We start from the raw sequence: 115343 nt of genomic DNA on the forward strand, positions 1-115343 counted from the left end.
AAAGTAATGCATGGTTTTCCTAGAATACAGGACTCCTCTTGAAGCCCTCCGCTATCGGTAAGAACAAGTTTGGCTTGTTTTTGAAGGTGAATGGTTTCATAAAAATTAGGTGGTGGGTCTAATAATAGAATGGAAGAGTTGATGGAAAGTGTTTCGTACATATCATTCTGTTGAAGAATTTTCTTTGTCCTAGGGTGCATCGCGATAACGATTTGGTGCGGATACAATTGCGTGAGATCCATAACAGCTGAAAAAATGGATCGTAGTCGGTCTAGATTATCTGTATTCTCCTGACGGTGAACAGTAAGGAAAAAGTAATCTTTTGTGGAAAGTTTGTACTTGCCTAGTACGTCATAAAGGTCGGCTGATAATATAGTTGAGACCGCATCCACGAGGGTTTGCCCGACAAGGTGGACACCATTCGTAATTCCTTCCGCTTGAAGGTTAGTCACAGCTTCCTTTGTCGGACAAAATAGGTGAGAGGAAATATGGTCGACTAGAACCCTATTAATTTCCTCGGGCATGCTCCTATCATAGCTTCTAAGGCCGGCCTCGACGTGCGTGACCTTAATGTTCATTTTCGCAGCGGCAAGGCTTGCTCCTAAAGTGGTGTTAGTATCGCCATGGACAATCACCATCCCTACTTTTTCCTTCAGGAGTATGGCTTCCAGCTGTTGCATGATCGCTGCTGTAAATGAAGCATGTGAACCTGAACCGATTCCCAAATGGTAGTCAGGAGGAGGTAGTTTGAGAGAATCCGTCACCATTCCGTCCATATGGTAATCATAGTGCTGACCTGAATGGATGAAAAGGTGCTGAGAATTACGTTTCTTCAACTCTTTAATGAGTGCACCCATTTTAATTAGTTCGGGCCGTGTTCCAACGATGACTGCAACTTTCATTTTATACCTCCCTTCATAGAAGCGCTATTAGTTTCATAGCTTGGTTTGCCCGATGGCGCCAAGTGTTGGCGAGGGCAAAGTCCACTCTTGCTTGTGGATTCCCTGGGTTTTCCAAACGTTCCTTTACTTTTCGGACAAAATCATTACCTGAATGAGCGATATCAATCAAACCCTGATGCAACATACATTCAGGAAGACCTGTTGAAACAACTGGTTTTCCTGCTGCCAAGTATTCATACATCTTGACAGGATTGGTCGCAAGGGTGACAGGAGTCAATTTGAATGGAATGATACATACATCCAAACTAGTTAGGTGCATTTTTAATTGTTCATGGGGAAGATGCCCCAAGTAACGAATGTTCTCCATATGATAAAGCGAAAATTTCTTATCGAATTCGACTCCGATGATGATAACCTCACATGTTGGAAATGCTCTTGCCAGTTGGGAAACTAATCGTACATTCACCCATGGAGCCCATGCCCCGATGTAGCCTATTTTTTGTCGACCATTGTTAGGAGGGTAATGGGAGGTATGCACCCCCAGTGTTACATCATATGCATTTGGTATGAGAACAAGCTCTTTTTCAGGATAAGTCCTTCTCAATCGATCATAAATTCGATGGGCAGTACAAACAATGGCAGAAGAAATTCGCACCATCTCCTCTTCATATGGAAGGAGGCTAGAAAATTCATCGACACAATCGTAGATAACCCAATCCGGATTCAATGCTGGAAGTTTACTTGCCAGCTTTGCCCAGCTGCACCAGATTCCAATCGATGAAACTGTTTTACTTATCAGGGGTAGGGTGTCTTGTGTAAACCTCTTAAAATCATGCACCAAGAACAGGTTAGCTGCTAATGGTTCTATAGGCTTATTATGCTGTGTCAAATTGCAGTAATAAACGATATACCCCAAATCGGCGAACTGTTTCATCAGTTGCTGGGGCCTTTGTTTCATAAACGTCCAATCAATGGTAGGTGGATAAATGATGATATTCATGTCAAAGCCCCCTCATAAATGCTAAAAAAGACCATAATCTATAGTATGGAAATTATTTGAAGGGGTGTGGACAAAATTTCTGATTCAGTCAAATTTTCTGTAGTGATAAGCACCTTTAATGATGGTCATTATCTTGATCGGGCGATTCAAAGTGTAATCAACCAAACCTATTCGACATGGGAACTTCTGATAATAGACGATGGTTCTAATGATGATACACAATTAAGGGTGGAGAAATATTGCCCTAATCCTTCCATAAAGCTTATAAAAAATGAGAAAAATATCGGAAAAGCTGCTAGTTTAAATCATGCTTTGAAAATAGCAAAAGGTGAATGGGTATTAGAATTGGATTCTGATGATTGGTTAGAGGAGACATGCTTGGAAAAGGTTGGTGAACATGTTAAGCAACACGGAGAAACAGCTCTGATTTACGGTCGTTATGTAGAATGGATAGAAAGAAAGAGAGACAAGCAACTCTTCCGGGGGAAAGTTGTAAAGTTTTCATTACCTAATGAAGCGAGTAAGTATTTAGATAAACCCTTTCCGATTGCCCCGAGAGTATACAAGTTGGAAGTCTTAAAGCAGATGGGAGGCTGGACTTGTTCTGACTCGTCTTATGGTAGGTATTTTGAAGATGTCTATATGATCTGCACGTTCCTCCATAATAAATTAGAAATAACATCAATAAAAGAGCCTCTCTATAATAGACGTTTGCGAAAAGGGAGCATTTCTGATCTTTCACAAGAAAAGTTTCTTGAATGGAGGAAATGGTTCTACGATAAATGGAAAATGTAAAAAGAATAACAGGGTTACCCCTGTAATTCCCGAATTGAATTTAAATAGTAGTTTCGCTTAATACCCTAATTCCTTGGACATTAATAAAAAAGACAGTCACTTCCTGATTAGGTGTAAGGTAGGAACCACTTCTAACTCTTAAAATAAATGAACCAGAATCCACTGAAATCAGTGTACCTTCTAAAAAAACGTCAAAGGAATATACTTCAATCTCTCTGCCAATATATCTTGCTAAGATTTCCGCGAAATCCATCTAAATCCCGCCCCCTTCGCCAACTGCAACAGAAACGATGCTTGTCAATGGAATGGTAAAGATATCATCATTTGGAGCTATGATTACGACAACGTCCGTTCCTATCGTTTCCACTACCCCCACAATCACATCAAAAGTTGCTACTACCGTGACAATTTCACCAACATTATTCGCAAAGAACTCTTCAACTACACCCAATCTACCTTCTTGAGTAGCTAGAAAAATTTGAATTGCTTCAATTATAGGTTCCCATTCTCTTATACGATTCGAATTGGCTAGTATGTTACTTTCTGCTTGTGTCAACCTGCGTAATAGCTCTTGAATTAAACCACGCCTAGGCGTATCTGGATCTGGAATAAGCCTCCCCGGTATTTCCTCTGTTGTTGAACAGGAACATTTTCGAAATGGTCTCTCACAACCGCAACAACTTTCTATATATAATACTCCCATGAATAGCCTCCTTTATTATTAGGTACATTTTAATCTATTCAACTAGTAGGATATTGTCCCTAGAGGAGAGTGCCCTTTTATTTTTTTAACAACTTTCACAGAAGTACAAACCATTTTCGACAAGAGTGAATAAATTAAGTAGTAGACAAGGAGAAAGGAGTGGAAGGCACAATGAAAGTCGTTCGCGTAATGGGTGAGAAAAAGCTTGTCTCAGAAGAACTTATTGCAAAAAGACAAAAGAAGAAAGATAAAAATCAAAAGAAAGTTTGGAAATGTTATTTTTAATAATAAAATTGATTCCTAGTTCACTATAAGAATCAAATAAAAAACGTTCTTAATATGCTTTTCTACTCAGAAAAATATTAGAGCGTTTTTTTTATAGTTTTCCATAAGACAACTTTCTGGGGGGAATATGATGAATACCATAAAATAACAAGATTGTTGGAGGTGTTTACCTTGGTAAGAAAAGCAATTATACCAGCTGCTGGATATGGTACAAGAGGGTTACCAATTACGAAGGTACTTCCAAAAGAAATGTTTCCAATAGGATTAAAGCCAGCTATTCATTACGTGGTGGAGGAAGCAATCGAGTCCGGTATTGAACAAATTTTAATGATTGTATCCAAAAAGAAAAACATGATTGTCAATTATTTTGATGAATCCTTAGAACTTGAGGCATTTCTGGAGAGGGAAAATAAACATCATCTTATAGACATTTTTCCAGTTCCTCCTATACCGATTCATTATATCCGCCAACCATATGCTAAGGGGCTAGGAGATGCAATAAGGCTTGGTAAGTATTTCATTGGGGAAGAACCATTTGCTGTACTTTTGCCTGATGATATTTTGCTTTCAAATAAGGAGCCAGCGTTAAAACAGCTTGTAAACCAGTACAATAAATTTAAAAAATCAATCATTGGGATAAAAGAAGTAGAGGAATCAAAATTGAAGCATTACGGAGTTATAAGTGGTGAGGAAAAGGGAAAAGGATTATTAAATTGGATGATACACAACAACCTTCAGCAAGTGGAGAGCTACAGCTAACAGATGCAATTAAAGAACTATTATCACAAGAAGAATGTTTTGGAAAAGTTGTTGAAGGTGAGAGGTTCGACATAGGTATTTATGAAGAGTATTTAAATTTAATCAATACTATCCAGCAAGCAAAGAATAAGGAGAAATAAAGATGTCAGATTATTTCTGACATTTGTGCGGAAATAAATTGGGAGGGGCTATAGCCCCTCTTATATGATTACATACTTTGATAGAGTTTCCTATAGCTCAATACTTCTAATTATTCTTTAGACTGCGAGCTCCCCATTCACCCAACCCTCCTTCCAAAATCTAGCATATTCTAACTAATCTCGCTAACTCAGTGTCGTCTCTCCAAGTAGAAATCCTGTTTCTGGATACAACCGAGGGTCGTGCACTCACCCAGCATGAAAGCTTCGAAGGGGATGTTCAATTAAATAGCAGTTGGCGAAGGAATTGCAAAAGCTTTGGCTCGCCAAGGAGGTGACCATCTATTTGTTTAAAGTAATTGCAGGCTCTTTTAAAGATAGAAAAAATACGCGACATGCTTGTGAAGGTTGGCAAAAGTGAATAAAAGAAAACCAGGTTCTATACTGGAGCCTGGTTATGAAACATCCATTCCACTGCATAGTATAGAAATATTGTATAAAGGGAATGAGTAATCACATGACACTTGAAGTTCAACACGCAACACTCTACATCACGTTTCATAAAGACTATACCCTTTCACCAGAGCTAACGAAAAGGAAGCATTATATGTCATCCTGCTAGTCATCAAAAACGGGCAGGCAAAAGAATGTTGGAGTAGATTTTCTCGTTGACAAGGTAGATGAAAGCAGCGGTCGAAGAGTAAAAAAATAATATATTGTAAGGAATAAAAAAAGCAGCCGCATATTTGGTTGATTTTTTTCTTAAAAATCTGGATATTCAAACATATTTAGCAAGTACTAACAATAAGAACAAGCAAGAATATACTAACAATAGATATTAGAAAGGAGTGAAGCACTTCATGAAAGCGTACGAATCGTGGGTGAAAGAAAATACTGGAGGAAACCACCTACAACAAAAAACAGGAAGCGAAAGTAAACAAAGATAAGAAAAGATATATGGATCCTAGGCTACAGAATTTAAATGTACGACCTTGGATTTTGAATCAGTTCATAAAGTAGAAAAATGGACGAATCTTGGAGATTCGGCCTTTAAATTTTTTTATAATTCTTCTAGATTGCTATTATGTTACTAAAGTACACAAAATCGATTTTTTTTATAAATACCGAGCACCTTGCATATATAAGTAATGTGTGAAAAATTACTTTAACTCAGAAAAAATAAATCAAGGGAAAAGAGGTTTAAAATTGGCGGAAAAAAAGTATCTATTGATTAAAGCTTGGGGTGCTGGGTTTTGGTCTGATATAGAACATGTTATGGGACAAATGTTATTTTCAGAGATTTCAGGGAGAATCCCAATTGTATATTGGGGTGAAGGGTCCAACTATGCTTCCGACAATCCAATAGAAGAAGATGCATTTTCATTGTTCTTTAAACCATTATCACAATATAAGGTAAACAACATAGAAAATAAAAGTCTCTCCTTCTACCCAAAGAGGTTTAAATTTAACAATCTCAGATCTTTTATGAGACGTGATAAGACAGAAAAAAATATAACTGCAGATTGGCTAAAAAAAACTGAGAACGTAATAGTTAGCAGACATCATTGTTCTCTAAATCAATTAAGAAAAATAATTCCAGAAGGTAATAAGTTATTTCATAAAAGTAATGAGGAAATCTATAGCTATTTATACAAAAAATATTTAAAAATACTTCCAACAATCCAGAAAGATATAGACACTTTTGAAAGTAAGAATTTTAAGAATAAGCATATCTTGGCAGTGCATATAAGGGGAACTGATAAAATAGCTGAAGTTCCAAATTTACTAGAGCTTCATCAACAATTTCCCCAGGCTATAAATGATTATTTCAAAATGCAGCCTACAGCATATTTATTTTTGATGACTGAATCCCAAGAAATACTAAATCAATATAAAAATCTTTATGGAAGTAAATTAATATATACTAAATGTTTACGAATTTCAAATAATGACCAAAACATTTATAAAATAAACTATAGTAAAAATTTGAAGGGGAGAGAAATACTAATAGATACAATTCTTGCTACAAAATGTAATTACTTCATTGGTAGCAACTCGAATGTAACTAATGCGGTTATACGTTTAGGAAATTGGTCAGCTAAAAAGTATAGGTTGATAAAATGAATGGTATATCTAAACTTTAATTGAATAGTATTAATGGGGAATGTAAATGGTAAATGGACACTAAAATTATAGTGAGGTGATTGTCATAATCGATATTGAATACATGAAGCGTAGATTTTTAAATACACACAAATATAATTTAAATCTTGATAATCCAAAATCATTTAATGAGAAGATACAATGGATAAAAATTAATGGGAATTTAGAAAGATTTACAAAGTATACAGATAAATATGAAGTACGTAATTATGTAAAAGAGAAATTAGGTGAGGCATATTTAGTTCCATTGATTGGGATATTTGAAGATGTTTCTGAAATACCTTATAAAGAGCTACCGAATGCATTCGTGATGAAAGCTACACATGGAAGTGGTTGGAATATAGTAATTACTGATAAGGGAAAAGTTGATTGGAAAAATGAGTGTCTTAAAATGAAAAAATGGTTAGCAACAAACTTTTACGTTACAAACAGTCAGAAAAACTACAACTCTATCAAACCTCGGATAATTATTGAAGAATACTTAGAGGACCCTTCAGGTGACTTAAAGGACTATAAGTTTTTTTGTTTTGAAGGGAAGCCACATTTTATACAGATTAATGGAGAAAAATCTAAACAACAACAACGTAATCTATACAATACAGAATGGGTTAAGTTAGATGTGAAGTATAAATTTGATAATTTTGCTAAACAAATAAATAAACCTAAATCATTAAATAAAATGTTGAATATTGCTAGCGTCCTATCCAAGCCGTTTGGGTTTGTAAGGGTAGATTTATATAACCTTGATAATATAATAAAGTTTGGAGAGTTGACTTTTACTCCGATAAATGGTTATGGAAAATTCACTCCAACGGAATTTGATTTTGAATTAGGATCTCTACTGAACCTAAAAAAGTATCTCGATTAATAGTAAACAAAGCACTAAGTTATATACAATTTGCTAAGGGGACAATAAATGAAAAAATCCAAAAAAACAAAAAAAAATGTAGTGACAATGGAATTATTGGGAAAAAAGGGTAGGTTTGGAAATCAAATATTTCAATATGCTTTTTTAAAAATTTATGAAAAGAAATATAATTGTACAATACAAACTCCTAGGTGGATAGGGCAAACTTTATTTGGACATAAAGATAAACCTATAAGAAAAAAACTAAGTAGGATAACCCAACAGTTTAACTATGGCCTAAGTGATCATATTATTAATAAAAACCCTCCGTATATGAATGTAGATTTGGAGGGTTACTTCCAATACCATACATCATATTATTCTCCTTATAAAGAATTTTTCCAATCTTTATTTGTTCCAATCACAGAAATAAAAAAAGAACTAGACATTAATATTAAGGATTTAAAAAAAAGTGGAAATACAATTATAGGTCTCCATATGAGAAGAGGCGATTATGTTAGATATACAAAACTTTTTTCTCAAAAGCCAAATCCCTTTTTTATTACACCAACCAAATGGGTATTAACTTGGCTTGAAAAAAATTGGAAAAATTTAAATAATCCTGTTTTGTATATAGCAAGTGACGATATTGACTCCATTATTGGAGATTTTTCAGATTATAACTACATTTCCAGTGTTGATAGTGTAAAAGGATTTAACCTTTTGTTAAAAGAAGCACCATATTATTTAGATCACTATATACTTAGTCAATGTGACATAATGCTCATATCAAATAGTAGTTTCTCTTTCAGTGCTTCTATGCTTAACAACAATGCAAATCTCTTTTTAAGACCAGATATCAAAAGTCAGAAATTCATTGAATATAACCCCTGGAATAGCGAGGTGCTCTTGAGACCTTAATCTGCTTGTTAGGAGTGAGAAATTGAAAATTTTTGTAACTGGTTCAACTGGAATGGTGGGGAGAAATCTTTTAGAGAAAATGGATTCAGTAAATGAGTTAAAAGCTCTTTCACCAAAAAGGAGCGAAGTAAATTTATTAAACTATGAAGAGGTTGATAATTTTATAAAATTGCATAAACCAGATATGGTTATTCATTTAGCTGGTAGAGTAGGAGGAATACAAGCCAACATTTCTGAGCCAATAAAGTACATGATTGAAAACATGGACATGGGTAAAAATATAATTATGGCTTCAAGAAAAAATGGTATCAAAAAGTTAATTAACTTAGGCAGCTCTTGCATGTATCCAAAAAATATCAAAGGAAAATTAAAAGAAGAATATTTATTAACAGGTGCATTTGAACCTACTAATGAAGGATATGCACTTGCAAAAATCACCACATTAAAATTATGTGAATATGTAAGGCAAGAAAGTTCTGAATACCTTTACAAAACTATCATACCTTGTAATCTATATGGGAAATGGGATAAATTTTCTCAGGATGTTTCTCATATGGTGCCTGCTGTTATAGATAAATTACATCGAGCAAAAATTGCGAATTTGGAAGTGGTTGATATATGGGGGGATGGTAAAGCGAAAAGAGAGTTTTTATATGCAGGGGATTTGGCGGATTGTATACTAAAGGCTATAGAAAAATTTGATCAGCTACCGTATGTGACAAATATCGGTCAAGGATATGATTACACGATTAACGAATATTATGAAACAATTGCTAAAGTAATTGGTTATGAAGGGGGATTTTATTACGACTTATCGAGACCAGTTGGTATGCAAACAAAGTTATTAGATACTACTAAACAAAAAAAATGGGGCTGGAATAGTTCTACTAGTTTAGAAGTGGGTGTAAGAAAAACATATGAGTTTTATTTAAAAGAATTAGTATCTGATTAATAGACTTGGAATTTTAAGAATAAAAATCTAAGGATGCTTTGAATATATTCTAAGCACCCCAAAATGTTTTATTTTCTTATGAAAAATGAGTCTCCCCAAGATTTTTGCTTTCCCATTGCAGTAACAATATGTTTAAAGCTATGATTATCTAAGAAATTTTCAATATCATTAAATAAGGAACATCCTTCATACAGCTCAATAAAATTAACTTCCAAAGCTATACCATCTATATGTTTGAGGGTTTCAATAGCCCCTTCTAATGCCATTAGTTCAGCACCTTGTATGTCCATAACTAAGAAGTTATAATCCGATTTATCAATTTTTAGTGAATATAGAAAATCATCTAACCTTCGGCCGGGTACTTTTATGGTATGGGTTTCGTGGATATGAGGATAAACATTCGCATGATATTTAAGAGGAAGTAAAGAGCTGCTTTGCTGGTGAGAAGTTATATGAAAAATTTGCTCTTCATTATTATTAGTAATAGCAAAATTAAAAACTTCTACATGCGGATGTTTTTCCATATTTTTTTTGCACTTTTGGTAAATGGTTGGATTTGCCTCTATGAAAATTACCTTTTCAACACCTAATTTATTGTACAAGTTTATTTGATTACCTATCCAAGATGGATAATGCCTCTGGGTTTTATTTTGTATTTTTTACAATATGCTTCTAGATCAAACAACATATAGATGCACCTTCTTTGCATATGATTTTTTAAAATTTCGATTAATTTTTATCTTTTCAGTTGCGTTTGCATTTATTTATAGGCTATTACGTTGAGACTCATTAGTCTACCTTTCTGATCCATATGGGGAAGATATGCTCTACTATAATCATCAAATCCTAAAGGGAGAAATTCTCGCCAATCATATCTTTCAATTAGTTTGAAACCTACATCTTCGAGTAAAGATTTAATGGAGTTAAAATCAAATGCAATATAATGAAAATTGTACTCGTAATTCTGTCCTCCATATAGAAGACCTTGTAACTTACTTAAATTATTATTTTGCAAATACTCTTGAACAATGGCTTCAAAATTAGGAACTGCTAATCTCAATATGCCGTTCACTTCTAACACTCTATACCATTCTTTAAGAACATTTTGAATATCTGCTCTCTTAATGTGCTCTAAAACATGACACGCATAAATTTCAGAAACAGTGGAATCATTAAATATACTCAAATTATTAATGTCAGTTTTATAATCAACATGATCAAATGGAAGGATATCTACATGTTTAAAACCATGTAAATATTTTTCTCCACAACCTAAATGTAACTTCATTTCCTCACTCCTCGGTAATTAAGTTATTGTTTTTAATTTGGTTTAAATCTGATTCCACCATCATCTTAACTAACTCATTAAACGATACTTCCGGTTGCCAACCTAATATAGCTTTTGCTTTTTTAGCATCTCCAAGAAGCAAATCTACTTCTGTTGGTCTAAAATATTTTGGATCTATTTCAACTAACACCTTATTATTCTGCACATTTATAGCTTTTTCGTTCAATCCTTCTCCAATCCACCTGATGCTAATACCAACTTCCTTGAATGCTAGTTCTACAAATTCTCTAACTGAGTGAGTTTCACCTGTAGCTATAACAAAGTCTTCGGGTTTTTCTTGTTGCAGCATTAACCACATAGCCTTCACGAAATCTTTTGCATATCCCCAGTCTCGTTTTGCATTTAAATTTCCTAGCAATAATTTATCTTGAAGACCTAACTTTATTCTTGCTACTGCCATTGTAATTTTTCTAGTAACAAACGTTTCTCCCCTGTACGGGGATTCGTGATTGAAAAGTATACCATTACATGCAAATAAGTTATAAGCTTCTCGGTAATTTATAGTAATCCAATATGCGTAAAGCTTGGCAGCTGCATAGGGGCTACGAGGGTAAAAAGGAGTTTCTTCATTTTGAGGGGTATGATGAACTTTCCCATACAATTCACTTGTAGAAGCTTGATAGTACTTTACCTTTTGTTCTAAATTTAGTATTCGTATCGCTTCTAATAATCTTAAAGTTCCAATTGCATCTGAATTAGCAGTATATTCTGGGGTTTCAAATGAGACTTTAACATGACTTTGAGCAGCCAGATTATATAATTCATCTGGTTTTACTTTATTGACTATGCTTAAAATATTTGTTGCATCCGTTAAGTCTCCATAATGCAAATGAAAGAACTCATTTGATATTAAATGATCTATTCTAACAGTATTTATTGATGAGGACCTCCGCTTTATACCATGAACCTCATAACCTTTTTCTAAAAGGAATTCAGCTAAATATGCCCCATCTTGGCCAGTAACACCTGTAATCAGTGCTTTTTTTGTTTGCATATTGTTCACCTTTCTCATAGGGATTTATAAAAATCTTACTCATCTTGACATAATTTCATTGTTTTCTCCCAACACGTTTCAATTCGAACAATATCGTCTTCAGATAGGTCGGTGCCTCTTTGAACTTCAATAAATTCCAGTGATGTAATCCCTTTAATCGCATGCTTAGCTTTTTCAGGTATTTGGAGGTAGTCGCCAGGAATTACTTTGCGTATTTTACCTTCTAATACGAATATGCCTTCTCCAGCTGTAATGATCCAATATTCGCTTCTTTTCAAATGGTATTGATAGCTAATATTGGCCCCTTCGTTTAAGACGATTTTTTTTGTCAGTATACAAGATCCATTATTATATTGCTGAAAATCTAAGACACTATATGTGCCCCAACGTCTTTCTTCATACATTGGGCGGAAATTTAGTCCTTCAACTAATTCTTTCACTTCATTACTCGTTCTTTTTTCTGTAACAAGAATGCCGTCTGGACTTGCAGCTATTACTACATTCGAGAGGCCAGAAACCACAATAGGTATGTTAAGCTCATTAATGATGTGGGAATTCTGAGAATCATCGCTAATTAAGCCTTCTCCAAAAAGTGAATTTCCCAGAGTTTCACTAAATGCATCCCAAGTACCAATGTCTTTCCACAAACCATCGAATCGAAGAACTACAGAATGTTTACACCTTTCTACAATTTGATAATCAAAACTTTTTTTAGGCAAAGTATGATATATTTTATATAATTCTTCATATTCTGTAGGAATTTTCATTTCGTCTAAAAGAGAAATAATATAACCTAATTTAAATACAAATACTCCACAATTCCATAATGCATTTTTTTCTATTAGTTTCTTTGCTTCATCTTTGGAAGGCTTTTCAATAAAATACTTTATTTTGCTGAGAGGGGAATTTAATGAGTTGATTTTATTAGGTATAATGTATCCATATCTTTCAGAAGGAAAAGTGGGTTTAACTCCAATTAAAGCAATATCGAATTGTATATCAGTCAAAGTCTCTTCTAAACAACTTATAACATGATAAAAAGGTTCATCAGCATATGCATCGACAGGTAAAACACATATTAGTTCATTTAAATCGGTTCCCTCCAAAGACTTTAAATAAGTGCTTGCAAGACAAATAGCTGGAAACGTGTCTCTTACATCAGGTTCAATTATAATAGGAGCACGTTCTTGTAGTTGTTTTTTCATGATTTCTGCATGGGCTTTACCTGTTGAAACATACGTATGGTGATTTAATTTGCAGTGTTCCATCATTCTCCAAATTCTCTGGAACATAGATTCATAACCAAGATCACTTTTTAATAGCTTCAAGAATTGTTTTGAACGAGCAGAATTTGATAACGGCCAAAGTCTCTTCCCTGAACCTCCTGATAAAAGAATAACCTTCATTAATCTCAAACCTCCATGATAGTAAACTATTCTGTGATTTAATAAAGTAATGCATACTAACGCTTCTTTTTTTTACCTATTCTTTTTAATCTTTTGCTTTTTTTCTTTTTGGTACAAATGTTGTTTTCTTCTACTTGAACCCTATTAAATATCCTCATTGGGTTTTCTGTTTGAGTAACAAAGGTGCATTTATTCATATAATCAAGAGTATTAACTTTTTGAGTATGTGAATCTATATCTTTTCTTCTAACACATATATAATTTTCCTTGGATGATGAAAAAAGCTTAAAATCATTTTTTAGAGCGTCCTTTAAAAAATATGCATCACTACCAATTCGCTCGTGTTGAAACTTTGTTACTTCCCAAACATTTTTTTTAAAGACCAGCGTTCCACCTTTTAGTAATTTTTTTATCTTTTTCTCATTACCAGGTCTAAATATCATGAGTTTTTTAAATTCTTCAAAATATAAATATGAAGTGCATTTTCCTACAATATCTGCTTTACTAGATAACATAGTTTGATAGGCTTCTGTTAGGTAGTGGTCTGAGTAGTAATCATCATCATCAAACTTTGCAATAATATCATAAGAAGATTTTGTTATCCCAAAATTAAGACATTCACCAAGGGTTTTTTCTTGAGGTAGCTTAAATACATGAATGTTATGATATTCAGCTGTCTCATTTTTCCATTCATTTAAACACAGTGTATCGTTGTTTAAGATAATAATCATTTCTTTTTCAGTAAAGTTTTGCCGGAAAAAATTATCAAAAATGTTCTGCTTAAACTCTGGTCGCATTGTGCATAAAACTACTGAAATCAATTGTTACTCTCCTTTCTAATCTTTTGTAATTCCTTAGTGACTATATCGTTAAAATTATCCGTATGACATACTCTTTTTGATTTTTTTATTAAGAGTTTATTAGACTTTTTAAAAGTATGCTTTTTAGAATTAGCAAATCGAATATAAACGTAGTTGAATCTAGATGTTGTATGAAACCTTAACTTGGCTTTTATACATAACTTAACAAAGCGACTATCCGTTCCAGATCCAACAATGGAAGGGAATTTCACTTTTGGGTATATCTTTTTCCTGAACATTATTGTACCGCCCTTTAACATTTTTTGGCCGCCATCATTTTCTTTCCCAAGAACACGTAGAGCTAATAGTTTTTCTTTTTGAAAATAAATAAATGAAACTCCTTTCCCAATTATGTCAGCATTAGTAGTATTAAAATAATGCAGTGCCTCTGCCAAATAATAAGGCGAGTAATAATCATCATCATCAAACTTGCCTACTATATCGTACTTTGCTTTAGTTGTGCCGAAATTTAAGCAATCGCCTAGAGAAGTACGTTCAGGCAACTGAAATACAAATATGTTATTGTAGTTTTTTGCTTTTTTTTCCCATTGCTTTTTGTTCATGGTATCTTTATTCAGGATGATAATCATTTCTTTTTCTTCAACAGTTTGTCTATTGAAATTATTGAAAACATTATCCATCATTTCGTCTCGTATGGTACATGCAATTAATGAAATTATCTTAAACACCCCATGTCTGTTTAGTTTTAAAATAATTATCTAGAAATGAGACACTCTCAACATTTACTCCAGAAGTTCCAAAGTCTTTAGCTGAAATGGTGTGTTTCATAGTTCCTTTTAGAAGCATGTTATTATCTCCATGCCCGAACCTTCTTAGCACTATTGGATGATTAATGATCGTAATGTCTTTTTTATGCTTTTGAAGTAGTTTTATTGATTTTTGATGATTACCGATCAACTTATAAATGAAGCTATTTCTATCTTCATAGGAAGCTGGGAAGTTATTATACTTAAAGTAATACAGACCGCCACTTCCGCAGCGCATGTAAAAGTTATTTAATAACCATAATTCTTTTTGCTTTTCATTTGACATTATGCCTTTGTTTACAAAATAAGCAGTTGAAATTGGGAGTGTATTCACATATTCAACAAACCTGTAATGCACTAAATCATCTGAATCAAACGGCATGATGTACCCTACCTTTTTCTTCTCTTTTAAATATTGACCAATAATGTTGAGCTTGTAATTTTTATCTTTGTTAAATCCACGCGGGCTCTTAGGAGTGGAAAAATTAACAGGTAACCAGATTACTTTTTTATGATTTAATTCTTCAATAGAAGGTTTTTCATGCCCGGCTACTAATATAGTAAAATTCCTTTTGGTATTGTTTAAAATAGATTGTAAGGTATTCTTTAGATTTTCTTGCACAACCTTCCAGTTTTTTGAGACCTGTTTGCTTTTTAGTGGGATTGCAAAATAAATATGCTCCTCTTTACATTGAGGTTTATTATTTAGTAATGCATCTACTTCACACAGGATTGAAAGTAATGTTTTTTGTTTCATATAATTACTCCTCAATTATGTCTAAAAATAACCCCTTGATATAGACTCTATATCAAGGGGGAATGCTCTAAATTATAGTGGACGGACTCTAACGATAAACTTGCAGCAGATATAGTCTACAACTAATACGTCAGTAATTTCTACTCCTGCACCTGTTACGATTCCTGTGTCCTTGTCAATGCATAGAATTCTACCTTCAACGGAAGTACCGTCTTTTAGGAAAATTTCAACATCTTGACCAAAGAATTTTTTTAGAAATTTACTGCAAAAACACTCTAAATCATCCTTCTTATGGTCCTCTTTCTTGTGGTGATCTTTCTTAATGCTACAACAACCTCTTTGTTCGTAATAAAAACTCATTATATTGCCTCCCTCTAGATTTTAAGTTATTAGGAATTTTAACTTCCTACATTAATGTATTCTAGTTAATCTATTGTGAGAGGGCGTATATCTTAGTACAAGCGCCTTTTTTCTACTGAATCTAGTAACTTTGCCTATAGAAGTTGAATTTTTATTTTATTGATGGCTGGAATAGGGGAGGACTTATTGTTTAAATAAATTAAAGCCTCGACTTTTACTTTTCTTATATTCAAGTCGAAGGGTATAATCAGTTCCATTCCTGTTAAACTTATACTTTCTAATTTTGTCACTTTAATGGGTTTCACCCAATATTCTCCATTTTCAAGAGATGCTTTTTTCCAATCCTCTTTTGCATAGATCCAATCTATGCTCACGGGACTTCCTTCTGTTTTTTTAATTAAATTCGGGTCAGATATTTTCCCTGAAAATGTCACAGCGCCAATGGGATGAACTTTAAAGCAGATAATCAAGTCGTCTAGAGAGACCTTGGATTCATTTATTATATGAAAATCTCCATAAATAGTAAGTGTTTTTTCTTCTTCCATCAAAAGCACGGAGTAATTAAAATAACCATAGGGGTCTCTCATAGCATGGTTCATATTTTGTATGGGGGAAAGTATTGGTTGCTCTTCTTCTTCTACTATCACTTCTAGTTCTATAACTTTATTCTGGAGTTCTTCTAGCCTTCTTCTATACGAATTTTTTTCAACTTGCCACTCTTTCCTCTTTTCTTGAAGAAATTTATTTCTAATGATTTCTTTTTGGGCAGCTCTTTCTAAGTCCAATATCTTTTTGTTATATTTTGCCGATTCCGCTTTATGATAAAGGATTTCTTGTTTTAGGCGTATAAGTTCTGCATGTTGATCCATGAACACACCTCCATTATTTGTTCTTCTATTAAATTATGTAGTGGACTATCTAGCTATGAACACTACAAAACAGCCAAATAGCATCGGATGGTGTTCCGATCCTTCTGGCTGTTCTGGAAAGTGTTTATTTAGTATATGATACTTATCTTGGTCGCTTATGTGCCGGGAAGATTTCTGGGCATTGCTCTGGAAATTGTTTCGGAGGGCAAATAAGGCCTTCGATAATTTCCTCACGTGGGCGGCAGATTCTTGCTTCAACTTCTAGTTTTACGTCAGCTTCCATTTGAATGTCTAAGCAAAGTGTAAGGGTAACGTCTAGTTGAGAGAACTCGTCTGTTGCGATCAAGTTAGAGTCACACTCAAAGAATGTTACATGGCAGTCGAGCTCTGTACCTTCTGGGGCACATAGCAGGAATGTTTGGACTGTTGCGAATGGAAGTGCTTTGGAGCAGCATCTTACGCGCCCTTTTTCGTCAACCAGTTGAACGGTAACAAATCCTTTAATAAGGACTTTAACGCGTTGTAATTCAACTTCTGTGCCATCAGGTAATTCTACGTCAACTGTTGGACGTCCACCAGGTTGCTCGATTTCCTTGCAGATAAAGCCTTTGTGATGGCGGTGGTGATGTGCTGCCATAACATCAACTTTACGACCGTGATCGTCAGATAGGAAACATTCTACTGCTAAAGGTCCAACTTTCGGATCTAGTTCACACAAAATGTCTGCAATGTTTGCATGATCATCATGTTCCCAATCGCATACAAAAATTCCTTCTAAGTCTGAGTTACATATACTTTTAGGGGAAACCTGCACTTGACGAGTTACCCAGTCGTAAACTTTACGAGCCTTGATACAGACTCTTTCAGTTTCTTTATGACTCACTAAAAACTCCTCCTATTCATTTAATACCCATTTGGGTTACGGGACTACTGTATAGTATGAATTTGGTGGGTAAGTGTGCCGGGTTAATGACCCAAATTTAATTTTTGCATGCGGTAGTCATATTTTCCAAGCTTCTGGAATTACTTTTAAAAAGGGAGAGTTTAGGGAGGGATAAGCATGAAAAGCTTCAAAAACGATGATAAAATTATCCTACAACAGAAAATCATACATTTAGGTGCGGAAGTGAAACGACTTACAGCAGTTGTGGAAAGGTTGAACAGTAAGACTTTCTTAAAAAACTTAGAAAAAGAAAAATTGGAACAGGAAGAGAAAATCCAGGTGCTAACCGAACAGCTTGCGAGGATTGTAGAGGAAGGGAACGAAAAGGTCAATCATCTTCAGCGGGAAAATGCGCAATATCAGCTTGAACTTTCAAAGCAAAGGGAAATGCACGTCAGTCGTACTTCAACCTTGCAGGATGAAGTGTTTGAATTGAAAAAAGAGCTCACCAAACAGAAGGATGATCATCAAGGGAAGCTGGTAACCATCAGCAATGAGGTCCATCAACTAAAACAACAATGTGAGCTGGAGCGAACAGGTCATCTAAAGGCACTGAATCTAAATGAGGAACTAACTGCTGAAATGGAGAAATTAAAAAGGGAACTGGATAAACAGAGTGCCATCAATTTTGAGTTGAAAGAAGAGCTCACAAAACAGAAGGAAGACCATCAGGGAAAGCTGGTAACCATCAGCAATGAGGTCCATCAACTGAAACAACAATGTGAGGCGGAGAGAACAGGTCATCTAAAGACACTGAATCTAAATGAGGAACTAACTGCTAAAATGGAGGAATTAAAAAGGGAGTTAGATAAACAGAGTGCCATAAATATGGATCTCGAAAAAGAATATGAGATGGTAAAGGACACTGTTAAAGGCCTTTTAATAAAGATTGAGAGCTCCAATCAGGCTCATGAAGGATATCAAACCATCGCGGATATCAATGAAAAACTGGAGGGAGAGAATCAGTCTTACCGTAAAATGATTGCGGATTTGGAAGAGGAAGTGAAAACCTTATATGATGAGAATTCTCTTTTAACAGAAGACATAAAAAAGCTAAATGAATGCGTAAACGACCTGGAAAAGAAGGGGGATCAGGTGATCCACAATTCTACTAAGGTTTCCAGTTTGGAAGGTAAGAAAACAGCTTCTCCAATACAGGAAGGTGATACACGGATTCAATCTTGGTTCTATAATAATGTGAAAAAAAACACATAAATCTATATGAGTAATGATAGATGCGGAAAACCTTTTTGTCGAAAACGCATAAGATAAAGTATCTTATACTACGAACAAATTGGAGGTTGCATATGAACTACTATCATTATTCAGGCCAACCAAAACCTACAGCTGGTCAAGTGAAAATTATTTCTTCAAGTAATAACTCCTCTTCTTCGAACAAGAAAAAGAAATCCTCCGGTTGTGGCTGCGGTAAAAAGGCAAAAGTTATCCGAGAAGATTAATATCAACAATACTAATTCTCCTTTTCATACATATCATCAATATGAAAGGGGGAATTTTTTTGCTTGAAAGCTGGTTTTGGTTTCTTCTGCTTGGACTTGCCAGTTTCCGTTTAACGAGGCTAATAGTACTGGATAAGATAGCGGCTTTCATTCGAAGGCCTTTTATGGAAGAAATCGAGGAGAAGAATGATAAAGGTGAGATAGAGGAGTATATCGTCCTCAAAGGGAAAGGGATCAGGCGTTGGATCGGAGAATTACTTAGCTGTTATTGGTGTACAGGGATATGGGTAACCACTGGTTTATTTCTCTTAATGATGTTTTATCCTCTTGCAGGGAAGCCCGTCCTGTTTATCTTGGCAGCGGCTGGAATAGCAGGAATTATTGAAAGCATATTATCAAAATTAATTGATTGATTCTGGCTCTCCATGTGGAGGGCCCTTTTTAATGGAATTTTTTATACATAATTTCTAGAACAGTAATGAATATTAAGGAATAGATAAATGATGGAAATTGAGGTGATAAAATGAGAGCTGTTTCTTTGTTTTTAGTTTTAACCGTGTCAGTGGTCCTTTTGGCAGCTTGCGGGCAGGGAGAGGTCAAGGAAAGAGTGGAGGATACAGTCATGCGTACCTCCAATGAGCAAAAAGAGAAATCGGATAAAGAACAACGGGCAGAGAAAATTGCCAAAGACTTTAAAGAGGTCAAGGGAGCTGTAGCCTATGACACAGAAGATGAATTGGTTGTTGCATTCCATGTTACACAATATCAAAAGTTCTTCACCGAGCAGATTGAAAAGAAAGTAAAAAAGGCACTGGAAAAGGAATTTCCGGATGAAAATGTGGTTGTTTCCCATGACCTGAAAATGCGTCTGGAAATCGAAAGGCTGAGAAGGGATGTCGAGCAAAAGGACATCTCAGAAAAGGAACTGGAAAAGCGGATTAAAAAGATGAAAACCTTAAGAGAAGAAAAAGCATAGGAGGTGTCAGTGGATGAGCGGGAATGACAAGCAGCTTACCCCGGAACAAAAGGCATATCAGCAGTTTGAACAAACGCGGGAGTTAAAACGACCTGTATGGAAAAACTGCATCATCGCTTTTTTGGTAGGGGGAGTCTTTTGTATAGTTGGTCAGGCGATACAGCTGATGTATATATACTTTTTTAATTTTACGGAAGTGACGGCCGGGAACCCAACGGTTGCAACGATGATTTTCATTGCGATGCTGTTGACGGGCTTTGGGGTGTATGACAGGATCGCACAGTTTGCAGGAGCGGGTAGTGCTGTACCTGTTACAGGTTTTGGAAACGCGGTTATTGCGGCATGTATTGAACATAAGACAGAGGGTTTCGTGCTTGGAGTGGGATCAAATATGTTCAAGCTCGCAGGATCGGTCATTTTGTTCGGGGTATTTTCTGCCTTTGTAGTTGCATTGATTAAAACAATTGTGGTTTCGTTAGGAGGATTCTGATGCTGCAAGGAAAACAATCTTGGATTTTTGCCAATAAGCCTGTCATTACATCAAGTGCTGCAATCGGAGGTCCATTTGAAGCCAATGGTCTACTTGCTAATGATTTTGATATGCTTCATAAAGATTTATGGCTCGAACAAGATAGCTATGAAAAAGCGCACAAGGTCTTGCTAGAGGAGGCATGCGAGACGGCAGTGAAGAAGGCCGCTCTTGACCTTTCCCAAGTGCAGTTTTTATTGGCCGGTGACCTGATCAACCAAATGACACCTTCCAATTTCGCTGCAGAATCACTTGAAATGCCATATATAGGTGTATTTGGTGCCTGCTCGACATCAATGGAGGGATTGGCATTGGCGGGGTTTTTGGTGAACTATGGCGGTGCAAATTATTGTCTGACAGGTGCATCAAGCCATAATGCTGCTGTAGAGAAACAATTCCGCTATCCGACAGAGTATGGCGGTCAGAAGCCTCCGACTGCACAGTGGACCGTGACTGGGGCTGGTGTGGGACTTATAAGCAAAGTTGGGGTGGGGCCACGAGTAACCTCTGCAACCATCGGAAAAGTAATAAATATGGGATTAAAGGATCCTTTTAATATGGGAGGGGCGATGGCGCCTGCCGCAGTGGATACGATACAGGCTCATTTCAAGGATACAGGAAGGGACCCATCTTATTATGATTTGATAGTAACAGGTGATCTCGGGGAGATTGGCAGAGAAATTTCCCTGCAGCTATTGAAGGAAAAAGGCTTGCAGATAGAAGATTCCCAATATCAAGACTGCGGATTGATGATCTATGATAAAAGCCAGCCTGTACTTGCTGGTGGCAGTGGTGCTGGCTGTTCTGCTGTTGTGTTGTATGGCCATTTATTGAATGAGATGAAAAAGGGGAAATACAAAAGGATACTTCTCATTGCTACTGGCGCCTTGCTCTCGCCTCTTTCCTATCAGCAGAAGGAATCCATTCCATGTATTGCCCATGCAGTTTCTATCGAGATGGAGATGGGAGGTGTCAGCTGATGTTGTTATCCTTTTTTTGGGCGTTTGTGGTAGGAGGGCTTATTTGTGTGATTGGCCAGATCATGTTTGATGTATTTAAGCTTACGCCTGCACATACGTTGAGTGCGTTGGTGGTTGCGGGAGCAATACTGGATGGCCTTGGTTTGTATGAGCCCTTGATTGCATTTGCAGGAGCTGGAGCAACCGTTCCGATTACAAGTTTTGGAAATTCATTGGTTCACGGTGCATTGGAAGAGGCGCAAAAGCATGGGTTAGTAGGTGTATTGACAGGGATGTTTGAAGTGACAAGTTCCGGTATTTCAGCAGCCATTGTGTTCGGATTCATTGGGGCTTTGTTGTTTAAACCCAAAGGGTAGAGGAGAGGTATGTAAGTGGATGAGAAACTTATGCTAACCTATAATCGTGCCAGCCTGAAAATGATACGGAATAACCTACACGTCTATGCTATGGAAGCAAGTGACCCGCTAGCGCAAACCACTTACCACGAATCCATGATGAAAATTGATGACATCATCTCTAACATCGACTTAAAACTAAAGGAGATGTGAAGGGCAGGGCAAGAAGAAAGAAAGAGTGAAGGGGGTTGTTCTGTTGTTTTAGTGCTTTAGTGTGGTGAAAGGGGTCTGACCCTCATTGTTCTAAAGCACTAAAGCGTAGTCCTTACCTCTCTTTTTATTGAACGGAGTGATTGTGATGCCACAGTGGGTAGAGATTGCTGTGCGGTCTTTTTCTATAATTATTGGGTTGTTTATCATTACGAAGCTTTTGGGGAAGAAACAGCTGTCGAAGCTGTCTTTTTTTGAGTATATAGTGGGCATCACAGTGGGGGATATTGCCGGTACATTGTCCATGGATAGGGATTTAGATTTGAAGAACGGTGTGACAAGCATTTTAATATGGTCGCTCTTTCCACTTGTGACCTCACGGATATCTTTGAGGAGCAAGCGATTCCGAGATTTCGTAGAGGGTAATGCTACAGTATTCGTGAGAGACGGTAAAATACTGGAGCAGAACCTGAGGAAGGAAAAGTACACAATAGATGAGTTTTTGGAACAACTCCGTAAAAAGGATATATTTTCGATAGAAGATATCGAGTTTGCAACGCTTGAATCGAACGGTGATTTGAGTGTGCTTTTGAAGAAGGAGAAACAGCCTGCAACCTACGGGGACCTGTATTCTGAAGTTCCTCATCTAAAAGAACCTCAGACAATCATCATGGATGGGGATATCCTGGATGAACCACTAGCTCAGCTTGGTTTGAATCGTGCATGGGTGGATGCGCAATTGGAAAAGCTGAATGTCCTGATTGAAAATGTCTTCATAGCTCAGGTTAACCCCTGGGGAGAGATGAGTGTGGATTTATATAATGATCACTTAAAAACTCCCCCTATGAAGGAAAAGCTTATGACATTTGTGACGTTAAATAAATGTTCAACAGATCTCTCCTTCCTTAGTATGATTGCCACCTCGCCTGAACGCAAAGACCTCTATAAAATTGCCGCCGAAAGTTTGTCAGAGCTAAGTGTGAAGCTGCGCCCATTGTTGAAAGGCTAAGCTTCCCGTCTTGCTACACTCTCATATATTAGTTTGAGGTGAGCGTGAATGAGCGAATTTGATTTCGGCGAAGAACATTTGAAGTTTCTTTTCGAGAGGTGGAAGGTGCATGAAGGTCTAACCGAAGCAGATAAACAGGCTAAATTAAATATAAAAAGTGCAGATGAGGGTTTCGCACACATTCAACAGTTGGAAGCGAGGATGAACAAATATATCGGAAATTTGGAGCGGTGGATGGAAGGGAAAGTGAGTACCGCGGCGACAGATATTGATGAAGAGGAAAATGATAAGTGATGGGTGTTGTGTGATGCGAGGGGAAGTGGTTCCTTCGCTTTTTTGTGTTTGGGTTGGAGATAGCGGTTGTATGGGTAGGTGTGGATGGGGATATTTTGTAGTGTTTTTTCCAAGTGGTAGAAGTTTGCCGCCAAACTGTAGAATCACGGCTTCAAAAGGTAGAAGTAGCTCGCTAAAGAGTAGAAGGCTGGCTGGGAAAATAGAGAGAGGCAAAGGGCTAACCAAAAAGGCTGATTGATGCCCAGAGCGTCAAGGAGAAGGTGGTGTTGGGAAATTGAGAATACCCCAAAATGGCAGTAACTTTTTCAGAGATAAAGGGATCACCCTTCCTTCATTCAAAAAAATTCCGCAAAACAACACATTGCCCGTATAAGTGCCCATACCGTTTTTTAAAAGATACATATAGTAATAGGGAATCTTCATTAAGGAGGTGCGAGATTATGGGTTACTATGGAGGCTATCCTTATGGCGTAGGTGGAGCTGGATATGGCGGCTACGGCCATGGAGGCAGCACGTTCGTGTTAATCGTTGTTCTATTCATTCTTTTAATCATCGTCGGTTGTGCGTGTAAAGGTTACTAATATTTAATAAGAAACAGAAGATTACGGTTGATTCCGTGCTTTTCTGTTTCTTTTTTAGGGTACTTATTTGAGCCTGTTTAAAAGTGAAGTGTTTTGTGTCACCATCATAGGCTCACACTCATACAATGTGATATATCCGAGAGGAGGATGTTTGGTGGATAATAATTTATTTAAAGGTATAGAAAAGAAAACCGGCGTAAGTATGAAAGATGTATTTGAACTTGCCAACTCCATGCAGAATGCGAATTTCAAAGATGAGCAGACGGTTCGTAACTTGGTTTCGCGGGTAGCGACGATGGCGAATAAGAAGGTACCTAAAGAGTTGGAAGATAAAATTGTAAATACATTGGTTAATGGGAATAAGCCTGTCGATATGGGAACTATATCGAAAATGTTGAATGAGAAGAAAAAGTAAATAAACATCTGCCCACCACGTTCAAGTGGATAGGGCGGATGTTTTTTTGCTGACTGAAATTAACCCTGCTGAACTTCGTGCCTCCCGCTGGGCGTTGCTTGAGCCTCATCACAACGCTTCAGGGGGTTCAACTCCAATCCTCATTTAGAGAGTTGTTGCAAAACGAAAGGTCCTATCTTACCTACTCAATCGTCCCCAAATCCTGAAGCAATATATCTCTATCGGCGTCTTTATCGATTGCTGTGGATGCTTCTTCTGCAAGCTTCATATATCTTTCCTTTGAAACAGTGTCTCCACAAAGGCTGTAAGCGCGGGCCATGGCTTCGTAGGCAAATGCCAAGTCGAAATCCTTGATGTCGTGCTCCAAGACGATATCTAGGTTTCTTTTTGCATGCACAAGGCATGGTTCTGGCCTGTTCAACACGGCATAGACCCTAGAGATTTGCCATTCTCCGCGGGAGAAATTCACAGGACCGCCTACTTCGCCCCAATGGAAGCGAGAGGCATGTGCTTTATGTATCATTTGAAAATCTTCTTCTGAAGTGCGTTCATTTTTCTCCATAAGGTCCCATACTCCATTGAATAGGTGGATGGCAGTTTTTTTATGGAAATCACTTTGTAGGTTGTTCTCTATTTGAGTCAGGTTGGCCATTTCAAATAAACCTCTTTTCCCTAATAATTATCTATATTCTAAATAATAACATTTTCCATTTTGGAAAGGGAGGTGATATTGTACAAGGGGCCTTTTTTTCGTTTCATCAGCTCGGATTCCAGCAGTTTTATAAAGTAATGATCCAGGTTTTCCGCAATCGCATGGTCGTATGCGAATTGGAGGGATTCGTCAGACAGTTGTTGGATGGAACAGTTATCATGAGTATCTAATGTTCTCATCTATATGTCCCCCTTTCTACACGTCTATAAAGGTACATACCCAGATACAGGTAGAATAAACCTACTTTTTTACTATTCAAATAATAAAGTATCTTAGTCGTTAAAGGTTGAAAAAAAGAAAGAACGCAATTCCAAAAATATAGCAGGAATTGCGTTCTTTCTAAAGAATATCTCTAAGAAATCGACTCATGTAAGCCTTTTTGCCACGGCGGTTCATGGGGACGGAAATTTGTAAAGTTTCTTTTGCTCGTGTCATGGCTACATACAGGAGGCGGCGTTCTTCTTCAAGGGCCATGGGTTCTCCGTTGCGGAAGGATTCCAACGCAAAGTCGTGCGGCAGGCTGCCATCGACGGCGCTTAGTATATAAACATTTGTATACTCCAGTCCTTTAGAGCGGTGGATCGTTGAAAGATGTATGGCATTGCTGTATTGCTTACTTAATCTTTTCATTTCTTCCGTTTTGGCGATCATATCATCCACATGATCAAGGAATTCCGAGCTACGCTTGAATTTACGGGCGACAACCTTTAGATCCCGGATGTCATCGGAGCCTTTTTCAAGGGCATTTCCTTCATTTCCGCGCTTTTTAATATAGTCATCAAAGCCCATGTCCTTTTCAATCATCTCGAGAGCGACAGAAGGAGAAACGTTAGCCAAAGTTTTAAACAAAGGAATGATCCTCTTTATCTTTTTCACTTGGAAAGGCTGGACATTCGTCAGTTTGCTCAATGCCTTAACTAAACTGCAATCTTCTAATATACTAATCGCTTTTGCATCCTGCATGTTCGATTGTTTAAGAAACAAGGCGGGAAGTATGTCCGACAAAGCTTGAACGTCATTTGGATCCTTGCTCAGCCGTAAAAAGCCGAGTATCCCTTTTACAATCCTTCTTTTATAAAAGCTTTCATAATCCTGATCCAGCTTGAACGGTAAACCTGATTGCGACAACCTTTCGAAAATAGCCCTTGCAGCACTATGGGTCCGATATAACACGGCCATGTCAGCTGGGCTTGCACCTTTTTCGATTTGTTCCTTCATATCCTGAACAATGATGGTGGCTTCCTCTTCTTCATCATATGGGAAAAAAAGGACAGGAAAATATTTGTTATCCCTCTGTGCGATCATGCTCTTTATACGACGGCTCTTATTCTTAACAATCACCTGGTTTGCCGCAGCTACGACGGTATGGGTAGATCGATAGTTCGCGGATAGTGTCACGACTTTTGTTGAAGGAAAATCGCGATGGAAGTTTAAAATATAGTCCGGACTGCTGCCTCGGAAGGCATAGATGGACTGATCATCATCTCCAACAGCACATATATTTCCGCTTTCTACCAATAGTTTCATGGTTTCATATTGAACCTTATTAATGTCTTGGAACTCATCAATTAGAAAATAACGAAAACGCTTCTGATATTTTGCTAATAGAGCAGGATTTTCCAAGAGGAGTTCATAACAACCCAGCAGCATATCATCAAAATCAAACACATTCTTTTCTTTTTTCCAGTCCTCATAGTCCTGATACAAAGATTGGAACTGTTCTTCCAGTTTGCTGGTAGCTTTAATCATGTTTGGTGTTTGCATATTGTTCTTCCAATAGCCGATTTGTTGAATCGCTTGGTCAAAAGGGAAGTCTTTTTCATCGAGTCCAAGTTTACGGCCGGCTGTCTTAAGAAATTGTTCCTTCTGCCAATCCCATTTTAACAGGTTGTCACCGTTCCAGCGGGTGGGATGGTGGTGCTGTAGCACTCGGTAGAAAATGCTGTGGAACGTGCCAGAAAGGAGGTTCGCAAAATTGTGGTTACCTGGTGACTCATATAATTGAAGTCGTACCTTCATTTCATTGGCCGCCTTCGCTGTAAAGGTGATCAACATGATGGATTTTGGATCTATCTGTTTCTCCTGTACCATGTAGGCAACCCGCGTTATCAAAACCCTTGTTTTTCCGCTTCCGGCACCTGCCAGTACGAGTAAAGGTCCTTCAACGGTTGAGACGGCTTCTTGTTGAGCCGGGTCAAGAAAAATATTTTTTTCTTGTAAAGTATGGAAAAACCCACTTAAATTCTTATGTCTTTTCGTAAGTTCTTTAATAAAGACAGGTAGTTGGGTAAGTGGCATTGGTGCCTTCCATTGCTCATCGGATGTTTCTTTCTCGGCTACAATGGTCCTAGATTTCGGATAACGAAAACCGTCCCGTTCTATATATTCCTGCTGTTCAGTCATCCGCGTATTTGTTAGCGGCATTTCCTTCTCTTCTTTATGGTCTATTCCTACATCTATGTGATAAAAATGAGGTTCTTTTTGCAAGCCAAGATAAAACTTGACTTTTTCCCCACAGATATTACAGAAGAGTTCGCCTTTCACTCCAGCGTCATGTACCTCCTGATATAGCTCTCTTGCCATGTTATTAATATGTATGTTTCGTTCATACCAGCGTGCAGACTTCATATGTAAAGACTCCTTTATAACAGTCAATCTAATTCATAGTAACACATATTATATAGAGAGAACACGAGTCGATGGAAGTTTGTGTTTTGCAAATAAAGGGAAAAATATAGTAGGTCAGAAAGGGGAGAAACATGATGGGATATGTATTACCAGTACAGATGGATGCCTACACACAATATGCGAACCGAACTGTTTCTGAAAAACAGCGTATCAGGCTTGAGCCGGTAATCAGGCCGACATTCTACAGGATGGACCCTCAGCTTTCCTGGCAAGAAATCCATCGAAATGCTAAGCACCACCATTTAAACCTTAGTAAGGAAAAACAAGCCTCCCGCATTTCCGATAAATTATTGGCTGATATAACAGGAAAAGGGCGACACTTTAACGAATCCATCTAGTAGTTCGCAAATATAAGGAGTGCTTTTAACGTGGAGCTACATTTCATAACTAATAATGTTTATTATTTTCAAGCTTCCGTCAATATCGGGTATGTTCGTTTTTCTGAATCCGAAGGAATGCTTATCGATGCTGGGCTGGAAGATCAAACAATGAAAAAGGTCTTGAAGATACTGGACGAAAAGGGACTCCCGCTCTCCCATTTATTCATTACTCATGCCCATGCGGATCACTATGGTGGTGCTGCCTACCTTCAGAAAAGCAGACAGGTATATACGATGGCACCTTCTTTTGAGTCTGCAATACTCCAAGAACCTTTGCTTGAGCCACTTTATCTTTTTCACGGGACGAATCCGATATCAGAGTGGCGAAATAAATTCCTCGAAGGCAAACCGATTCATGTGGATTTGGTGGTGAAGGAAGAAGGACCGGTGGAACTCGGGGGTGCTATATTTCGTACCGTTGCGCTACCGGGCCATAGCTATCACCAATTTGGAATCATCGTATCCGATATTCTCTTTGCAGCAGACGCTTATTTCGGGAAGGACATCATACATAAGCATGGCATTCCATATATAGTGGATGCAAAAGAAACACTAGAAACCTTGGGGAAAATAAAAAATCTCCCGTGCACAGGAGCAGTTCCTGGACATGGCAGATTTGAAACAGATTTTATTGAAACGATAGAAGAGAATATAAAAGTGCATCACCAAATCGAAGCTATGATATTCTCCTTGATAACCGGGGAAACAACTGGTATTGCCTTCGAACTGTTAGTTACGAAGGCATGTACCGAGAAAGGTATCACCGTCAAGAATGTTCCAAGCTACATGCTTTTCCGAACGGCTGTGACCGCATACCTGACCCAATTAATTCAAGATCAGAAAGTCACCTTTCAAATAAGGAATAATCAATTGGTGGTGGAATCCTCTTTCGAATAAGGCATCACATAGATAGGCTTCCCCTCTTCCCATTCGGCATATATAATGTCCTGTGGTGTGTGGTAGCCTGTCTTTTTTAGTTCATTTAACACCCATTGCTCGGAAAGATTGAATTCGTCCAAATTATCACTCAAAATTTCCCCATCAGAAATAATGGGGGTGGGGAGTGTCACCTTACTGGAAGGAATCTTCATATCCTTATTTATTGGAGTGGCAAATGAGTGCTTTTTAAGGACACTCACCGTTCCGTCAGTTTCAAGTAAGGCATATTCTACCTCTTGGATGGAAAAAGCACCTTTTGAACGCAGCAAGTGACGTAATTGATCAATATCAAGCTTTGATTTTTTTAATTCCTTTTTATTTATTTCCCCTTTATGGATGACTATGGATGGTCGTCCCTCCAATATTCCTCTGGTTTTGCGCCATTTTTGTGTAATGGTTTCCAATAAGAATATAAGAAGCCCCCATAAACCCAGGGCGAAAAGGATTTTCACCACGCCAATCTTGTCATCATACAAAGCGTTTCCGACAAGCTCACCTAAAACAAGTGCGGAAATGAAGTCAAAGGGAGTTATTTGGGTTATTTGAGTCTTACCTAAAAGTTGGGTAATCAAAAACAAGGAAAAAAAACCGATTACCAATTCCACTGCTATACGTCCGTATTCCATCGTCATATGTATTCATCCTTTTTGTATGTCCATGTCGTTAGTATGGATAAAGAAAAGGAAAACTATGAAAAAAAAGGATGGCTCTCCTCAGATTTTCTTATGGAGAGTCATCCTTTTAGATATTTTTAGTCATCGTTACATGTGGTATGCCGGCATCCATGAAAACATCTGACACGGTCTCATAGCCTAGCTTCGCATAAAATGGTTCTGCATGCGTTTGAGCATTCAATTTCAGCACATGCATTTCTTTTGTTTTAGCATACTCTTCGATTGTTTCCATGATAAGGCGTCCAGCCCCTTTGGATGAACGGTATGAAGGAAGCACACAGATGCGCTCAACTTTTCCTATTCCTGAGACAACCCTGAATCGTCCAGCCCCAACCGCCTGGTCCTCATCATAAAGCACGAAATGAGTGGCATCTTCTTCATATTGGTCTATTTCTTCTTCTAGTGGTACATTCTGTTCTTCTACAAATACAATCTTACGAACAGAATAGGCATCCTGCAGTTGTTCTTCGTTATCCACTATTAGTACGTGCAAGTCTCAGCAGTCCTTTCCAAAGCGAAATGTTTCATAAACGGTCCACATGCCATCTTCCAATTGATAAAGAAGGTGGAAGCGATCGACCATTTCTTCGTGTTCAATATTGGTCATTTTCAGTGTCCCTAGTACATCGGAATGCTCGTCATCTGACAGGTTCTGACCGATGGTAATGTGGGGAACATAAGAAAATTCACGATTATCCTGAAAGTATCCTTTACCAGAATGAAGCTTCTCATGCAGGCTCAGTAGTTCATCCGTCGGGTCTACTTTAAGATAAATGACATTGTTTACTGGAGCAAAGGAGCTCACTTTATAGATGTTCAAAGGGATTGGAGCTGTTTCTTTTGCGATAGAAGCAAGCTCGTCTGTCACAGATTTCATATCATTTTCATCAATTTCAAAGGCTGTTTTTAATGTCACATGCGGTGGAATTAGTGCATAGTGCGCATCATAACGTTTTCGAAATGAATTTGCGAGATCTTGTAATTTTTTTGTTGGAAAAATAGCTATTCCATATTTCATCCAATATCCCTCCTGTTTGCTTTTTTGCGATATAGCGTCTTATGTATTTATTTTATCGTAATTTTTTTGAAATGGATAGACAAGTTTCTTTATCATTCTTAAATAACTAATCATATTACTCCCTGTAGCTTTTCGTTCCGGATGTTCGCTTTCCGCGGGGCGATGCTTGAGCCTCCTCACTTCGTTGCGGGGTCTCAACCTATCGCTATCTCCCGCAGGAGTCTCACATCCTGCACTCCAAGCCACAGGGGAAATTCTCAATCCAATCAAAAACTATTGCACATTTGGTTAAGATAGCATTTTTGGCAGGGCTTGTTTCAGGTCTGGTTGCCAGTAGGTCCATGTGTGGGTTCCTTCGAACTCTTCATAGATAACAGAAAAGCCTTTTTCCTTCATTAATTTATGCATGGCGCGATTTGGTTCGATGAAGTTTTTCTTCTCGCCTTTTGTGGTTGGTACCTCCGTTTCTTTTTTACCAATCACATGATATAGAGAAAGGAAAGAAGGCTGTGCAAACTCTTCCACTTTCTTCATCACTTTATCATCTACGTAAGGGGATTGCATGATCACTTTCCCAAATGTATGAGGATAGGAAAGTGCCGTCATCAAGGAAACCGTTGCAGCTAATGAATCTCCGATAAGGGCACGTCCCATTCCCATTTGATACGATGGATATTTTTCATCGATATATGGAGTCAACTCATGTGCAAGAAAGCGTATGTAGGCACTGTTCTTGCTTCCATCTGGATGATATTTATCCCAGCGATCTTTCACATCTTTATATGGAATGCCGACAATTATCGTATTTTGTATGTCATTGGCTGCAAGTAGTTTATCAGCTGTACTCCCGATGCGACCAAGCGTGAAATAATCTTTCCCGTCTTGTGCAATCAGGATATTGTACTTATATAGTGGCGAATAGTTAGCTGGTGTATATACCATTAAAGTCATTTCTTCCTTTAATTCGTTGCTGAACAGGGTGAATTCTTCGATACGCCCAACATTTTTACTCATTGTTCATTCCTCCCATGGTGCCTTGTCTAATCTGGTAAGCGCTTTATCCACTATCATACCATATCTTTCCCCAATATGTTGAATGGTAAGACTTGATGTCGACTAGAACGATTTGTGTTCACGTTCTCTCCCTGTTTCTTTTCGTTCCTCACAACGTCTAAGGGGTCTCAAACTACCGCTACCTCCCGCCGGAGTCTCTCTCCCCTTGCACTCCAGTCAACAGGGGAAAGATATGTCACCAACTTACCCAACAAAAAATCAATTATTTTCTGTCAATATATTGACCTTTCGCACATACGTTATATAATATATTTTATCCCATTAATCCGATTAAACTAATATGGATTATGCGAAAAGTGTAAAGTAGGTGCATAAGTTGTTTTTGCAAATCTCAGATATTACAAAAGTTTATACACAACAAAATATTGATAATATAGTACTTTCATCTATTAATGTTGATATACAAGAAGGAGAATTTGTTTCCATTCTTGGGCCATCTGGCTGTGGAAAGTCCACATTGCTATCCATGGTAGCGGGTTTACTTAAACCATCAGAAGGAGAAATCCGACTGAAGGGATCGGCTATAACAAAGCCTGGAAAAGACAGGGGGATGGTGTTCCAGCAGGCTGCCCTGTTCCCTTGGATGACGGTGGAGGAGAATGTGCTATTTGCGATTCGTGACATGAAAAACAAGGGAGAAAGGGAGGCAAGAGCACTCTACTACTTAAAGATGGTGCAGCTCGGCAGTAATCTGAAGCAATATCCCCATGAATTATCAGGGGGGATGCAACAGAGGGTTTCCATTGCACGTGCATTGGCAATGGATCCGACCGTCTTGCTGATGGATGAACCATTCGGTGCGCTTGACGAACAGACTCGCTTGAGACTGCAGCAGGAACTAGAGAGTATCTGGCTCCAAACGAAGAAAACGGTATTGTTTGTGACTCATAGTATCCATGAATCCATTAAGCTATCAGATAGGATTTTGGTAATGGGAACAAGACCTGGAACCATCATCGCTGACATGAAAGTGGATGTAGAGCGTCCTCGATTACGTACGAATGAAAAGGTTGCTCATTTAGAAGCACAAATTAGTGCCATGCTAGAAAAAGAGATTGATAAAGTCGTACAAGAGGAGCTGAGCCGATGAAACCTGGAGTAAAGCGACTCGTATTTTTTGCTTCACTATTTATAATTTGGGAAGTTGCAGTGCTTTTAATTGGTTGGTCTCCTGCGGTTATGCCAAAGCCTTCCAATGTAGCGATTGCCCTTTATCAGGGGTTCATGGATATGACACTGGTATATGACCTTGCTGCAAGCTTTAAAAGGCTAGGAATAGGATTGTTCTTGGCCTTGATTATAGGAACATTACTTGGGATATGGCTAGCGAAGTCCAAAACTGCGGATGAAACAGTGGGGACCCTTGTTCTAGCGCTACAAAGTGTACCGAGTATCGTATGGTTGCCGCTTGCTATCATATGGTTTGGCTTTAACGAAACGGCCATTATTTTTATTGTGACCCTTGGGGGGACTTTGGTAATGACCATTAATATGAGGATGGGAATCAAAAGTGTCCCTCCGTTATATATAAAGGCAGCTTCCACGATGGGAGCATCCGGAATTGAAATGTTTTGGAAAATCATTTTACCTGCTTCAGTTCCATACGCGGTGACAGGAGCGAGGCTCGCGTGGGCATTCGCATGGAGAGCGCTGATGGCAGCTGAGCTGCTTAGTATGGGACCTGGTTTAGGGTACACGTTGAAATATGCAGCGGATTTCGGTCAGATGAGTCTGGTATTCGGTGTTATCATCATCATTTGTGTAATCGGTTCAGTGGTAGATTTAGTTATCTTCCAGCGCTTTGAGAAAAATGTCATTAAACGCTGGGGCTTGGAATTATAAAAAGCGAGTATGGGAGGAAAAGAGATGAAAAAAGGTTGGTTGTTGGTAAGTGCATTGTTTCTATTATTAATGGGGGCTCTAGCGGGATGTGGATCAAGTACAAGTGGGACCAATGGTAAAGAGAAAGTTATAATCGGTTATTTTCCCAATATAGATCATGTGCCAGCGATGGTTGCCCGTGAGAAGGCTTTGTATGAAGAAGCGTTGGGTGACAAGTATGAAGTGGAATATAAAACATTCCCTGACGGCGGCGCATTCATGACGGCTTTGAAAACAGGTGATATCCAGGCTGGATTGGTTGGTCCTGGACCAGCGATGAACAACTATGTAAGTGGGGCAGATGTAAAGGTTGTGGCTGGTGCATCATCCGGTGGAACGGTAATCATTGCTAGCAAGGAAAGTGGAATCACATCTGTTGAAGGGCTTGATGGGGCAACATTCATCACACCTGGAGTTGGGTGCACACATGATGTGCAGATGGAAACTTTCCTGAAAGACTTTGGATTGACGTCAGCTCGTATTGGTGGAAGCATGAAACATGTAACAGGGAACCCTGCCCAATATGGCGGGATGTTTGAATCCAAAAGCGTCGATGCTGCAGCGGTGCCAGAACCATGGGCTTCTCTTCTATCGATTGAACATGGTGCAAATATTCTGGTTGATAGCGATGAGATCTCTTTCGGTACAACGCTGCCTAACACAATCTTCGTTACAAGTGGAAAGTTGATTGAAGAAAACAACGAACTTGTTAAAAAGTTAGTGGATGCACATCAGGATTCCGTTGATTTTATCTCGGAAAATCCAGAAGAATCCAAAGAGATTGCTATCAAATCAATCAAGGAACTGACTAACCAAGAGCTATCAAGAGAAGTGATTGATTCTGCATGGGAAAGAATCCGCTTTACTCATGAAGTGGACGCGGAAGTGGTGCAAGAATTTGCTAACTCTTCCTTTGATCTTAAATTTCTGAAAGAGAAACCGGATTTCACGGAATTCATTGATACTCAGTTCGTTGACTAGCATTATAAAGGAGTGTCGGGCTATAATGGTCTCGACGCTTTTTTTACGAGTTTGGAGGGATGAATTTGAAGAAGCTTTGGCCATTGGTTGCAATTATATTTTTACTTCTTCTTGCCGGTTGTGCGAGCAATGAAGTGAACTTAGATGAAGAATTTTCAATGAAACTGGAAGTTGGTGAATTGGAAGGTGTTAATCAGGATGGACAGTCTATTTCCATTTCAGAAAAAGACGGGGGATATTGGTTGGCCAATTTCATTTTTACAAATTGTGATACGGTCTGTCCTCCAATGACTGCCAATATGGCAAGGGTCCAGCGTGAAATGCAAGAATCCGGTTTGGTAGTACCGATTGTATCTTTTAGCATCGACCCTGAAAATGATACACCAGATGCATTGAAGGAATATGGTGATTTGTATAAAGCGGATTATTCGGACTGGAATTTTGTAACAGGATATGATCAAGAAACAATCGAGCGCTTTGCAAATGTATCTTTCATGGTTCCAGCTTCTAAAGAGGAAGGCTCAGATCAGTATATGCATAGTACGAGTATTTTTCTTGTAGACAAGGAAGGGTTTGTACGGGAATCTTACAGTGGTTTGGATGTACCATTGGAAGAAATCATGGATGACTTAAAAAAAGTTATAGACTAAAGTAATAGCAAGTAAGGGTTTTCAATAGGGTGTAAAGGAAGAGGTGGCAGCAATCGGCTACCTCTTTGTTGTTAGATGGATTGTTCGTGCGAGTGGGAAGATAGTTGTTGTTTTGGTAGATAGTGATCGACGAGTTGGTCCAGGTAGTTAATTTTTTCAAGCGCTGTGGCTTTATCTACTTGTTTGTAGTGGTGGTTGCCTCCCGTTTCCTCGTCCATTTCATCTGCAAGTTTCACGACCTTTTGCAAGGGGCTCCTCTTTACGTCGATCTCAGGGAGGTAGGAATCGGTGTGCAGAAGAATGGCAACAGAGATCTGTTTGGCTTTTTGTGGGTTTTCTCCTAAACGAATCAATAGCTTGTGTGCACGCTCCGCACCTTTTATCGCGTGAATGTCATTTTCTCTGTATAGCTCATAATCCCATTTTCCTTGCCTGTACCATTCATAATGTCCAATGTCATGAAGTAGAGCAGCTTTTGTAGCCAAGTCGACACTTACATTATATTTAAATGCCAGATGGAAGGCATGGTTGGCCACTTCAAGGGCATGAGCAATCCCGGATCGTTTTAAATACTTTTGTGTAATTGGGTGTGTAAAAATATCTGTTAATGTCACTTCTCTCATGAAAGTCTCCCTCCTGTAAAAATGTGTTTCTTTATAGAATATCATAATTATTAGCAAATGTGCAAGAAATATAAGTAATTAGATGACTTCGTCCACATATTTTTTCTTCATTGGACGAAAGGAAAGCATATTTTGTAGAAGAAAGGTCCTTTTCATTTGACGAAGGTAACAAAAAGCGACGATGGACTGTTCCTTGATCTCTAAGACCATGATGTTCCTTTGCGTGATAGCTCCGTTCTTAGCCATATAAATCATTTCAATGGGGGTTCTGGAAACTTTGTACTGCTCAAGCAATCGATGCATATTATCATCTCCTTTACTCTTATTATATACGAACGTACGTTTTGTATACAAGAAAAAACACGAACGTATATTCTGGTTGTTTTCTGTCGTGTAAGGAATATACTAGAAATATAAAAAGGGGCAGGTGGTATATTGTGAAAGCATCTACAACATTAAAATGGGTGACTGGAGGAATGGAGGCATTTTTGGCAATCCCGTTTCTTGGGGGCTTAACGGTTATGGGATTCGGGTATTCCCCGTTAACGCTTATGCTAATTCTACATATCATCACATTGGTGTTTAGTGTAAAAGAAGGTCAAAAATTTCATGGTAGTATTTGGGGGATTGTCGCATCCTGTTTAGGCTGGGTCTTTTTGCTTGGTTGGTTCCTCCACACCATAACGGCTATAATCCTGATGATTGATGCTTTTGCTTCAGGCAGAATTGAAAAAAGAAGGCAGGTATAACCGTTCCCTATTGGGCGGTTATTTCTTTTTAAAATCTTCTTTACAAACAAGAATGAACTATCTATAATAATATATACAGTCGCATACACGATCTGATAGTTCAGTGGGAGAACACTACCTTGACAGGGTAGGGGTCGGGGGTTCGAATCCCTCTCAGATCATCTTATAAAAAGCTGCAATCCTCCAATAATAAAAGGGATTTCAGCTTTTTGTTCGTTCTATACCATTGCCTACCTGCAACCTAACTATTAACAATTTAATTGGGATAAAATAATTATCCTTGCATCTAGCCACCTTGAAAAAATATAAGTGTCCGTTTTTTTAAGAAAAAAGGTATTGAAGTGGTTGGATTTAGGGTTTTGGGAAACAGCTGTAAGTACCCAAATTTAGATATGGTATGAATTTTTAACCACAGTCTTGAGTAATTAAGGAACTGTGGTTTTTTATAGGGAAATAAAGGATAAAAGTAACGCATTATCGAAATAAGGAATAGGAGAGAAAAGGAGGATGCAGTATGGATGTAAAAAGTACATTTCAGGAGCTACAAATGAAAATGAATGAAGAGCCTGAAGGGATTAAGGATTTAAATGCAATTTTTCAATTTAATTTAAGCGAAGGAAAAGTATATCAATTTTCATTTCATGAAGGGGTGGTGGAGATGTCTGCTGAGGAAGCGCATTCACCAGATTGTATACTACAGTTATCCGACGAAAATGTTTTGAAAATGATGAAAGGTGACTTCAATACGACGATGGCCTATATGACCGGTAAGTTGAAGGTGAAAGGTGACCTTGGATTGGCATTGAAGCTTCAATCAGCATTGGAAAGGTATAAATAGCTCGAAAAATGAAAGACAGGCGGCTTCCTCGCCTGTCTATTTTTTTGGTTTTAATGATACCGTACAGGCAATTTCTAGTGATTTGAATATACTTTTAATAGATTAATAGAGGAGGTGAAAATATTGGGAGTAGTATTTGTTGAATGCAAAAAATGCTGTAAGAAGAAATGTAAATGTCCTCACCACTGCAGACCTTTTCCTCCAGCAAACAACGCTGTGAGGGGAGCAATGGAAAGCCGCCGCCATCATGGTTGTGGATGTAGGGTCGGTGCTTCTCGTTTTTACAAATATGCCGACTAGTAGAAATAAAAAATAGATGAGCGAAAATCGCTTGTCTATTTTTTATTATGCTAGAAAAGTACAAGCAACATCTATCATTTTTCGTACTATCTGCTATGAATAGCTAAATTACTTTTGAACCAAACTAATAGTAATTTTTTATTTCGAAAGGCAGGTCCGCCATCAAATGGAGAATTCTCATGATAATATCCGCCTCACATCAGCAGAAATCGGCCACCTATGGAGTAGTTACTTGTTTGAAACGTCTGTTCACCATATGTTCCGATATTTTTTGATACATGTGGATGATCAGGATATTGCAAAATATATTGAACATTGCCTTGGTGTCTCCAAACGACATGTTCATCATTATATGGATATTTTCAAAAGAGAAGATTTTCCAATCCCAAGGGGGATTACTTCGGAAGATATCAATACGAAAGCGCCGCGATTATTTTCCGATGTATTCTATCTCCATTATATAGACGGGATGGCCAAGTTTGCACTTAATGGCTTTGCGCTTGCGGTTACAGAGGTATCACGCAAAGATATTAGAAAATTATTTCATCTTCATATTGATGCACTTCAACAAGTAACAGAAATGGGAAAGAGGTTATTGCTAGAGAAAGGAATCTACTCAAGACCTCCTTATATCTCCACGCCAGCAAGTATTGAGTTTGTGAAAAACGGTCATTTTTTTGCAGGTTTTACGAATGAAAAACGACCATTGACAGTTTTGGAGATGAACCAGCTTTTTCAGAATGTGCGCTCTAATGCTTTGGGTAAGGCCTTGTTGAAAGGCTTTATGCAGGTGACGCATAATAAAAAGTTGTGTGCGTACTTTGAGAGAGGAAAACTATTGTCCAACAAATATGTGACGATGTTTTCTACCATCCTCTTGAAGGAAGATTGCAATGTTCCTTCCACGTATGGTAGTGAAGTAATGGATGCAACCATTTCCCCTTTTTCGGACCGTTTTATGTTGAATCATGTGACGCACTTGATTACTTACGGAACGGCAAACTACGGTTTATCTTTGTCTTTGAGTCCTAGGAAAGATCTTGCTTTGATGTATGTGAGGTTAATGGGGGAAGTGATGACGTATGCAGGTGATGGTGCAAAGCTATTGGTAAAGCATGGATGGTTGGAGCAGCCTCCGACAAAGGTAGACCACAAGCTTTGTGAGGAATGAAAAAATAGAGGTTCCGCAGACGGGGAAACCTCTATTTTTCAAAATATAGATGATAATGTAGTTGGCAACCTGGATTGAAGCTGGATTGGCACGCTGGACAAATGGAATGGCTGTTCAAATACTCGTGAATCGTCATTTCGGTTTTACAGTTCCCACAGAGAATAGCTTTAGTGTGAAACCCGTCTTTTGGCCATACGCTGATAGAGTGATTTGCGTGTTCTTTGTGACATTGAAAACAAGGGTAATACTCCCCACAACAATGAAACTTGATGGCGATGATATCATTTTCAGAATGATAGTGGGTGCAACGGGTGAAACTGTCCACTATGGAGCCGAGTACTTTAACAGTCATGGTATTCATCTCCTTATCAAATGATTTTATTTTTAATTAGGTTGCCAAACAATTTCACCAGACCTATTTTCTTCATCTATTTCTACTTGGAAATCATGTTTTTCATAGAAATGAACTAGGCGATCTACATGATCCCAATCGCGCTTAGCGATGTCCCCGGTAATACAATGGATATTTTGATTTTTGGCCACATCCTTAAGGTAATTCATGCAGATAGAGCCGTATCCTTTGTTTTCTGGACCCTTTATATCCCCAATGAAAATGGTGTCGTCCTTTTTGTAAGTTGCCTGGATGGAGAAATCCCACTGGCCACGATACGCCGACTCGCAATCGTTAAGCATGATCTTGCAGGAGTTATTGTCGTAATTTGTGTAAACGACCACCCAGTTATCGTCTTTCGTTTGATCAATGCCGATCACTTGCCATTTTTTAGCGATTTCTTTCATGTTTTCTTTCATGCGGAACATTTGGAATTCCAAATCGTCTAGTTCCTGTTTGATTTCTTCTTTATCTCTTGTCTCTTCTTCGGCCATAAATAAGCTTGTGAAAGACATCCAATTCCCCCTTTTATTTATAGGTTTTATTTGATTTCCGCAAATGCCTTCGCTCTCCAGTTAAAAAAGACGCAATCTCATTTTCGAAAATGCGAATCTATAAAAAATCTTCAAAGATGGTTATTTTCCGAGCAAAATTGACAATCAGCATATTATTATACAGGTGCTTTACAAAAGTTTCAATTTACAGAATGAAAAGATAAAAGCAAGTCATCACAAAGGACAACTTGCTTCTATCTTTTTATTCGAATAAAGGCGCTAATAAATGATGTATAGCGCAATTAGTAACTTGCTTCATCACAAGCATTATAAGATGTCCAGCTACATGGACATGATTTATAAATGACATAAAAGTATTATATTCGTTTGCCGCGGTATAATTCCATGGTAGTTTCCCTTACTTAAACAACGTAAGCCCTACCTCTCATACGTCCTTACGGCTCCTAGGCCGTGCCAGATCGATTAAGCCTCTGTGAAAAAACTATATGGAACGCCAGTGCATCCTTGTGACACGTTGGTATTGCTTAAGAATGTCATAACGTTCTTCCTTTCTATATCAAGTTACTAATATGAGTGGGCTTGCACCCAATCTCTTATTATACATCATAGGAATTGAAAGTCAACTGTATAAAATAAAACTCGATTTTTGTAGGAATTTTTTTTGACAGAAAACTTCAGAAATTTGTTAAAATAGAAAAAAGACAGAGAACAAGATGAACAATTTATAGGGAGACTATATATGTTAAGTCAAAACTTAAAAGAGTTAAATCAATCTTCAATTAGTGTAGAAGAGTTCCTGAGAAACAATGAATTGACTGATTTTATCCAGAACACTATATTCGCAGGCATTTTGAAAAAGAAATTAGAACTATGTGAAAGCGAAATGCGGCTTTGGATTGCAGGCTGTTCAACAGGACAAGAAGTTTATTCCCTGGCCATTCTTTTGAAAGAGCATATTGCATCCTTGAATATGGAACAGGAAATGGATTTCAAGATCTATGCCACTGATTTGGATTATGATTCAGTAAAGATTGCTGGTGCGGGAGTGTATCCTGACTACGCGTTTAAAAGTGTATTACCCAACATATTGAATAGGTATTTTGATAAGAAACAGGAATTCTATGTGGTGAAAAAAGAAATAAGAAAGCATATCATTTTTGCACCACACAACATTGCAAAAGATCCAGGGTTCCATCACCTTGATTTTATCAGTTGCAGGAATGTACTGAATTATTTTCAGCCGACACAGCAGCAAAAAATTATTTCATCCTTCCATCACTCTTTGAATGAGGATGGTTATTTGTTTCTTGGACAGTTTGAAACAGTAGGTGAGTTCAAAGAACTTTTTCACTCAGAAAATAAAAGATGGAAAATATATAAGAAACAAATAATCGCTGAACGAAATCGCAGCCAGGATGCAGGCCTCCATGCTATACAAGACAGAAGTGCAGAGGATATGGAAAAACAAGATCTGAAAGATAAGTTAATGGAAGCTAACGAACGTATTTACAACCTCCAAACCAAGTTAGAGCGGATACACATGGATTACGAAGGGAAATACGAATTACTTAAAATCGATTCCTACCATCCTATTCTCTTTATAAAAGGACTATTGCAGATTATCAAAAAGCAGGAGTTATATAAAGAAGAATATGCCGGTGCCATGCTTGTAGAATTGAGAAAACTCGAACACACCATTGATAATTTTATGGTAGATGGGCATTAGAAGTATAAGATTGAAAAAAAAGCTTGGGCATGTGAAATGTCCAAGTTTTCAGACTGTTGACAAACTATAAATTAGTTAGGTTATCGATTGGAAGAGTTGATCTGCGTTGCAGGAGCTTCGCTTTCCGCGGGCAGTCCGGAAGCCTCCTCGGGCTACGCCCTGCGGGGTCTTCCATGTCCTTTCTTCCCGCAGGAGTCTTCGCTCCTTCCACTTCGATCAACTAGAGAATTTTATTATTTTTAGCTTCGTCTACACACTGAAAGCTTGGGCATGCGAAATGTCCAAGCTTTTTTTCTTTGTCATATTTTATTTAAGAACGAAGGATGCCTTTTATATCTTCAAGTTCGGATTGGATCAACTTAATATACTCGAGCTTTCCTGCTTCTGAAAGATCTTCCTCAATTATACCAAGCAAGTCGTTTATAGTGTTGATTTTCCGTTCCGCCTGCTTCCGATTAAAATCTGTCAACTCAGGCTCAAGTTCAGTCGGATTTGGTACCACATCATTCCAATCACGCGTCTGAATTTGCTGACGCCATTGTTGGTACTCCATTTGTACATTATTATAGGAAGAGGTTTCGTCCAAACAAACAAGGTGGATCAACTTTTCCTTCTTTTGATAATTGAAGTACACCGTAAACAGGGAGGTGGGAGAGTCCGTCGTTTTCAGATTCAACTCCATCTTTCCTGGAGAAGGTATACTCAAAATTCGTTTTATTTTTGATTTGCTATCTAAATCTACCAGGTCCAGAAAAGAGGACACTGGATGAAAAAGGTGAGTGACCGGTTTGGATACATTCACAATTTGAAAGTCCTCGGTCAGCTTCAGATAGGGTACGGGAATCCGGTACATTACATTAGCACTCCTTTATCAACGGCTCCGGCTTCTTTCTGATTATCTTCCAGCCATTGGAAAAGGAACGATGTATCCTTAGCAATGAGTGTGTCCGCCATGCAGCATGATTGAAAGGCAGATTCAGCATGCAAGCGGCTGCCAACTATAAAAGTAGTGCCAGGACGTTTTTGCTTTAGTCTTTTGATCGTCTCTTTTAACGTGGGAAGGTGATGTCTGATGGAAATAGAAATACATACAACTTCCGGCTTCCATTTTTCCAAACTATATTCTGCATAGTCCAATGGAAGATTGGACCCTAGGTCGTACACATCCCAACCATACTCTTCAAAAAGAGAGGAGGCCATTTTTAATCCCAAATCATGCTCTTCTCCCTCCACGCAAAAAAACATAGCACGTGGAGCAGGGGGTTTATTTTCTATCAACTTATTACTTAATTTCTCTAAGTGATATTTGGACAATATCAACTCACATGTACCTGTGGCAAGATGCTCATGGGCCACTGTAATTTGATTCTGCTCCCACATCTCGCCAATGCGGTACATGGCATCGCGTAGGATGAAATCGTATATAAAGGAACTATTATATCCTTGATTCATGGATTCTTTAACACTGTTCCAACCTTTCAATAAATCTTTCTCAAGCAAGTATTCGGATAGTTTCTTGGAGATTTCATTCATTAGACTCCTCCTATCAACAATAGTAATTGTAAACAGTATACTATACTTTCTTTAAAATCAAATGCTTCTTCCTTGAAATGCATCTTTTAGAATCTGAAGTGTGAAGATGGTCCTTTTAAAACACCTTGACAACAGGCTATGCAAGACCTGTTTTTTTTATTATGCTAGTAGTAGGTAAATATTAGTAGCAAAGGAAGTGTCCATATGACCTATCAACCAACTGTACAGGAAACTTTTTCGTTAATCAAAGAACTTGTTTCCATACCGAGTCCTTCCGGAAACACGGAAAAAGTAATCGGCTTTGTCGAAAAATATCTTGTAGAATGTGGCGTGGAGACGTCACGAAATAGAAAGGGAGGATTAATTGCATCCTTAAAAGGAAGCAACGATCAAGAGCATCGTATGCTGACAGCACATGTGGATACACTTGGTGCCATGGTCAAAGAGGTGAAATCCAATGGAAGGTTGAAACTTACTACCATTGGCGGGTTTCGCTGGAATTCTGTGGAAGGGGAATATTGCCAAATAGAAACTTCTTCAGGCAAAAACTATTCTGGAACAATCCTGATGCACCAGACCTCCGTCCATGTCTATAAAAATGCCGGGGATGCCCCAAGAAATGATGAGAACATTGAAGTGCGTATCGATGAAAAAGTGTCAAATGCAGAAGAGGTAAGAGCCCTTGGAATTGAAGTAGGGGACTTCGTTTCCTTTGATCCCCGCGTACAAATCACAGACAGTGGCTATATCAAATCTAGGCATCTCGACGACAAAGCGAGCGTCGCAATCCTGCTCAAGCTAATCAAGTACATACAAACGGAAAAAATAACCCTACCATACACCACACATTTCTTGATTTCCAATAATGAAGAGATCGGTTATGGTGGAAATTCCAACATCACCCCTGAAACAGTGGAATATCTAGCAGTTGATATGGGAGCACTGGGAGATGGACAATCCTCGGATGAATACACGGTATCCATCTGCGTGAAAGATTCAAGCGGGCCTTATCATTATGGTTTAAGAAAACATCTGGTCGATCTGGCAAAAAAAAATGGCGTGGATTATAAAGTCGATATATATCCATTTTACGGCTCTGATGCTTCCGCAGCCATCCGTTCAGGACATGATATTATCCATGGTTTGATTGGCCCTGGTATTGAATCTTCCCACGCGTTTGAACGTACACATGAGAGTTCTGTTCAAAATACAGAGAAGTTGATTTATCATTATTTGTTGTCTGAAATGGTGAAGTACTGACGAAATTACGAAAAGCATCCCAATGTAAGGGATGCTTTTTTAGGTTGGTGCTCATGTGAAATACTCAATACGCGCCTGTGGAAAATACGAGTGGATATAGTCAGATAACGTTTCTTTAATTTCGGTTGCTTCATCCTTTGTATAAACATATTTTCCGATGCCATAACGTCCCCATTTATACTGGCGCTTTGCTTCATCAAGCTCCAATTTTGTCATAGGATAGTTCTGTTGAATGACCCTTTTGGCAGGCTTGGTAAATCTGTGCTGTATAAGTTCAAAGGTCAGGTCTTCGGTCGCCTTTGCAGGAAGCTTATCATACAGCTTCTGGAACAACGTCTTATATCCTTCTTCCCATCCTTCATGTAAATAGATTGGTGCTACGATGAAGCCTAGAGGGTAATCCGCACCTGCGACCTTAGCTGCCGCTTCAATTCTAAGGTCAAGCGATGAGGTTCCAGGCTCAAAGTTCTTGATGACGTAATCAGCATTTACGCTGAAACGGAACCTAGTTTTGCCCCGATGATCGGCATCTAATAGGTGGTCAACATGGTGGAACTTTGTGACAAAGCGTAGAAGGCCATGTTCTGATTTACCGAAATATTCGATTGCTTTCTTTAAGGAATGAGTCAGGTGATCAATCCCTACAATATCGGACGTACAGGAGGCCTCAAATCTCGTAATTTCTGGTGCCCGCTCCTGCATATATTTATCTGCCGCCTCAAATATTTCATCCAAATTGACATATGTCCGGATGTACGGCTTGCTCCCCATGGTCGTTTGCAGGTAACAATAGTGGCAATGCCCCATACAGCCTGTGGCAAAAGGAATGGCGTACTCCGCAGATGGTTTAGAGGAATCAAATTTCAATGTTTTTCTTACCCCGACAACAAGCGTCGATTTGGCCGTTCTGTATTTTTGAAAATCATTGTCACCAGGGAGGTTTCTTATTTGGTTATGGGATGTGGTTTCACGGATCTCCAATCCCATGGACTCAAACTTATTTTTGAGTTCCATCCCAAGGGGATAATCAAGGGCGCGTGGCTCAATATATACGAGTTGCGGAACAAACGGCTTCAATTAAATCCCCTCCTTTTATTCATAAGATGGTCCGAAATAATCATTATAGAGAGCTTCCGCTTCTTCCAAAGATGTGAAAAAAACAAACTCGTCCGATAAAGGGTAGTACGTATCATATAAAAAAATGGAAAGTTGACCGTCTTCATACGGATTTGCCACAATATTAGCCTGCTGGACAGTGGCAACATTCTGTGTGTGGGGGTTACGATAAAAGAGATAGATTGTATCGCCCTCCTTCAGGGAGGATGTTTGTCCTTGCTCAAACAAATTCATAATGTTCACCTGCTTTAACTTCTTTAATTTCCCATATTAGTTTTATGTAAAAGGAAAAATTTATCCGTGAGAAAATCTGTAAATGGAAATAGTGCGACTATGATCGTAAATGGTGTAATCTTTTAAATAGTATGAAACTTTCAATCAAAAACTAACGTCTAATTTATGGGTGTACGAAGGGAAGGGAATATAAGGATGAATCATGTGGATCTAAGGCCGAAAAAAAGGTCAGCATTACGAATTTGGTTGGGAACGCAATATTACATATTGAAGCGCTGGTTGGAATGGACTTCAGGAAATAAGACTTATGCGACAGAGTTAACAAGCGAAATGCTTCCATATAAAGCCTTCTCACACAAGACTCCTACATTGAGGAAGCTAAAGGATGTGGATATGTGGTATCAGCATAACAAAGTAATCAATTTGCGCCTGGCTGTAAAAAAGCTGAATGGTCTTGTCATCAGGCAGGGAGAGACCTTTTCCTATTGGAAATTGATTGGGAAACCTACTAGAAAAAAGGGATATGTAGATGGTATGGTTCTATTTTATGGTAGGTTCAAACCTGGGCTTGGAGGAGGATTGTGTCAGCTTTCCAATTTAATTTACTGGATGGCATTGCATACTCCGCTAACCGTTACAGAACGCTATCGTCACAGCTTTGATGTATTTCCCGACAGCAGAAGGACGCAGCCATTTGGAAGTGGAGCCACCTGCTCGTATAATTATTTGGATCTACAGCTTAGAAATGATACCGACCAGGCCTTACAGCTATCTGTGAGGCTGGAAGGGGACAACTTGGTGGGAGAGTGGAGATTGGAAAAGCCGCCACTTCATCAATACAAGGTGTATGAAAAAGAACATAGTATCACTTCAGCCTATTGGGGAGGCTATCTTCGGCACAATATCATCCACCGTAAAGTAATTAATTTGAACGGTAAAGAAGTTGATGACCAATACGTAACGGAAAATCATGCTATTATGATGTATGAGCCACTATTGACGGCATCGGAGCAGGAACAAAGTGGCTAATTCATTCGCATAAAGGTGTGTGTATTAAATGATTTCCATTCCGAAAGAAATGAAAGACCAGATGATTGGCAAGATTCAAGCCTATTTTGAAGAAGAGCGTGACGAGGAGATAGGCGACCTTGGAGCGGACCTGCTGTTGGACGTTTTCATGAAAGAGCTCGGCCCCTACTATTATAATCAAGGAATTGCAGATGCTAAGGCACTGATGGAAGAGCGATGGGGATCGGTGGAAGAGGACATGGAAGCTTTAAAACGCTCTACTGCTGGCAGCAGGTACAGGTAAGTTGTTTGACGAGTTTCTACTATAATAATATGGTTTGCTTTTTGTGAAACAACCTTTTTGGCTTTTGGGGCCGGAGAGGTTGTTTTTTTTGAATTTGGAACTCAGAGTGGGGATTAGATTTTATGTATTGGGCTTTTGCAATTTCATAAGATTTAGCGAATCGCCCGTAAATCCAAAAAGTCGAACGTAAATCATGAAAATCGCCCGAACACTCCTCAAGGTACCTTTCAGCGAGTCCTCTCGAGACGTCGACACTAGTGCCGAAAATCCTGCCGGGGTCTGACCCCAAATTTATAGATTTTTTAAGAGAGTTTCTAAGTTTTGCTTTTGCGGTTTAGTGGAATGAATTGAGTAGAGGTGGTGATGGTGTTGAAGGCGAATGTGTTGGTGATTGGGGGCGGTGTTGGCGGATTGACGGTAGCGCTGAAGCTTGCGAAGTGCGGTGTTGGGGTTACGGTTGTGGAGCAGGTCAAAGGGAGTCCTCATATGTACAAGGGGGAACTGGTGCAGCCGAAGACGTTGCAGATTTTCGAGAAGATTGGAATCCTTGAAAATGTATTGCATCATGGCCATACGATTAACAAAATAGAGCTGATAGAAAAGAACAAGCTCGACAAGAAACCCAACTTACCGATTCAATCCATGAGCTATAACATACTACCGGAGCCATATAACTATGCATTGATGATCCCGCATGAAACCTTGAAAAAAATTCTCTTGGAGGAAGCGGAAAAATACCCTTCCTTCAAATATATACAGCCTGGTCGGTTTATGGGCTTTGAAGGAAAAAAAGCGAAGGTGAGAATTGAAAAGGAAGAAGTGTTGCTTGAAGCAGATTACTACATTAGTGCAGAAGGGCGGAAATCAAAGGTCAGAGAAACGATGGGTGTCCCCAAAAAGGAAAAAAAATATGATCATCATTTTCTGACAGTTACATTTCCACGTCCCGAAACGTTGACAGAGGGAAAAATCATCTCCACAGATGATACGTTCCTGGGGCTTTTTCCTTTGCCTGATAATCTTGTGCGTACAGTGTATTTGATTCCAAAAGGCAGCTATAAAAAAATGATTGAGGAAGGGTTGGAAGCTTTTTATAAAAGATATTTGGATCTTTATCCAGAATTGGATGGGTACGTGCAGCAAATAGATTCATGGAAAAAAATACAGCTCATGATTCCGGTACATTATCATGTTTCCAATTACGTAAAAGGGAATGTGGCATTGCTTGGAGATGCGGCGCACAGCGTTCACCCCATGGCAGGAGAGGGGATGAACCTTGCCATACAGGATGGGGATGTGCTCGGAGAACTTCTATGCTGGATGTACGATAAGGATCAGCATGGGATGGAGGACCTTACTAATTACGAAAAAGTGAGAAAGCCGAGGGTTCAGCATGTGCTGAAATTAAGTCATCTCTCGGCCCTTGCCTATTCCAAGCCGCTAAAATCCTTGGTGACGTGGAGAAGCAAGGTGATGGATCAGCTCACCAATGACCCTGTTCTTCATATCAAGCATATGTTGAATATTTCAGGACTTGGCATCTGGAAGGAATCTCTGATGGACCGGGTGATCCAGACCGGGGTGGCCCCGAAAAGGAAGGAACGCGACATTCATGAGATAGATCGGAGTCACCTATTTACAGAAGAGGAAGATTACCCGTGGAGGGACCATAAGGAGGAAGCATAGGGATGATAAGTGAATATGTAAGACTTTATAAAGCGCGGGGGTATATGAAGAGAAATTTGCCCTTCCTATATAGTTGGCATGCCTATGTTGGGTATGAGTTGGATTTATATGAGGCTTTCAAGAAACCAAAGACCATCATGGAAGTGGCTCAGGAACGAGAGTTGAAGGAAGACCTTTTAAAAAGATGGGTGGAGGTTGGTGGTGTCATTGGTTATTTGAAAAAGAAATCTAAAGAACGCTACCAGACGGTCCAAAAGTTCATGGTGCCATCAAGTAAGCATAACCCCCGGTCAACTGGAGTACTTTTGAAAGAGATGATGGAGCTTCATATACCTACACTCATAAAATATCCAAAAATGATGAAAACCGACAAGAAGGAGCAGTTTAATCAAAAAGAACATGGTATGGTGGTCGCTCAGACATCCTCCCTCTTGGAACAATTGGCGATTCCTCGGGTGATGAAGGTCATGAAGAAAGCCAAACCGAAGAAGGTAGTGGATGTCGGGTGCGGCAGTGGTGGGTACTTGGTGAAGCTCTCGCAAAAGTTTCCGAAAGCGAAGATGCTCGGAATTGAGCTAAATGAAGATGTGGCAGAAGAAGCGAGCAAAAATTGTAAAAACCAAGAGCAGGTGGAGATCGTCTGTAAAGATGTTCATCAGTGGTCACCTGACGAAAAAGTGGATTTTGTCATGTTGAACAATATCCTACATTATATATCTCCGGATGACCGGATTGAATTGTTCAAGAAAATAAGCGAGTGGCTCCCACCAAAAGGGACATTATCAGTGGTCTCACCTATTCACAATTCAAAGCACGGCGGCCAGTTTTCGAGTGTATTTAACAGCTTCTTTACCGCCTTTGATAATTTGTACCCACTTCCTTCTGAGAAGGATCTCAATGATCTGGCAGGTGCCGCGGGGCTGAAAGTGGAAAAATTGCAACCGGTCATCAAAGAAGGTGGCTGGTATCAAATCACCCTTACCAAACAAAAATAATTAATAGAAGAGCTCAACGCTGGAAGGGAAAATCCGGGCTGAGCTCTATTTTTATGGTTCAATAATCCTCTACTAGAATAGTTTTCCTTATCCTTCTAGAATAAGGAAAGCTCGTAATAATCCCTTAATATACCCGTTATGTACGTAACTAAAATGTTATTCTACTGTTCTTTAAAACTATTAAAACCATGTTATGATGGTAACACTGAGTCAAATACATAGGAGGTATTTAGTATGAAAAAGACCATGGTTTCCTTGGTAACAGCAGCGGCCCTTGCAGGCACGTTTAGTTTAGGTGCGAATGCCTCTGCTGCAGAAGTAACGGTAAAAAAAGGCGATACTCTTTGGGACATCGCTAAAGCAAATAACATATCAGTAGAAGAAATCAAAGATTGGAATGGACTTTCCAGTGACGTTATCCATCCGCAAGATCAATTGAAAGTAGCATTATCTGAACGCTACAAAATTGAAAAGGGAGATACGTTATGGGGGATATCTCAAAACTATGAAGGTGTAACTTATCAGAAGCTAGCAGAATGGAATTCCATTGCTAACCCTGATTTAATCTACGCAGGGGACGAACTGGTAATCTATGTGGATGGAAAGCCTGTTCCTGTCGAAGCACCAGTAAAAGAAAAAGCACCAGCTGAAGAGCCTGTTACAGAGACTCCGGCAGAAGAAGCACCGGCTGAAGAGCCTGTTACAGAAGAACCAGCAGAAGAAGCACCAGCTGAAGAACCTGTAACAGAAGAACCAGCAGAAGAAACACCAGCCGAAGAGCCTGTAACGGAAGAACCAGCTGAAGAGCCTGCAGAAGAACCTGCTCAAGAAGAAGAAACAGCGGCTGATCCAGAAGTAGCACAGGAGTTAACAATGACAGCAACTGCTTACACGGCTACTTGTGAAGGTTGCTCTGGTATCACTGCAACTGGAATCAACCTATTGGAAAACCCTGATATGAAAGTGATTTCTGTTGATCCGGACGTCATTCCTTTAGGATCTAAAGTTTGGGTAGAAGGCTATGGCGAAGCAATTGCTGGAGATACTGGTGGAGCAATCAAAGGAAATAAAATTGATATCTTCATCCCAGAATACGAAGATGCTGTGAACTATGGTGTACAAGAAGTTCAAGTAAAAGTTTATAAGTAATAGATAGGAAGGGGCTGCTCGGAGTAATCGGGTAGCCTCTTTTCCTATACAGAAAATCATTTTATTAACTGTAAAAACAAAAAATCACCTTTCCTATTATTATTTTTTTCGTTAAAATATGAGAATATTTCTAACTATCTAACAGGGAGAGGGGATTATTATGATTAGAAGACTGACAGAAGAGGACCACGAAGTATGCTTTACTTTTCTGGGGGATCAACCGGCCGAAAACTTGTTTATCATCGGGGACATCGAGGCTTACGGTTACGAAAAGGATTTTCAGAAGCTATGGGGAGAATTTAATGCATGCGGTCAGCTAATCGCCGTCTTGCTTAAATATGAAGATAATTATATTCCTTATGCTAAAGGAAGCTTTGACGCAGAGGGCTTTGCAAACATCATGCTGAATGATCCTAAATTTAATATGATGTCAGGATTGAAAGGGGTTACGGCTCAGATTGAACCTTTTGTGACACATCTTCTAAAGAGAAAAAGACAGACCTATTATGCGAAATGCACTGCCCTTACAAAGGATTTGCGAGCAACTGTGGATACTTCTCTTGTCCAACAGGCCACTCCACAAGATGCCGAAGGACTTGTCGATTTATTGAATTCCATTCCTGAGTTCAGTGAATCAAAGATCACGGTGGAAAGAAAGAGGCGTGGACTTGAGGATGGTGTTTCCCGCTCCTTTTTTATAGAGGAAGAAGGGAGAATGGCTTCTACTGCTTCAACTACAGCAGAAAATTCACTTTCTGCCATGGTAGTTGGCGTTGCGACCTTGGAAGGATTCAAGAAGAAAGGATATGCGACTCAATGTATGATCAAACTATGTGACCAACTTCTTGGAGAGGGAAAAGAATTGTGTCTTTTCTATGATAATCCAAACGCAGGTGCAATCTATAAGAGAATTGGATTTCAAGATATCGGATTTTGGATGATGTATTCATTTATTGAACAAGGGTAGAAGTTTAAAGTCCCGTACACTAACAGGTGGTCCTATCGCATGCCAACCAAATAGTTTTAGCATGTTGCTAAAGTGGAATAAACTAATAGGCAACTTATAAAATAAAACGGGGCGATAGGATGAATCTAAAAGAGGAAGCACGCTACTGGAAGGAACAGATAGATATCAAAAAGATATGGGGACCGGGGCTGCTTATCCTTGCTGGGGTTGGATTAATGATCACGGCAACGGTTTTGTTCCTTGAACTGGCCGAGGATGTGTGGGAGCAAGAAAAATTCACATTTGACTCTGTCATCATGGACTATTTTCAATCCGTAGAAAGTGTGACATTAACCAATGTATTCAAAATGATCACGGAAACTGGCTCAATCTGGTGGATAACGGTTACTAGCTGTTTTACTGTGTTATTCCTGTGGCTAAAAAAGAGGGATGTGCTTGGTGTCCTCTTTTTCATTTTGGCCGTTGCTGGTGGTGGTATTTTTATCTTTGTATTTAAATACTTCTTTCAGCGGGAGCGCCCCTCCTTGGCTCCGGAATATGATGGGAATGGTTATAGTTTTCCGAGTGGGCATGCGTTGGGTAGTTTTATCTTATACGGGTTTATCATCTATTTGATTGGAAGGGAAAAACGCTATTTCAAAGTGAGGGTGCTAGCAATAGCTTTGTTGTCCCTCCTGATCATTAGTGTAGGCCTTAGTAGGGTCTATCTCCAAGTCCATTTTCCAAGTGACATATTGGCAGGCTATGCGGTCGGGTTGATATGGCTAATATGTTGCATATTCTCGATGGAAATGATGAAAGTATATCGGGACAAGGATAAACGTGGATATCTTTCAGACCTTATTCATCATAGGAAATAAAAAAGAACGGTCCCAAAAGGGGCCGTTCTATCTCATTTTATCCTCAACTTCCTCATGGAATCTATCTCTAACCTCTTCCACATCAGATGTATCGTACTCCTCATGTAATACAAGTTGTAGTTTCTCCATCACCATTGTTTGTTGATATAAATCCCTATCATACTCATGGTTTAATTTCTCTACTGTTAAATTTAGTGCTTCAGCGTACGCTTTTTGCTGAGGGAACTCACTTTGATCTGGTCCTACTTCTATCCATGCATCCAGATCCTCTTCCGAAATGGATATATTGTATTTATTTTCTGCTATCGCCATAAATGTTTCGTAATACTTGAGGTTATACTCTGCTTTTTCCAATGCTTCTTCTTTGGTTAAATCTCTTTTATTCATAAGTCTTTCATCGCCTACTGCACGAATCACCCATTTTTCCAGAAGAGGGTTGTCAATGTTCATATTTTGGACGCGATCTACGATATATTCCATGATAGGTTTGTATTCTTCGTAGGAGAGCTCGGTGCCGGCAAATAATCCATCCAAGGGTCCTGGCTCATTTGTCTCTTTTTGTTCCCCGCAGGCTGTTAAGATTATGCATGAACAGACGATAATAGAGATAACTAGTTGTTTTTTCATGGATTCTCACCTATTGGTTTTTCTTTTATCCTACCAATAAACACGGTGGAGGGCAAAGCTTATAGTAAGAGGGCATGACATATTGGGAGTGAGGACTTTGTTGAAATTTATCTCTGCATGTATGATGGTTTCTATCATTGGGGTCATCGGCTATCATTATTATGATTATATGGATGGGGGATCGTTATTTTCTTCGACCACATTAGCAAGTGTTCAGGAGATTGATCATCAGGAATATGAGGATGATATTATATATCAGGAAAACAGGGAGAAAACTACTTTAGAAGTAATTTCAGCCCATCATAAATATTTGAACAATGTGACAGGATGGGGAGGAGCTGACACGGTCAACCTTCGTAACCTAAAAACGTCTGATGAATGGAAAGAATTGAAGGCGGCAGTCAATTGGCTGAAAGCGGAGGGCTTTGCTCCATCCAAAGTATGGAATGACATGGAAAACGCCAATGGGCTTATTACCCTTGTTGAAAGAAACGATGATAGAACAGCTCTGAAATATCTACACCGCATCTTTCATGATTTGGATGTAACACTCAACGAAATCACCGAAGAACAAGGAGAAACGAACATCTGGGGCGTCACACACGCCTTTGGTAACAACCGTGAAATCCGAAGAGTCAATAACTACCTTAAGCAAAATTTTTAGGGGATAATCTTTTGTGTCAGAGTGTAGCAACATTTCAATCTAGTGCAAAAACCCAGTTGTTCGTAGTGGAAGACGCGCAGACTCCTCGAAAATGCTGCGCATTTCCTTCGTGCGATAAATCGCTGATGTAGCCTTCCTTGTCCAGCGTTAGGAAAGGACAGGAAAACCCCGCGACGAAGGAGGCCACTGAAAAACACAATTGCTTATCTTTTTTATGAATTTCTAGCTGTTGATTGTCGCCCTCTGGATAAGCGAAGCCGTTTGCGAAAATCAACAGCGGTGTTAAACAGAGTATCTGAATTATGTACTGTATCAGTGGCCTTCAACGAAGTGAGGAGGCTCCCGGACCGCCCGCAGGAAAGCCAAGCGCTTGGAACGAAGAACAATGGTTATATTATATTAATAGTTTTTCAACACCCAAAAGCGGAAACGACAACCGCTTTTTCTTTTTGCAAAAAATTCAAATAATTTGTTAAATAAACAAAGGTTTTTGTCCATATCTGTAGAATTAGTAAATGAATGTGAAAGGAGAGAAGGAGGAATCCGTCGTGAAAATCACAGAATTTATGTGCAATAAAGTATGCACACTTATTATGGAATCAGAAGGACATAAAGTGAAAATTGAGTTTATGTATTCCGAAATGCATCCAGAAATTCTTGACTATAGTTTCCGAATCAATGGTAATCCTTCCTTGCAAATTAGAAATAAAATGAATGATCTTGCAGAAAAGAAAATGCAGGACCTGTTTATCCAACTAACTCATAATGTACTTTAAAGGACTCTTTATGGGAGTTCTTTTTTTTTTTGAAAGGCGGTTTTCGTATACTTTGTTGCTTTTTCGTATTTATAAACCAACCGTTATATTCCTTGCTGTCGTGCTCTTTTCCTTGTTAAACAAAATGCATGCATGTCTATTTTAGAGATTCTAAGCTATGAAATGTTCAAGTGCCGACTTTTCTTGTAAAAAATCCAAGTGCCGACTTTTCACTAGTGAATAGCAACAATCTTTGAGAAAACAGCCTTTTTAAGAAAATCCTATGTCAAACTTTATAGAAAAATGAGATAATACGCTTGAAGGCAAAGGGGGAATACATAATGACAATATTAATGGAAGAGATCCAAAAATGGGATGAAGAGGATACCTTAAAGGGATATCGTAGTGAATTTTATATAAAAGAAGGCTCCATCTATATGGACGGAAACTCCCTGGGATTATTATCGAAAAGAGCGGAGGCTTCGTTATTGAGCCTGTTGGATTCGTGGAAGAATCTTGGGATTGATGGTTGGACAAGCGGGGAAGAGCCTTGGTTCTATTTTGCTGAAAAGCTTGGGGAGTTAAGTGCACCATTGGTTGGAGCGAAAAATGGAGAGGTGATGGTGACTGGTTCCACAACCAGTAACCTGCATCAGCTACTGGCAACGTTTTTTCAACCGGAAGGGAAAAGGACGAAAATTGTTGCGGATGAATTGAACTTTCCATCTGATATCTATGCCATCCAGAGTATCCTGAAGTTGAAAGGCCTAGATCCACAAGAACATCTCATAAGAGTGAAAAGTAGAGATGGTCATACCATCGACGAGGAGGATATCATCCAATCCTTGAATGAAGAGGTTGCTGTGCTCGTGTTACCGACAGTGCTATACCGGAGTGGACAGCTTTTCAATATAAAAAAAATTACGAAGGCAGCCCAAGACAAAGGGATTCTCGTCGGTTGGGATGGTTGCCACTCCGTTGGTGCCATACCGCATGAGTTCCACAAATGGGGAGTGGATTTCGCCTATTGGTGCAATTATAAATACCTCAATGCCGGCCCTGGTGGAGTTGGTGCCTTGTTTGTTCATGAAAAGCATTTTGACAGAACTCCGGGTTTAACAGGCTGGTTTGGGTCGGATAAACAGAAGCAGTTTGATATGGAACACACATTTACCGCTGCAGCTACGAGCGGGGCATATCAGATTGGAACACCTCATATTTTCAGCATGGCACCATTGCTCGGGTCATTACAAATGTTTGGAGAGATAGGAATGGAGAAAATCCGTCAAAAATCCCTGCACCAGACAAGAGTTTTGATGGAACTGATTGGTCAGGAGCTACCCGGTTTTGGTTTCCTACTTACTAATCCAAAAGAGGATGCTTGTCGTGGAGGTCATGTCAGCCTCGAGCATCCTGAGGCCGCCCGAATCTGTAAGTCTTTGAAGGAGCTGGGAGTTGTGCCGGATTTCCGTAAACCGAATATTATTCGACTTGCACCCGTGGCACTCTACACAACTTACAAAGATGTCTATGAAACGGTCCAAATAATAAAGCAGATCATGCAAGATAAGCATTATGAAAAGCACTCGAATGAACGGGAAGTAGTGGCATAAGGGGGATGGAAAGCAATGAAAGTATTTGATATATCAAGACCACTTGGTGAGAGCACCCCTACATGGCCAGGAGATACTCCCTTCAGCTACAATGTTAACTGGTCAAAGCAACACACAGGCTCTGTTAATGTCGGAAGTGTCAAGATGAGTGTCCATACGGCAACACATGTGGATGCTCCCTTTCATTTTGATGATAACGGAAAAAGGATGGATGAGTTGGATCTATCCATCTTCATGGGTCAAGCCATTGTAGTGGATGTAAGTCAATACGAGACAGTGGAGTTTAGCCATGTAGTGGAGGTCATATCACAACATCCGGCAAAGCGGATCCTATTCAAAACCAATGCATGGGTAAAGAAAGAGGAGTTTCCCACTGAAATACCAACTCTATCTGTCGAGGTGGTAAAGTTACTGGAAAAAATGCAAATACCTCTCATTGGTGTCGATCTCCCAAGTGTTGATATTCTCGAAAGCAAAGAATTGCCGATTCATCACGCCTTGCATCAAGCAAACATTTGCATTCTTGAAGGGTTAGATTTGACAGAAGTGGAAGAAGGGGAATACGAACTGATTGCGCTACCATTAAAGCTCACAGGCACAGATGGCAGCCCCGTAAGAGCGATACTAAAAAAGAATTAGTTGCTAAATAGATATTGTTATTAAAGGAGGCTTCTAGCTGTTGATTGTAGCAAATTGCGTAGATTCCTCAGGTAAAGCCGAAAAGGCTCCGCAAGCGCCCTGTGGAGTTCGAAGCCTGTTGCGGAAATCTACAGCGGTGTTTAACAGGTGCCTAATGAACCAACAACTACCAAAATTTGCTTTCCCCTGCATGTTTTCATACAATAGACCTAATCTATTTAGGTGAGGGTCAAACATGAAAAAATGGCAAAAAAACACATTGGTTACCTTAGGTATCATTGTTAGTGTAGTAGCGGCAGCCTGTATATACCTGCTTGCTACACCTTATAAATTAGTCGATCAAGAAAGTATGGAGTCCACAGAAAAAGTGGTGGTGAAGGAAGATAGTGGTTGGATCAGTTTTTTTCCGACAAAAGAGAATGATGAAATAGGGGTCATTTTTTACCCTGGAGGTAGAGTGGAGGCGGCAGCATATGCACCAATTGCCAAAATGGCCGCTGAAGAAGGTGTACCATTTATTATTGCTAAAATGCCTCTTCATCTCGCAGTGTTAAATCCTAATAAAGCTGATAAAGTAATAAAGAGATTTGGTGACAGAGAATGGGTTATTGCTGGTCATTCCCTTGGTGGCGCAATGGCAGCGAGATATGTAAAAAATAATCCTGATAAGGTGACGGGCCTTATTCTGATGGCTGCCTACCCTTCTGAAGCAGATGACCTATCTTCCTTTAAGGGAGACGTTATCACGATGGAAGGTCAGCTCGATGGTGTGATTGATGAGATCGCCTTGACAGAAGGGGATGCACGATTGCCATCACAAACCTATACCATTATCATACAGGGGGGCAATCATTCACAGTTTGGTGATTATGGATTGCAAACAGGGGATAATGAGGCGGAAATTCCGAAAGAGGAACAATGGAAGCGAGTGGTCCAAGGGGTTGTAAGGAGCTTTTGATACTCGTTTTATGTTCCATGCATTTAAAAAAGAGTTGGAAAGGGGAAAACCTGTTCCAACTCTTCTTTTTTAGTTGTTGGCCAATTTTCAGTATGTCACTGTTTGTTTCTTGCAATGTCTTTATTACTACTTTTGCGCATGTATGTTGTACTTCTTTTGTTATACTTAAGAACAATAGATATTAACCGGGAGTTTTTGATGATGAAGAAATTATCCGTTTCAGTTAGAAAGCTTGTAGAGTTTGTAATGATGGGTGGAAGCATAGACAATAGATTTGCAGGGGCTAATGTCATGCAGGAAGGGACGAAAACCCACCAACGTTTGCAGGGGAGTAGAGGGGGAAACTATCAAAAGGAAGTTTTCCTTTCCATTGAAATCCCAGTTGGTGAATACGAGTTGCAAATCGAAGGTAGATGTGACGGAATATACCGGGATACCGAACAAGTGACCATAGAAGAAATTAAGACAACTGCAAGGGATTTGAATGCTCTTACTGAACAGGATTTTCCTACCTATTGGGCCCAACTGAAGGTGTACGCGTATATTTATTGTCTGCAGCACGAATTTACAACCATTACTGTGCATATGGTATATGCCAAAAGAACAAGCACCGAGGAAAGGACCTTTCAAAAGACATATGACATGATGGAGCTGACTTCCTTTATGCAGGAAGTGACGGTAGGATACATGGAGTTTCATAAGAGTTTACTGTCACTTAAGGAAGCGAGAAGGGATAGTATCAAAAATCTTACATTCCCATATGCTTCTTATCGGACTGGACAGAGGGACCTTGCCAAAGCGGTATATAAAACGATTAAGGAAGAAAAACGCCTTTTTGCAATGGCGGCTACAGGGATAGGAAAAACGATCGCAACTGTTTTTCCTTCTGTTATGTCCCTTCAAGAGGGAAAGCAGGAGAGAATCATGTATTTGACTGCCAAAACCATCACAAGGCAGGTAGCGGAAGAAGCATTTAGACTGTTAACTGAAAAAGGACTAGCCATAAAAGTGGTGACAATTACGGCAAAGGAAAAAACCTGTTTTCAAGAGGAAACGTTATGTCAAAAAGAATTCTGTCCTTTTGCAAATGGTCATTATGATAGATTGAAGAATGGTCTTAGTGATATTTTGCAGCATGAAAACTTGATGAATCGGGGGACGATAGAATCATATGCAAAAAAACATATGCTTTGCCCGTTTGAGTTTGCATTAGATCTGGCTATGTATGCGGACGTTGTCATCTGTGACTACAATTACTTTTTTGATCCGAAAGTTAAATTGCAGAGATGGGGGGACTTTCATAAGGAAACCATCCTTCTTATTGATGAGGCGCATAATCTCGTGGACCGCTCAAGAGAGATGCTTTCTGCAACGTTGACAAAATCACTCTTCCTTCAGGCGAGCAGAGAAGTGAAAGAAGTAGATAGAGAGCTCTATGTGAAGCTTAAAGGGGTAAATGATACCCTACTCAAGTGGAAAAAAGAAATGATAGCCTTAAATGAGTTTGTGTTTGAAGAAAAGCCGGGTGAGGTTATCGAGGTTCTCCAGCAGGCGGTGGAAGCTTGTGAGAAGTGGCTGATGAACAATCCATCTGGTATGGCTCATCAGGAAGTACTCACAGCTTATTTTGAGGGACAGGACTTTTTGCGGATTGCTAAAGAATTTGATGCGAGATACAAAACCATCGTCACCGTATTTAAGAGTGAAGTGCTGGTAAAGCTTGCATGCTTGGATTCATCTGCGGCAATTAGAAGAATGACGGGCAGAACTGTATCGACCATTTTCTTTTCAGCCACTTTACATCCACTGGGATACTTCCAAACTGTACTTGGAGGGGAGGAAAAAGATTATCATCTTTCCATCCCTACACCATTTAAGCAGGAGCAAACCGAAGTCTTTGCTAGGAAAATATCGACAAAATATAAGGATAGAGAATCGTCCATCGCCCCGATCATTCACGCTATACAAGAAACGTTTCATTCCAAGCAAGGGAATTTTCTCATATTCTTCCCTTCCTATGAATATCTGTCACAGGTCTTTGAAATGTATAAGGACTATACCACGAAGGACACCATTGAAACAGCCGTACAGTCGCCTGTTATGACGGAAGAGGAAAGGGAGCGGTTTTTGCTGAAGTTTTCCTCTGACAGGAAAGGGACCTTTATAGCTTTTGCTGTGCTAGGAGGGATTTTTTCTGAGGGAATTGATTTAAAGGGAGACCGTTTAAATGGGGTGGGAATCGTCGGGGTTGGATTGCCCAAAATCACACATGAAAGGAACGTCATGAAGGATTACTTTCAAAAACAGGGTCAAAATGGCTTTGATTTTGCGTATGTTTACCCGGGGATGAACAAAGTGCAACAAGCAGGGGGAAGGCTGATCCGAAGCGAGGAAGATACTGGCTTTATTCTGTTATTGGATGACCGTTATTTTCAACAAAAATATAGAAACCTGCTACCGCCTGAATGGCAACACTTCCATCAAGTGTGACTGTTAATTTAATAAACATTTACAGTGGCTTCATCCTATTTCAATATTTGTTGGGTAAAATGCTTAATAAGTATTGAATTTGGGGAGTGGATGTTATGAGCAAGAAGCTTCAAAAGGCTCTAGAGCAACAACGAGAGTATTATATTAACAAGCTTCTTTTAATAGGTGTGTATGATTCACTAGTTCTCGATGGAATGACTACAACAGAATTAAAGACAGAATATAATTATTTCTTTTGTGACGTCCCGAGCAAAAAAGTGAAGCCAGTAAAAAAGGCATGACCCAGGTGCCACCGGGTTATGCCTTTTCGCCTCTCATGCTATATTCTTTTACTGCTTTCTCTTCCTGAGTGCCTTTTTCAAAATGTAAAGTTCTCGTTGGGAAGGCAACTACTACATCTTCTTCCTCAAGGATTTCCATGATTTTAAAGTTGATATCCTCTTTTACCTGAAGATATTCTCCCCACATGACGGACTTGGTGAAGAAGTAGGTGAAAATGTCCAAGCTGCTTGCACCAAAGCTATCAAAGCGGACCAGAATCGTCTCTTGATCAATGTCCTCATGATGGCGGAGCATGTTCTCAATTCGACGGACCACTCTTTCCAGACTAGTTCTGGAGGTATCGTATTGAACCCCCAATTTGAAGGTGATTTGTCGTTTCCCCATTTTTGACCAGTTTGTAATGGGTTCATTCGATAAGGTAGCATTCGGGACGGTAACCACCGCTTGTGCGAATGTTCTGATCTGCGTACTGCGGAAGGAGATATCCTCGACCACACCTTCCACGCTTGGAGTCTTGATCCAATCCCCCATTGTAAAAGGCTTTTCGGTTACGATGATGAATCCGCCTAAAAGGTTTTTCAGGGATTCTTGTGCTGCCAATGCAAAAGCAAGGCCACCGAGTCCAAGACCTGCCACAATTCCGCCAACATCATATCCCCAAACATCGAGGACAATGCTGAATGTCAAAGCAAGTAGAATGAAACGCAATACCTTAGTGACAAAAGGCATGACAATTTTATCAACCTCAAATTCTAGTCGATGAGTGAGATTGGTGAAAAGATTGGATGAATAAGGGATGAAGTTGAAAATCCCCCAAGAAAATAATCCGATAACCGACGAACGCATCAGCTTGGAAAGGGTATCTGGTTCCATCACAGTAAATGGAGCTGTTTTCAATGCGAAAAATATCCCTAAGATGACGAAAAACATCCTGACAGGCTTATCAAAGGCCAAGACTATATAAGTAAATAGGTCGGTCGGTGTTTTTCTGGAGACAGCAAGGATCCCTTTAAAGAAATACTTCGTAAACAGCTTGCGCCATAAAAGGAACAGTAACAGGATGGCAAGGGAAACCCCTACATCCAACCAAAAATCAAGGTCTGTCCAATACTCTGCCGTAATGACATTGGAAAACCAATCAATTGTCTTGTTCAAAATATAAAGCCTCCTTGGGTGATGCTTAATGATTTATTTGTAATGTCCATATAATTCATGTGCTATAAACTCATATTTCCACTATCATAAATCACTATATTACTACGAAGTTTAATAGATTTCAACGAGTAGCCTTTAATAGAAAAGGGTTGTAATTTAATAAATAGAATGGAAGTTTCATACAATATTCTTTTGTATTCCGAAAGTTCTTCTCGACAGTCTTTTCTATATTCTTTAAAATAGGAGAAGTGTTTACTTGGAATAGTTAGGGGTTAAGAGGATGAAAAGTGCAATTATGTGGCTTCCGGGGATTATTCTGGTACTGAGTATTGCGAGTATAGCGAAAATTTTTGGCCACTTTTTCCCTTCGATAGGTGGAGTGCTATTCGCTTTGTTGATTGGAATTATCATAAGAAACAGTTTGAATATAGATGAAAAATTCACTGAAGGAATAGACCTTGTTGTAAAAAAATGGCTGAAGGTTGCGATCATTTTGCTTGGAGCAACGTTGAGCTTCAGGAGTATCTTGGATATTGGAGCGCAATCCATTCTAGTCATTATATTTGTGGTGACAGGAGGTATCTTGGTCACTTTATTGGTGGGAAAAATCTTAAAGATTGATCACACTTTATCCTTACTGATAGGTGCGGGAACCAGTATCTGTGGTGCGACCGCCATCTCAGTCCTAAAAGGTGTCTTGCATGCAAGGGAGTCTGTGGTGGCCTATGCAATTTCTACCATCTTCTTCTTTAATATTTTAGCAACCTTTTTATATCCTGTTCTTGGACAGTGGTTGCACCTCTCAGCGCTACAAATGGGAATCTGGGCAGGTGTTTCCATTCACGATACATCATCTGTTGTAGCTGTCGGCTATCTTCTTGGAGATGACGTCGGAGAGGTTGCCACAACAGTCAAGCTGGTGAGAACATTGTTTATCTTACCGCTAGTACTGGCCATCTCATTTATTGCCGTCCGTAGGAGTGAGGGAACAACGAGCATCAAAGCGGCTTTTCCATTATTTATCATTGGCTTTTTGATAATGAGTGGTGCCTATTCTATCGGGGTGATTCCAGAACATATAAGTGGTTATCTGGGTGCTACAGCCAAATTCCTGATAGTGATGGTCATGGCAGGAGTGGGATTACAGGTGCAATGGAAGAACATCAGAGGATTGGGAATGCAGCCGTTCGTTGCAGGGTTTGTTGCAGCCTTATTTGTTGGTGTCTTTAGTCTATTATTCATTTTATATTTGGTATGAGAAACATAAAAGGGTTCTAATCGAAACAGGTTCTTCGATTAGGACCCTTTTATATACTTTTCATCAAGAAATTGCATCTTTTTTATCCCTAATATCTACTGTCTGTTCAAGTAGCCTTGTTCGCAATGAAGCCAGATAGAACGAGGAAATCATGGAAGTGATATCCTGCCAGCTTTCAAGCTTTGGGCGATAGACGATCAGCTTTATTGCTTGAAGTGTCTGCTTCTCTAAAAACAAGCGGTACCGGCGACTATCCTCGGGTTCGGTTTCATCAAGAAATTCAATGATAAGGGTATCTTCCAATTCAACAATCGGATGGACAACGGCAAAGGCTTGCAACATATTCACCTTTTCCTTTTTTAATCCCCATTTTCGCCATCAGCTTGTCATGTTATACATTTTATTTATTCTTTTGCTTTATTAATGGCCTCTGTTGAATTCCGCAATAGGCTTCGCTTATCCAGAGGGTGACCTTGAGCCTTCTCGCAACACTTGAGGGGTCTCAAGATTGTCGCTACTCTCCCGCAGGAGTCTACGCCTTTTGCTCCAATCAACAGCAGGAAACCTGTTCATTATCAACAGGCAACTTTAACTTGGACTATTCTTTAGAAAAGATAGCACCTTTTCGAATGGTTGTTTCTCCTTACATGCCGAAAACCTTTGAAAAGGATCCTTGTTTCCCTTCAGCCTTTCCACTACCGTAAATAGAGTGAATTCCTCTGGTTTCATGCTCTCCTTGACCTCTTTCCAATGGAGAGGGGTAGCTACTGTCGGAAGGTTGTTGCCCCTCAAAGAATAGGGAGCAATTATCGTTTTTCCTTCTCCGTGCTGAACATAATCAATATACACTTTTTCACCTCTATGTTTTTTTAGGCGTTCCACAGTAAAAAGAGTCGGTTCTTTTGTTACGAGATAGGTAGCGATGAATTCCGTAAACATTCGGGTATCCTCATAGGTGTAACTTGATTCAGGGAGTGGAATGTACACTTGAAGCCCTTTTCGGCCGGAAGTTTTGATGAAAGCCTCTAATTCAAGCTGATCAAATATTTCCTTCATCATTAACGCTCCGATAACAGCACCTGAAAAATGTTCCTTGGATGGAGGGTCAAGGTCAAAAACTATCTCGCTTGGTTGAAAAGTATGGATGGTTTGAAATGGAACATGGAATTCCAGGGCCAATTGATTTCCAAGCCATATCAAAGTTTCCAAATTGTTGCACATCATATAATTGATATCCTGATTTGTGATTGTCTCAACAAAATCAGGGGCATAATCCGGGCAGTTTTTCTGATAGAAACTTTCTCCATACATGCCATGTGGATAACGGATCACCGTGAGCAGCCTGTTTTTAAGAAACGGAAGTACTGTTGGAGCACACTTGGAAAGATAGTCAAGATAATCCTGTTTTGTGACCAGGGGCTCCTCCCAAAGTGGTTTGTCAGGGTGAGTGATGGAAACGGTATTAGGGAGTCGGACGTTGTACAATTGATTCATGGTACATTCCCTCACATCCATATCAAAACGAAATTGCTTGAATTCAGGATGCCGGAGCTGATTTTGGTACAACTCCAAATAATAAATATCGAGGCAAATCCCTGGTTGTACATAAAGGTAGTCTTTATCTTCCTTAAAACTATTTTGCTTAATGACAGCAATAAGGGCTGACTTTTCTTCAGATGAAATACCATGTGTGAACAGACCAAGCTCCATCACTTGCTCGCCATCAAATACTCCAATATGGAAATACCCGTTTTCTTTTTGATAGGAGGTGATAAAACATGTCACCGTTTTAAAATTTTTCACCTTTATCCAATCTGTAGATCTTTTTCCTTTCATGTATGTACTGCTGAGTTTTTTGGCAATAATACCCTCTCCATCTTCTAGCTGAACCTGCGACCATAGTTCATTCATTATGGTAAAAAATGGAACCATCTGAAGTTTGTCCTCTTTTGAATCGTCGGGGGTAAGTGGTAAGTGAAATTGTACGAAAAGTTGATGAAGCATTTCTTTCCGTTCCCTATAGGTTTTATCAGAGAGGTCTTTTCCTTTTAGTGTAAGTAAATCAAATGCCAAAAGAGTTGCAGGGAGATCCTTAGAAAGAAGGTCTACCTTGTCTTTCGACTTTGTTCTGCCTCGCTTCTGGATACCACTAAAGTTTGCCTTGTAAGGAGAGGTGAGGACAGCAAGTTCGCAATCCAATGTCAAAGGAAGCATTTCTTGAAAATCTTTATCTCCCGACCATCCTTTTATATAGGTTATTATATCTGGGAACGACGCGTTAAGTCCTTTTCCATTTCTGCTTTGTAGCATGATAGAGCCCTGTTCCATTATCACAAGACAACGAAAACCGTCGTATTTGACTTCATATACCCATTCCTCCCCAATTGGCGCATCCCGGTGAAGAGTGGGTAACATAGGTTTAATCATTTGGAGCCACCTCTTGTAGTAATTTGTGATAAAATAAAGAGATTTCTAGCTGGTGATTGTAGCGAAAGGCGAAGACTCCGGCGGGAGGTAGCGGTAGACTTGAGACGCCGCAATGAAATGAGGAGGCTCAAGCACCGCCCCGCGGAAAGCGAAGTCTGGCGCGGAAATCAACAGCGGTGAATAACCGGATACCTATTGGAAAGAAGAAAACATCTAACCTATCAGCTAGATGCCTTCTTCTTTCTAGTTGTCCGTTTCTTCGGTTTCGTATCCTTCGCCTTAGTCTCTCCGGATGAAGCTTTTGCATCCGTTTTCTTCTTGACCGGTTTTTCCCCTTGATCCTTTGTCCGTTCGATGCTAGCTTGCAGGGCACTCATCAAGTCCACCACATTGGATTTATCAGTATCTGCTGTTGTGGTGGTTCCTTCCTCTTTATTGATCTTTTCCTGAACGAGGCGGAGTACAGCCTCCCGATAATCATCATGATACTTTTCAGGATCAAATTCTGTCGTTAACTGATCGATCAAAGTGATGGCCGTATCCAGTTCTTTCTTGTCAACAGCTTTTCTCTCTGGTACGCTTGGCACCTCTGAAACGTTCCGTACTTCATCGGGATAATGAACCGTTTCCATTACAAGGCAATCCTTATATACGCGTACGATAGCGAGTTGCTGCTTGGAGCGGATGGTGATTTCTGCAACACCAATCTTTTTCGTATCTGCCAATGCTTCTCGTAATAAGGAATAGGCCTTGCTTCCGTTTTCTCCAGGGCCAAGAAAATAGGACCGGTTGAAGTAAATGGGATCGATATCTTCTAGTTTGACAAAATCAATGATCTTTACACTTTTATCTTCATGCTCTTCTTTTAATTGCTTTAGCTCATCGTCGGATAAAATGACATATTTTCCTTTGACATACTCATATCCTTTTACTAGGTCATTTTGTTCCACTTCTTTTTCGCAGTTTGGACAAACTTTCTCATATTTGATGGGGCTGTGACATTCCTTATGCAAAGTCCTGAGTTTGATGTCTTTATCTTCCGTTGCAGAAAACATTTTGATTGGAATATTGACTAACCCGAAACTGATGGAGCCTTTCCACATTGTGTGCATGCTTTACCACCTTAATGATCTTAAGATTTTGACAAAAGCACTATTCACGTGCTCTGTTGTAGTTTATCCTTATTGTAAAAGATAAGTAATATAAATAATGGAAAGGGATGAAAGCGTTGAGTGGGTATTTTTTCACTGGGTTTCCTGGTTTCATCTGTCAAGAGTTGGTTCGTGAGCTTTTAGCAACAAAAAAAGATATATCAGATGTTTTTCTGTTAGTTCTTCCCACCCAAAAAAGTATGTCGCTTCCAGTCATCCAATCTTATCAACGCATGTATCCACAGACGGCTTTTCACCTTATAGAAGGAGATATCACACAGCCCGATTTAATGATGAAAGATGACGACCAGCAAAGGGTCAGTGAGCGAACACACTATGTTTTTCATTTGGCAGCCATATATGATTTGGCAGTCAAAAAAGAAATAGCTTTTGAAGTGAATGTTAATGGTACGAGAGAAGTGCTGAGATGGCTCAAAAGTGTACCGGGTCTGAAACGCTTTATGTATTTCAGTACTGCCTATGTAGCGGGGAGAAGGGATGGGAAGATCTTGGAGAGAGAACTTGTTCATAAGTTCCCTTTCAAAAATCATTATGAAGAAACAAAATATTTAGCTGAGGTCTTGGTAGAGAAAGAAAAGATAAATCTACCTATTACCATCATTCGTCCCGGGATAGTCAAAGGGCACAGTCAAACAGGTGAAACCAGTAAATTTGATGGTCCCTATATGATGTTGAATTTTCTTTATTCCCTTCGCTTCCTACCTTTAATTCCACATTTGGGGAAGGGCGATGCAGAATTCAATGTGGTGCCAATTGATTATATAGTTAAAAGTACATGTTTCCTTACCCATTCCGGGCGTGCGCTAGGAAGGACGTTCCATCTAACAAATCCTGAGCCCATAACGATAAGAGAGGCTTATAGAGTATTGATGGATAAATTATTAAAAAAGGAACCAAAAGGGTCCATTCCACTTCCTTTCGCAAAAACCTTCCTTCGTGTTCCAACGGCAAGAAAGTGGTTGAAAGTGGAACGTGAAGCATTGGATTACTTTACATGGAAAGGAAGTTTCGACTGCACAGAGGCCAGGACGATCTTAGGAGATGCTGGGATCATTTGTCCTCCATTCCACTTAACTGCAGACACCATGGTGAAGTATTATAACGAGCATAGGAGCGACACAATGAAGCACATTCATATTTCCTAACGAGAAGCCAATTTGGCTTCTTTTTGAGTTTATGGAATATTAAATTACTGAACAAAAGAACTAGATGAGCATTTTTATTAGGTATTTCGAAGTATTATAAAAATATTTTTTGACTCTCCCCCGAAAAGATTGAAACATTCACGTAACATTTAAGTGACTAGGCGGTGATAAATGAGCAAAGAAGCAAAAGAGATAGAAGAAAAAGCTGTTAAACCACTACAATCTTTATATTTAAGGGTAATTTGTAATGCAAAACAATAATCTCTGAATTTATTGCAATGGAATCATATTACTTATTTTCCCTTTATATTACATCGAGAGAGTTCTTAACAGGTTTTTACATTGACATTTTATAGATAAAAGTACACCTTTATATATAGGACAGGTGACTTTTTCTATAAATGAAAAAGCCTCCTTCTTAATACATGCTTATAAATTTTAACTTGAAATAACGACATTTATATAAGCAGGGGGAGAGGTGAAGCCAGTGCTGAGCCTACTTTTTAAAATTGGCAAACGACGCACAAAGACTCTTGAAGATGAAGTGCTGGAAATACAAGCTGGCAACATTCAACTACAAAATAATCTTATTGATAAATATAAACCTTTTATCGCAAAGTCAGTGTCATCCGTGTGCAAAAGGTATATAAGTGAAACGGATGACGAATTTAGTATCGGGTTAATCGCTTTCAATGAAGCTATCGAGAAATATTCAAAAGAAAAAGGGAGCTCTTTGATTTCTTTTGCAGACCTGATCATCAAGAGAAGAGTCATTGACTATATAAGAAAAGAAAGCAAAAATGCTACCGTTACGATGTCTGAGCAGGAAGTGGAACAGGATGACTATGCGTCCAACAAAATAGAAGCGACGCTGTCCGTGGAGGAGTTCAACAAACAGATTGACCAAGAGCATCGAAGAGAAGAGATAAACTATTATCAAACGGTGCTAAAGGAATTCGGCCTGAGTTTTGCCGATCTTCTGGAATGCTCTCCTAAACATGCTGATGCCAGACAGAATGCCATTGAGGTTGCGAAAACACTTGTACAGAATCAGGAACTGAAGGCACATCTATTTGAAAAGAAGATGTTGCCAATGAAACAGTTGGAAGACCTGGTAGATGTGAGCAGAAAAACAATAGAACGCAACCGGAAATACATCATTGCAGTTTCCATTATATTATCGGGGGATTATATATATTTGAAAGATTATTTAAAAGGGGCGATTACGAGTGAAAAAAGGGATTGTGCTCGAAGTTCATGATGAACATGTCACTATTCTGACCCCTGAGGGCGAATTTTTAAAGTCAAGAAAACAAAAGGGGCAAGTAGATTTAGGGGAAGAAATCGTTTTTTTTCCTTTACATAGGGCAGAGAAGGAAAGAAAAGGGAAATTAAGTTCCATTTTTCGTGCGAAATGGGCTGTCATCAGTGTATTGACAGCCATCATTCTGGCATTCTCTCTTTATCCTAAGTATACAAGTAACCAAGTATATGCGTACGTTTCCGTTGACGTAAACCCAAGTGTTGAATTAGGGGTAAACAAGGACATGAAGGTAATCTCCATAGAGGCCTACAATGAGGAAGGCAAGGATATTATCAAGCAACTGGTGGAATGGGAGAATAAGGACCTTACAAAAGTTTCTTCCCAAATGTTTGATATCTTCCGGGAAAAAGGGTATCTTACCGAAAACAGCGAGGTGCTGATCGCATCTGTTTTGACTCATGAAAAGAATGAAGGATGGAATTCATTGATGCAGTCAAAGATTACGTCCATCTCTGAGAAAATTCAACAGGATAAGGTCAGTATCACTACACTGGAAACCACGACACAGGAACGTTCTGATGCTATAAAAGAGGGGTTATCCCCAGGAAAATACATTCAGAAGGAACAAAAAACGGATCTTGTGGATAGTGAGGACACCTCCCAAACGGAAATAGTACCTTCCATACCAATGAACCATAAACCGCACAATATTAAGCAGGTCAATTCGAAAGAAAACTTTGCAGATGAGCTTCAGGTGGAGAAAAATATGAGCAAAGAAGCAAAAGAACTAAAAGAACTAAAAGAAGTGCGTAAAGAAGAGCGAAAAGAACATAAAGAGCACCGAAAGCAAGAGCAAAAGGAAATAAGAGAGCAACAGAAGCAAGAACATAAAGAATTAAAAGAGCATCAGAAACAAGAGAAGAAAGAGCAACACAACCAGCAGAAACAAGAGAAGCAAGACACTGTAAAGCAACAAAGAAATGAGCCCCAAAAAGGCCACCATGCAAAAGATAAGAAGAACGATGCTCGGGGAGATTCAAACGGTAAAAACAAGCGGGATGAAAAGAAAAACGAAAATAAAAGAGGCAACAACTAAAATAAAGCAATTATTTATTCATAACTTCTCAACAAGATCATACATAAGAGGAACCCAGAGTATAGATGCTCTGGGTTCTATCCATTCATATTGAATTATTTTCCGTGTAATTGAGATTGAGCTTGAGCTACTAGACGCTTTGTGATTTCTCCACCAACAGAACCATTGGAGCGTGCAGCAGTATCAGAACCAAGAGATACACCGAACTCTTGTGCAATCTCATATTTGATTTGATCAAGAGCCTGCTCGATTCCAGGTACAAGCAATTTATTGCTACGTGCCATTTCTATCACTCCTTTTCTAGTTCAGCTTTTAAATAAGTTTCTTGAACTTTCTTATGAAAGCTGTATAGTTAGTATGAGATTTTCTTTCTAATCCATACTGGAAAGTATTAGACAAATACTGTAATATAAGTGGGGATTAATAAACCTTAATTTGACGCTTCTTGAGGGGAGCATTAGAAACTTTTTGGACATGTGAAAGGGCAATTATGATAAAATTTAAAAATTCGTTTAGCAAGAAAGTACATAACTTATCACCTGCTCAACTTATCGTCAGCTTTTACTTTATTGCAGTGCTGGTGGCTGTATCCTTATTGAGCCTGCCTGTGGCTAGGTTTGAAGGAGTAGATTGGAGCTTTATCAACGCTCTTTTTACCGCTGTAAGTGCAGTTAGTGTCACAGGACTGACAGTCGTAAATACTGCAGAAACCTTTACTGTTCCGGGGGTTTTCCTCCTCGCTTTTGTGCTCCAATTCGGTGGGGTCGGTGTCATGGCGGTAGGAACCTTCATCTGGCTTCTCCTTGGAAGGAAAATCGGACTCCGTGAGAGAAGACTGATGATGCTTGACCAAAATCAGTCCACCCTCTCAGGGATTGTAAAGCTTATCAAACAGATCCTTGTATTGATCCTTACGATTGAATTGCTTGGCGCACTTATATTAGGCACCTATTTTCTTTCCTTTTATGAAACATGGCAGGAAGCCTTCTTTCATGGTTTTTTTGCTTCTGTCAGTGCGACAACAAATGGAGGCTTTGATATTACAGGTGAATCCCTAATTCCGTTTGCAAACGATTATTTTGTGCAATTCATAGTGATGATATTGATTACAGCAGGAGCGATAGGATTTCCGGTGCTGGTCGAAGTGAAGCAATTTATCGTCCATAAGGGAGGACGTTTCCGTTTTTCTTTATTCACTAAAATTACAAGTATTACGTTTGCCTGCCTCATTACACTTGGCACTGCCGCCATCCTTTTATTGGAGTTTAACTCATATTTTAAAGGAATGACATGGCATGAATCCCTTTTTTATGCGATGTTCCAATCCGTTACAACTAGGAGTGGCGGACTGGCAACAATGGATGTGAGTGAGTTCACGATGCCAACATTACTTGTGATGTGTGGTCTCATGTTCATCGGGGCATCCCCTAGTTCGGTAGGTGGGGGGATTAGAACAACCACATTTGCTTTGAATATTCTTTTCCTCTTCCACTTTGCTAGAGGAAATAAAAACATTAAACTATTTGGCCGGGAAATCCATGAGGAAGACATCATTAAATCACTGGTCGTATTGTTATTGGCCATCCTCATTTGCTTTTCTTCCATTATCATTCTCAGTGTGACCGAGGAATTTGAGTTGATACAGATTATTTTTGAAGTCTGTTCAGCATTTGGAACAACAGGCTTATCAATGGGGATTACACCGGATCTGTCCACTATCGGGAAATTAATAATCATTTGTTTGATGTTTATCGGGCGAGTAGGGCTTTTGACTTTCCTATTTATTCTGGAGAGTAAACAAAAGCCGCCTAAATACCATTATCCTGTTGAGCGGGTTATCATTGGTTAGATAGATCTATATAGGTCATAAGGGAGAGACTCTAAGGTCTCTCTCAGCTTGTAGACAAAGTAATCTGAGTAATATATATTTTCCCTGTTGATCGCAGTGAAAGGAGCGTAGACTCCTGCGGGAGGAAAGGACATGGAAGACCCCGCAGGGCGATAGCCCGAGGAGGCTTCCGGACTGCCCGCGGAAAGCGAAGCTCCTGTAACGAAGATCAACTGTCATATGCAAATCTAAAGTTAATTAGGGTTTGTCAACAGTCTAGGAGAGACTCTAGGGTCTCTCTATTATTTTGAATAAAATTAAAAGAATTTTTAAGAAACATATTGCAATCGCTTCCAAACTCATGTTAATCTTCTTGTAAGAAGTTTTCCGAAACGTTTTGGGAGGATGCCATGACAACGATAAAAGATATAGCAAGGGTGGCTGGTGTTTCTGTCACAACTGTTTCAAGAGCACTAAACGGTTATTCTGATGTTAATCAAAAAACGAAGAAAAGAATTGAAGAAGTAGCAAAGGAATTGAATTACAGTCCCAACACGGTTGCTAGAAGCCTTGTGATGAAAAAGTCCAAAACGATAGGACTCCTTGTTTCTGATATGAACAGGGAAGGCGTTAAAGATAATTTCACTTTCGAGGTTCTATGTGGAATCAATGAAGCTTCAGCGAATTCCGACTATGACCTGGTACTTTTCAGCACTACATCCACAAAGCAGAGTCAAAAGACATACACCCAACTTTGTAGGGAAAGGCGGGTGGATGGGGTTATTTTACAAGGAATCAAGACGAATGATCCTTATTTGCAGGAAGTAGTGGAGAGCGATATCCCTTGTGTCCTTGTAGATATTCCACAGGAGTCCGATACTGTCGGCTATGTTACGACAGATAATGTGAAAGGTGCCAAGAAAGCTGTGGCCCACTTGATAGAACGAGGACATACTAATATTGCCATGATAAACGGACATGAGAAAGCGGATGTAAGCATGAGGCGAATGCAAGGATATCTTGAAGCGATCAATGAGCAGGATCTGCCATTCCGACAGGATTGGGTAAGAAATGGTGATTTCAAAGAAAAAGTGGCTGAGGAAGTGGCAATGGAGCTTTTAGCTGACAATCCAGAAATTACAGCCATATTCTGTGCGAGTGACCTGATGGCATTAGGTGTTCTGCGAGCAGTGAAGGCAATCGGTAGAAAAGTACCAGAAGATATTGCAGTGATAGGATATGATGACATTATGCTGGCATCTTATTCTAATCCAAGTTTGTCGACTATTCGTCAGGATAAATTTAATCTAGGGTATGAAGCGGCGATTCTTCTGATTGATATGTTGGAAGGAAAAGAAAAATCACACGCACGAATTATTGACACCAAACTCATCATAAGAGAGTCAACATAAATAAGGCACTATACGAGTGCTTTTTTACAACCAGAATTTCCGAAACGTTTTGGAAAGTGAAGAACATGCATATCACTTAGTGGGTTCAGAAGTTTAGCGAAAAACCAAAACGTTTCGGATGCATTATAACCTAGGAGGTACAACGATGGATTATAGAGTGATAAAAGAAAATGATTTGTTTCTTCTTACAGATAAGAATGGGGATATCCCCGAAAATCACCCATACGGCTTGGGGTTATATACAAAGGATACCAGGTTCTTAAGCAAACTAGATGTAAAGATCAATGGAGAAGAGCCTATTCTACTGCACTCAGATGCAGCAGATAACTATATGGCGACAATTCTCATGACAAATCCTCATATGGAAAGAAACGGAGAGCTTATTTTATGGAGGGAGTCAGTGGAAATCAAGCGTACCCGCTTCATCTACAATGACGTTTTCTATGAAACGATGACAGTTAAGAATTATTTCCCTAAAAATGTAAGTTTTGATTTAAGTGTACACTTGGATGTGGATTTTGCGGATATGTTTATCGTCCGTGGTTTTCAGAATGGGGAGATAGGGAAAAGAACCGGCCAGACAGCGGAAGAAAAGTCGTTAACGTTCCATTACGAAGGAGCAGATAATCTTTCACGTCGGACGTACATTGAATGGGACAAGGATGAAAAATCAACAGATCCAGAATCAGGTGCTCTTCAATTCCATTTCGAGTTGAAGCACGAAGAAGAGCAGACAATCACGTTAAAGGTACAACCACAACATGGAGAGCAAGTGGAAAATAGTATTCTATCCGCATCTGATGCTTTGGAGAAATTAAAGATGTCCTACAAAGGCTGGAATACAGATATCACAAAGGTGAAAACAGATTGTCTCCCCTTACAACGTTTGGTGGACCGAGGTTTAGGGGACTTACGCGTGTTATTAACCGATCTTGGATACGGAAAGTTCCCGGTGGCAGGATTGCCTTGGTTTGGTGTTCCTTTTGGGAGAGATAGTCTGATTGCTGCTCTTCAGATGTTATCGTTTCAACCGGAAGTGGCCAAAGGAACCCTTTACACTATGGCAAGTAAACAAGGGACAAAAGTAGATCCTTGGCGGGATGAACAGCCAGGTAAGATTATGCACGAGATTCGCTTTGGTGAACTAGCGACTACCGAGCAAATTCCCTTCACACCCTATTACGGAACAATCGATGCCACTCCACTATTCTTAATTCTTTTGACAGAGTATGTTAAATGGACTGGAGACATTCAAGTGGTAAAGGATTTGGAAAAAAATATTGAAGCTGCATTAATCTGGATAGACCAGTATGGTGATAGAGATGGAGATTTATTTGTGGAATACCACCAGGAAGCGAGTAAAGGGATTGCCAATCAAGGGTGGAAGGACTCAGGAGATTCCATCGTCCATCGCAATGGAGATTATGCTACCACCCCAATTGCCCTTTCCGAAGTACAAGGCTATGTTTTCCAAGCAAAAATGGGATTGGCTTCTATCTATGACAAGCTTGGCAAAACAGATAAGGCGGAAGCATTAAGAGAACAAAGTCAAAAGCTTAAGGTTAAATTTGATGAAGAGTTCTGGATGGAAGATGTCAATTACTATGCGATTGCCTTAGACCGTGATAAGCAGCAGGTAGGAACCATAACATCCAATCCCGGACATGTACTATTCTCGGAGATGTTGGATAAGGAGAAAGCGAAAGCGGTCATCGAAACCCTTATCTCCCCTAAAATGTTCTCAGGATTCGGAATCCGTACGATGGGAACTGGGGAAGCGGGCTATAATCCGATGAGTTATCATGACGGAAGTATCTGGCCACATGACAACAGTATGGTATTGCTTGGAATGTCAAAAATCAAGGAGCAGGAATCTGCAAATATCGTCATTGAAGGGCTTATTGAAGCTGCAGCTCACTTCGAGTATGATCGCTTGCCTGAGCTGTTTTGTGGTTACGACCGTTCAGTAGGAAAAGCGGTCAAATATCCCGTTGCATGTTCACCGCAGGCTTGGGCCGCGGGGACACCACTTGTAATGGTTCAAACAATTTTAGGTCTTTTCCCAGATGCATTGGAAGAAAAAATAGTATTGTCCCCGGTATTTCCAAATGGGATGGATTTATTGGAAGTGGAGAAAGTTAAGATCGGGAAAGGCCATTTATCTGTTACTGCTGTAAGAAACTCGAATGGAAATGTGGAGCTTACCATCAAGGAAAACACTACTGGGTATGAAGTGGTGCAAAATTAGTTTTTAAAAATTACTAAAATAAAGCAAGAGGAGAGGGGTATTAAGATGAAAGCAAAAAAATGGTTGGCAGCATTAGGTGTCACGACAATGCTTGTTGGGGGATTATTATCAGGATGTAGCGGTGGAAGCAGCGGTTCTACTGAGGGTTCCGGTGATACTGTGGAAATCACCCTTGCCGGATGGGGGGGGAATCCGTCCGAGACCCGTCTATTAAAAGAAGCCCTGGATGCTTTTGAAGAAAAAAATCCGACTATTAAAGTCAAGCATGAAGTCATTTCTGATCAGTATATGGATGTCATGAAAACCCGTCTTATTGGTGGAGAAGCACCAGATGTCTTCTATTTGGATGCTTTTGAAGCCCCGGCCCTGATTGAAACAGGGGTGCTTGAGCCACTTGATGATTATGTGACAGACGAATTTGATGTTGAAGATTTTGAACAACCGCTTTTGGAAGCTTTCCAAAAGGATGGCGTGACATATGGGTTCCCGAAGGACTATTCCACGCTGGCTTTATTTTACAACAAGAAAATGTTCGAAGAAGCCGGTGTAGAAGTTCCAACTACATGGGATGAAGTCCGAGAAGTTTCCAAGGAGTTGACGAAAGATGGTGTAGTTGGCCTTGGTGTGGCACCCGAACTTGCCAGAATGTACTACATTGCAGAATCATTAGGCGGAGAAGTGGTGAAGGATGATAAAGCAAACTTTGGAGATGACAAAGTTATTGAAGCATTACAGCCGATTATCGACCAACGTAATGAAGATAAAACTGCCGCACAAGCTACCGATGTAGGTGCAAACTGGGGAGGGGAAATGTTCGGTCAAGAAAAAGCGGCAATGGTAATCGAGGGGAACTGGGCAATTCCTTTTCTGGAGGATACATTCCCTAATGTCGATTACGGAACCGCGGAACTTCCAACAATTAATGGGGAACAAAACACCATGGCTTATACAGTTTCCTACGTTATGAATGCAGGATCTGAGAAAAAAGAAGCGTCATGGAAGTTAATTGAGTTCCTTACTGGTCCTGAAGGGATGGAAATATGGACGTCCAAAGGGTTTGCATTGCCTACTAGGAAGTCTGTAGCAGAGAAACTTGGCTTTGACCAAGATGAAAAACGGGCAGCACTTGTTTCTGGTGCGTCCTATGCAACGGTATGGGCTAATGGAGTAAACCTACCGACAATCATGAATAATTTTAACAATCAATTTGTATCTGCCTTCCTTGGACAGCGTCCACTTGATGAGGCGTTAAAAGAAGCTGAGAAGCAAGCAAATAGAGAAATTGGCGAGTAATTCTTGCTTATAGATTTATCGGAATGCTATTGTGCCTGGCTGTCTGCTTAAGTTAAATGGACAGCCTTGCACTTGATTTGTGAAGTCTCTACTGACTTCTTTGTGAAGAGGAAATGATTTGTTTTTCTTCTTTAGAAAGAGTTCATGTAGATAAATAGAACTCTTGGAAGGGAAAAGGAGTGAATAAAATGAAGAAAAAACGTACCTATTCAAAGCGGTCACTACGAGAGGCTACACAGGGCTATTCTTTTATGGCTCCAACCATATTTGTACTTGCATTATTCATTATCGGTCCAATTATTTATGCATTTTTCTTATCTTTCCATAAGGTACAGCTATTAGGTACGGCTACATATCAATTTGTAGGATTGAGCAATTTTACAAATATAACGGATGACGGGCGGGCTTTACGGGCTCTTTGGAATACTTTTAAATATGTCATTATTGTAGTCCCGATCCAGACACTGCTTGCACTCATTCTTGCTGCAACGCTTAACGCGGGCTTGAAAGGGCAAAGTATTTTTCGGATTGTCTACTTCCTTCCGACATTAACATCATCTGCAGTATTAACTTTAATTTTCATGTGGATGTACAATCAGAATGGATTGGTAAATGAAATTCTATCTGCAGTCGGACTCCCTACATATAACTGGATTGGAGATCCAAGTGTAGCGTTAATAGCAATCATGATTATGAATATCTGGGCTACGGCACCGTTCTTTATGGTCATCTACCTTGCTGCCCTCCAAGACATTCCTGAATCTTTGTACGAAGCGGCAGAACTGGATGGAGCCAATGCTTTCAAAAAGTTTATATATATTACAGTACCTAACTTACGTCCGGTGACATCCTTTGTTGTCATCATGGGCTTGATCGGGACGTTCCAGTTGTTTGATCAGTCCTTCATTTTCTCAGGGGGATCTGGCGGACCTGATAACTCTACATTGACAGTTGTATTACTAATCTATCAGTATGCCTTCAAGAGTCTGGGGACAATGGGTTATGCTGCAGCAATTGCTGTTATGCTATCCCTTGTTATTCTGGTCGCAACATTATTGCAACGTAAATTTTCCAAAGAAGAATCTCTATATTGAGGGGGCTGCATCATGAAGAAGAAGCTTAGTATCGGAAAAGCATTTTTATATGGTATTCTCGTTCTGTATGCGGTTATTACCCTTATTCCATTTATATGGGCAGTCTCTTCTTCGTTTAAAACGTTAGAAGAAATCGTTAGTGGGACGATAAATTTCATACCGAGAAATTTCACCTTTGATAACTATAAACAGATTTTCTTAGAACAGGAGCTATTCCCTCGTTGGTTGTTGAACAGCTTGATTATCGGATTGGCTGGTACTTCCTTGAACCTGTTATTCAACTCAATGGCAGGGTATGCCCTCGCTAGACTTAGCTTTCCGGGACGGAAAACGTTGTTCATCATTGTACTTGCAGTCCTAATGATTCCTGCACAAGTAACGATGATCCCTAACTACTTGATTCTTCGTGAATTGGGGTGGCTAAATTCCTATCAAGGCATGATTGTACCCGCAATGATCAATGCTACTTTTATCTTTATGATGAGACAATTCTTCATTAATTTCCCAAAAGAATTGGAAGAGGCCGCAGAAATGGATGGGCTTAGTAGATTCGGTACTTTCTTTAAGATAGTGCTTCCTTTGGCGAAACCAGCCCTTGCTGCGCAGGCTATATTCGTATTTATGGGGTTCTGGAACGACTTTATGCGTCCGTTGATTATACTGTCGGATCCATCGATGTTCACTTTACCACTAGGATTAAACACGTTCAAAGGCCAATACATCAGTTACTGGAACTATATTATGGCCGCATCCATGGTATTCACCCTTCCAGTACTGCTCATCTACGGATTCTTTAACCGTTATTTCATTAAAGGAATCTCCTTTACGGGGGGCAAGTAAAAAAGCAAGCTTACTACCTAACGAAACCCGCCTTTGCAGAGGCGGGTTTCGACGTTAAAGCCGAAAATCCTTTGGGGGTCTGACCCCCAAAGGTATTTTTTTTAATTTTTTTTATTCTTCAATCTCTACCATAGCTCACATCTTTATCAGGATGTGTAAAGGGGACACCTTGAGGTTTTTTTGATTTCTCGACAAGTTCCCGGTTTTCAGATGAATTCCATCCGATATCATTTGTTGGATGGACCCATTGGTCCCCTGCCATGACTGCGGGGTCAATGTCGTCGCTCCAATTATTTAAGGGAGATTCTTCGGAATTGTATTTGCTGTCTCCGATGACAATTCCATGTTCATTGACAAATGGTGGCTGCATTTTCATATTGGAGCCTTTGAAAGAAGGGGAGTTGATTTGGTGTGGCATCGTTTCCTCCAAATAAGGGACTTCCAGTGATGCATCCTTTTCTTTCATACTTTTCACCTCCACGGGATGTATAGTTTTAGCATTTCTTTAAAATAAATAAGTATGTACCAAGAAAAGGAGGAAGGATCAAATGGCGAAGAAATTTGAGATAGCACACCTTTCAGAAGACAAGCTCGAACAGATCACTAAATATGAGCAAAAATTACGGGAGGAAATCGGGGAGGAAATTGTATTAATTGCCTATGAAGAATGTGAAAAATGACATAGGGGCAACCTACTGTCATGGGGGTGATTGAAATGGCAAAGAGAAAAGTTGCCCACGACGCAGCGAAAAACAATAATAAAACACCGAAGGAAAGCTTGCCGGATACGGAGTTTTCTGCTGAATATCAACAAGAGGATATGATACGTGGTGCGAATCGCAATTCCAAACATGGTCGACAAGGGAAGTAAAGGGGGATAAGGAATGGATAAAAATACAAAAAAGAAAAAACAGAAGCAAGCACACAAAGAGGATCATGCGATTTCACATGACAGCTTGAAAGAAGAGTTCGGTCCTGAATTCGGTGACCCTAATGCGGCGAAAGCTTTTGAAAATGCAATTGAATCCAACAACAAGAAGAACAAAAAAGACAAAAAGAAAAACTGCTAGCTGAAATCAGCTGGCAGTTTTTCTTTTTTCTGATGAGATGGGGAAGATTTCTGTTTTGTTTGTAGTCTGATTGAAGTAGACAAGAACAAAATTTTCTTCTTCCTTGATTTGTCCTTTTTCAAGGTAGAGGGACAAGTCAAAGTGGATGGTTTCGACCATAGTATGTTTATATAGTTCTTTTTCATTTAATTGCAGTTTAGTAAACGCTTCACCCATCAAATCGGGGGATTGGACGATTTGTTTATAGATGCCAGTACGTACGTCTTTATCCAGACGATCCTGCCACCATGGTTTACGGGGCTTGAACTTCTGGTGGCGCAAGTAATCATATTTCATCAAACTTTCTACAACCCCAAGAGTTGCCACATCCTCCTCTTGTAAAAAGGCATAAAGGCGTTTGTACAGATCTTCCAATTGATGACCGATTCTGGACCAGCCTTTCTTGTCCCAATAAGAACCGAAATCTTGGAAAAAATCGAATGGCGTTTCAAATACACCTGCAACCAGGTGCTCAACGGTGGCATCCATTCTATGGTCATTCCAATATTTCTCTAGAACGTCCTCCACCTGTTTGATACGGATGATGTCATCAAAACTCAATATGTTGTTGCCGAGTATCTCATATGGGGCATGGTCCATATAAATGTAATCATGCTCTTTAGAGCGGATTCTAAGCCCTGTTCCACGTAGCATTTTCAAAAAGCCAAGTTGAAGTTCTTCAGGACGCAGTGCGAATACATCATTGAATGTTTTCTTGAATGAGTGGTAATCCTCTTCCGGCAATCCTGCAATTAAGTCAAGATGTTGATCAATCTTTCCGCCATCCTTGACCATTGTCACAGTACGGGAGAGTTTCGAGAAGTTCTGCTTACGCATGACAAGTTCATTTGTCGCATCATTGGTTGATTGTACCCCGATCTCGAAGCGGAACAAGCCGGAAGGAGCTTCCTGATTTAAGAACTCGATGACTTCAGGTCGCATGATATCAGCGGTGATCTCAAACTGGAAGACGGTTCCCGGCAGGTGTTCATCAATCAGGAAACGGAACATCTCCATGGCATAACTGCGACTGATGTTGAAGGTGCGGTCCACAAACTTGATGGTCTTTGCTCCGTTGTTCATCAAGAAACGAATATCCTCTTTTACTTTTTCACGGTCAAAATAACGGACGCCTACTTCAATAGAAGATAGGCAGAACTGACAGCTAAACGGACAGCCCCTGCTCGTTTCAAAGTAGGTCACTCGTTTCCCCAGCTGTGCCATGTCTTCTTCAAAGCGGTAAGGAGAAGGGAGTTCCTTCAGATCCACTTTGTTTCGTTGAGGGGAAATCTTTTTCTCAGTGCCCTCACGGTAAGCTAAACCGCTGATGCCAGCGAAATTCCCTTCACCTTCTAGTTCTTGTAAAAGTTGTTTGAACGTAATTTCGCCTTCCCCTAGAACAATGAAATCTACGTCTGTCAGGCGGTCGAGCCACTCTGTCACGTCATAAGTCACTTCAGGGCCACCAAGGACAATCGTTAAATCAGGATTGATTTTCTTCAACATGCTCATAACTTTGATTGTCTCTTCTATGTTCCATATATAACAACTGAATCCTATGACATCAGGTTTTCTTTGGATCAAATCTGATACGATATTCATGACCGGGTCTTTGATGGTATATTCGGCTAAATCTACTTTGTACTCCGGCGCAGCATAAGCTTTCAAATAACGAATAGCAAGGTTGGTATGGATATATTTTGCATTTAAGGTTGACGCAATTATTTTCATGGTAAATCCATCATACTCCTAGTGAAAAATTCTATAACTAATACAGTTTATCATAATTTAAGGCTATTTTCGTAAACTTTGTTGCTTTGGCAAATTTTTAAAGTGACCGTTATATTCCTTACTGTCGTGCTCTTTTCCTTGCAATACTAAATATGCTACGTGCATATCTAGAGTAAGTAAGCAGTAAAAAGTCCAATTTCCGACTTTTTACTAGTGAATAGCTACAATTTTTTAGAAAAGAGCCTAATTAAAATGTGGTAGTCATGGTTTGCAGGATATTTTGTATCTCTAGCAAAACTTTCCTCTCCTTTCCATTATCAACAGGAAAGTAGTAAATATTACAAAATGATTTCTGAAATGACTTTTTTATTGCTTTAAATGTAGAAGAAAGGATTTTAGGTGGGAAACGTAGAATTTAATCCAGAGCAGAAGTGCGTTTTTATCACACTTTACAAAACGCCTTTGAAAAAGGAACCAAAGTGCGGAAATCAACAGCGGCGTTTTTCAGGAAAAAATAATTATTTTATATACGGGATGAAAAAATAAATGATAAGTGGGGGAAGGTTATGATCCAACACATGGTAAGGGAAGAGACCAAAAAGTTGGAGGTAGAGATAGAGACTCTGACAAACAAGCTTCACAAGCTTGAAAAGGAAAACAGATTTCTGCAACTTACATTTGAGCATGCCAACGATGCAATTATATTGTTCAATGAAAATATGGAATTCTTTCAGGTCAATCAGAAGGCTTGTGAGCTTTTTGAATTATCAAGGGAAGATCTATTAAAAAGAAAACTGCATGACTTTCTTGATTTGATGTCCAAAGAAGAAGTGGAGCTTCAAGAAGCACAATTAGATGAATTAGGTGAATTGAAAAATGAATTGATTGTGCGGCTAGACAATGGGACGATAAAATATGTGGAATACTCAGCAGTGCGGAACCCTGATGAGAGCGGATTGGACATATGCATCATCCGTGATATCACCACGAGGAAGAAGCTAGAGAAAGAGTCAAATAAGAGCAAGCAGATGTACCATGATGTAATAAATCGGGCGGTGGATGGCATTGTTGTATTTGATAGGGAGGGGTATTTTATAGATGTTAATCCCGCTTTTTGTTCAAACTTTGCCATGCCGAAATTAGATCTTCTCCAGTCCAAGCTTGATGATTTTGTAGAAGAAGATTTCCAATACAAGATGAAAAAAATCTGGAACCTTCTTGATAATCATGGCAGGGTGAGAGGGGAATTGCCGGTCATTCTTCACACGGGGGAACGGAAAACATTTGAAGTGACAATTACTGCGAACATCTATGATGATTATTACCTTGCCATCATGAGGGATGTGACGGAAAAACGTAATATGGAGCTTCAGCTTCAGAAGAGTGAAGAGAGATTCAGGGAGATGTTCCAGCATGCCTTGGATGCGATTGTACTGGTTGATAACAGTGGAGAAATCATGCGGGCAAACCCAGCTGCAAGCAGGGCATTTGAACTTCCATTGGATGAGCTGATTCATTCCAAGCTTCACTGTTTTGTTCCAAGGCATAATAAGAGAGTGTTTTCCATCATGAAACAGTTTGTAGCCAATGGTGAAATCAGGGAAGAGCTGGAGTTTCATATGCCGAATGGTCAGAAGAAGCTCCTTGAATTTACAGCCAATAAGGGCATCATTGACGGTTTTAATATGATTATTTTCCGTAATGTCAGTGAACGCAGGAAAATGGAAAAGGACCTGAGGGAAAGTGAACAAAAGTTCCGTAAGATATTTGATAACGCGATGGATGGTATCCTTTTGTGGGATAACAGGTGTAACATCATTGATGCAAACCCGAATGCCAGCAAAATACTGAAGCTTCCAAAAGAAGAATTGGTGGCGAACTATCTTCACTACTATTTACAGCAAGAGCAGTTACAGGATCTGCAAAACCACTGGAAGGATTGCCCGGATAGCGAAGAGCTGAGTGGCGAAGTTTGTCTCGAAGATGAGACTGGCATGCAAATTATTGAATACTCCGCTAAGAAAAATGTCATTGAAGGATTACACATGACCATCTTCCGAAATATCACAGAAAAAAGAGAGATGGAAGATCAGCTACGAAAGTCCGACACCCTTACAGTGGTGGGAGAACTTGCTGCAGGTATCGCACATGAGATAAGAAACCCGATGACAGCATTAAAAGGCTTTATTCAACTCCTGCAAAATAGCATGAATGAAGACCAGTATGCGATGTATTTCGATGTAATCACTTCTGAATTAAAAAGGATAGAATCCATCATTACCGAGTTTCTTGTATTGGCCAAACCACAGGCAATTTCCTATCAACGGAAGAGTGTCACGGTTACCATGAAAGAGACACTCGACCTGTTAAGTGCCCAGGCATCGTTGGACAATGTCCAATTCGTCACATCCATTGAAGAAGGGTTACCTGATATTTATTGTGAACCGAATCAATTAAAGCAAGTTTTTATCAATATACTAAAAAATGCAATAGAAGTGATGCCAAAAGGTGGTACAGTTTCTGTGGTGCTCTCCAAAGAGGAAGGGGAACAGGTACTCATATCCATTAGGGATGAAGGAATCGGCATACCCGAAGATAAGCTGAAGAAACTGGGTGAACCTTTCTATACCACGAAGGACCGTGGAACAGGGCTTGGGCTTATGGTAAGCTATAAGATAGTAGAAGAGCACAATGGTACCATTGAGGTGAGCAGCGAGCTAGGAAAGGGCACGACCTTTCACATAAGATTGCCTATTGGAACACCTACAGTACATTGATAAATATCTTGAAATCAGCGGGATAAGAGAGGTAACGATTATGTTTTATTATAGTAGCCTGAATACAAAAATCGGGAAAATCTTTATAATTTGCAATGAAGAGCACCTTATAAAGATTGAGTTCGATGAGGATTTTCTGAAACTGGAGTCTATTAGCCAAAGGTATGTGTTGGATTCAGATCATCCCATTTGCAAGCTTGTGACCAACCAGATGGAAGAGTACTTTCAGGGAAGGCGATCTGACTTTGATGTACCGTTCAAAATGAACGGGACGGACTTTCAGCTGGAGGTTTGGCAGGCATTAAGCAACATTTCATATGGAGAAGTGAAATGCTATCAAGACATAGCAAAAGAGATAAATAGGCCGTTGGCAGTGAGGGCTATTGGGCAGGCAAACCGCAGAAACCCTTTACCCATTGTGATTCCATGCCATCGTGTCATTGGGAAGAATAAAGCGTTGGTTGGGTATGCAGGTGATAAAATCGGTATGAAAGAAGAGCTACTAAAGCTAGAAGGTGTATTAGTATAGAAATTTGTACGGTAGATTTAAATCTACCGTATTTTTTTTTGTGTTCATATGGCTAATCTGTATCAACTCTTGTTTCGCTTCATATAATTTACTAAGACAAAAAAAGTTGCTCTAGGGCAAAACAGGAGATGATAAATATGGGGAGAGCGAACAAACTCATTTTTTACACAGAGGTATTAACAAAGTTAAATGTCATCAGTGAACAAGATAAAGAGGCCATTTTAAAAAAAGAGAAGAAAAAGGGTTGAAAAGAATCATCTAATTAGATTACAATCTAATTAGATGCTCATAAAACTAGTCTAAGGGGGTGGAAGTTCTGCAACTGGATAAACTTGTGAATTTCTATAAGGTGATGGGGGATAAGACAAGAATCAAGCTGTTGGTACTATTGGCTTCGGAGGAGGAACCTCTTAGTGGACAAGAGTTAGCAGAGAGGCTAGGTGTAAAACCACCAACTGTTTCCCATCACATATCGAAGCTGAAAGAGATAAGTGCGGTTTACGAAAGAAGAGAGAAAAATACGGTCTATTACTATTTAAATAAGAAGGCTTTGGAGATACACCATGAAGGCTTATTTCTTGTTTTAAGTAGAAGTGGCAAGGGGGAGAAAACAATGGAAGAACAGAAGGAAAGGGAGCAGATCTTGCAAAACTTTCTAACGAAAGATGGTACGTTAAAAACCATCCCAGCACAAAGGAAAAAGAAATTGATTATTTTTGAGCACATTGTGAAAGGTTTGGAGATTGGGAAAAAGTATAGTGAAAAGGAAATAAATGAGCATATCAAACAGTTTCATGGGGATTATGCGACGATTCGAAGGGAATTTATCATTAATCATTATATGTATCGGGAAGCGGGAATTTACGAATTGAATCCTAGGGAAATGTGGGCAAAATAATAAAGGATCCATTGTACACATATGTATAATGGATCCCAGTTTGTAGACAAAGCTTAAAATAATGAAATTCTCTAGTTGATCGCAGTGGAAGGAGCGAAGACTCCTGCGGGAGGAAAGGACATGGAAGACCCCGCAGGGCGTAGCCTGAGGAGGCTTCCGGACTGCCCGCGGAAAGCGAAGCTCCTGCAACGAAGATCAACTCTTCCAACAGATATCCTAACTAGTTTATAGTTTGTCAACAGTCTGAGATCCATTGTACTCATATGTATAATGGATCCTTTTGTTGTGTTAATTTTCGAATAAGGCTGGGATGGCTTCGGTGTAGTTGCCTTTGATGATTCCTTTTTCTGTTATGATGGCGGTAATCAGTTCATTTGGTGTAACATCAAACGCCGGATTGAAGACGGATATACCCTCTGGGGCAATCGATTGATCTCCAAGGTGGGTAATTTCCCTTGGATCTCTTTCTTCAATCTCAATTTCTTCGCCTGTATTTTTCGAGAGATCAAAGGTGGATAATGGAGCTGCCACATAAAAAGGGATACCAAAAGATTTTGCTAGAATCGCAAGGCTGTAGGTCCCGATTTTATTAGCCGTATCGCCGTTAGCTGTAATTCGATCTGCGCCAACAATGATGGCATTGATTCCTTTGGTTTTGATTGTATGGGCAGCCATGTTATCCGTAATTAGAGTGACATCCACACCGGATTGTTGTAGCTCCCATGCAGTTAAGCGAGCTCCTTGGAGAACAGGCCTTGTTTCACTTGCAAATACACTGATCGGGAAACTCTTTACCTTTGCAAGGTGGAAAGGAGCCAATGCAGTACCATACCTTGCTGTTGCAATAGACCCAGCATTGCATATCGTAAGGACCTTATTATTTTTTTGAAAAAGTGAAAGGGCATGTTCCCCGATAAGTCGGCAAGTGGTTTCATCTTCTAATTGAATCTGAATGGCTTCATGAACAAGATTCGTTTTCGCTTCATTTACTGAAGAGGCTTTTAAGGAAACTTCTACCAACCTGTTAATTGCCCAAAATAAATTGACTGCAGTTGGGCGCGAGGAAGCTAGGTAGTCTCGATCCTTTTTCAAAAGTGTGTGAAAATCATCAAGGCTTTCCGTCTCATAAGAATTTGCAGCAAGTGCAAGTCCGTAAGCTGCTGTTATCCCAATGGCCGGTGCACCCCTAACTTTTAAAGTGACAATCGCATCATAAACATCATAAAGGGTCTTCAGGTCAAGGAACACGGTTTCATGTGGCAGTTTCTGTTGATCTAATAAACGGATAGATGTATCCATCCATTCGACAGATAGTGGAAGGCCAGTTGTAACAGTCATAAGTCATTTAATCTCCTTTAAAACATTTTCAAATAAAGATTCTATCTCTTTCGTGTTCTTGAAATTTCCTGCCTCCAAGACTAGTAATCTTCCAAGCTCCAGCGACTTTTGCTTGATTAGAATACGCTTGGCGAAAGGTTGGACGGTGTCGAGGTCTGCTACATGGGCCAATCCGATGGTGCGTCTGATAACTTCACATCCTGCAAAACCGATCGCCTCCGCATAAACTTTTTTTAGTACATAATCCAGATACCCTGGAGTTGTGGTGAACTGCTCCACGCTGGACGTTTTCCACAGGTCGGAGAAAATAGAGGTGAAAGTCTCCCAAACTTGGTGTAGATGAGCCGTAATATCGCCTCTCTCTTCGTCTGTTCTAGTGATGGCTTGCAGTAAAATGTTCGCAAAGAATTGACCAACATCAAAGCCGATAGGTCCAAAATAAGCAAACTCCGGATCAATTACCTTAGTATCGATTTCGTTGGCGAAAATGCTTCCGGTATGAAGGTCTCCATGAAGAAGCGCTTCCCCATTCGTTAGAAATTTGAATTTCAGTTTCGCGACTTCAAGTTTCAGGGTTTCATCCTTCCAAATTTCTTCCACTGCACCTAGAAGTTCCGGCTCATAACTGTTTGTCTCACTATCAAAGAAAGGATCTGTGAACACAAGGTCTTCAGTAATCTTACAAAGTTCCGGGTTGGAAAATTGCTGTTGCAGAGTCTTTTTTTCCTGTTGGTTCAAACCGAAATCTGAAGTATAGAATAACGTTTTAGCCAAGTATTCCCCAATGTGTTTGGAAATGAGGGGATAGTCCTTGCCATGAATAAAACCGTTTCTTGCGATGTCTAGATGCGAAAGGTCTTCCATGATCGTAATGGCCAATGCTTCGTTTGTATAATACACTTTCGGAACAAGGTTAGGGACAAGTGTCGCAGCATTCTTCAAGTAGTTCCCTTCGATTGTGGCACGATGCAAGGTGAGAGGCCAGCTTTCTCCAACAACTTTGGCATAAGGTAGTGCCTGTTTGATAATAATCCCTGTATTGTTTTCATCTCTGATATGAAAAACAAGGTTCAAGTTCCCATCACCTATCTCTTGACAGTGAAGAAGTGCTCCTTCCTTGAAAAATTCAAGGTCCTTTGCCAACGACACGGCTGTAGCTTCAGTTAATGGTTCATAGTTTGTAGTTGCAGTAATCGTCATATTTTTTACCCCCGAGTCATCATTTATCGTAAAATTTAGATCGGGGCGTTTATTTCAAAAATAAAAGCCCCTTTCCATAAGAAAGAGGCTTGAAGCATCAACTTCTCCCCTCTTATCTGCCAGAAGTCACTTCTGCTGGAATTAGCACCGTGCCTTATGAACGATTACGTTCGGCGTCAATTAAATGTAACGCCCTGTCTCACAACAGTATTACGGTCGGTTGCTGGGTTTCATCGGGCCAAATCCCTCCACCTGCTCTTGATAAGAGATCGCAACAATATATATTGCGAATGTATTTAATTGTGTGAAAATTATTGCTTGTTGAAAATAATAACAAGGTGTTTAGATGGATGTCAACCATTTTTTTAAAAAGGCTTTTTCTCAATTTGTTGCTTTTTATTAGCAAAAGTCTGCAAATGGACTTTGTAGCGTTTCTTAATCTGTATATGCATGTAGTATTACAGCAGGGAAAAGAGCACGACAATAAGGAATATTATTGTTGGTTAAAATATACAAAAAGCAACAAAGTTACGAGAAAAGGCTTTAACAAACAGGAATCTGATTATTTTGAAGAATTAAGTTGAATTGTATGAATTGTTTGGTTAAAACCTTGAAAAAATGATGGGCACCTGCTATTATTAAACTATTATTTTTGTTCGTGAATATGGAAAGTCAGAAACAAGTTTTCGTCTTGAAATGTTTGAAAGAGCAAGAATAGTAATATTTACGTGGGTAAACCACAAGGAGGAACAAACATGTTACAAGGTAAAGTAAAATGGTTCAACGCAGAAAAAGGTTTTGGATTCATCGAAGTTGAAGGTCAAGACGACGTATTCGTACACTTCTCCGCAATCCAAGGCGAAGGTTTCAAAACTCTAGAAGAAGGTCAAGAAGTTTCTTTCGAAATCGTTGAAGGTGCTCGTGGACCTCAAGCTGCTAACGTTACAAAATAATGCTAGCCAAATAGAAAAGGACTCCATCCCGGAGTCCTTTTTGTTTTGAAAGAATAAGAGAATTTTATAATACAGATGATTTCCGTTCCAGGCGCTTCGCTTCCCTGCGGGCGGTCCGTGAGCCTCCTCACAACGCTTCAGGGTTCTAACCTGTCCCTTCCTCCCGCGGGCGTCTGCGCGCCTTCCACTCCAATCAACATAATGACTTCATTTACTTAAGGCTGTGTAAAAAAAACTCTAACTGAGCTATTTGAAAAAGTTCTAACATTACGTTTTGTAATTTTCAGCTATGGATTGGAGCTAATGGCGAAGACTCCAGCACCGTCCCGCGGAAAGGAACAGCGGTGTATTATTAAACCGCTAAATTAATAGTATTGTGGTCTTCTATCTTCAAAGATCGGGATTCTTTTCCTTACTTCCTCCACTTTAGCCAAATCAATTTCAGCAGTAATAATCTCTTCTCTTTCTCCTGCTTCTGCCAAAACTTCCCCCCAAGGATCAATAATCATGGAGTGTCCTGCAAAAGCATTCTTCGGATCTGCGCCTGAACGGTTACAAGCGATTACATAACACTGGTTCTCAATGGCCCGGGCGATAAGAAGGGTACGCCAATGGTCAACCCTTGCCAAAGGCCATTCTGCAACAACAAAGATTGCTTTTGCATCTTTTGTAGTATGGGCACGGATCCACTCAGGAAACCGTATATCATAGCAAATGAAGCCAGCACATGTTTCTCCGTCAAGCTCAAACATTCCATCTGTCTTTCCTGGCTGGAGGAAGTGATGCTCGTCCATCAATCGAAAAAGGTGCAATTTGCTATATTCTCCGGCAACTTCTCCATCTTTGTTGACCGTAATCATCGTGTTATAAATCCCTTTGTTTGTTTTTTTGGCGACAGAACCACCCACAATGTGAGCGTTCAGCTCTTTTGCCGCAGATTTAAGGAACTTGGTTGTAACAAAACCGCCAGAATCTGCAATCTTATCAAGGCGTCCGAGATCATAGCCTGTAGACCAAAGTTCAGGTAATACGATGATATCAGGTCGATCATTGCCTGCCACTGTCAACAGTTCACAAGCTTTTTCTATATTTGCTTCGGGATCTCCGAAGGCTATATCAAATTGAATACAAGCTATTTTCCATTTCATAAGTTTATCCCCCCGTTGAAAAAATACTTTACAAGTTGAATCTAACAATATATGATTTGTGACTAGGATTTCAAGAATTTTCTAAGTAGGTGAAAAAGGTGAAACACTTTCAACAATCTGAATTATTAAATACACTGCCTAAACAGTTCTTTGCATCATTGGTTGAAAAAGTGGGGAAAGTGGTCGCACAAGGTCATGATGTGATCAATCTAGGACAAGGAAACCCGGATCAGCCCACACCTGAACATATTGTAAGCTCGTTACAGGATGCAGTTGAAAAACCAGATCATCATAAATATTCCCCATTTCGGGGGCATCAATTTCTCAAAGAAGCTATTGCCACTTTCTATAAAAGGGAATACGATGTGGACATAAATCCAGATACTGAAGTAGCCATACTCTTTGGTGGCAAGGCTGGACTAGTGGAAATTCCCCAGTGTTTATTGAATGAAGGGGATACCGTCCTTGTCCCAGACCCGGGCTATCCAGATTATTGGTCTGGAGTGGCATTGGCCAAAGCTAAAATGGAATATATGCCATTAAAAGAAGTATATCATTTTTTACCAAACTATGAAGATATCAATTCAGAAGTCTTGGAAGCTGCTAAGCTCATGTTCCTCAATTATCCCAATAATCCGACAGGAGCTGTGGCGAATTCAGCATTTTTTAAGGAAACTGTAAAACTTGCAAATGAACACGATATTTGCGTTGTACATGACTTTGCCTATGGTGCCATCGGTTTTGATGGAAAAAAACCACTTAGCTTCATGCAGACCCCAGGTGCGAAGGATGTCGGAATTGAAATCTATACTTTGTCGAAAACTTTTAATATGGCTGGATGGCGTGTAGGGTTTGCAGTGGGGAATGAAAGTGTGATCAAAGCTATCAATCTTTTGCAGGATCATATGTATGTTAGTATTTTTGGCGCGATCCAAGAGGCAGCTGCCACAGCATTGTTAGATAAACAAACATGTGTCCAGGAGCTTGTAGATTTGTATGAGGATAGAAGGAATGTCCTTATTCAAGGGTTGCGGGAAATTGGATGGGAAGTAAAGGCACCGAAAGGATCCTTTTTTGCATGGTTAAAAGTTCCTGAAGGGTATACTTCCAAGGAGTTTGCAGACAAGCTTCTTGAGGAAGCACATGTTGTCGTAGCGCCTGGTATAGGCTTTGGATCCTTTGGCGAAGGCTATGTACGCGTCGGTTTATTAACCAGTACGGAAAGGTTGCAAGAAGCAGTTCAACGAATCAGAGAGTTGAAGATTTTCTGAATAGTCTGTTGACATAAAGGCAGAATGATGGCATAATCTCAACTAGAATTCAGTTAAATTACTAGCTGTTGATTGAGCAAATGGCGAAGACTCCAGTGGGGGAATAGCGACAATGTTGAGACCCCGCAGGCGAAAACGAGGAGGCTCAAGGTCGCCCCACGGAAAGCGAAGCCATATGAGGAAATTAACAGCGGTGAATAATAAATTTATATTATCCAATCTTATCAAGAGCAGGTGGAGGGACTGGCCCGATGAAACCCGGCAACCGACTTAATTTTATTAAGCACGGTGCTAAATCTTGCAGCATGAAGCTGATAGATAAGAGGACGTTAGATAGACGAACCTCTTCTTATCGAAGAGGTTTTTTGTTTTTTTAAGATCGATGGAAAGGGTGTACATAATGTCAGAAATTCTAGCAACCTATCTGGTTCATGATCATAAAGGGAATCTTGAAAAAAAAGCGGAAGGTATCGCACTCGGACTTACAATCGGGTCCTGGACTGACCTCCCACAACTTGAACAGGAGCAGCTGAAAAAGCATAAAGGCAGAGTGGTAAGCGTCAAAAAGCTTTCGTCAAGTGACAGGGTGGATGCTTATTTGGGGAACACCATAACACGCGGCATCATCCAAATTGCGTATCCTAGTTTCAATTACAGCAACGACCTTCCAGCCATTTTAACCACTGTATTCGGCAAGCTTTCGCTTGATGGGGAGATAAAGTTAATCGATCTTGAGTTCAGTAATGACTTGAAGCGGGCATATCCTGGACCGAAATTTGGAATCGAGGGGCTTCGCACCACTACAGGCGTTCATAATAGACCATTCGTCATGAGCATTTTCAAAGGGGTGATCGGCAGGGACCTTGCTTATCTTACTGATCAGTTGAAGGAGCAGGCTCTCGGGGGAGTGGATTTCATCAAGGATGACGAAATATTGTTTGAAAACGAACTTACCCCTTTTGAAAAAAGGATTACCGAAGGCAGAAGAATCTTAGAGGAAGTGAAAGAGGAGACAGGTCATCGTGCAAGATATGCGGTAAACCTGACAGGCCGTTCGTTAGAGCTTAAGGATAAAGCAAAAAGGGCTGTAGAATTAGGTGCTGATTTTCTGCTATTTAATGTTTTTGCTTATGGGCTTGATACACTTCAAAGTTTGGCAGAAGACAAGGAAGTATCCATTCCGATCATGGCACATCCGGCGGTTAGCGGAGCGGTGACCCCGTCAGAATTTTATGGCATTTCCAATGAATTACTGTTAGGTAAACTTTTACGCTATGCAGGAGCTGACTTTTCCTTATTTCCGTCACCTTATGGAAGTGTAGCGTTGCCGAAGGAACAAGCGCTCGGAATCCGGGATGCCCTGACGGTAGCTGACAATCAGTTGAAAACGACTTTGCCTGTACCATCAGCTGGGATACACCCAGGACTCGTACCGCTACTTTATCAGGATTTTGGGAACGATGCGGTCATCAACGCAGGAGGAGGGGTCCACGGACATGAGCTTGGTGGGGCAGCCGGAGCAAAAGCTTTCCGTCAGGCAGTAGATGCGGTGAAGGCTGGGGAATCGCTGACAGTTTACGCCCAAAAGCACCCTGAGCTTGAGGTTGCCATTAAGCAATGGGGAAGTGTGGAGGTTACATCATGACAGTCAATAAGCAGATGATTTTTTGTGACTTTGATGGAACCATCACCAATAGTGACAATATCATTGCCATCATGAAGAAATACGCCCCAGAAGAATGGGACGAAATTAAAAACCAGGTACTATCCCAAGAAATCTCCATCAAGGAAGGGGTTGGGAAGATGTTTGCCCTTCTTCCTTCTGAGAAAAAAGAGGCTATTACGGAATATATATTAGCTTACGCTGAGATACGGGATGGCTTCAAAGAGTTTGTGGCATTTACAAAAGAAGAGGGAATTCCATTCTATATTGTTTCTGGTGGTATTGATTTCTTTGTGAAACCACTTTTAGAAGGGTTGGTAGATGAAACGAACATCTATTGTAATCACTCCGATTTTTCTGGAGAAACAATAAACATCCTCTGGCCGCATTCGTGTGATGAGGACTGTAACAACGAATGTGGGTGCTGCAAGCCCTCCATTATCAGAAAGCTTGCCGAATCCGACACCGAAAAAATAGTGATTGGCGATTCCATTACTGATTTAGAAGCGGCAAAGCTTGCTGACCAAGTAATTGCGAGGGACTTTCTGATTAAAAAGTGTGAGGAGCACTCCATCGACTTTTCACCGTTCGAAACGTTTTATGATGTGATGGACATTCTGAAAAAACGGGAGGTGACTGCATGAGTCAGTTTTTAAAGAAATGGACCGAACTTTCTGAGGTTAAGGAAGAATTGGCTTTGCGTGATTGGTTTTTTGGCACAAGTGGAAACCTTTCCATCAAAGTGTCAGATACACCGCTTCAATTCTTGGTTTCTTCAAGCGGCAAGGACAAGAGAAAGATAACTTCAGAAGATTTCCTGCTTGTGGATGAATTGGGAAAAGCTGTCGAAAGCACTGTGTTGAAGCCTTCAGCAGAGACATTACTACACCTCGAAGTTTACCGGAAGACAAAAGCTGGTTGTTCCTTGCATGTCCATACTGTAGATAATAATGTCATATCTGAGTTATATGGTGATCACGGCGAGATTGTTTTCAAAGGACAAGAAATCATTAAAGCCTTCGGCATCTGGGAGGAAGATGCAGAAGTAAGGATACCAATCATAAGAAACAATGCGGATATCCCAGCATTGGCAAATGAATTTTCTCAATTTATAGATGGAGATGCTGGAGCTGTCCTTATCAGGAATCATGGAATCACCGTTTGGGGGAAAACAGCCTTTGAAGCGAAAAAATACCTAGAGGCCTGGGAGTTTCTATTCTCCTATCATTTGAAATTATTAAGTGTAAAAAATTTGGTCCAACCAAAAATATCTATTTAAATCTTATATAGAAAGTAAGTTCAAAGGTTTCCCTAGCTGTTGATTGGAGGAACGGGCGAAGACTCCGGCGGGAGGTAACGGTAGCTTGAGACCCCACAGCGGAGCGAGGAGGCTCGAGCACACGCCCCGCGGAAAGCGAAGCCCGGTACGGAAATCAACAGCGGAGTTTAATAATGATATAAAATAAGGAGGAATTTAACATGGCAGAAATCAGATTACACGAAACAGATGAAAGAATCAGTGGGAAAGAAAAGGTGGAAAGCTTCCTAAATGATAATGAAGTAATCTACGAAAACTGGGACATTGCGAAACTCCCTCAACACTTGCAGGAAAACTTTTCTTTAACAGATGAAAACAAAGAAGAAATCCTAACAGTTTTCAAAGATGAGATTGCTGCGATTTCCTTAAAAAGAGGGTACAAGGCACAAGATGTTATCTCTTTATCTGATACAACACCTAACTTGGAGCAACTTCTTCAAAACTTCAATAAAGAGCACCATCATACAGATGATGAAGTTCGATTCATTGTCAGTGGCCATGGTATATTCGTTATTCAAGGAAAGGATGGCTCTTTCTTTGATGTAGAATTGGAGCCTGGCGATTTAATCTCTGTCCCGCCAAATGTCCGCCACTACTTCACCTTAATGGAGGATCGTAAAGTAGTCGCAGTTCGAATCTTCGTAACCACAGAAGGTTGGGTACCGATTTATGAAAAAGAAGAAGTGAATAACTAATAAAAAAACAGATGACCTTGCGTTGGCAGCAGGGTCATCTGTTTTTACTTTTCATGACTACTTTATCTGTCTGGAGGGAATATAATGGTATTAAAACAGAGATAGATTAAGGAGGAAGGCACTATGGAACATGTTGTCATAATAGGAGGAATAGCAGGTGGAATGAGCGCCGCCTCCAAACTTAGAAGATTGGATGAAAAGGTGAAAATCAGCGTATTTGAAAAAGATTCACATATATCCTACGGTGCCTGTGGCCTACCTTACTACATATCAGGAATAACAAAATCCCATGAAGACCTGCTGGCAAGGACTGTGGAAGACTTTGAAAAACGCAACATTCAAGTACACATTCACCATGAGGCAATAAGTGTCGATCCTGAACATCAAAGAGTAAATGTGAAGAACCTTATTACAGGAGATGAAACATGGATCGACTACGATAAATTACTCATTGCAACAGGATCAAAACCGATTGTTCCGCCGTTCGTACCAAAAGGGGCAACAAATGTTCACACATTGAAAACCTTAAATGATGGTATCAGGATGAGAGAGTACTTTTGCAATAAGGCTATAAAAAAGGTAGGCATCATAGGTGGAGGTTACATTGGAATGGAGCTCGTGGAGAGCATGTTGGAGCTTGGGAAAGAAGTTGTGGTCATCGAGCTACAGGACCAGATTTTGCCCAATTATGATGCGGAAATGGCCAATATTGTTTCGGATTCGATAAATTCGATACAAGGTGCTTCCATTCGAACTGGAGAAGAAGTGAAGGAACTTAAAGTATCAGGGGATAAAGTGTCACATATAGTGACGGACAAGGCCACAATTGAAGTGGATACAGTAATCGTCAACATCGGAAATAAACCGAACACGGAGTTTGTTGAAAACCTAGGCCTGGAAATGCTGGAAAACGGGGCAATTATCGTAGACACCCAACAAAAGACTAGCCTCCCATCCATTTATGCTGCTGGTGATTGTGCAACAAGTAATCACCTTCTATTGAACAGACCTGTCAATATCGGTCTAGGCACAACGGCGAACAAACATGGAAGAGTGGCTGCAGATAACCTGGCTGGCATACCATCCACTTTTGAAGGGATACTTGGAACAAATGTTGTGAAAGTGATGGAATGGACCGCTGCTATGACTGGGCTGACCGAAAAAGAGGCGAAAAAAGAAGAACTCGACATTGAATGTGTAGTCATTGAAACAAATAACCACGCCTCCTACTACCCGGATGCCGAAACCATTCATATCAAGCTTGTGTATGAAAAGGGCTCACAAAAGCTGCTTGGTGCACAAATGGTTGGTAAGGATATATCGATTGCCAAAAGATTGGATGTCTATGCAACGGCTATAACCTGCGGATTGTCTACCAAGCAAATCGGTATGCTAGATCTCTGTTATGCCCCACCCTATGCTACAGTTTGGGACGCAGTTCAAGTGGCAGCAAATGCAGCAAAATAAGAAACTAGATAAGTTGTTAAAATATTGTGAATTTTCTTTACCACTAAAGTCAAATATGCTAATGTAATAGTAGCTCTATACATATATTTTGACAGAGGAGTGAGAGAGATGAAGGTCCGCTACAATTTCGTGCCAAAGCATGATGTTCAGTATTGTGAACCAACTTATACCATCAAACAGGCATATGAGAAAATAAAGGATACTGGTTATCGGTGCATTCCGATCCTTTCCAATGATGGCCATAACTTTCTTGGCCTTGTCTACAAAGTTCATCTGCTTGATTATCTATATGAAGAAAAGGGTAGTGAAGAAGATTCCATCGAGGTACTGATAAAAAGTCAAGACGCATTCATCTTTGAAGAAGACTCCTTTTTCAAGGCATTCTTCACAATCAAGCGTTTGCCATTCATCGCAGTGCTGAATGAAGACAATGAATTTCTGGGGATATTAACCCACGCGAATGTCATGGATGTGCTTGCCGATTCTTTTGGCATGAAAACGGGGGGATATACTCTCACCATTGCAACAATCGAACATAAAGGGGCCATCAAGGATCTCGTATCAATGTTAAAGGATATCAATATCGACGGCATGCTCACTCTTGATAACGGCGAAAAATACTTAAGACGTATCATAGTGAATCTTCCTGCTGAATTACCAGAGGAAAAACTGAACAAACTGGTCAAAAAGCTTGGAGAAAAAGAATTCAGAGTTACACACGTTGATCAAATTGATGTGCAAAAATAAAAATAAACATCTAAAAGTAACGAGCGGTCTCCACTTTTATGGGACCGCTCATTCTTTAGTGCAATAAAATTTCTTTATCAATTAATATATTGGATAGGGTGACAATTTCGGCTTTATCTTCTAACTTGGGGATGTATTGCTTGAGTACACTTGCGGTCTTCTCGCCCACTACCCCAACATGACCGATTGCAATAATGGAATCATCTACTTCTGTTTTTTTGATCAGCTGAGTAGTCTGCTTCACAATATGATTGGTGGTAAAAACTTCGTCAAAAAACAACTCATTTTCTAAAAATGGCACACCCATCTTAGTGGCCAATTCAGCGACAACACTCTTTTTGGTTGTTTTACTGTCGAGATAGTAAAGGTTTCTCTCTTTGCAGATACCAAGTATCACGCTCATGATACGTTCATCAGCTGTTATTTTGGAACCCATATGATTATTTATTCCGACTGCATAGGGAACGGAATCGATGGCATCATTTACCCTTTTGTATACTTCCTCGTCGGATAGATTGGATGTGATGGCCCCGGGACCTAGCCAACTTCTTTTCCCTTTTAAAGGTTCCATGGGGAGGTGAAGGATCACTTCATGACCCAAACGATGTGCCATTTCAGCATCCTTTTTGGTAGTGGATAGGAATGGCATGACCGCGACTGTCAGGGAGACAGGTAATTGAAGGATCTCCTCTGTTCCTTTCATATTATTCCCAAAGTCATCAATGACAATGGCTACCTTATTGCTTGTATGTTCTTCTGCTGAAGCCTTTTGACTTGAGAGGTTGAAAAGGATGGAAAAGCTCATCATGATCACTAGTAAACGTTTCATATATCCACCTGCTTCGTTTTAGATTCGACAAAAACTGCATACTTGATTTTTGAATTTTATTCTACAAAGCATACTCTCTCTAGATACTTTGTACTATTTTCATCTAAATTAAATAAAAAAATTCAATGAAAAAAATGTCTAACTTTGCGATTCTATTTACAATTATAGAAATTATTGTAATAATTCCTATTGTGGATTATAGAGAGAGAAGGGGCGAATGGACATTGACTTATGAAGGGTATGTAGATCACTTGTTATTATTAATTAAAGAAAAAAGGGACAATATGATTGCCATTGCCAACAAAACCGGTTATATCAGTGAACAGACTGTAAAATGCAGTCAAGATCTGGACAAGTTGATTTACCAATACCAAGAAATGATTTTCGACAAAAAATAAATTTAAATAAAAAAAGAAAAATAGCCGCCCATAAGGAACGGCTAAAAAATTTGGATTAAAAATATCATAAACAATAGACCGATAATAAAAGAATATGTCGAGGAAGTCTCGTGACCATCCCCATGGCTTTCAGGTATTAATTCTTTATAAATGATATACAACATGGCCCCAGCGGCAAAAGCAAGTCCATACGGAACGAGTGCAGATACTACCGAAGTTAAATAGAAACCGAGTATGGCCATCGGTATTTCGACTGTACCAGTTAACGTAGCTACCACAAAAGCTTTCATCCTCGTTATTTTTTGATTCATTAAAAACAATGCCACCAAAAATCCCTCAGGAGCATTTTGTAATCCTATCGCAAATGCAATTAAATTTCCGGTTTCTTCTGCGTCCGAAGCATAACTTACACCTACTGAAAGTCCTTCAGGTATATTGTGCAAGGTAATGGCAGCAACTATCAGCATCGCTTTCTGGTCAAATGCAATTCCTTTTCTATTATGCTCAAGATCGATATGAGGAATCGACTTTTCCAGTAGCGTCAGAATGATGACCCCAAAAAGTAATCCAATTCCTAAAGGAAGAAATCCTCCATATGATAGTGCTTCCGGTATTAAACTTAATGTTGCGGCAGCCATCATGATTCCTGCAGTAAAAGCGAGCAGTGTATCTTTCCACCTGTGCGACAACGTGTTTTTTAAAAATAGGATAGGCAAGGCCCCCAAACCGGTTGACATTGCAGCTAAAATACTTCCCAATAAAGCTTCTTTCATATCTATAATTCCTTTCTGATTCTGAATCCTATTAGAAATAGAATAGTATGATTATTCCTATTCAATAATTCAGTAAACTAAAGTATTAAGGTTATTGTACCAATAATAATGCTAGATACAAATTGATTAATTAAAAGCACTTTTTGAAGGACGTCCCTCATCAATCATCTGACATCTTAGACATTCTTTGGCGGAAAATATTAACTATTTGTTAAGACAGTGTTAAGGAATTGACGAAAAAGCTGATATTTCTGCAATAAAAAAGTAAATATTTTTAACATTTTGTAAAAAAACAGAAAAAAATGTAGCCTAATAGAGAAAAGATTCGTTATAATTTTAATTGTGAAAAAACAACATCATCATTTCTTAGGGGGAAAAAGAAAAATGAAAAAGTTTTTGTCAATCTTTTTGGTTGCGATTCTAGCAATCAGCTTAGCTGCATGCGGCAGTAACAACTCGGGCACTGAGAACACCAACTCCAGCAATGGGGACTCCGGCGAGCAAATCAAACCGGAAAAAATTGTAATGGGATTTGTACCTTCTCAAGATTCTGACTCTATTGCAGACACTGTACAACCATTGGCCGACCGTTTAGGTGAAGAACTGGGAGTGGAAGTGGAAGGTCGTGTAATGACTGACTACACAGCACTGATTGAAGCAATGGGTTCTAACACAGTACATGTTGGATTTATCCCGGCATTCGGTTATGTACTTGCAAATGAGCAATATGGCGCTGAAGTAATCCTTAAATCCATGAGACACGGAAGCGGTACATACAAGGCGCAATACCTTGTAAGAGCTGATTCTGGAATTGAAACGTTAGCTGATTTAGAAGGAACAGTATGGGCATACGGAGATGCAACTTCAACATCCGGATTCCTATTCCCAGCTTCCCAATTGATGGATGAGTTCGATATCGCATCTACACAAGATCTACAAACGAACTTCTTCTCTGACACTATTCAAACTGGCGGTCATGACCAAGCTGCTATCGCAGTATTGGAAGGTGACGCTGATGTAGCAACAACTTTTGATGATGTTCGTACAACACTTACAGAAGAATATGATACGATCATGGAAGATTTAAAGGTTCTTGGCTATACAGAAGAAATTCCAAATGACACGATTTCTGTAACGAAAGAGCTTGATAAAGAATTGGTTCAACAAATCAAAGATGCATTCCTTTCTTTCAATGATGATGAAGAAATGATCCAAATCATGAACGATGTTTACAACTGGGATGCAATCAGTGAAGCTGCAGACGAAGAGTACCAAGTTGTAAAAGATACGTATGAGAAATTCAAGGATTCCATTTCTTTCTAATTTAATATGATTCGCAATCCAGGGGGAGGTTGCTTACTTCCCCCTATTTTATTTGTGTGTAAAGAATTGAGGGGGTTTGCAACATGATACAGTTCAAAGATGTTTCCTTGGTGTACCCGAACGGAACGCAAGGGTTGAAGAATATTAATGTAACAATCAATGAGGGCGAATTCGTTGTTATTGTCGGCCTGTCTGGTGCAGGTAAATCGACATTTATCAGAAGTATCAATCGTTTGGTCACTCCAACCTCAGGAGAACTGAATGTAGATAATGAAAACATTCTAGCATACAGAAACACTGACCTCAGAAAGCTACGAACCAAAGTAGGAATGATTTTTCAGAACTATAATCTGGTAAAAAGATCGAATGTTTTGAAAAACGTACTTGCCGGTCGATTAGGATATACTGGAACATTGCGTTCCATGTTCAATTTTTTCAAGAAAGAAGACCTAGCATTAGCTTACGAAAGTTTAAAGCGTGTAAATATAGAAGAAAAACTTTATAATCGTGCCGATGAACTTAGTGGCGGGCAACAGCAACGTGTCAGCATCGCACGTGTACTGACTCAAAAACCAAAATATATTTTGGCAGACGAGCCTGTTGCATCACTTGATCCACCAACCTCCCATCAGGTAATGACCTACTTGAAGAAAATTAATAAAGAAGACAAAATCACTACAATTGTAAACCTCCACTTCATTGATATGGCAATGGAATATGCTGATCGCATAATCGGGATGAGAGCAGGAGAAGTGGTGTTTGATGGACCTGTTTCAGAGGTATCAGAAAAGACGTTTGAACAAATCTATGGTCGTGCAATTCGGGAAGACGATTTGCGCGGAGGTGTAGAACAGTGAAGTTAGAAGAGAACAAGACAGCACCTTCACTCCTTCCTGCAAAAACGAAATTTAAACTAAGTGTCATTTTCGCATTGATAATTGGTTTTTACATTTTAAGTACGGTGAAGACTAATGCGACAATTGGCGATTTAATCAGTGGAATCCCAAATATGTTTAAGGTGATTGTGAAGTTCTTTCCACCAAACTTGAATGTATTTGTACACATTTTAGAGCCTATGGCCACAACTGTGCAAATGGCCATCATTGCCACAACGGTTGCATCCCTTTTATGTATTCCGTTAAGCTTATTGGCAGCACAAAACGTCACTACCAATAAATTCGTATATACGGCTGTACGAACATTCCTAAATATTCTGCGCACAATTCCGGATCTAGTTCTAGCGGTTATTTTCGTTGGTCTATTTGGAATAGGGGTATTACCTGGTATTCTTGCACTTATTATTTTCTCTTTGGGTATTTTAGCGAAGTTAATCAGTGAAACCATTGAATCTGTAGATATGAATCCAATGGAAGCGATGAGTGCGTCTGGTGCCAATACGCTTCAGAAAATTTCATTTGCACTGATTCCACAGGTGCTGCCGCAATTCGTTTCCTTTGTTCTATATGTATTCGAGATCAATATCCGTGCTTCGGTAGTTTTAGGACTGGTAGGGGCCGGTGGGATTGGGATTATCTTAAGTCAACAACTAAGATTCTATAACTATCCGAATGCAATGTTAATCATCCTGGTTATCTTTGCAATGGTTGTTATCATTGAATATATTTCAACTAAGATCAGGGAGGCGATTGTATAATGGAACTTGTCTTACCTCCCAAAAAGAAGACGTCCTTGATAAAAAAGGTGAGAAACTGGGGAATCTTTCTCTTCCTCGTATTAATGTATGTTTGGACCTTTGCCACCATTGATATCAACTGGACTCGCGCAGCGGAAAGGATGGTCAACAACTTTCATCGCGTCATTCCAAAGCTTTTCAGTCCAGAATGGTCCGCAATCGGCAAAGTTTGGTCCGCAATGGTCGAAACCTTGTATATCGCATTTGCAGGTTCCCTCATGGCTGCCATTCTTGCGATACCACTAGGTTTCCTTGCTGCACAGAATATGACAAAAAGTAAGGTTCTGACCACGTTTGGGAAATGGATCTTGAGTGGGGTCAGGGCATTCCCGGATCTAATCTTGGCTATACTATTTGTAGTGGCAGTAGGACCGAATCCGTTCGCCGGGGTCTTGGCTATCGCCATCGGATCCACAGGAATGCTTGGTAAACTGTACTCGGAAGTGTTGGAATCCATCGATATGAATATCGTGGAGGCCATGGAAGCAAGTGGCGCAAATAAAATCCAAATTCTATTCCAAGGAGTCATTCCACAGATCATACCAGAATTCCTTTCTTATGCTATCTATCGTTTCGAGATTGACGTTCGTGCGTCGACCATTCTTGGGATTGTCGGAGCCGGCGGTATCGGAACACTGATACAATTCGCACAGATGAATCGTAACTGGGAAGAGATGGGCTTGATTCTATTGGTGATTATCGTAGTAGTCACCATTATAGATTTCCTATCTTCAGCTATTCGTAGAAGAATCGTATAAGTATTTTTTCTATAGGGGTGATCTTCATGATCAGCCCTTTCTTTAATAAAGGCTCTTTTCGTAAACTTTGTTGCTTTTTCGTATGCATACATTAACCAATATTTTCCTTACTGTCATGCTCTTTTCCCTGCCGTACTTAAGAAACTACTTGCACCTTAAAGAGTATGAAAGCAGTAAAAAGTCCAATTGCCGACTTTTTACAAGGGATAGCAACAATCTTTGAGGAAAGAGCCTTAATAAAGTTTGATCGGGAATAGGAGGCTACCAATTGAAGCTGAAATTAACAATACTCGAAACCAGTGATGTACATGGCTCTATCATGCCCTTAAACTATGGAAACAATGAAGCGGCGGCTCTTGGACTTGCAAAAGTATCAACAGTCATAAAAGATGAACGAAAAAAGAAAGAGCATGTTCTATTAATCGATAATGGGGATCTGATACAAGGAACACCCCTAACCTATCATTATGTTAAAAAACAAGCACACCTGGAAAATCCGATGATCACTGTGTTGAATCATCTGAACTATGATGCTGCTGTAGTCGGAAACCATGAATTTAATTACGGTCGTGAGGTATTAAAGAATGCTGTGGAAGCATCAGAGTTCCCATGGTTATCCGCCAATATTCTCGACCAACAAAGCGGAACACCTTTTTTAGGAAGGCCTTATTTGATTAAAACATTCGGTCCTATAAAGGTGGCGGTCTTAGGGGTAACGACACATTACATACCGAATTGGGAAAACCCTGACCATATCGAAAAGCTCTCTTTTATAGACGCTCTGGCCTCCACCGAAAGATGGGTATCCATCATTAAGGAAAACGAAAACCCTGACTTATTAATTGTCAGCTATCATGGTGGTTTCGAGCGTGACCCGTCTACCGGGGAAGCAACAGAAAACCTTACCGGAGAAAATCAAGGCTATGATATCTGTAGCAAAATAAAGGGAATCGATATCCTTCTGACCGGACATCAGCATCGGTCCATCGCAACATCCATCCATGATGTACTTGTCGTACAGCCTGGGGTGAATGGACAAATGGTAGGGAAAGCGGAAGTTACTTTTGAGAACGTAGATAGTAGATGGCAGGTCGTTTCGAAGGAAGCAGACCTAATATCAGTGGTGGATTCAGAACCAGATCATGAGGTGGTTACACTGATTGAGGAATATGAAACGGCAACACAGGAATGGTTAGATTTGCCGATGGGGAAAATCAACGGCGATATGCTAGTGAAAAATGCCAATGAAATACGTACCCAAGATAATGCCCTAATTGAATTTATCAATAACGTTCAAATGAAGGCTACTGGTGCTACCATATCTAATACAGCTCTTTTTCATAATAATTCTCCTGGATTTCCTGCAAATGTCACCATGAGGGATATCGTTTCAAACTATATTTACCCTAACACGTTGAAGGTAATTCGAATTTCAGGTCAAGATATAAAGGATGCATTAGAGCGTTCCGCCTCTTATTTCATTATCGGCAGCAGTGGGGAATTGGAAGTTAATCCTTCTTTCACCACGCCAAAGCCACAGCACTATAATTACGATATGTGGGAAGGAATCGAGTATATTCTGGATATAAGGAAGCCATTCGGTGAAAGAGTGGTGAAGCTAAATAGGAACGGTAATCCGCTAGATATGGAAGTGGAATTTGATGTGGTGATGAACAATTATCGTGCAGGTGGTGGTGGAAACTATCCCATGTACAGAGGTAAGGAGGTCATACAAGACATCCCACTGGACATGTCCGAATTAATCGCGAACTATATAATGGAAAACAAAGTGATCGATGCAACTGTAAATGACAATTGGAAGGTGATTTGGAAATAGGTTATTGCTGTTAATGGATTCTATAGCTGTTGATAGTAGCCCGGTGCGGAGATCAACAGCGGTGTATTATGGATTTTCATGATTGACAATTTCTAGAAAATAGATTGACGAAACCCTTCGATTGCTATACCATTAGTTTTAATTCAAGATATTCTAGAAAAAGGAATGACTACTATGGCAGAAAGACATGAGCTTGATACTTCATTAAAGCTATTTATCGTTCTATCACGAGCTTTTCGCGCAGTAAACGATCAAGCAAACCAATCCATTCAAAGTTTCAACTTAAACCCGACTGAATTTGCAGTACTTGAACTTCTTTATCATAAAGGCGATCAGCCACTTCAGCAAATTGGTGGAAAAATATTATTGGCAAGTGGCAGTATTACCTATGTGGTAGACAAGTTAGAGAGCAAAGGGCTTCTTGCCCGAAAAGCCTGTCCAAAAGACAGAAGGGTAACGTATGCACAAATCACTGAGGATGGTAAAAAGCTGCTCCAGGAAATCTTCCCGAAGCATGAACAGCACATCCACGGCCTGCTCCACGGCTTAACGCAACAAGAAAAAGAACAAGCCATCGAACTAATCAAAAAGCTAGGACTCAACGTAACAGCAACATCAAAAAAATGACCTTCAAAGCTGAAGGTCATTTTTTGTTGAGAGGATAAAAAAAGTTGCGAAGGGGACAGACCCCACAAGGAATTTCACCAATCGTGTCGAATACATATAATTGTGAAGTCTGTTTATAAAGGGGGATAATACATATGAGATTTGAGGATTTTAGTTATACTCGTCCGAATGTGGATGAGGTGGAGCAGAAGTTTATGGCTGCTTTGGATAGGTTTGAGGCGGCAGGTACTGCAGGAGAGCAGGAGAAGGCAATCCAGGAGATCAATGATATTCGAAATCATTTAAGCTCCGACTTTAATTTGGTTTATATTCGCCATTCCATTGATACGAATGATGAGTTTTACAAAGAGGAGCAAGATTTCCTGGATGAGATCGAGCCTCTTACTAAATCTTGGGATACAAAATTCTATAAAGCTCTAGTTAAATCACCGTTTCGCACAGAATTAGAAGCGAAATGGGGGACGCAACTTTTCGCGCTAGCGGAATGTGAATTAAAAACATTTGACGATTCCATTATCGAGGACCTGCAGCTTGAAAATAAGCTCAGTACGAAATACTCCAAACTGGTCGCTTCTGCAAAAATCGTTTTTAACGGGGAAGAGCTGACACTTGCTCAATTAGACCCTTTTACAGAGTCGGAAGACCGTGAAGTCCGTAAACAGGCAAGTGAAGCAAAGTTCGGTTTCTTCCAGGATAACCAGGAAGAATTTGATGAAATCTTTGACCAACTTGTAAAAGTACGTACCAAGATGGCGAAAAAACTTGGCTACGAAAACTTCGTGGAGCTTGGCTATGCACGAATGACACGTACGGATTATAATGCGGAAATGGTGGCGAAATTCCGTGATCAAGTGAAGGAGTCCATTGTGCCTCTTGTAGGAAAACTGGCCGAAAGACAGCAGGAACGTATTGGTGTCGATGCCCTGAAGTATTATGATGAAGGGTTTAAATTTAAATCTGGAAACGCAAAACCTAAAGGGACTCCGGAATGGATCATTGAAAATGGAAAGCAGATGTATGAAGAGCTTTCCGAGGAAACAAAGGAGTTCTTCCAATTTATGATTGATAAGAACCTGATGGACCTTGTTGCGAAGAAAGGGAAAGAGGCCGGTGGATACTGCACGTATATCCCAACCTATAAAACACCTTATATCTTCTCGAACTTTAATGGTACTAGCGGTGATATTGATGTTCTTACTCATGAAGCGGGACATGCTTTCCAAGTGTATATGAGCCGTGAATTTGATGTGCCGGAGTATAACTGGCCAACTTACGAAGCGTGTGAGATTCACTCCATGAGCATGGAATTTTTCACTTGGCCGTGGATGAAATTGTTCTTCAAGGAAGATACCGAGAAGTACAAATTCTCACATTTGAGTGGGGCCATTTCATTTCTTCCGTACGGGGTGGCAGTAGATGAATTCCAGCACTTCGTGTATGAAAATCCTGAAGCGACTCCTGCTGAAAGAAGCAAGGCATGGAGGGAAATAGAGAAGAAATACTTGCCTGGCCGTGATTATGAGGAAAACTCTTATTTGGAATCAGGGAGATTTTGGCAGCGACAAGGCCATATTTACCGTAGTCCTTTCTATTATATCGATTACACACTTGCTCAGATATGTGCATTGCAATATTGGAAGTTGTCTCAAGAAAATGCTGAAGCAGCGTGGAAATCTTATTTGGAACTTTGCAAACAAGGCGGTAGCAAGTCATTTGTAGACTTGGTGAAATTTGCAGGCCTTCGTTCACCATTTGAGGATGGGTGTGTAGAGTCGGTTGTAGGTGAAATCGAGTCTTATTTAAATGATGTAAATGATAAAGCATTATAAAAGACTTTAAGCTGTCGTATTTTTACGACAGCTTTTAAATTGGCTTTTTCTTTCCCTTTTTACGCAAATTTTGTAGAATAGAGGGTACAGTATTTCCTGAATAGATGTAAATCATTCATCAAATATTTTAGCAAAAAGCGGTAAGGTACATAGAGAATTTAATGAAGATACTATAATTAACATTTTTAGTATCAGAAAAGGAAGTGACTATAGTGAAGACGAATGTTTTATTTTCCAATGTTTCAACTCTAAAAGTGTATGGAGAGTATCCTCTTTCCGTTTCTAATATATTTTCTGATTCTAGACAAGTGACTACGGATTCCGTTTTTGTCTGCATTAAAGGCTATACGGTGGACGGACACCGCTACATTGCATCTGCCATTGAAAAAGGTGCCAGTGTCATTGTGGTGCAGGACCTACCAGAACATATGGACGAGCGTGTTTGTTATGTGCATGTAAGGGACACGGAAAGAGCACTGGGCCAACTAGCAAATATGTTCTTTGACTATCCTTCCACTAAACTGCGTATTGTAGGGGTTACCGGGACTAACGGGAAAACGACGGTATCAAGTGTCATCAATAATGTCATGAGAAGAGAAGGATATAAAACCGGCCTGAGCGGTACGATTGAAATTGATATTGATGGGGAAAAATTCGAGAGCAAGAATACGACTAGCGATGTTCTTACCATGCAACGTATGCTAAAAGATATGGTAGAAGCCGGTGTGACGGATGTGGTAATGGAAGTATCCTCACATGGTTTGATCCTAGGACGACTCGCAGGGGTGGAATTCCAGAACGGTGTGTTTACCAACCTTACACAGGATCATCTTGATTTCCATGGTACGATGGAGCATTACAAAAATGCAAAAGGCTTGCTTTTTGCTCAGCTTGGACAAGATCTTCGCAAGGATAAAGCAGCTATTCTAAATGCTGATGATGAGGCAAGCAATGATTATATCACGATGACAAGTGCAAGAATCATCACATATGGTATCAAGAAGGACGCGGATTTCAAAGCAAGGGATATTAAGTTCTTTGAGAACAAAACATCCTTTACCCTTGAAACGAACTTTGGAGAGTTTGAGATGGAAATTCCATTTGTCGGAGAATTCAATGTGTATAATATACTTTCCGTAATTTGTGTTCTTTGGGATAAAGGTATGCCATTTGAAAGGATATTGAACCATCTTAAAGAAACGCCTCCACCAAGTGGTCGCATGCAGACATTGGCTACAGGTGATAAGCGGACTGTCATCATTGATTACGCACATACCGAAGATGCAATCGGCAAGGTATTGGACAGCATTAGGATGTTTTCCAAACATAAGATAATCTCCATTATCGGTACAGGTGGCGGAAGAGACAAAGACAAACGTCCGAAGATGGGTAGAATTGCTACCGAGAAATCTGAATATGTCATTTTTACTACGGACAACCCATTAGACGAACCTGGTGAGGAAATTGTAGAAGGTATGGCGGCAGGAGCCGTTCATGATAAATTCGAATGCATACCAGACCGCGAGCAGGCAATCATCCGTGCAGTGGAGGTTGCAGGAGAAGGGGATGTCATCCTCATTGCAGGTAAGGGGCATGAGAACTATCAATTGATTGGGAAAGAATCTGTCCCGTTTGATGAAAAAGAAATCACACTAAAAGCAGTTAAAGCCTTTCCATTATCTGAAACGATTCCGACAACATAGAGAACAGGAAACGGGCTGACTAGTTGATCGGTTCACTTATTACCTGAGTGGGCCATCAACTAGTCATTTTTTTGGTCAATCATGTTTGGAAGTATCATGTCAAATGGAATAGGGGATGTAAGCAAAATGGGGAAAATGCTAGGAGTATTTTTATTTATTTTTCTGGTTGCATTTGGATGTTCAAGCGATTCTTCAGTCACACCGGAGAAATCTGAAGATAGCAATATAGAGAATCAAAGTGGGGAGAATACCTCAGAAGTGGATGAAGCAGAGAAAGAAGCGGTAAAAGCAGAAGAGGATGAACAAAGACAAGAGATTAATGAGCTAGCCGTAGAAGTAAGTGGAAAAGTATATAGTGATTCGTCGCAATTTTCTGAGTATGTATCCGGCGTGAAAACCAGGATGGATACAGAAGAAAAAGTAATATCGTTGACTTTAGATGCCTGCGGTGGAGAATTTGGGAGTGGGTATGATGAGGAGTTAATTTCTTTCTTGATAGAACATAATATTAAGGCTGATCTTTTCGTTAATGCAAGATGGATTGATGCACAATATGAAGAGTTTGTAGAGTTATCCAAAAACCCTTTATTCAGTATACAGAATCATGGTACCGAGCATAAACCATTGTCAACTTCCCCTAGGATTGCATGGGGAATAGCAAGCACTTCCACACAGGAAGAAATCATCGCTGAAATAATGGATAACCAATTAAAAATTTATGATATAACAGGAACCACCCCTAAATACTTTCGATCAGGAACCGCCTTCTATGATGAGATATCCGTTCAAATTGCGGAGGATTTAGGAGTGCAGGTAGTTAATTTTGATGTGATAGGAGACGGTGGAGCTACATTTACAAAAGATGAAGTAGTTCAGGAAATGCTTAAAGCCCAGCCAGGTTCCATAATTATCCTTCACATGAACCAACCGGAAAGCGAGACTGCTGAAGGGGTAAAAGAGGCAGTTTTCAATTTGATTGAACAAGGCTACAGTTTTGTCCACCTGCATGAATATGAACTAGAGTAAATTACAGTTCTGTAACAAATGAGTGAGTAGCACATAATGAAAAGTTTACGGGTCACGATAAGTATGGGAGGTAAGTTTCGTGGCTTGTATGTTTCATGTATTATTTTCCTTTGTTCTGCTATTCAATGTTTCTGCTTGTCAATCGAAGACAAAAGTGGAGAATGCCAATTCGTTGATGAAGGACCAGATTATCCAACAGAAAAAGCTCGATGTGATCGTTGAGGTAGAAAATGAAGTCGATGAAGTACTGAGGCTAATCAATTTACAGGGCTTAACTAGATATAACTTAATATTCATTGGCAATTCTCAAGACGAAAAAATGAAATTCTATATCCCAGAATTTAAAAGTAGGGGGTTCAGGCTGTATCGACGTGGTATAGGCTTGGATTTAAATAAAGAGCTGGATATTTAACATTCTCCTCAACTAAATGAAGCAAGGGGCTACCTTGCTTCTTTCAGTTTGTAGACAAAGCTTAAAATATTGAAATTTTCTAGTTGATCGCAGTGGAAGGAGTGAAGACTCCTGCGGGAGGAAAGGACATGGAAGACCCAGCGGGGCGTAGCCGAGGCCACTGAAAAACTTATTATTTTTACGAAGTAATCATGCATTTTGAAAAATAAGGCAACTTTTTACCCAATATAGGGATAAATAGTTGCCTTATAACGTTCCGCTTTACTCTAGTTTCATTTATAAGCTTCATTATTCTCTTCATTACAATATCTACATCTGATAAATCGTAGATAGCTTTAAGCAACAGATATTTGAACATACGTATAGGTAGTATTGCCTTGCGGCCATTATCTAGACAATATTTTGTTTTTAATACTACGTAGATAAAGAGAAGTCTACTAGTTCATTTATTTGACGGACAATGTTCAGTTTGGGAACTAGGATATCATATATTGCAGAAAATGGACTAAGATTAAAGGATGCTTGGTTTGAAATCATTCGTTAGTTTAAATGAAATCAACTTTCTTCTGCTTTATAGGATGGAGTATTTCCAGAGTAAATGGTGACTCTAGCTGTAGCTTGGAACAAATGGCGTAGACTCCAGCGGGGGAGTAGCGGCAATCTTGAGACCCCGCAACGAAGTGAGGAGGCTCAAGGTCGCCCCGCGGAAAGCGAAGCCATTTGTGTAAAGCAACAGCGGTGTTTAGCAAATGTATCAAAGTATAAATTCAGGTACTTTTTCAGTGACCTTGGCGTAGCCCGAGGAGGCTTCCGGACTGCCCGCGGAAAGCGAAGCTCCTGCAACGAACAACAACTCTTCCAACAGAAAACCTAACTAGTTTAAAATTGGTCAACAGTATAAAAGAAGCAAGGGGCTACCTTGCTTCTTTTAATATCATAAAGCCTTTACTTCAATCTTATCTTCCAACACATCCACCTGAATGGTTTGTAGTGTCTCGTTCTCTAAAAGAAGGTCTGTAATTGGATCTTCAATATGTTCCTGAATGACCCGACGTAGTGGTCTTGCACCATAAGCAGGGTGATAACCAAGTGCTGAAAGTTTTTCCTTCGCACTATCTGAAACGCTTAAAGAACATTCGCGTTCTTCTTTTAACATACCGCTTAGTTCATCGAGCATGATATCGATAATTTCAATTAAATGATCCTTTTTAAGCTGAGAGAACTCAATGATATTGTCAAAGCGGTTCAGGAATTCCGGTTTAAAGTAATTGGCTAGATTTTCTACTATGGGACTTTCCACAGGAGAGTTTAGTTTTTCAAAGCCTACGGTTATTTTCTTATCGGTGACACCTGCATTACTTGTCATGATAATCACCGTGTCTTTGAAGCTTACGGTTCTGCCTTGACTGTCCGTCAACCTTCCATCTTCCATCACTTGCAGGAATAAGTGCAGCACATCGGGATGTGCTTTTTCCATTTCATCAAGCAAGATGATGCTGTAAGGGTTTCGGCGTACTTTTTCAGTTAGCTGCCCAGCTTCGTCATGTCCGATATATCCCGGAGGGGACCCGATTAGTTTGGAGACTGAATGCTTTTCCATATATTCACTCATATCAAACCGAATATAGGCATCCTTGGTTCCAAAGAGTTCTTCTGCAAGGGATTTAGTAAGTTCCGTCTTTCCAACACCTGTAGGACCGACAAACATGAATGCCCCGATTGGACGCTCTTTTCTCTTCAGGCCGGCCCGGCTTCTTCGAATAGCTTTGGTGATTTTTTTGACAGCCTCCTGTTGGCCAATCACTTTTTTATTTAAATTGATTTCCAGATTTTTCAGCTTCTCTTGTTCATCAAGCTGCAGCTTTCCTATAGGGATCCCAGACATTTCTTCCATGATCTTTTGGATATCTTCCACTGTAACTTGAGCTTTTACCTTAACTTCATGTGTTTCTGAATTTCTTTGTGCTTCCAGCTTTTCCTCTTCGTCTCGCAATTTCGCAGCCGTTTCATAATCTTCCTTGGAAAGAGCTGCTTGTTTTTCTTTTTCAAGTTGAGACAGACGGGCATCAATCTGTTCCAAATCGATATTATCCAATGTTAGATTCTTTCTTGAACCTGCTTCGTCCATCAGGTCAATGGCTTTATCAGGTAAAAAGCGATCTTGGATATAGCGATGTGAAAGCTCCACACATGCTTTAATGGCATCTTCTTCATAAACGACTTGGTGGTAATCCTCATATTTTGACTGAATCCCTTTGATGATTTTCAGTGCTTCGTCAATTGAAGGTTCTTTCACTGTAACAGGTTGGAAACGCCGTTCGAGGGCAGCGTCTTTTTCAATTTGACGATACTCTTTCAAGGTGGTGGCGCCAACCAATTGCAACTCTCCCCTTGCCAATGAGGGCTTCAATATATTCCCGGCATCCATGGAGCCTTCCGCAGAACCAGCACCAACAATCAGGTGCAGCTCATCCACAAACAGTATAACGTTTTTTCTTTGTTGAAGCTCTGCGATGACTTGTTTCAGACGCTCCTCGAATTGACCACGTATCCCTGTATTGGCAACAAGGGATGCCACGTCTAATAGATAGATTTCCTTGTTTTTTAGTTTAGCTGGAACATCGCCTTCAACAATCTTCAATGCCAAACCTTCGACTATCGCGGTTTTACCAACCCCGGGTTCTCCTATCAATACAGGATTATTTTTATTTCGTCTATTTAAAATTTCTATAACTCGTTTGATTTCTTTGTCTCGACCAATAACTGGGTCAATCAACCCGGTTTTGGCAATGTTTGTGATGTTTTTACCTAGTTCATCCAAAATTCCACCATTACTCTTCTTCGCGATCTCTTGATTCTGAAAAGAGTGAGGTTGAGGACTACCTTCTTTAGATATACCATTCATAAATGGAAAGTCAGATAACAATCCACTTGGAGTTGGTGATGTAAGATTCGCTCGTACTTCTTCAAAGCAGGTAGAGCACAAGACTAATTCAGTTTGTTCATTGTTGGATCGAAGTTTGAATTGAATGGTTGCACGGTTCACTTCACATTTTTGACATTTCATCATCATGCTACCTCCTAATTTTATATGAATAAAGTTTGACTTATTTTGACCTTTAAAGGTTGTAAGCTCATTATACTTTGACCTTTTCTGACTTTCAAGCACTTTGCTTTTAGGGGATTGTTGGTAAAATAGTGTGATATAAAATAGATTGAAAATTTCAGAATATTTTATTGACTTCTATCCTTCTCAGTTGCTATAATTGCAAAAAGCAAAACAAAGATCATTAAACTTAATAGCAGTACTTCTTATTTAGAGTGGTGGAGGGACAGACCCTACGAAGCCCGGCAACCTGCAATGTATGTTTGAAAAGGTGCTAATTTCTGCAGATCTTGTATCTGAAAGATAAGAAGAGGACGTATGACGAAAACCTCTTCTTAGGAAGGGGTTTTTTATTTTTCTATGAGTAATCAAGAATTTAGGTCATAATTGGCTAACAGAAGAAATAACGTAGATTAGATGCTGTTTCATGTTAATGTGTTACCCAACTAAATAACTCTTATCCAGAGTGACTGAGGGATCAGGCCCGATGAAGTCCGGCAACCTTCAAGAATCAACATTCTTGAGTTGGTGCTAATTCCTGCAGGCGGAGTAGCCTGACAGATAAGAGGAGGAATTTCAACCTCTTCTTGTGAAGGGGTTTTTATTTTTTGGCTTTGTTAAAGTTAGTTGTTGACTATGACCTGTTTCTAGCTGGTGATTGGAGCAATAGGCGTAGACTCCTGCGGGAGAGTAGCGACAATCTTGAGACCCCGCAGTGAAACGAGGAGGCTCAAGGTCGCCCTCTGGATAAGCGAAGCCTATTGCGGAAATCAACAGCGACGTTTAACAGAGCCTATTTTTTAAAAAATATCTTTATAAATTGGAGGAATGTAAAATGAGCAACCAACATTATGATGTAGAAACCTTATTACTTCACGGAGGGCAAACACCTGATCCAACTACAGGTTCCCGGGCAGTTCCAATCTACCAAACAACTTCCTATGTA

Annotated in this window: 121 protein-coding genes, 1 tRNA gene, 2 pseudogenes and 4 riboswitches (2 of these 128 running past the window's edge); of the genes and pseudogenes, 80 read left to right on the forward strand and 44 right to left on the reverse strand. The window is 39.7% G+C overall.

Annotated elements, in window-relative coordinates:
* Nucleotides 1-902 carry the 5' portion of a UDP-N-acetylglucosamine 2-epimerase (non-hydrolyzing) gene (wecB, locus tag MKY77_RS07890; protein ID WP_339149676.1) on the reverse strand. It extends 181 nt beyond the left edge of the window, so the window shows 902 of its 1083 coding nt (coding positions 1-902); its start codon is at nucleotides 900-902; its stop codon lies beyond the left edge, outside the window.
* Nucleotides 903-915: 13 nt separating this feature from the next.
* Nucleotides 916-1902: a glycosyltransferase gene (locus MKY77_RS07895; protein WP_339149677.1), complete on the reverse strand. Its 987-nt coding sequence runs from the start codon at nucleotides 1900-1902 to the stop codon at nucleotides 916-918.
* A 102-nt stretch (nucleotides 1903-2004) separates the two neighbouring features.
* On the opposite strand from MKY77_RS07895, the gene MKY77_RS07900 reads away from it, so the two are divergent.
* A complete protein-coding gene (locus MKY77_RS07900) occupies nucleotides 2005-2697 on the forward strand; it encodes a glycosyltransferase family 2 protein (protein ID WP_342515684.1) in 693 nt (230 codons plus the stop codon).
* 40 nt (nucleotides 2698-2737) lie between these two features.
* Here MKY77_RS07900 and MKY77_RS07905 read toward each other — a convergent pair whose 3' ends face one another.
* Both MKY77_RS07905 and MKY77_RS07910 read right to left on the reverse strand, forming a co-directional pair.
* The gene (locus tag MKY77_RS07905; RefSeq protein WP_339149679.1) at nucleotides 2738-2950 is read right to left on the reverse strand and encodes a hypothetical protein; all 213 of its coding nucleotides are present in this window, start codon (nucleotides 2948-2950) and stop codon (nucleotides 2738-2740) included.
* Nucleotides 2951-3400 carry a hypothetical protein gene (locus tag MKY77_RS07910; protein WP_339149680.1) on the reverse strand — a complete coding sequence of 150 codons (450 nt, stop codon included), beginning with the start codon at nucleotides 3398-3400 and terminating at the stop codon, nucleotides 2951-2953.
* A gap of 456 nt (nucleotides 3401-3856) precedes the next feature.
* Here MKY77_RS07910 and MKY77_RS07915 point away from each other — a divergent pair.
* From MKY77_RS07915 to MKY77_RS07935, 5 genes and pseudogenes are all read left to right on the forward strand, one after another.
* A pseudogene (locus MKY77_RS07915) lies at nucleotides 3857-4584 on the forward strand (UTP--glucose-1-phosphate uridylyltransferase).
* A 1203-nt stretch (nucleotides 4585-5787) separates the two neighbouring features.
* Complete coding sequence (locus MKY77_RS07920; protein ID WP_339149681.1) at nucleotides 5788-6705, forward strand: O-fucosyltransferase family protein; 918 nt, start codon at nucleotides 5788-5790, stop codon at nucleotides 6703-6705.
* Between the two features lie 76 nt (nucleotides 6706-6781).
* Nucleotides 6782-7612 (forward strand): ATP-grasp fold amidoligase family protein, encoded by an 831-nt coding sequence (locus MKY77_RS07925; protein WP_342515685.1) that lies wholly within the window; start codon nucleotides 6782-6784, stop codon nucleotides 7610-7612.
* Nucleotides 7613-7660: 48 nt separating this feature from the next.
* Complete coding sequence (locus tag MKY77_RS07930) at nucleotides 7661-8512, forward strand: alpha-1,2-fucosyltransferase (protein WP_339149683.1); 852 nt, start codon at nucleotides 7661-7663, stop codon at nucleotides 8510-8512.
* Between the two features lie 22 nt (nucleotides 8513-8534).
* Nucleotides 8535-9464 carry a GDP-L-fucose synthase gene (locus tag MKY77_RS07935; RefSeq protein WP_339149684.1) on the forward strand — a complete coding sequence of 310 codons (930 nt, stop codon included), beginning with the start codon at nucleotides 8535-8537 and terminating at the stop codon, nucleotides 9462-9464.
* 68 nt (nucleotides 9465-9532) lie between these two features.
* Here MKY77_RS07935 and MKY77_RS07940 read toward each other — a convergent pair whose 3' ends face one another.
* From MKY77_RS07940 to MKY77_RS07985, 10 genes are all read right to left on the reverse strand, one after another.
* On the reverse strand, nucleotides 9533-10066 hold the full coding sequence (locus tag MKY77_RS07940; RefSeq protein ID WP_339149685.1) for an FkbM family methyltransferase: 534 nt from the start codon (nucleotides 10064-10066) through the stop codon (nucleotides 9533-9535).
* A gap of 158 nt (nucleotides 10067-10224) precedes the next feature.
* Entirely contained in the window at nucleotides 10225-10752 is a 528-nt protein-coding gene (locus MKY77_RS07945; protein ID WP_339149686.1) for a methyltransferase domain-containing protein, read from the reverse strand.
* Between the two features lie 4 nt (nucleotides 10753-10756).
* Nucleotides 10757-11806: a GDP-mannose 4,6-dehydratase gene (gene gmd, locus MKY77_RS07950; RefSeq protein WP_339149687.1), complete on the reverse strand. Its 1050-nt coding sequence runs from the start codon at nucleotides 11804-11806 to the stop codon at nucleotides 10757-10759.
* A 35-nt stretch (nucleotides 11807-11841) separates the two neighbouring features.
* Nucleotides 11842-13212 carry a sugar phosphate nucleotidyltransferase gene (locus MKY77_RS07955; protein WP_339149688.1) on the reverse strand — a complete coding sequence of 457 codons (1371 nt, stop codon included), beginning with the start codon at nucleotides 13210-13212 and terminating at the stop codon, nucleotides 11842-11844.
* Nucleotides 13213-13268: 56 nt separating this feature from the next.
* A complete protein-coding gene (locus tag MKY77_RS07960) occupies nucleotides 13269-14033 on the reverse strand; it encodes a glycosyltransferase (protein ID WP_339149689.1) in 765 nt (254 codons plus the stop codon).
* Nucleotides 14030-14716 carry a glycosyltransferase gene (locus tag MKY77_RS07965; protein ID WP_339149690.1) on the reverse strand — a complete coding sequence of 229 codons (687 nt, stop codon included), beginning with the start codon at nucleotides 14714-14716 and terminating at the stop codon, nucleotides 14030-14032. Before MKY77_RS07965 ends, MKY77_RS07960 begins: the two co-directional genes overlap by 4 nt.
* Nucleotides 14717-14753: 37 nt before the next feature.
* Nucleotides 14754-15596, reverse strand: a complete 843-nt coding sequence (locus MKY77_RS07970) for a hypothetical protein (protein WP_339149691.1) — start codon at nucleotides 15594-15596, stop codon at nucleotides 14754-14756.
* Nucleotides 15597-15668: 72 nt separating this feature from the next.
* Entirely contained in the window at nucleotides 15669-15956 is a 288-nt protein-coding gene (locus tag MKY77_RS07975) for a hypothetical protein (protein ID WP_342515686.1), read from the reverse strand.
* Between the two features lie 134 nt (nucleotides 15957-16090).
* Nucleotides 16091-16825, reverse strand: coding sequence for a hypothetical protein (locus tag MKY77_RS07980; RefSeq protein ID WP_339149693.1), 735 nt, complete (start codon nucleotides 16823-16825; stop codon nucleotides 16091-16093).
* A gap of 142 nt (nucleotides 16826-16967) precedes the next feature.
* Nucleotides 16968-17708 carry a hypothetical protein gene (locus tag MKY77_RS07985; RefSeq protein WP_339149694.1) on the reverse strand — a complete coding sequence of 247 codons (741 nt, stop codon included), beginning with the start codon at nucleotides 17706-17708 and terminating at the stop codon, nucleotides 16968-16970.
* A 177-nt stretch (nucleotides 17709-17885) separates the two neighbouring features.
* On the opposite strand from MKY77_RS07985, the gene MKY77_RS07990 reads away from it, so the two are divergent.
* The 12 genes from MKY77_RS07990 (at nucleotide 17886) to MKY77_RS08045 (ending at nucleotide 24557) form a co-directional block, all read left to right on the forward strand.
* Nucleotides 17886-18983, forward strand: a complete 1098-nt coding sequence (locus MKY77_RS07990) for a hypothetical protein (protein ID WP_339149695.1) — start codon at nucleotides 17886-17888, stop codon at nucleotides 18981-18983.
* Nucleotides 18984-19075: 92 nt separating this feature from the next.
* Complete coding sequence (locus MKY77_RS07995) at nucleotides 19076-19228, forward strand: hypothetical protein (protein WP_339149696.1); 153 nt, start codon at nucleotides 19076-19078, stop codon at nucleotides 19226-19228.
* A 59-nt stretch (nucleotides 19229-19287) separates the two neighbouring features.
* Nucleotides 19288-19641, forward strand: coding sequence for a DUF1360 domain-containing protein (locus MKY77_RS08000; RefSeq protein WP_339149697.1), 354 nt, complete (start codon nucleotides 19288-19290; stop codon nucleotides 19639-19641).
* 110 nt (nucleotides 19642-19751) lie between these two features.
* A complete protein-coding gene (locus MKY77_RS08005) occupies nucleotides 19752-20204 on the forward strand; it encodes a YhcN/YlaJ family sporulation lipoprotein (RefSeq protein WP_339149698.1) in 453 nt (150 codons plus the stop codon).
* 13 nt (nucleotides 20205-20217) lie between these two features.
* A complete protein-coding gene (gene spoVAC, locus MKY77_RS08010) occupies nucleotides 20218-20694 on the forward strand; it encodes a stage V sporulation protein AC (RefSeq protein WP_339149699.1) in 477 nt (158 codons plus the stop codon).
* Entirely contained in the window at nucleotides 20694-21713 is a 1020-nt protein-coding gene (gene spoVAD, locus MKY77_RS08015; RefSeq protein WP_339149700.1) for a stage V sporulation protein AD, read from the forward strand. The genes spoVAC and spoVAD overlap by 1 nt, the downstream gene beginning before the upstream one ends.
* Nucleotides 21713-22069 carry a stage V sporulation protein AE gene (gene spoVAE, locus MKY77_RS08020; protein WP_339149701.1) on the forward strand — a complete coding sequence of 119 codons (357 nt, stop codon included), beginning with the start codon at nucleotides 21713-21715 and terminating at the stop codon, nucleotides 22067-22069. Before spoVAD ends, spoVAE begins: the two co-directional genes overlap by 1 nt.
* 15 nt (nucleotides 22070-22084) lie before the next feature.
* Nucleotides 22085-22261 (forward strand): hypothetical protein, encoded by a 177-nt coding sequence (locus MKY77_RS08025; RefSeq protein ID WP_339149702.1) that lies wholly within the window; start codon nucleotides 22085-22087, stop codon nucleotides 22259-22261.
* Nucleotides 22262-22406: 145 nt separating this feature from the next.
* Nucleotides 22407-23267 (forward strand): DUF421 domain-containing protein, encoded by an 861-nt coding sequence (locus MKY77_RS08030; RefSeq protein WP_339149703.1) that lies wholly within the window; start codon nucleotides 22407-22409, stop codon nucleotides 23265-23267.
* Between the two features lie 48 nt (nucleotides 23268-23315).
* Nucleotides 23316-23561 carry a hypothetical protein gene (locus tag MKY77_RS08035; RefSeq protein ID WP_339149704.1) on the forward strand — a complete coding sequence of 82 codons (246 nt, stop codon included), beginning with the start codon at nucleotides 23316-23318 and terminating at the stop codon, nucleotides 23559-23561.
* 440 nt (nucleotides 23562-24001) lie between these two features.
* Complete coding sequence (locus tag MKY77_RS08040; protein ID WP_237661600.1) at nucleotides 24002-24142, forward strand: YjcZ family sporulation protein; 141 nt, start codon at nucleotides 24002-24004, stop codon at nucleotides 24140-24142.
* A gap of 154 nt (nucleotides 24143-24296) precedes the next feature.
* On the forward strand, nucleotides 24297-24557 hold the full coding sequence (locus tag MKY77_RS08045; RefSeq protein WP_237661601.1) for a stage VI sporulation protein F: 261 nt from the start codon (nucleotides 24297-24299) through the stop codon (nucleotides 24555-24557).
* A 181-nt stretch (nucleotides 24558-24738) separates the two neighbouring features.
* Here the strand turns inward: MKY77_RS08045 and MKY77_RS08050 are convergent, their stop codons facing one another.
* The 3 genes from MKY77_RS08050 to MKY77_RS08060 form a co-directional block, all read right to left on the reverse strand.
* Nucleotides 24739-25209 (reverse strand): hypothetical protein, encoded by a 471-nt coding sequence (locus tag MKY77_RS08050; protein WP_339149705.1) that lies wholly within the window; start codon nucleotides 25207-25209, stop codon nucleotides 24739-24741.
* 38 nt (nucleotides 25210-25247) lie between these two features.
* Nucleotides 25248-25448 (reverse strand): sporulation histidine kinase inhibitor Sda, encoded by a 201-nt coding sequence (gene sda, locus MKY77_RS08055; RefSeq protein ID WP_339149706.1) that lies wholly within the window; start codon nucleotides 25446-25448, stop codon nucleotides 25248-25250.
* 160 nt (nucleotides 25449-25608) lie between these two features.
* Nucleotides 25609-27897, reverse strand: a complete 2289-nt coding sequence (locus MKY77_RS08060; protein ID WP_339149707.1) for an ATP-dependent helicase — start codon at nucleotides 27895-27897, stop codon at nucleotides 25609-25611.
* Between the two features lie 131 nt (nucleotides 27898-28028).
* Between MKY77_RS08060 and MKY77_RS08065 the strand changes: the two genes are divergently transcribed.
* Together MKY77_RS08065 and MKY77_RS08070 are read left to right on the forward strand one after the other, a co-directional pair.
* A complete protein-coding gene (locus MKY77_RS08065) occupies nucleotides 28029-28295 on the forward strand; it encodes a hypothetical protein (RefSeq protein WP_339149708.1) in 267 nt (88 codons plus the stop codon).
* Nucleotides 28296-28325: 30 nt separating this feature from the next.
* On the forward strand, nucleotides 28326-29234 hold the full coding sequence (locus MKY77_RS08070) for an MBL fold metallo-hydrolase (protein ID WP_339149709.1): 909 nt from the start codon (nucleotides 28326-28328) through the stop codon (nucleotides 29232-29234).
* Here MKY77_RS08070 and MKY77_RS08075 read toward each other — a convergent pair.
* From MKY77_RS08075 to MKY77_RS08090, 4 genes are all read right to left on the reverse strand, one after another.
* Complete coding sequence (locus MKY77_RS08075) at nucleotides 29204-29908, reverse strand: DUF421 domain-containing protein (RefSeq protein WP_339149710.1); 705 nt, start codon at nucleotides 29906-29908, stop codon at nucleotides 29204-29206. The genes MKY77_RS08070 and MKY77_RS08075 overlap by 31 nt on opposite strands.
* A 109-nt stretch (nucleotides 29909-30017) precedes the next feature.
* On the reverse strand, nucleotides 30018-30443 hold the full coding sequence (locus MKY77_RS08080; RefSeq protein WP_339149711.1) for a GNAT family N-acetyltransferase: 426 nt from the start codon (nucleotides 30441-30443) through the stop codon (nucleotides 30018-30020).
* A gap of 3 nt (nucleotides 30444-30446) precedes the next feature.
* A complete protein-coding gene (locus MKY77_RS08085) occupies nucleotides 30447-30968 on the reverse strand; it encodes a YjcG family protein (RefSeq protein WP_237661608.1) in 522 nt (173 codons plus the stop codon).
* A gap of 288 nt (nucleotides 30969-31256) precedes the next feature.
* The gene (locus tag MKY77_RS08090) at nucleotides 31257-31982 is read right to left on the reverse strand and encodes an esterase family protein (RefSeq protein ID WP_339149712.1); all 726 of its coding nucleotides are present in this window, start codon (nucleotides 31980-31982) and stop codon (nucleotides 31257-31259) included.
* A gap of 376 nt (nucleotides 31983-32358) precedes the next feature.
* Between MKY77_RS08090 and MKY77_RS08095 the strand changes: the two genes are divergently transcribed.
* Genes MKY77_RS08095 through MKY77_RS08110 form a run of 4 tightly spaced genes read left to right on the forward strand, consistent with a single transcriptional unit; the run spans nucleotide 32359 to nucleotide 35554 of the window.
* Nucleotides 32359-33132 (forward strand): ABC transporter ATP-binding protein, encoded by a 774-nt coding sequence (locus MKY77_RS08095; RefSeq protein WP_339149993.1) that lies wholly within the window; start codon nucleotides 32359-32361, stop codon nucleotides 33130-33132.
* The gene (locus MKY77_RS08100) at nucleotides 33129-33884 is read left to right on the forward strand and encodes an ABC transporter permease (RefSeq protein WP_339149713.1); all 756 of its coding nucleotides are present in this window, start codon (nucleotides 33129-33131) and stop codon (nucleotides 33882-33884) included. Before MKY77_RS08095 ends, MKY77_RS08100 begins: the two co-directional genes overlap by 4 nt.
* A gap of 24 nt (nucleotides 33885-33908) precedes the next feature.
* Entirely contained in the window at nucleotides 33909-34904 is a 996-nt protein-coding gene (locus MKY77_RS08105) for an aliphatic sulfonate ABC transporter substrate-binding protein (RefSeq protein ID WP_339149714.1), read from the forward strand.
* A 59-nt stretch (nucleotides 34905-34963) separates the two neighbouring features.
* The gene (locus tag MKY77_RS08110) at nucleotides 34964-35554 is read left to right on the forward strand and encodes an SCO family protein (RefSeq protein ID WP_339149715.1); all 591 of its coding nucleotides are present in this window, start codon (nucleotides 34964-34966) and stop codon (nucleotides 35552-35554) included.
* A gap of 71 nt (nucleotides 35555-35625) precedes the next feature.
* Here the strand turns inward: MKY77_RS08110 and MKY77_RS08115 are convergent, their stop codons facing one another.
* Together MKY77_RS08115 and MKY77_RS08120 are read right to left on the reverse strand one after the other, a co-directional pair.
* Entirely contained in the window at nucleotides 35626-36177 is a 552-nt protein-coding gene (locus MKY77_RS08115) for an HD domain-containing protein (protein ID WP_339149716.1), read from the reverse strand.
* Nucleotides 36178-36255: 78 nt separating this feature from the next.
* Entirely contained in the window at nucleotides 36256-36531 is a 276-nt protein-coding gene (locus tag MKY77_RS08120; RefSeq protein WP_342515687.1) for a hypothetical protein, read from the reverse strand.
* A gap of 83 nt (nucleotides 36532-36614) precedes the next feature.
* Here MKY77_RS08120 and MKY77_RS08125 point away from each other — a divergent pair, with 83 nt between their 5' ends.
* The 4 genes from MKY77_RS08125 to MKY77_RS08140 all read left to right on the forward strand — a co-directional run bounded on the left by MKY77_RS08125 (nucleotide 36615) and on the right by MKY77_RS08140 (nucleotide 39235).
* Complete coding sequence (locus MKY77_RS08125) at nucleotides 36615-36926, forward strand: hypothetical protein (RefSeq protein WP_339149718.1); 312 nt, start codon at nucleotides 36615-36617, stop codon at nucleotides 36924-36926.
* Between the two features lie 89 nt (nucleotides 36927-37015).
* A tRNA-Val gene (locus MKY77_RS08130) sits at nucleotides 37016-37087 on the forward strand.
* Nucleotides 37088-37440: 353 nt separating this feature from the next.
* On the forward strand, nucleotides 37441-37764 hold the full coding sequence (locus MKY77_RS08135; protein WP_339149719.1) for an SCP2 sterol-binding domain-containing protein: 324 nt from the start codon (nucleotides 37441-37443) through the stop codon (nucleotides 37762-37764).
* A gap of 466 nt (nucleotides 37765-38230) precedes the next feature.
* Nucleotides 38231-39235: a DUF3231 family protein gene (locus tag MKY77_RS08140; RefSeq protein WP_339149720.1), complete on the forward strand. Its 1005-nt coding sequence runs from the start codon at nucleotides 38231-38233 to the stop codon at nucleotides 39233-39235.
* A 31-nt stretch (nucleotides 39236-39266) separates the two neighbouring features.
* Here MKY77_RS08140 and MKY77_RS08145 read toward each other — a convergent pair whose 3' ends face one another.
* Both MKY77_RS08145 and MKY77_RS08150 read right to left on the reverse strand, forming a co-directional pair.
* Complete coding sequence (locus MKY77_RS08145) at nucleotides 39267-39596, reverse strand: CHY zinc finger protein (protein ID WP_339149721.1); 330 nt, start codon at nucleotides 39594-39596, stop codon at nucleotides 39267-39269.
* Between the two features lie 23 nt (nucleotides 39597-39619).
* Complete coding sequence (locus MKY77_RS08150; RefSeq protein WP_339149722.1) at nucleotides 39620-40141, reverse strand: hypothetical protein; 522 nt, start codon at nucleotides 40139-40141, stop codon at nucleotides 39620-39622.
* A 739-nt stretch (nucleotides 40142-40880) separates the two neighbouring features.
* On the opposite strand from MKY77_RS08150, the gene MKY77_RS08155 reads away from it, so the two are divergent.
* A complete protein-coding gene (locus MKY77_RS08155; protein WP_339149723.1) occupies nucleotides 40881-41867 on the forward strand; it encodes a CheR family methyltransferase in 987 nt (328 codons plus the stop codon).
* Between the two features lie 310 nt (nucleotides 41868-42177).
* Here MKY77_RS08155 and MKY77_RS08160 read toward each other — a convergent pair whose 3' ends face one another.
* Both MKY77_RS08160 and MKY77_RS08165 read right to left on the reverse strand, forming a co-directional pair.
* A complete protein-coding gene (locus MKY77_RS08160) occupies nucleotides 42178-42720 on the reverse strand; it encodes a hypothetical protein (RefSeq protein ID WP_339149724.1) in 543 nt (180 codons plus the stop codon).
* Entirely contained in the window at nucleotides 42720-43400 is a 681-nt protein-coding gene (locus MKY77_RS08165; protein WP_339149725.1) for a cobalamin-dependent protein, read from the reverse strand. The genes MKY77_RS08160 and MKY77_RS08165 overlap by 1 nt, the downstream gene beginning before the upstream one ends.
* Nucleotides 43401-43604: 204 nt before the next feature.
* On the opposite strand from MKY77_RS08165, the gene MKY77_RS08170 reads away from it, so the two are divergent.
* The gene (locus MKY77_RS08170; protein ID WP_339149726.1) at nucleotides 43605-44660 is read left to right on the forward strand and encodes a M42 family metallopeptidase; all 1056 of its coding nucleotides are present in this window, start codon (nucleotides 43605-43607) and stop codon (nucleotides 44658-44660) included.
* Between the two features lie 51 nt (nucleotides 44661-44711).
* On the opposite strand, the gene splB is transcribed toward MKY77_RS08170, so the two are convergent.
* Both splB and MKY77_RS08180 read right to left on the reverse strand, forming a co-directional pair.
* Nucleotides 44712-45737 (reverse strand): spore photoproduct lyase, encoded by a 1026-nt coding sequence (gene splB, locus MKY77_RS08175; protein ID WP_339149727.1) that lies wholly within the window; start codon nucleotides 45735-45737, stop codon nucleotides 44712-44714.
* Between the two features lie 15 nt (nucleotides 45738-45752).
* The gene (locus MKY77_RS08180; RefSeq protein WP_339149728.1) at nucleotides 45753-46010 is read right to left on the reverse strand and encodes a transcriptional regulator SplA domain-containing protein; all 258 of its coding nucleotides are present in this window, start codon (nucleotides 46008-46010) and stop codon (nucleotides 45753-45755) included.
* A 195-nt stretch (nucleotides 46011-46205) separates the two neighbouring features.
* Between MKY77_RS08180 and MKY77_RS08185 the strand changes: the two genes are divergently transcribed.
* The 7 genes from MKY77_RS08185 (at nucleotide 46206) to MKY77_RS08215 (ending at nucleotide 52979) form a co-directional block, all read left to right on the forward strand.
* Nucleotides 46206-47039, forward strand: coding sequence for a VanW family protein (locus tag MKY77_RS08185; RefSeq protein WP_339149729.1), 834 nt, complete (start codon nucleotides 46206-46208; stop codon nucleotides 47037-47039).
* A 28-nt stretch (nucleotides 47040-47067) separates the two neighbouring features.
* Nucleotides 47068-47322: a DUF2164 domain-containing protein gene (locus tag MKY77_RS08190; protein ID WP_339149730.1), complete on the forward strand. Its 255-nt coding sequence runs from the start codon at nucleotides 47068-47070 to the stop codon at nucleotides 47320-47322.
* Between the two features lie 363 nt (nucleotides 47323-47685).
* Nucleotides 47686-49008, forward strand: coding sequence for an NAD(P)/FAD-dependent oxidoreductase (locus tag MKY77_RS08195; RefSeq protein WP_339149994.1), 1323 nt, complete (start codon nucleotides 47686-47688; stop codon nucleotides 49006-49008).
* 2 nt (nucleotides 49009-49010) lie between these two features.
* Nucleotides 49011-50003: a class I SAM-dependent methyltransferase gene (locus MKY77_RS08200; protein WP_339149731.1), complete on the forward strand. Its 993-nt coding sequence runs from the start codon at nucleotides 49011-49013 to the stop codon at nucleotides 50001-50003.
* Nucleotides 50004-50237: 234 nt separating this feature from the next.
* Nucleotides 50238-51152, forward strand: coding sequence for a LysM peptidoglycan-binding domain-containing protein (locus tag MKY77_RS08205; RefSeq protein ID WP_339149732.1), 915 nt, complete (start codon nucleotides 50238-50240; stop codon nucleotides 51150-51152).
* Nucleotides 51153-51312: 160 nt separating this feature from the next.
* On the forward strand, nucleotides 51313-52119 hold the full coding sequence (locus tag MKY77_RS08210) for a GNAT family N-acetyltransferase (protein ID WP_339149733.1): 807 nt from the start codon (nucleotides 51313-51315) through the stop codon (nucleotides 52117-52119).
* A 119-nt stretch (nucleotides 52120-52238) separates the two neighbouring features.
* Nucleotides 52239-52979: a phosphatase PAP2 family protein gene (locus tag MKY77_RS08215; protein WP_342515688.1), complete on the forward strand. Its 741-nt coding sequence runs from the start codon at nucleotides 52239-52241 to the stop codon at nucleotides 52977-52979.
* A 27-nt stretch (nucleotides 52980-53006) separates the two neighbouring features.
* Here MKY77_RS08215 and MKY77_RS08220 read toward each other — a convergent pair whose 3' ends face one another.
* Nucleotides 53007-53606 carry a hypothetical protein gene (locus MKY77_RS08220; protein ID WP_339149735.1) on the reverse strand — a complete coding sequence of 200 codons (600 nt, stop codon included), beginning with the start codon at nucleotides 53604-53606 and terminating at the stop codon, nucleotides 53007-53009.
* 97 nt (nucleotides 53607-53703) lie between these two features.
* On the opposite strand from MKY77_RS08220, the gene MKY77_RS08225 reads away from it, so the two are divergent.
* From MKY77_RS08225 to MKY77_RS08255, 7 genes are all read left to right on the forward strand, one after another.
* On the forward strand, nucleotides 53704-54270 hold the full coding sequence (locus tag MKY77_RS08225; protein WP_339149736.1) for a hypothetical protein: 567 nt from the start codon (nucleotides 53704-53706) through the stop codon (nucleotides 54268-54270).
* A 515-nt stretch (nucleotides 54271-54785) separates the two neighbouring features.
* Complete coding sequence (locus MKY77_RS08230; protein WP_342515689.1) at nucleotides 54786-55046, forward strand: hypothetical protein; 261 nt, start codon at nucleotides 54786-54788, stop codon at nucleotides 55044-55046.
* 320 nt (nucleotides 55047-55366) lie between these two features.
* A complete protein-coding gene (gene kynU, locus MKY77_RS08235) occupies nucleotides 55367-56638 on the forward strand; it encodes a kynureninase (protein WP_339149738.1) in 1272 nt (423 codons plus the stop codon).
* A gap of 15 nt (nucleotides 56639-56653) precedes the next feature.
* Nucleotides 56654-57277: an arylformamidase gene (gene kynB, locus MKY77_RS08240; protein ID WP_339149739.1), complete on the forward strand. Its 624-nt coding sequence runs from the start codon at nucleotides 56654-56656 to the stop codon at nucleotides 57275-57277.
* 235 nt (nucleotides 57278-57512) lie between these two features.
* Nucleotides 57513-58235: an alpha/beta fold hydrolase gene (locus MKY77_RS08245; protein WP_339149740.1), complete on the forward strand. Its 723-nt coding sequence runs from the start codon at nucleotides 57513-57515 to the stop codon at nucleotides 58233-58235.
* Between the two features lie 198 nt (nucleotides 58236-58433).
* The gene (locus tag MKY77_RS08250) at nucleotides 58434-60725 is read left to right on the forward strand and encodes an ATP-dependent DNA helicase (RefSeq protein WP_342515690.1); all 2292 of its coding nucleotides are present in this window, start codon (nucleotides 58434-58436) and stop codon (nucleotides 60723-60725) included.
* 95 nt (nucleotides 60726-60820) lie between these two features.
* Entirely contained in the window at nucleotides 60821-61006 is a 186-nt protein-coding gene (locus MKY77_RS08255; RefSeq protein ID WP_339149742.1) for a stress protein, read from the forward strand.
* Nucleotides 61007-61022: 16 nt separating this feature from the next.
* On the opposite strand, the gene MKY77_RS08260 is transcribed toward MKY77_RS08255, so the two are convergent.
* Nucleotides 61023-62162, reverse strand: coding sequence for a mechanosensitive ion channel family protein (locus MKY77_RS08260; RefSeq protein ID WP_339149743.1), 1140 nt, complete (start codon nucleotides 62160-62162; stop codon nucleotides 61023-61025).
* A gap of 280 nt (nucleotides 62163-62442) precedes the next feature.
* Here MKY77_RS08260 and MKY77_RS08265 point away from each other — a divergent pair, with 280 nt between their 5' ends.
* On the forward strand, nucleotides 62443-63420 hold the full coding sequence (locus MKY77_RS08265) for a putative sulfate exporter family transporter (protein WP_339149744.1): 978 nt from the start codon (nucleotides 62443-62445) through the stop codon (nucleotides 63418-63420).
* 63 nt (nucleotides 63421-63483) lie between these two features.
* Here the strand turns inward: MKY77_RS08265 and MKY77_RS08270 are convergent, their stop codons facing one another.
* From MKY77_RS08270 to MKY77_RS08280, 3 genes are all read right to left on the reverse strand, one after another.
* Nucleotides 63484-63762: a hypothetical protein gene (locus MKY77_RS08270; protein ID WP_339149745.1), complete on the reverse strand. Its 279-nt coding sequence runs from the start codon at nucleotides 63760-63762 to the stop codon at nucleotides 63484-63486.
* Between the two features lie 246 nt (nucleotides 63763-64008).
* The gene (locus MKY77_RS08275) at nucleotides 64009-65847 is read right to left on the reverse strand and encodes a DNA ligase D (protein WP_339149746.1); all 1839 of its coding nucleotides are present in this window, start codon (nucleotides 65845-65847) and stop codon (nucleotides 64009-64011) included.
* A 221-nt stretch (nucleotides 65848-66068) separates the two neighbouring features.
* Nucleotides 66069-66959 (reverse strand): Ku protein, encoded by an 891-nt coding sequence (locus MKY77_RS08280; protein ID WP_339149747.1) that lies wholly within the window; start codon nucleotides 66957-66959, stop codon nucleotides 66069-66071.
* 107 nt (nucleotides 66960-67066) lie between these two features.
* Here MKY77_RS08280 and MKY77_RS08285 point away from each other — a divergent pair, with 107 nt between their 5' ends.
* The 3 genes from MKY77_RS08285 (at nucleotide 67067) to MKY77_RS08295 (ending at nucleotide 70524) form a co-directional block, all read left to right on the forward strand.
* Entirely contained in the window at nucleotides 67067-68164 is a 1098-nt protein-coding gene (locus tag MKY77_RS08285) for an SDR family oxidoreductase (protein WP_342515691.1), read from the forward strand.
* Between the two features lie 478 nt (nucleotides 68165-68642).
* Nucleotides 68643-69425: an RNA polymerase sigma factor SigI gene (gene sigI / locus MKY77_RS08290; protein WP_339149749.1), complete on the forward strand. Its 783-nt coding sequence runs from the start codon at nucleotides 68643-68645 to the stop codon at nucleotides 69423-69425.
* The gene (locus tag MKY77_RS08295) at nucleotides 69394-70524 is read left to right on the forward strand and encodes an anti-sigma factor domain-containing protein (protein ID WP_339149750.1); all 1131 of its coding nucleotides are present in this window, start codon (nucleotides 69394-69396) and stop codon (nucleotides 70522-70524) included. The genes sigI and MKY77_RS08295 overlap by 32 nt, the downstream gene beginning before the upstream one ends.
* 95 nt (nucleotides 70525-70619) lie before the next feature.
* Here the strand turns inward: MKY77_RS08295 and MKY77_RS08300 are convergent, their stop codons facing one another.
* Nucleotides 70620-70808: an alpha/beta-type small acid-soluble spore protein gene (locus MKY77_RS08300; protein ID WP_047970468.1), complete on the reverse strand. Its 189-nt coding sequence runs from the start codon at nucleotides 70806-70808 to the stop codon at nucleotides 70620-70622.
* A gap of 206 nt (nucleotides 70809-71014) precedes the next feature.
* On the opposite strand from MKY77_RS08300, the gene MKY77_RS08305 reads away from it, so the two are divergent.
* The 6 genes from MKY77_RS08305 to MKY77_RS08330 all read left to right on the forward strand — a co-directional run bounded on the left by MKY77_RS08305 (nucleotide 71015) and on the right by MKY77_RS08330 (nucleotide 79239).
* Nucleotides 71015-72373, forward strand: coding sequence for a TrkH family potassium uptake protein (locus MKY77_RS08305; RefSeq protein WP_339149751.1), 1359 nt, complete (start codon nucleotides 71015-71017; stop codon nucleotides 72371-72373).
* Nucleotides 72374-72762: 389 nt separating this feature from the next.
* Nucleotides 72763-73764 (forward strand): LacI family DNA-binding transcriptional regulator, encoded by a 1002-nt coding sequence (locus tag MKY77_RS08310; protein ID WP_339149752.1) that lies wholly within the window; start codon nucleotides 72763-72765, stop codon nucleotides 73762-73764.
* A gap of 145 nt (nucleotides 73765-73909) precedes the next feature.
* On the forward strand, nucleotides 73910-76012 hold the full coding sequence (locus MKY77_RS08315) for an amylo-alpha-1,6-glucosidase (RefSeq protein WP_339149753.1): 2103 nt from the start codon (nucleotides 73910-73912) through the stop codon (nucleotides 76010-76012).
* A 45-nt stretch (nucleotides 76013-76057) separates the two neighbouring features.
* Nucleotides 76058-77305: an ABC transporter substrate-binding protein gene (locus tag MKY77_RS08320; protein WP_339149754.1), complete on the forward strand. Its 1248-nt coding sequence runs from the start codon at nucleotides 76058-76060 to the stop codon at nucleotides 77303-77305.
* Nucleotides 77306-77493: 188 nt separating this feature from the next.
* The gene (locus tag MKY77_RS08325; protein ID WP_237661657.1) at nucleotides 77494-78399 is read left to right on the forward strand and encodes a sugar ABC transporter permease; all 906 of its coding nucleotides are present in this window, start codon (nucleotides 77494-77496) and stop codon (nucleotides 78397-78399) included.
* Between the two features lie 12 nt (nucleotides 78400-78411).
* A complete protein-coding gene (locus MKY77_RS08330) occupies nucleotides 78412-79239 on the forward strand; it encodes a carbohydrate ABC transporter permease (protein ID WP_339149755.1) in 828 nt (275 codons plus the stop codon).
* Nucleotides 79240-79357: 118 nt separating this feature from the next.
* On the opposite strand, the gene MKY77_RS08335 is transcribed toward MKY77_RS08330, so the two are convergent.
* Nucleotides 79358-79705, reverse strand: a complete 348-nt coding sequence (locus tag MKY77_RS08335; RefSeq protein ID WP_339149756.1) for a DUF3905 domain-containing protein — start codon at nucleotides 79703-79705, stop codon at nucleotides 79358-79360.
* Between the two features lie 82 nt (nucleotides 79706-79787).
* Between MKY77_RS08335 and MKY77_RS08340 the strand changes: the two genes are divergently transcribed.
* Genes MKY77_RS08340 through MKY77_RS08350 form a run of 3 tightly spaced genes read left to right on the forward strand, consistent with a single transcriptional unit; the run spans nucleotide 79788 to nucleotide 80309 of the window.
* The gene (locus MKY77_RS08340; protein ID WP_339149757.1) at nucleotides 79788-79919 is read left to right on the forward strand and encodes a hypothetical protein; all 132 of its coding nucleotides are present in this window, start codon (nucleotides 79788-79790) and stop codon (nucleotides 79917-79919) included.
* Nucleotides 79920-79954: 35 nt separating this feature from the next.
* Complete coding sequence (locus tag MKY77_RS08345; RefSeq protein ID WP_339149758.1) at nucleotides 79955-80110, forward strand: hypothetical protein; 156 nt, start codon at nucleotides 79955-79957, stop codon at nucleotides 80108-80110.
* A gap of 13 nt (nucleotides 80111-80123) precedes the next feature.
* Nucleotides 80124-80309, forward strand: coding sequence for a hypothetical protein (locus tag MKY77_RS08350; protein ID WP_339149759.1), 186 nt, complete (start codon nucleotides 80124-80126; stop codon nucleotides 80307-80309).
* Nucleotides 80310-80315: 6 nt separating this feature from the next.
* Here the strand turns inward: MKY77_RS08350 and MKY77_RS08355 are convergent, their stop codons facing one another.
* Nucleotides 80316-82079: a B12-binding domain-containing radical SAM protein gene (locus MKY77_RS08355; protein WP_339149760.1), complete on the reverse strand. Its 1764-nt coding sequence runs from the start codon at nucleotides 82077-82079 to the stop codon at nucleotides 80316-80318.
* Nucleotides 82080-82645: 566 nt separating this feature from the next.
* Between MKY77_RS08355 and MKY77_RS08360 the strand changes: the two genes are divergently transcribed.
* From MKY77_RS08360 to MKY77_RS08370, 3 genes are all read left to right on the forward strand, one after another.
* Nucleotides 82646-84856 (forward strand): PAS domain S-box protein, encoded by a 2211-nt coding sequence (locus tag MKY77_RS08360; protein ID WP_339149761.1) that lies wholly within the window; start codon nucleotides 82646-82648, stop codon nucleotides 84854-84856.
* Between the two features lie 40 nt (nucleotides 84857-84896).
* Nucleotides 84897-85385, forward strand: coding sequence for a methylated-DNA--[protein]-cysteine S-methyltransferase (locus MKY77_RS08365; RefSeq protein ID WP_339149762.1), 489 nt, complete (start codon nucleotides 84897-84899; stop codon nucleotides 85383-85385).
* 316 nt (nucleotides 85386-85701) lie between these two features.
* Nucleotides 85702-86283 carry a metalloregulator ArsR/SmtB family transcription factor gene (locus MKY77_RS08370; RefSeq protein ID WP_339149995.1) on the forward strand — a complete coding sequence of 194 codons (582 nt, stop codon included), beginning with the start codon at nucleotides 85702-85704 and terminating at the stop codon, nucleotides 86281-86283.
* Between the two features lie 288 nt (nucleotides 86284-86571).
* Here MKY77_RS08370 and mtnA read toward each other — a convergent pair whose 3' ends face one another.
* Nucleotides 86572-87621 (reverse strand): S-methyl-5-thioribose-1-phosphate isomerase, encoded by a 1050-nt coding sequence (mtnA, locus tag MKY77_RS08375; protein ID WP_339149763.1) that lies wholly within the window; start codon nucleotides 87619-87621, stop codon nucleotides 86572-86574.
* 3 nt (nucleotides 87622-87624) lie between these two features.
* On the reverse strand, nucleotides 87625-88821 hold the full coding sequence (gene mtnK / locus MKY77_RS08380) for an S-methyl-5-thioribose kinase (protein ID WP_339149764.1): 1197 nt from the start codon (nucleotides 88819-88821) through the stop codon (nucleotides 87625-87627).
* Between the two features lie 109 nt (nucleotides 88822-88930).
* A riboswitch (SAM riboswitch) is annotated at nucleotides 88931-89089 on the reverse strand.
* 487 nt (nucleotides 89090-89576) lie between these two features.
* Here mtnK and cspD point away from each other — a divergent pair.
* The gene (cspD, locus tag MKY77_RS08385) at nucleotides 89577-89774 is read left to right on the forward strand and encodes a cold-shock protein CspD (protein WP_010192350.1); all 198 of its coding nucleotides are present in this window, start codon (nucleotides 89577-89579) and stop codon (nucleotides 89772-89774) included.
* Between the two features lie 365 nt (nucleotides 89775-90139).
* Here cspD and MKY77_RS08390 read toward each other — a convergent pair whose 3' ends face one another.
* Complete coding sequence (locus MKY77_RS08390; protein WP_339149765.1) at nucleotides 90140-90922, reverse strand: carbon-nitrogen family hydrolase; 783 nt, start codon at nucleotides 90920-90922, stop codon at nucleotides 90140-90142.
* Nucleotides 90923-91020: 98 nt separating this feature from the next.
* Between MKY77_RS08390 and MKY77_RS08395 the strand changes: the two genes are divergently transcribed.
* The 7 genes from MKY77_RS08395 to cbpA all read left to right on the forward strand — a co-directional run bounded on the left by MKY77_RS08395 (nucleotide 91021) and on the right by cbpA (nucleotide 98083).
* Nucleotides 91021-92193 (forward strand): pyridoxal phosphate-dependent aminotransferase, encoded by a 1173-nt coding sequence (locus MKY77_RS08395; RefSeq protein ID WP_339149766.1) that lies wholly within the window; start codon nucleotides 91021-91023, stop codon nucleotides 92191-92193.
* A gap of 218 nt (nucleotides 92194-92411) precedes the next feature.
* A riboswitch (SAM riboswitch) is annotated at nucleotides 92412-92518 on the forward strand.
* A 75-nt stretch (nucleotides 92519-92593) separates the two neighbouring features.
* Complete coding sequence (gene mtnW, locus MKY77_RS08400) at nucleotides 92594-93838, forward strand: 2,3-diketo-5-methylthiopentyl-1-phosphate enolase (RefSeq protein ID WP_339145396.1); 1245 nt, start codon at nucleotides 92594-92596, stop codon at nucleotides 93836-93838.
* Nucleotides 93835-94500, forward strand: a complete 666-nt coding sequence (locus tag MKY77_RS08405; RefSeq protein WP_339145397.1) for a 2-hydroxy-3-keto-5-methylthiopentenyl-1-phosphate phosphatase — start codon at nucleotides 93835-93837, stop codon at nucleotides 94498-94500. The genes mtnW and MKY77_RS08405 overlap by 4 nt, the downstream gene beginning before the upstream one ends.
* The gene (locus tag MKY77_RS08410) at nucleotides 94497-95135 is read left to right on the forward strand and encodes a methylthioribulose 1-phosphate dehydratase (protein ID WP_339145398.1); all 639 of its coding nucleotides are present in this window, start codon (nucleotides 94497-94499) and stop codon (nucleotides 95133-95135) included. The genes MKY77_RS08405 and MKY77_RS08410 overlap by 4 nt, the downstream gene beginning before the upstream one ends.
* Nucleotides 95136-95335: 200 nt before the next feature.
* Nucleotides 95336-95869, forward strand: a complete 534-nt coding sequence (locus MKY77_RS08415; protein ID WP_339145399.1) for a cupin domain-containing protein — start codon at nucleotides 95336-95338, stop codon at nucleotides 95867-95869.
* A 123-nt stretch (nucleotides 95870-95992) separates the two neighbouring features.
* The gene (locus MKY77_RS08420; protein WP_339145400.1) at nucleotides 95993-97336 is read left to right on the forward strand and encodes a CoA-disulfide reductase; all 1344 of its coding nucleotides are present in this window, start codon (nucleotides 95993-95995) and stop codon (nucleotides 97334-97336) included.
* Nucleotides 97337-97444: 108 nt separating this feature from the next.
* On the forward strand, nucleotides 97445-98083 hold the full coding sequence (gene cbpA, locus MKY77_RS08425; protein ID WP_339145401.1) for a cyclic di-AMP binding protein CbpA: 639 nt from the start codon (nucleotides 97445-97447) through the stop codon (nucleotides 98081-98083).
* 55 nt (nucleotides 98084-98138) lie between these two features.
* On the opposite strand, the gene MKY77_RS08430 is transcribed toward cbpA, so the two are convergent.
* Entirely contained in the window at nucleotides 98139-98912 is a 774-nt protein-coding gene (locus MKY77_RS08430) for a divergent polysaccharide deacetylase family protein (RefSeq protein WP_339145402.1), read from the reverse strand.
* A 134-nt stretch (nucleotides 98913-99046) separates the two neighbouring features.
* Between MKY77_RS08430 and MKY77_RS08435 the strand changes: the two genes are divergently transcribed.
* Entirely contained in the window at nucleotides 99047-99310 is a 264-nt protein-coding gene (locus MKY77_RS08435) for an aspartyl-phosphate phosphatase Spo0E family protein (protein WP_342515692.1), read from the forward strand.
* A 41-nt stretch (nucleotides 99311-99351) separates the two neighbouring features.
* Here MKY77_RS08435 and MKY77_RS08440 read toward each other — a convergent pair whose 3' ends face one another.
* Nucleotides 99352-100083 (reverse strand): ZIP family metal transporter, encoded by a 732-nt coding sequence (locus tag MKY77_RS08440; protein ID WP_339145404.1) that lies wholly within the window; start codon nucleotides 100081-100083, stop codon nucleotides 99352-99354.
* A gap of 384 nt (nucleotides 100084-100467) precedes the next feature.
* Here MKY77_RS08440 and MKY77_RS08445 point away from each other — a divergent pair, with 384 nt between their 5' ends.
* The 10 genes from MKY77_RS08445 (at nucleotide 100468) to MKY77_RS08490 (ending at nucleotide 111291) form a co-directional block, all read left to right on the forward strand.
* Nucleotides 100468-101406 carry a phosphate/phosphite/phosphonate ABC transporter substrate-binding protein gene (locus MKY77_RS08445; RefSeq protein WP_339145405.1) on the forward strand — a complete coding sequence of 313 codons (939 nt, stop codon included), beginning with the start codon at nucleotides 100468-100470 and terminating at the stop codon, nucleotides 101404-101406.
* Between the two features lie 83 nt (nucleotides 101407-101489).
* Nucleotides 101490-102263: a phosphonate ABC transporter ATP-binding protein gene (gene phnC, locus MKY77_RS08450; protein WP_339145406.1), complete on the forward strand. Its 774-nt coding sequence runs from the start codon at nucleotides 101490-101492 to the stop codon at nucleotides 102261-102263.
* Nucleotides 102260-103060 carry a phosphonate ABC transporter, permease protein PhnE gene (gene phnE / locus MKY77_RS08455; RefSeq protein WP_339145407.1) on the forward strand — a complete coding sequence of 267 codons (801 nt, stop codon included), beginning with the start codon at nucleotides 102260-102262 and terminating at the stop codon, nucleotides 103058-103060. The genes phnC and phnE (MKY77_RS08455) overlap by 4 nt, the downstream gene beginning before the upstream one ends.
* Entirely contained in the window at nucleotides 103060-103857 is a 798-nt protein-coding gene (phnE, locus tag MKY77_RS08460) for a phosphonate ABC transporter, permease protein PhnE (protein WP_339145408.1), read from the forward strand. Before phnE (MKY77_RS08455) ends, phnE (MKY77_RS08460) begins: the two co-directional genes overlap by 1 nt.
* A 268-nt stretch (nucleotides 103858-104125) precedes the next feature.
* Complete coding sequence (locus MKY77_RS08465) at nucleotides 104126-105694, forward strand: bifunctional UDP-sugar hydrolase/5'-nucleotidase (protein ID WP_339145409.1); 1569 nt, start codon at nucleotides 104126-104128, stop codon at nucleotides 105692-105694.
* Nucleotides 105695-105868: 174 nt separating this feature from the next.
* A complete protein-coding gene (locus MKY77_RS08470) occupies nucleotides 105869-106321 on the forward strand; it encodes a MarR family transcriptional regulator (RefSeq protein ID WP_339145410.1) in 453 nt (150 codons plus the stop codon).
* Nucleotides 106322-106455: 134 nt separating this feature from the next.
* Entirely contained in the window at nucleotides 106456-108150 is a 1695-nt protein-coding gene (locus MKY77_RS08475) for a M3 family oligoendopeptidase (RefSeq protein WP_339145411.1), read from the forward strand.
* A 212-nt stretch (nucleotides 108151-108362) separates the two neighbouring features.
* Nucleotides 108363-109853, forward strand: coding sequence for a UDP-N-acetylmuramoyl-L-alanyl-D-glutamate--2,6-diaminopimelate ligase (locus MKY77_RS08480; protein ID WP_339145412.1), 1491 nt, complete (start codon nucleotides 108363-108365; stop codon nucleotides 109851-109853).
* 126 nt (nucleotides 109854-109979) lie between these two features.
* Nucleotides 109980-110879 (forward strand): polysaccharide deacetylase family protein, encoded by a 900-nt coding sequence (locus MKY77_RS08485; RefSeq protein WP_342515693.1) that lies wholly within the window; start codon nucleotides 109980-109982, stop codon nucleotides 110877-110879.
* Nucleotides 110880-110958: 79 nt separating this feature from the next.
* On the forward strand, nucleotides 110959-111291 hold the full coding sequence (locus MKY77_RS08490; RefSeq protein WP_339145414.1) for a hypothetical protein: 333 nt from the start codon (nucleotides 110959-110961) through the stop codon (nucleotides 111289-111291).
* A 301-nt stretch (nucleotides 111292-111592) separates the two neighbouring features.
* On the opposite strand, the pseudogene MKY77_RS08495 reads toward MKY77_RS08490, so the two are convergent.
* Nucleotides 111593-111828 (reverse strand): annotated as a pseudogene (locus MKY77_RS08495) (IS5/IS1182 family transposase); the annotation flags it as partial.
* 397 nt (nucleotides 111829-112225) lie between these two features.
* The gene (locus MKY77_RS08500; protein ID WP_339149767.1) at nucleotides 112226-114358 is read right to left on the reverse strand and encodes an AAA family ATPase; all 2133 of its coding nucleotides are present in this window, start codon (nucleotides 114356-114358) and stop codon (nucleotides 112226-112228) included.
* A 242-nt stretch (nucleotides 114359-114600) separates the two neighbouring features.
* A riboswitch (SAM riboswitch) is annotated at nucleotides 114601-114707 on the forward strand.
* 144 nt (nucleotides 114708-114851) lie between these two features.
* Nucleotides 114852-114965, forward strand: a riboswitch (SAM riboswitch).
* Nucleotides 114966-115232: 267 nt separating this feature from the next.
* On the opposite strand from MKY77_RS08500, the gene MKY77_RS08505 reads away from it, so the two are divergent.
* Nucleotides 115233-115343, forward strand: the beginning of a protein-coding gene (locus MKY77_RS08505; RefSeq protein ID WP_339145415.1) for an O-acetylhomoserine aminocarboxypropyltransferase/cysteine synthase family protein. Its footprint extends 1209 nt past the window's final position; 111 of the gene's 1320 nt are visible here — the first part of the coding sequence; the start codon lies at nucleotides 115233-115235; its stop codon lies off the right edge, out of view.

Source organism: Sutcliffiella sp. FSL R7-0096 (assembly GCF_038595065.1).
In the GTDB taxonomy this organism is placed as follows: domain Bacteria; phylum Bacillota; class Bacilli; order Bacillales; family Bacillaceae_I; genus Sutcliffiella_A.

Bases quoted from the DNA above. Each gene is read 5' to 3' on its own strand.
- MKY77_RS08050 (WP_339149705.1), bottom strand. From the start codon at position 25,209: ATGGCCAACCTGACTCAAATAGAGAACAACCTACAAAGTGATTTCCAT.
- MKY77_RS07905 (WP_339149679.1), bottom strand. From the start codon at position 2,950: ATGGATTTCGCGGAAATCTTAGCAAGATATATTGGCAGAGAGATTGAA.
- MKY77_RS08110 (WP_339149715.1), top strand. From the start codon at position 34,964: ATGAATTTGAAGAAGCTTTGGCCATTGGTTGCAATTATATTTTTACTT.
- MKY77_RS08390 (WP_339149765.1), bottom strand. From the start codon at position 90,922: ATGAAATGGAAAATAGCTTGTATTCAATTTGATATAGCCTTCGGAGAT.
- MKY77_RS08105 (WP_339149714.1), top strand. From the start codon at position 33,909: ATGAAAAAAGGTTGGTTGTTGGTAAGTGCATTGTTTCTATTATTAATG.
- MKY77_RS08060 (WP_339149707.1), bottom strand. From the start codon at position 27,897: ATGAAGTCTGCACGCTGGTATGAACGAAACATACATATTAATAACATG.
- MKY77_RS08135 (WP_339149719.1), top strand. From the start codon at position 37,441: ATGGATGTAAAAAGTACATTTCAGGAGCTACAAATGAAAATGAATGAA.
- MKY77_RS08335 (WP_339149756.1), bottom strand. From the start codon at position 79,705: ATGAAAGAAAAGGATGCATCACTGGAAGTCCCTTATTTGGAGGAAACG.
- MKY77_RS08435 (WP_342515692.1), top strand. From the start codon at position 99,047: ATGTCTAACTTTGCGATTCTATTTACAATTATAGAAATTATTGTAATA.
- MKY77_RS08350 (WP_339149759.1), top strand. From the start codon at position 80,124: ATGGATAAAAATACAAAAAAGAAAAAACAGAAGCAAGCACACAAAGAG.
- MKY77_RS08155 (WP_339149723.1), top strand. From the start codon at position 40,881: ATGTTAAGTCAAAACTTAAAAGAGTTAAATCAATCTTCAATTAGTGTA.
- MKY77_RS08345 (WP_339149758.1), top strand. From the start codon at position 79,955: ATGGCAAAGAGAAAAGTTGCCCACGACGCAGCGAAAAACAATAATAAA.
- mtnA (WP_339149763.1), bottom strand. From the start codon at position 87,621: ATGACTGTTACAACTGGCCTTCCACTATCTGTCGAATGGATGGATACA.
- phnC (WP_339145406.1), top strand. From the start codon at position 101,490: ATGATACAGTTCAAAGATGTTTCCTTGGTGTACCCGAACGGAACGCAA.
- MKY77_RS08265 (WP_339149744.1), top strand. From the start codon at position 62,443: ATGAAAAGTGCAATTATGTGGCTTCCGGGGATTATTCTGGTACTGAGT.
- MKY77_RS08275 (WP_339149746.1), bottom strand. From the start codon at position 65,847: ATGATTAAACCTATGTTACCCACTCTTCACCGGGATGCGCCAATTGGG.
- MKY77_RS07910 (WP_339149680.1), bottom strand. From the start codon at position 3,400: ATGGGAGTATTATATATAGAAAGTTGTTGCGGTTGTGAGAGACCATTT.
- MKY77_RS08330 (WP_339149755.1), top strand. From the start codon at position 78,412: ATGAAGAAGAAGCTTAGTATCGGAAAAGCATTTTTATATGGTATTCTC.
- MKY77_RS08470 (WP_339145410.1), top strand. From the start codon at position 105,869: ATGGCAGAAAGACATGAGCTTGATACTTCATTAAAGCTATTTATCGTT.
- MKY77_RS08475 (WP_339145411.1), top strand. From the start codon at position 106,456: ATGAGATTTGAGGATTTTAGTTATACTCGTCCGAATGTGGATGAGGTG.
- MKY77_RS08035 (WP_339149704.1), top strand. From the start codon at position 23,316: ATGAGCGAATTTGATTTCGGCGAAGAACATTTGAAGTTTCTTTTCGAG.
- MKY77_RS07945 (WP_339149686.1), bottom strand. From the start codon at position 10,752: ATGAAGTTACATTTAGGTTGTGGAGAAAAATATTTACATGGTTTTAAA.
- MKY77_RS07955 (WP_339149688.1), bottom strand. From the start codon at position 13,212: ATGAAGGTTATTCTTTTATCAGGAGGTTCAGGGAAGAGACTTTGGCCG.
- MKY77_RS08320 (WP_339149754.1), top strand. From the start codon at position 76,058: ATGAAAGCAAAAAAATGGTTGGCAGCATTAGGTGTCACGACAATGCTT.
- MKY77_RS08180 (WP_339149728.1), bottom strand. From the start codon at position 46,010: ATGAATTTGTTTGAGCAAGGACAAACATCCTCCCTGAAGGAGGGCGAT.
- MKY77_RS07970 (WP_339149691.1), bottom strand. From the start codon at position 15,596: ATGAAACAAAAAACATTACTTTCAATCCTGTGTGAAGTAGATGCATTA.
- MKY77_RS08085 (WP_237661608.1), bottom strand. From the start codon at position 30,968: ATGAAATATGGAATAGCTATTTTTCCAACAAAAAAATTACAAGATCTC.
- MKY77_RS08065 (WP_339149708.1), top strand. From the start codon at position 28,029: ATGATGGGATATGTATTACCAGTACAGATGGATGCCTACACACAATAT.
- MKY77_RS08030 (WP_339149703.1), top strand. From the start codon at position 22,407: ATGCCACAGTGGGTAGAGATTGCTGTGCGGTCTTTTTCTATAATTATT.
- MKY77_RS08205 (WP_339149732.1), top strand. From the start codon at position 50,238: ATGAAAAAGACCATGGTTTCCTTGGTAACAGCAGCGGCCCTTGCAGGC.
- MKY77_RS07965 (WP_339149690.1), bottom strand. From the start codon at position 14,716: ATGATGGATAATGTTTTCAATAATTTCAATAGACAAACTGTTGAAGAA.
- MKY77_RS08220 (WP_339149735.1), bottom strand. From the start codon at position 53,606: ATGAAAAAACAACTAGTTATCTCTATTATCGTCTGTTCATGCATAATC.
- kynB (WP_339149739.1), top strand. From the start codon at position 56,654: ATGAAAGTATTTGATATATCAAGACCACTTGGTGAGAGCACCCCTACA.
- MKY77_RS08270 (WP_339149745.1), bottom strand. From the start codon at position 63,762: ATGTTGCAAGCCTTTGCCGTTGTCCATCCGATTGTTGAATTGGAAGAT.
- MKY77_RS08215 (WP_342515688.1), top strand. From the start codon at position 52,239: ATGAATCTAAAAGAGGAAGCACGCTACTGGAAGGAACAGATAGATATC.
- MKY77_RS08190 (WP_339149730.1), top strand. From the start codon at position 47,068: ATGATTTCCATTCCGAAAGAAATGAAAGACCAGATGATTGGCAAGATT.
- MKY77_RS08250 (WP_342515690.1), top strand. From the start codon at position 58,434: ATGATGAAGAAATTATCCGTTTCAGTTAGAAAGCTTGTAGAGTTTGTA.
- mtnW (WP_339145396.1), top strand. From the start codon at position 92,594: ATGTCAGAAATTCTAGCAACCTATCTGGTTCATGATCATAAAGGGAAT.
- MKY77_RS07930 (WP_339149683.1), top strand. From the start codon at position 7,661: ATGAAAAAATCCAAAAAAACAAAAAAAAATGTAGTGACAATGGAATTA.
- MKY77_RS08300 (WP_047970468.1), bottom strand. From the start codon at position 70,808: ATGGCACGTAGCAATAAATTGCTTGTACCTGGAATCGAGCAGGCTCTT.
- MKY77_RS07995 (WP_339149696.1), top strand. From the start codon at position 19,076: ATGAACTACTATCATTATTCAGGCCAACCAAAACCTACAGCTGGTCAA.
- cbpA (WP_339145401.1), top strand. From the start codon at position 97,445: ATGAAGGTCCGCTACAATTTCGTGCCAAAGCATGATGTTCAGTATTGT.
- MKY77_RS08485 (WP_342515693.1), top strand. From the start codon at position 109,980: ATGGGGAAAATGCTAGGAGTATTTTTATTTATTTTTCTGGTTGCATTT.
- MKY77_RS08365 (WP_339149762.1), top strand. From the start codon at position 84,897: ATGTTTTATTATAGTAGCCTGAATACAAAAATCGGGAAAATCTTTATA.
- mtnK (WP_339149764.1), bottom strand. From the start codon at position 88,821: ATGACGATTACTGCAACTACAAACTATGAACCATTAACTGAAGCTACA.
- MKY77_RS08340 (WP_339149757.1), top strand. From the start codon at position 79,788: ATGGCGAAGAAATTTGAGATAGCACACCTTTCAGAAGACAAGCTCGAA.
- MKY77_RS08255 (WP_339149742.1), top strand. From the start codon at position 60,821: ATGAGCAAGAAGCTTCAAAAGGCTCTAGAGCAACAACGAGAGTATTAT.
- MKY77_RS08245 (WP_339149740.1), top strand. From the start codon at position 57,513: ATGAAAAAATGGCAAAAAAACACATTGGTTACCTTAGGTATCATTGTT.
- MKY77_RS08160 (WP_339149724.1), bottom strand. From the start codon at position 42,720: ATGTACCGGATTCCCGTACCCTATCTGAAGCTGACCGAGGACTTTCAA.
- sda (WP_339149706.1), bottom strand. From the start codon at position 25,448: ATGAGAACATTAGATACTCATGATAACTGTTCCATCCAACAACTGTCT.
- spoVAC (WP_339149699.1), top strand. From the start codon at position 20,218: ATGAGCGGGAATGACAAGCAGCTTACCCCGGAACAAAAGGCATATCAG.
- MKY77_RS08100 (WP_339149713.1), top strand. From the start codon at position 33,129: ATGAAACCTGGAGTAAAGCGACTCGTATTTTTTGCTTCACTATTTATA.
- spoVAE (WP_339149701.1), top strand. From the start codon at position 21,713: ATGTTGTTATCCTTTTTTTGGGCGTTTGTGGTAGGAGGGCTTATTTGT.
- MKY77_RS08075 (WP_339149710.1), bottom strand. From the start codon at position 29,908: ATGACGATGGAATACGGACGTATAGCAGTGGAATTGGTAATCGGTTTT.
- MKY77_RS08005 (WP_339149698.1), top strand. From the start codon at position 19,752: ATGAGAGCTGTTTCTTTGTTTTTAGTTTTAACCGTGTCAGTGGTCCTT.
- MKY77_RS08195 (WP_339149994.1), top strand. From the start codon at position 47,686: ATGGTGTTGAAGGCGAATGTGTTGGTGATTGGGGGCGGTGTTGGCGGA.
- MKY77_RS08445 (WP_339145405.1), top strand. From the start codon at position 100,468: ATGAAAAAGTTTTTGTCAATCTTTTTGGTTGCGATTCTAGCAATCAGC.
- MKY77_RS08360 (WP_339149761.1), top strand. From the start codon at position 82,646: ATGATCCAACACATGGTAAGGGAAGAGACCAAAAAGTTGGAGGTAGAG.
- MKY77_RS08420 (WP_339145400.1), top strand. From the start codon at position 95,993: ATGGAACATGTTGTCATAATAGGAGGAATAGCAGGTGGAATGAGCGCC.
- cspD (WP_010192350.1), top strand. From the start codon at position 89,577: ATGTTACAAGGTAAAGTAAAATGGTTCAACGCAGAAAAAGGTTTTGGA.
- MKY77_RS08355 (WP_339149760.1), bottom strand. From the start codon at position 82,079: ATGAAAATAATTGCGTCAACCTTAAATGCAAAATATATCCATACCAAC.
- MKY77_RS08210 (WP_339149733.1), top strand. From the start codon at position 51,313: ATGATTAGAAGACTGACAGAAGAGGACCACGAAGTATGCTTTACTTTT.
- MKY77_RS08430 (WP_339145402.1), bottom strand. From the start codon at position 98,912: ATGAAACGTTTACTAGTGATCATGATGAGCTTTTCCATCCTTTTCAAC.
- MKY77_RS08405 (WP_339145397.1), top strand. From the start codon at position 93,835: ATGACAGTCAATAAGCAGATGATTTTTTGTGACTTTGATGGAACCATC.
- gmd (WP_339149687.1), bottom strand. From the start codon at position 11,806: ATGCAAACAAAAAAAGCACTGATTACAGGTGTTACTGGCCAAGATGGG.
- MKY77_RS07990 (WP_339149695.1), top strand. From the start codon at position 17,886: ATGAAAAGCTTCAAAAACGATGATAAAATTATCCTACAACAGAAAATC.
- MKY77_RS08315 (WP_339149753.1), top strand. From the start codon at position 73,910: ATGGATTATAGAGTGATAAAAGAAAATGATTTGTTTCTTCTTACAGAT.
- MKY77_RS08200 (WP_339149731.1), top strand. From the start codon at position 49,011: ATGATAAGTGAATATGTAAGACTTTATAAAGCGCGGGGGTATATGAAG.
- MKY77_RS08165 (WP_339149725.1), bottom strand. From the start codon at position 43,400: ATGAATGAAATCTCCAAGAAACTATCCGAATACTTGCTTGAGAAAGAT.
- MKY77_RS08140 (WP_339149720.1), top strand. From the start codon at position 38,231: ATGGAGAATTCTCATGATAATATCCGCCTCACATCAGCAGAAATCGGC.
- MKY77_RS08415 (WP_339145399.1), top strand. From the start codon at position 95,336: ATGGCAGAAATCAGATTACACGAAACAGATGAAAGAATCAGTGGGAAA.
- MKY77_RS08115 (WP_339149716.1), bottom strand. From the start codon at position 36,177: ATGAGAGAAGTGACATTAACAGATATTTTTACACACCCAATTACACAA.
- MKY77_RS08305 (WP_339149751.1), top strand. From the start codon at position 71,015: ATGATAAAATTTAAAAATTCGTTTAGCAAGAAAGTACATAACTTATCA.
- MKY77_RS08145 (WP_339149721.1), bottom strand. From the start codon at position 39,596: ATGAATACCATGACTGTTAAAGTACTCGGCTCCATAGTGGACAGTTTC.
- MKY77_RS08325 (WP_237661657.1), top strand. From the start codon at position 77,494: ATGAAGAAAAAACGTACCTATTCAAAGCGGTCACTACGAGAGGCTACA.
- MKY77_RS08185 (WP_339149729.1), top strand. From the start codon at position 46,206: ATGAATCATGTGGATCTAAGGCCGAAAAAAAGGTCAGCATTACGAATT.
- MKY77_RS08440 (WP_339145404.1), bottom strand. From the start codon at position 100,083: ATGAAAGAAGCTTTATTGGGAAGTATTTTAGCTGCAATGTCAACCGGT.
- MKY77_RS08410 (WP_339145398.1), top strand. From the start codon at position 94,497: ATGAGTCAGTTTTTAAAGAAATGGACCGAACTTTCTGAGGTTAAGGAA.
- phnE (WP_339145408.1), top strand. From the start codon at position 103,060: ATGGAACTTGTCTTACCTCCCAAAAAGAAGACGTCCTTGATAAAAAAG.
- spoVAD (WP_339149700.1), top strand. From the start codon at position 20,694: ATGCTGCAAGGAAAACAATCTTGGATTTTTGCCAATAAGCCTGTCATT.
- MKY77_RS08040 (WP_237661600.1), top strand. From the start codon at position 24,002: ATGGGTTACTATGGAGGCTATCCTTATGGCGTAGGTGGAGCTGGATAT.
- MKY77_RS08285 (WP_342515691.1), top strand. From the start codon at position 67,067: ATGAAAGCGTTGAGTGGGTATTTTTTCACTGGGTTTCCTGGTTTCATC.
- MKY77_RS07895 (WP_339149677.1), bottom strand. From the start codon at position 1,902: ATGAATATCATCATTTATCCACCTACCATTGATTGGACGTTTATGAAA.
- MKY77_RS08170 (WP_339149726.1), top strand. From the start codon at position 43,605: ATGACCTATCAACCAACTGTACAGGAAACTTTTTCGTTAATCAAAGAA.
- MKY77_RS07980 (WP_339149693.1), bottom strand. From the start codon at position 16,825: ATGGATCAACATGCAGAACTTATACGCCTAAAACAAGAAATCCTTTAT.
- MKY77_RS08500 (WP_339149767.1), bottom strand. From the start codon at position 114,358: ATGAAATGTCAAAAATGTGAAGTGAACCGTGCAACCATTCAATTCAAA.
- MKY77_RS08150 (WP_339149722.1), bottom strand. From the start codon at position 40,141: ATGTCTTTCACAAGCTTATTTATGGCCGAAGAAGAGACAAGAGATAAA.
- MKY77_RS08310 (WP_339149752.1), top strand. From the start codon at position 72,763: ATGACAACGATAAAAGATATAGCAAGGGTGGCTGGTGTTTCTGTCACA.
- MKY77_RS08230 (WP_342515689.1), top strand. From the start codon at position 54,786: ATGAATGTGAAAGGAGAGAAGGAGGAATCCGTCGTGAAAATCACAGAA.
- MKY77_RS08090 (WP_339149712.1), bottom strand. From the start codon at position 31,982: ATGAGTAAAAATGTTGGGCGTATCGAAGAATTCACCCTGTTCAGCAAC.
- MKY77_RS07975 (WP_342515686.1), bottom strand. From the start codon at position 15,956: ATGAGTTTTTATTACGAACAAAGAGGTTGTTGTAGCATTAAGAAAGAT.
- MKY77_RS08280 (WP_339149747.1), bottom strand. From the start codon at position 66,959: ATGCACACAATGTGGAAAGGCTCCATCAGTTTCGGGTTAGTCAATATT.
- kynU (WP_339149738.1), top strand. From the start codon at position 55,367: ATGACAATATTAATGGAAGAGATCCAAAAATGGGATGAAGAGGATACC.